Below are 115,343 nucleotides of genomic sequence, written 5' to 3' on the forward strand. Positions count from 1 at the left end.
CTCCGTCCCGGGTGGCCGTGTCCCGCCCACGTACGATGACGATGGGAACGCCGGTCGGCACCACCACAGCGCGGGGCCGCCGTCATGAGGGAGGTCCGAAGCAGTGACCAGCCAGGTCAGCAGCCCGGCCGAGCAGGCCGATTCAGCCGAACAGCCAGGGTTCTCCCCGCCGGGTGCCGGGGACGAACCGTCGCGCCTCGCAGGACAGCGCGGCGCCGCACCCCGCTCCGGCGGCAAGGAGGTCCGCCGGCTGGACCGCGTGATCATCCGCTTCGCGGGCGACTCCGGCGACGGCATGCAGCTCACCGGTGACCGCTTCACCTCCGAGACGGCCTCCTTCGGCAACGACCTGTCGACCCTGCCGAACTTCCCGGCCGAGATCCGCGCCCCCGCCGGCACCCTGCCCGGCGTCTCGTCGTTCCAGCTGCACTTCGCCGACCACGACATCCTCACGCCGGGCGACGCCCCGAACGTCCTGGTCGCGATGAACCCGGCGGCGCTCAAGGCCAACCTGGGCGATGTGCCGCGCGGCGCGGAGATCATCGTCAACACCGACGAGTTCACCAAGCGCCCGATGGCCAAGGTCGGTTACGACACCAGCCCGCTGGAGGACGGCTCGCTGGACGCGTACAACGTCCACCCGGTGCCGCTCACCACGCTGACGCTGGAGGCGCTCAAGGAGTTCGGGCTCCCGCGCAAGGAGGCCGAGCGCAGCAAGAACATGTTCGCCCTCGGGCTGCTGTCGTGGATGTACCACCGGCCGACCGAGAACACCGAGGCGTTCCTGCGGAAGAAGTTCGCCAAGAAGCCGCAGATCGCCGAGGCCAACGTGGCCGCCTTCCGGGCCGGCTGGAACTTCGGCGAGACCACCGAGGACTTCGCGGTCTCCTACGAGGTCGCCCCCGCCACCGCCGCGTTCCCGCCCGGGAGTTACCGCAACATCTCCGGCAACCTCGCCCTGGCGTACGGGCTGATCGCCGCCGCCCACCAGGCCGACCTGCCGCTCTACCTCGGCTCGTACCCGATCACCCCGGCCTCCGACATCCTCCACGAGCTGTCGAAGCACAAGAACTTCGGCGTACGCACCTTCCAGGCGGAGGACGAGATCGCCGGCATCGGCGCCGCGCTCGGCGCGGCCTTCGGCGGCGCGCTCGCGGTCACCACGACCTCCGGCCCCGGCGTGGCCCTGAAGTCCGAGACGATCGGCCTCGCGGTCTCCCTCGAACTGCCGCTGCTCGTCGTGGACATCCAGCGCGGCGGCCCGTCCACCGGCCTGCCCACCAAGACCGAGCAGGCGGACCTGCTGCAGGCGATGTACGGGCGCAACGGCGAGGCCCCGGTGCCGGTCGTGGCCCCGAAGACGCCCGCGGACTGCTTCGCCGCGACCCTCGACGCCGCGCGCATCGCGCTCACCTACCGGACGCCCGTCTTCCTGCTCTCCGACGGCTACCTGGCCAACGGCTCCGAGCCCTGGCGGATCCCCGAGCCCGACGAACTGCCCGACCTGCGCGTCCAGTTCGCCACCACGCCCAACCACGAGCTGGCCGACGGCACCGAGGTCTTCTGGCCCTACAAGCGCGACCCCGAGACGCTGGCCCGGCCGTGGGCCGTCCCCGGGACGCCCGGCCTGGAGCACCGCATCGGCGGCATCGAGAAGCAGGACGGCACGGGCAACATCTCCTACGACCCGGCCAACCACGACTTCATGGTCCGCACCCGGCAGGCCAAGATCGACGGCATCTCCGTCCCCGACGTGGAGGTCGACGACCCGAGCGGCGAGGCCCGCACCCTCGTCCTCGGCTGGGGCTCGACCTACGGGCCCGTCACCGCCGCCGTGCGGCGCGTCCGCGCCGAGGGGCACCGGGTCGCCCAGGCCCACCTGCGCCACCTCAACCCCTTCCCGCGCAACCTGGGCGAGGTGCTCCGGCGGTACGACAAGGTCGTCGTGCCCGAGATGAACCTCGGCCAGCTCGCCACACTGCTGCGCGCCGAGTACCTCGTGGACGTCCACTCCCACACCCAGGTCAGCGGCATGCCGTTCAAGGCCGAGCAGCTCGCCACCGTGCTCAAGGAGGCCATCGATGTCTGAGGCGCTCAAGCTGGTGCCCAAGGCCGAAGCCAAGCAGTCCATGAAGGACTTCAAGTCCGACCAGGAAGTGCGCTGGTGCCCCGGCTGCGGCGACTACGCGATCCTGGCCGCCGTCCAGGGCTTCATGCCCGAACTCGGCGTCGCCAAGGAGAACATCGTCTTCGTCTCCGGCATCGGCTGCTCCTCCCGCTTCCCGTACTACATGAACACCTACGGGATGCACTCCATCCACGGCCGCGCCCCGGCCATCGCGACGGGCCTCGCGACCTCGCGCCGCGACCTGTCGGTGTGGGTCGTCACGGGTGACGGCGACGCGCTCTCCATCGGCGGCAACCACCTCATCCACGCGCTGCGCCGCAACGTCAACCTGAAGATCCTGCTCTTCAACAACCGGATCTACGGCCTGACGAAGGGCCAGTACTCGCCGACCAGCGAGGTCGGCAAGATCACCAAGTCCACGCCGATGGGTTCGCTGGACGCCCCCTTCAACCCGGTCTCCCTCGCCCTGGGCGCCGAGGCGTCCTTCGTGGCCCGCACGGTCGACTCGGACCGCAAGCACCTCACCGAGGTCCTGCGCGCCGCCGCCGACCACCCCGGCACGGCCCTGGTCGAGATCTACCAGAACTGCAACATCTACAACGACGGCGCCTTCGACGCGATCAAGGACCGTGAGCAGGCGCAGGAGGCGGTGATCCGGCTGGAGCACGGGCAGCCGATCCGCTTCGGCGCGGAGGGATCGAAGGGCGTCGTCCGCAACCCGGACACCGGTGACCTGGAGGTCGTGGAGGTGACGCCGGAGAACGAGTCGCGCGTCCTCGTCCACGACGCGCACGCCTCCTCCCCCACGACGGCCTTCGCCCTCTCCCGCCTGGCCGACCCGCAGACCCTCCACCGCACGCCGATCGGCATCCTGCGGAGCGTGGAGCGGCCGGTGTACGACACGCTGATGGCGGACCAGCTGGAGGCGGCGGTGGAGCAGAAGGGGAAGGGCGAGCTGTCGGCGATGCTGGCGGGCAACGACACGTGGACGGTGGTGGGTTAGTTCTCTCCCCTCCCCGCTCTTTCGCCTCCCCCGGAGGGGGCGGCGAAAGAGCGGGACCGAGGCACTCGGACACCCGCGCCGGGCACCCACCGAACGGGTGCCCGCCCGCCGCGTCTGCCCGGGCGGCCACAGGGCACCCGCTCTCATATGGTCATGGCCGCCCCCGCCGAACCCTTCGTCCGCGAACGCCTCCTCTACCGCGTCAAACGCGGCCTCCTCGGACCGCCCCTCGTCACCCAGGCCCTCGCCCACGAGAAGCTGTCCAACCCGATGGCCCTCGGCGTGCTCGCCTCCGACTGCATCTCCTCCACCGCCTACGGCCCGGAGGAGATGCTGATCATCCTCGTGCCGGTGATCGGCGCCGCCGCCTTCGACCTGGTGCCCCTGGTCGCCTGCGCCATCCTCCTCGTCCTCCTCCTGGTGACGCTCTCCTACCGCGACGTCGTCTCCGTCTACACCCGGGCGGGCGGCTCCTATGTCGTGGCCCGCGAGAACTTCGGCCCCCGCGTCGCCCAGATCGCCTCCGTCGCCCTGCTGATCGACTACATCGTCACCGTCGCCGTCCAGTCCGCCGCCGGGACCGACGCGCTGATCTCCCTCGCGCACCTGGTCGGCCACGGGTACCACGGAATCGACCACCTCAAGCTGCCCATCACCGTCACCGTCGTGGTGGTCCTCATGTACGGGAACCTGCGCGGCATCCGGGAGGCGGGCCGGGCGTTCGCCGCCCCCGCCTACCTCTTCATGGCCGCCATCGCGCTGCTGCTGGTCATCGGGCTGGTGCGCGGGCTGACCGGCGGCCTGCCGCACGCCGACCTCCACGCGCAGGGCGCCTATCCGCTCGGTTCCCCCGGGCACGGCTGGCTCTACGGCGCCTCGCTCTTCATGGTGCTGCGCTCCTTCGCCAACGGCGGCTCCTCCCTCACCGGTCTGGAGGCGATCTCCAACGGCGTCTCCACCTTCCGCAGCCCGCAGGGGCGCAACGCCCGCCGCACCCTGACCGTGATGAGCGCCATCCTCGGCGTGATGGTGCTCGGTGTGTCGGTGCTGGCCCACTTCACCCACGCCATCCCGTACCTGGACGGCAATCCGACCGTCCTCTCCCAGGAGGCCCACCTCGTCTTCGGGGACGGCTGGCTGGGCACCACCGGGCTGGTCTACGTCCAGCTCGCCACCGCGCTCATCCTCTACACCGGCGCCAACACGCCGTTCACCGGCTTCCCGTTCCTCGCCAGCTTCGTGGCCGAGGACCGCTTCCTGCCCCGCCAGCTGACCCGGCGCGGCCACCGCCTCGCCTTCTCCAACGGCATCATCTGCCTCACCGTCATCTCGCTGGCCCTGCTCTTCGTGACCGGCAGCAATGTCGACAAGCTCGTCGCCCTCTACGCCATCGGGGTCTTCACCGGCTTCACCATGGCCGGGGCCGGCATGACCGCCCACCACTGGCGGCGGCGGGAGCCCGGCCGCGGCTGGAAGGTGGCCGTGAACGCGGCCGCCGCCGTGGTCTCCGCCCTGGTCGTCCTGGTCTTCGCGATCACCAAGTTCACCGAGGGCGCCTGGCTGGTCGTGGTGGTCTTCCCGCTCGGCGTGTGGGCGCTGATCCGCATCAACCGCCAGTACCGGGAGGAGGCCGAGGCCCTGGAGAACGTCCCGGCGTTCACCACCGACCGGCCGCACTGGCGCCGCCACCTCGTCCACGTCCTCGTCGACGCGCTCGACCTGGCCACCGTCAAGGCGCTGCGCTACGCGCACGAGCTGCGGCCGGACGAGGTGCGGGCCGTGCACTTCGTGATCGACGAGGAGCGGGCGCGCCGGCTCGCGGCCCGGTGGGACGCGACGCCCGGCACGGATATCCCGCTGGAGCTGGTGGACTGCCCGGACCGGCGGCTGCGGCACGCCGTCACCGAGCTCGCGGCCCGGACGACGGCCGACCCGGCGACGGCGCTGACCCTGCTGATCCCCCGGCGCACCCACTCGAACCCGCTCGGCCGGATGCTCCACCGCGACACCGGCGACCTGATCGCCCGGGCGCTGGAGCACCTGCCGAACGTGGCGGTGACGATCCTCCCGTTCGACGTCACCAAGGCCGTGGAACTGCTGCGCGCGACACGGCAGGAAGGGAGCGGTGCCCCGGATACCGGCACGTCATGACCGTCATCCGATACGGACATGACACGCACCCCGGGGCGGCGTTACCTTCGCCGGGTCGCCGTCGCACCACCGGGAGGGATCCGTGAAGCCGGACACTCAGCCGGGCACACAGCCGGGCACTCAGCGGGACGAGACACGTGCGGGGTTCCTGTACGGTGTCGCCGCCTATGCGATCTGGGGGCTCTTCCCCCTGTACTGGCCGCTGCTGGAACCCTCCGGGGCGTCCGAGATCCTCGCCCACCGGATGGTGTGGTCGCTGGTCACCGTCGTCGTCGTGCTCGCCGTGACCCGGCGCTGGGCCTGGATACCCCCGCTGCTGCGGCAGCCCAAACGGCTCGGCATGATCGCGCTGGGCGCGGCCACCATCTCGGTCAACTGGGGCATCTACATCTGGGCCGTCAACAGCGGCCACGTCGTCGAGACCTCGCTCGGCTACTTCATCAATCCGCTCGTCGTCATCGCCCTCGGCGTCGTCGTTCTGCGCGAGCGGCTGCGGAAGGCCCAGTGGGCGGCGGTCGGCATCGGCGCGGCGGCGGTGGTCGTGCTCGCGGCCGGCTACGGGAAGCTGCCGTGGATCGCCCTGGGCATCTCGGCCTCCTTCGGCACCTACAGCCTGATCAAGAAGAAGGTGGGGCTGGGCGGGCTGGAGTCGATGGCCGCGGAGACGGCCGTGCAGTTCCTGCCGGCGCTGGCCTATCTGCTGTTCCTCGGCGGTGGCGGCGGGAGCACCTTCGCGAGCGAGGGTGCGGGGCACGCCGCACTGCTGGTGGCCTCCGGCGCCATCACCGCGCTGCCGCTGGTCTCCTTCGGCGCGGCGGCCGTGAAGCTGCCGCTGTCCGTCCTGGGGATGCTCCAGTATCTGGCCCCGATCTTCCAGTTCGCGCTGGGCCTCGCCGTCTTCCACGAGTCGATGCCCACCGAGCGGTGGGCGGGCTTCGCGCTGGTGTGGCTGGCGCTGGCGGTGCTGACGTGGGACGCGTTGCGGGCGGCGCGGGCGGGGCGCGCGGAGCTGAACGCGGCGCGGGACAAGGCGACGGCAGCCGAGCGCCCGGTATCCGGAGAACGGAGTCCGGTGTCCGAAACCCGCTCTTGACGCGTCTTCAAGGGTCCACTGAACATCATGGGCACGTCAAAGGAGTTGGGAGCCCCCCATGTTCGTTCTCAACGGACCCACCCTGCCCGTCACCCCCCGAAGACGCCGAACGGCCGCCGGTGCGGCCCTGACGGCCGTCCTCCTGGGCCTCGCATCGGCCCCCGCGATCGCGGCTCCGGCGGCACCGGCCCGGGTACCCACCACCCGGCCGGCCGCCGACGCCCCCGAGATACCCGCGGCGAACGTCAAGGCCCACCTCAACCAGTTGCAGTCCATAGCCAACGCCAACGGCGGCAACCGCGCGCACGGCCGCAGCGGTTACAAGGCATCCCTCGACTATGTGAAGTCCAAGCTGGACGCGGCCGGTTACACCACCAGCGTCCAGCAGTTCAGCACCAGTGGCGCCACCGGCTACAACCTCGTCGCCGACTGGCCCGGCGGCGACCCGAACCATGTGGTGTTCGCCGGCTCGCACCTCGACTCCGTCTCCGCCGGCCCCGGCATCAACGACAACGGCTCCGGCTCCGCCGGCGTCCTCGAAGTCGCCCTCTCCGTCGCCAAGTCCGGCTACAAGCCGGACAAACACCTGCGGTTCGGCTGGTGGGGCGCGGAGGAGCTGGGCATGCGCGGTTCCTCGTACTACGTCAACCAGCTGCCCACCGGCGAGCGTTCGAAGATCGACGCGTACCTCAACTTCGACATGATCGGCTCGCCGAACCCGGGATACTTCGTCTACGGCTACGACGCCTCGCTCAAGTCCCTCTTCGAGGACTGGTTCACCGCGCGGAACATCGCGACCGAGGTGGACACCGAGGGCGACGGCCGCTCCGACCACGCCCCCTTCCAGCAGGCGGGCATACCCGTCGGCGGCCTCTTCAGCGGCGCGGACTACATCAAGACCGCCGAGCAGGCCAGGAACTGGGGCGGTACGGCGGGCCGGGCGTTCGACGCCTGCTACCACCGCTCCTGCGACACGTCGTCGAACATCGACGACAAGGCGCTGGGCACGAACAGCACGGCGATCGCGGGCGCGGTGTGGAAGCTGAGCGGCGGCTCGTCGACGACACCGCCGGGCGGCACGGTCTTCGAGAGCAAGGCGGCCGTGGCGATCCCGGACGCCGGGCCGGCGGTGGAGTCGCCGATCACGGTGAGCGGGCTGACGGGCAACGCGCCGTCCTCGCTGAAGGTCGGCGTCAACATCACGCACACCTACCGCGGCGACCTGGTGCTCGACCTGGTCGGCCCGAGCGGGCGCACATACCGCCTGAAGTCCTCGGACGGGAACGACTCGGCGGCGGACGTCGTGACGACGTACACGGTCGACGCGTCGACGGAGACGGCGAACGGCGTCTGGAAGCTGCGGGCGCAGGATGTGGCGCCGCAGGATTCCGGGACGGTGAATGGCTGGAAGCTGACGTTCTAAGCGTGGTGGTGCGCTGTCCTCAAGCGCCGGACGGGCTGATTATTCAGCCCGTCCGGCGTTTGAGGACTTCGCCCGAAGGGCGAATGGGGTCCGGGGTCTCCCCGGGGAAACGGTGAAATGGGGGTGCCCCCTCTGGGGGAGGGCCAGGGGCAAACCCCCCTACGCCGTCACATCCCGCGACGTGAACCTCGCCCACGCCGCCGACCCGAACACCGCCGCATACAACCCCTGAAGCGCCAGGTTCCGCCACAACTGGTCCCAGTACACCGGATCCCTCAGCAGATCGGCGAAGCTCAACCAGTAGTGCGGGAACAAATACGGCTGCACCGCATGCAGTTGCGGAAACTGGTCGAGGATCTGCACCGTGATCAGCAGCCCCACCGTCGTCGCCATCGCCGCGATCCCGCTCCCCGTGAGCGTCGAGACGAACAGCCCCACCGCCGCGATGCCCACCAGCGACGCCGCGACGACGCCCGCGATGGCGAGGGCCCGGACGAGTCCCTCCCCGAACGACACGGTCGTCCCGCTGATCAGCGTCACCTCGCCCAGGGGGAAGAGCAACGCCCCCACCAGCAGCGCCGAAACGGCCACGACCAGCGTCGCCACCACGCAGAACACCATCGTCGTGGTGAACTTCGCGAGGAGCAGCCGCGTCCGCCCGGCCGGGGCGACGAGCAGATAGCGCAGGGTGCCGGACGCCGCCTCGCCGGCGATCGAGTCACCGGCGATCACCCCGATCGCCATGGGGAGGAAGAACGGCAGCGTCGCGGCGAGCGACGCGAAGACGAGGAAGAGCCCGTTGTTGGTGACCTGGCTGACGAACGCCGGCCCGTCCCCGCCGTGTTCGCCGAAGGACCCGTCCCGCCCGCCACCGGTCTCGATCTTCACGGCGATGCCGACCAGGACCGGAACGGCGGCGAGCACCCCGAGCAGCACCAGCGTGCGCCAGCGCCGGAACACGGTGACGATCTCGCTCCGGAAGAGGGACAGCCGCCACGTCACCGGCGCCGGCCGGCGCACCGCCTCAGCCTGCGACATCGAAGCCCTCCCCGGTGAGCGCCACGAACGCGTCCTCCAGCGAGGCCCGTTCCGTCCCGAAGGCCCGGACGCGCACGCCCGCCCGGACGAGGGCGGCGTTGAGGTCCGCGAGGTCGGCCGGGCCCGGGGCGGGTTCGCCGGTGACGCGGTCGTCGGCGACCACCAGATCGTTCACACCGTGCTCCTTGAGGACGCGGACCGCGTCCGCCGTGTCGGGGGTGGTGACGGCCAGCCGGCCGCGGGTGGAGGCGGCCAGCTCGCCGACGGTGCCCTGGGTGAGCAGCCGGCCCCGGGACATCACCGCCGCATGGGTACAGACCTGCTCGATCTCGTCGAGGAGGTGGGAGGAGAGGAAGACCGTGGTCCCCTCGGAGGCCAGCGAGCGCACCAGGGTGCGGATCTCGCGCATGCCCTGCGGGTCCAGCCCGTTGGTCGGCTCGTCCAGGACGAGCAGCTCGCGGGGCTGGAGCAGGGCCGCGGCGAGGCCGAGGCGCTGCTTCATGCCCAGCGAGTACGCGCGGGCCTTCTTGCCGGCGGCGCCGGCCAGGCCCACCCGCTCCAGCGCCGCGGCCACCCGGGCGGCCCGGGTGCGCGGATCGGCGGCGGGGTCGGCGGCGTCGTAGCGCAGCAGATTGTCGCGGCCGGAGAGGAAGCCGTAGAGCGCGGGGCCCTCGATGAGGGCCCCCACCCGGGGCAGCACCCGGGCCCCGGCGGCCGGCATCGGCTCGCCGAGCACCCGGGCGAGCCCGGCGGTCGGCTCGATCAGCCCCATGAGCATCCGGATCGTGGTGGTCTTGCCCGATCCGTTGGGGCCGAGGAACCCGAAGACACTGCCGCGCGGCACGACGAGGTCGAGGCCCGCCACCGCGAGCTGGCCCCCGCGGTAGCGCTTGGTGAGCCCCCGCGTCTCGATGGCCGCCGCCGGCTCCGTCACGGATCCCCCCTTCACCGCTGCTCGGCCGGTTACTTGTGCGCGGCCGAGTCGGCGGCCTTCACCAGCGCGTCCTTGGTGACCGCGCCGACGTAGACCTTGCCGTCGTCGGTCAGCAGGGCGTTGACCAGCCGGGTGCTGACGACGCGGCCGGTGCCGAAGTCGCCCGAGACCTTGGTCCCGAAGCTGTCCAGCAGGGACGCGGCGTCGGCCGAGGTCTTGTCGCCCTTCGCACCGTCGCCCTTCCCGCCGGGCAGCTTGCCCTTGCCGCCACCGGAGAACTCGGCGATCGAGGACCAGCCGGTGCCGGTCACCTTGGCGGCGGAGCCGGTGCCGATGCCGGGCGGGGCGACGGGCAGCCTGCCCTTGCCCGCCTCGTGGCCCTTCTCGTGGCCCTTCTCCTCGGAGCCCTCCGTGACCTTGGCGCCCTTCGGCGGGGTGAAGGAGAAGGTGGAGGCGGACGGCTTGTCGAAGGAGACCTTGGTGAAGGCCACGTCGACCACGGCCTTGCCGCCGCCCTTCGGGGCGAGGGTGAACTTCAGCGGGACGCCGTTCTTCGCGTCCACCGCGATGCGCACGGCGCCGACCGTGGTGTCGTCCTGCTTGGGCTTCAGGGTGAGCTGGTAGGCGTCCCGGCCGGCCACCTTCGCCGTGCCGTCCACGGCGACGTCGGTGTCCGGACCCGCGGCGTCCAGCACCTTCTTGGCGAGCTCCTGCGGGGAGGCGCTCTCCAGGCCGGACTTCGAGGACTCCTTCTGGTGCTTCTGCTGCTTCTGCGGAGCCTTCGCGTGGTACGCGGTGTTGCTGCCGCTGTCGTACGCCCAGACCTGGTCGCCGTTGCGGACCATGCTGTACTCGGCGGCGCGCTCGACGATCGACACACGCTGGCGCTCGGGGCCGTCCGCCGCGACGCGCAGGGTGTGCGTGCCGGAGGCGAGCTCGGTGAGCCGGTCCTGCGGCGAGGCGCCGCCCTTCCCGCCCTTGGCGCCGTCCCCGGAACCGCCGAAGGACATGCCGGACGGCATGGACGGCAGACCGAGGTCCGTGGTGACGCGCACCGAGCCGGACAGCTGCTGGGTGTCCGACGCGGCCACCTTGGCTATCAGGTCCTGCGCGCTGATCTTCGGCAGATCGGGGTCGCCCGAACTGGCCAGGGCGGAGCCGATGCCGATCGTCGCCGCGGCGACGCCCGCCACCGCGACGGGCACCGCGTAGCGGACGGCCTTGCGGCGGCCCGGGCCCGAGGGGCCGTTGGCTCCGGACGTCACGGGGTCCGCGGGGTCCGGTGCCGGCTGAATGCGTGCCATGTGCTCTACCTCCGTCGTCTGCGGCGGTCTGTTCACGTCGTGCACTCGCCCACACCTGGGCTCAATTGTGGCCCGACCGCTCGGCGGGGGCACCGGAGTCGGGAGGATTGCCCCCGCACGCTCTCCGGCACGACCCTTCCCATTCCACCAAGCCGCGACGCCCGGGTCATCAGCCAGGGGGATCAACTCCCCGTACCTCTGCGGTATGACGCCCCCTAAGGGGCGGCCCTCCGGCCGGATGAAGGGACCCCTGACAAAAGACGAACGGAGCGTCAGCCGGCCCGGTGGCAGACCGCGTCGCAGAGCTCCTCCAGCGCGGCCTTGGCCGTGCAGTCGGGCAGCGGCGCCAGCGTCGCGCGGGCCTCCTGCGCGTAGCGGACGGTGTCCCGGCGGGCCTGCTCCAGGGCCGGGTGGACGCGCAGCCGGCGGAGCACCTCGGCGAGCCGGTCGTCGTCGGCGAGGTCGCCCTCCAGCAGCTCGCACAGCTCGACGTCCTCCGGCGCGCCGGTGGCCGCGGCGCTCGCGCGCAGGTGCAGCACCGGCAGGGTGGGAACGCCCTCGCGCAGGTCGGTGCCCGGGGTCTTGCCGGACTCGTGGGAGTCGCTGGCGATGTCCAGGACGTCATCCGCGAGCTGGAAGGCGGTGCCGAGCCGCTCACCGTAATGGGTGAGGATCTCGACGACGCGCTCGTCCGCGCCGGACATCATCGCGCCGTAGCGGCCGGCGACGGCGATCAGCGAGCCCGTCTTGCCGGCGATCACGTCCAGGTAGTGCTCGATGGGGTCGCGCCCGTCGCGCGGGCCCGCCGTCTCCAGGATCTGGCCGGTGACCAGGCGCTCGAACGCCTCGGCCTGGATGCGGACGGCCTCCGGGCCGAGGTCGGCGAGGATCTGCGAGGCCCGGGAGAAGAGGAAGTCGCCGGTGAGGACGGCCACGGAGTTGCCCCAGCGGGCGTTGGCGCTGGCGGCGCCCCGCCGGATGTCCGCCTCGTCCATGACGTCGTCGTGGTACAGGGTGGCCAGGTGGGTGAGCTCGACGACCACGGCCGAGGGCACCACCCCCGGGGCGTACGGGTCGCCGAACTGGGCGGCGAGCGTCACCAGCAGCGGACGGAACCGCTTGCCCCCGGCCCGGACGAGGTGCTGCGCGGCCTCGGTGATGAAGGGCACACCGCTCTTGGTGGCCTCCAGAAGGCCTTCCTCGACAGCGGCCAACCCTGCCTGGACGTCGGCTTCAAGAGCCTGGTCCCGCACGCTCAGCCCGAAGGGCCCGACGACGGTCACGAGGGGTACTCCTGTCTGCCTGCGATCACGGGGATTGTCGATGTGTCGCTGTCTTCACCAAAAGTCAGCGTATCCGGTCGGTTCTGGATCATCGTGACCGCCTGCTCGAACGACGACCCGTCACCGACCCTCCCCGGGACCTCCGAGTGCGCCCCGGGTCCTCCCCCGGCGGAGGAGGACCCGGGGCGCGCCCGGCAGCCGTGGCCCCCTAACGGAGCGCCGCCACGGCCCGCGCCAGCCGCGGCGAGGCGTACTCGGTGCCGCACACGAACCGCATCACCGGTCCGAAGCTGGCCGCCGCCGGCAGACCGGTGAAGAAGAGCCCGGGCACCGAGGAGTGGTACCCCGCCCCCAGCCGCGGGCCGCCGGCCCCGGTGGCGAGCCGGGCGCGGACGCTGTCGCCGAGGAAGTCGAGGGCGCCCAGGTCCACCCGGTAGCCGGTCGCCGCGATGACGTGGTCGGCGGCGAGCTCGGTCTCCTCCGCGGGGCCGGAGCCGGTGCCGGTGGCGGCCAGGGTGAGGACCGGACGGCCCTCGGCGAGCCGCGCCCGGACGATCCGCTTGCCCTCGGTGACGTCCACCCGGCCGATGAAGCGCTCGCGCAGCCACCACGCGCCGAGCGGCCCGAGCACCTTGCGCACCAGGTACTCCCGCAGCTGCGGGGGCAGTCGGCGGAAGCCGTCCGCGTGGTACGAGAAGGCGTACAGCGACCAGGCCCGGCCGAACGGCGTGTCCGGCTTGAACGGCGACTGCCCGTCGGGCGCGGCCCCGAAGCGCACCGCGCCCCGCCGCCGCGCGACCACCCGCACCGACGCGGCGCCCGCCTCGGCCAGCAGCACGGCGGTCTCCAGCGCCGACTGCCCGGCGCCGACGACGGCCACGTCGCGCCCGGCGAAGCCGGACAGGTCGCGGTGGTGCGAGCTGTGCGAGAACGGCCCGCCGTCCACCGGCCCGTCCGGCACGGCCGCGGTCAGCTCGGCGGGGACCCGGGCCAGCCCGCTCAGCCCGGTGGCCACGACCACCGCGCGGGCCGCGAACTGCTCGCCGGAGTCCAGCTTCAGCTCGAAGCCGGGCCCGCCCGGCCGCCGCTCGACGGACTTCACCCGGACCTGCTCCAGATGCGGGACCAGCCGCTGCTGGAACCACAGCCCGTAGCCCGCGAACGTCTCGACCGGGATGACGTCCCAGTCCGACTCGTACCGCCGCTCCCCCACGTCGAGGCAGTAGTCGAGCAGGGTGTGCCCCGGCTGGGGCGCGTCGATGTTCGAGGCCACCGGGGTGGACTTGAGCAGCATCCCCGCGGGCATCTGCTCGCGCCAGGCCACCATCGGCGCGCCGAAGACCCGTGTCGGGACCCCGCGCGCCTTCAGATGGGCCGCCGTCGACAGGCCGTACGGACCGGCCCCGATCACTGCTACCGGAAGTGTCACGTGTCCCCTCCCAGGGCGTTGCCCGGCCCGCTGGGCCGGTCTGCTGCGTCACGTGGACTGCGGGGGCCCGGACCGTCCGGACGGTCCTTCGGACGCCCCGCGGGCGGCCCGTCCGAAGGACCGCCGGAACTACTCGACGGGGGATCGCCGGACCAGCTCGGTGCCGGCGGCCGCCGTGGCGGAGCGGCGCCGGGAGCGCCACAACTGCCACAGGTGCCGCACGCCCGGCCGGACGAGCCGGGCGCACATGGTGAAGAACGGTTTTATGTCGTCCCGTGCGGCCCACGCCAGCTCCGTTCCGGTCGCCTTGGCGGGCGCGTGCGGGGTGGTGTAGCCGCTGCGCCGGTACGCGGCGAGGGCGGGCAGGTCGATGTTCTCCACGACGAACCGCCGCCCGGCCAGTTGTTCGCCCTCGGGCACCCGGCGGCCGGTGAGGTCCAGATGCTGCGCCCGGACGACGTCGACGCCCGCCTCGCTCTCGAACATCCGGAACTGGGCGCCCATCCGGGGGTTGAAGTCCAGCAGCTTGTACCGCCCGTCGCGCCGGTCGAACCGCCAGTCCAGGTCTATGATCCCGCAGAACCCGATCTGCTTGATGAACTGGGCGGCCAGGGCGGCCAGTTCGGGATTGTCGACGATGTAGGCGTTGGCCGTCATACCCGCGTGCGGCGGCCAGGAGCGCACCTTGACCCCGGTGAACAGGGCCTGCGGCGCGCTGTCCGCGTCGAAGTAGGCGTGGACGATCCAGTCCTCGGCCTCCTCCCGGGGCAGGTACTCCTGGAGGATCACCCCCGGGCACGGCCCCCACTCGCGCGCCAGCTCCAGCAGCCCGCGGGCGTCGGCGATGCGGGTGGTGCCGGACACCGCGGGGCGGCGGCGGCGCTCGAACGCCTCGCGGTTCTTGGCCACCAGCGGGAACACCGCCGTCGCCGCGTATTTCTCGATCTCCTCGTACGAGGCGGGGAACAGCGTGGCCGGCGCCGGCACCCCGTGCTCCACACAGAGCTCGTGCAGCCCCTGCTTGCTCGCGAGTCTCCTCGGCAACTCCCGCTCCACCGGCGGGAAGAGGAACCGTCCCGCCAGCACCTCGGCGTGCTCGGCGATGAGCACGGCCGCCTCCTCGTCCGTCGGCAGCAGCACGGCCGGCCGGCCGATCCGGTCGCCGATCCGCAGCAGCCCCGCCACCAGGTCCCCGGCCCGCTCCGTGCCCGTCGTCGGCCAGACGAAGCGGCCGGTCAGATACCGGGAGGAGGCGGCCGGCGTCCAGCGGTCCTCGGTGATGGCGTACATGGGCACCCCGAGTCTGCCGAGACTGCGGATGGCGCCGACGCCGCCGTGGTGCAGGGGATAGTTGCCGAACTTCACGATCAATCCGGGCACCGACCGGTCCGCCGCCACGGACACACTCCTGCTCGCCACCGGCTCCCCCCTCGGCCACCCAGCCTCAGCGGCCCCCCACTGTGTGTGACCCGACTTAGGACGCTACTTCGGAATCGACGGCTCCAGCAAGGAGTTACCGGACATTGCCCTACCTTTTCCCACGGCTGGAACGCCTGTTGGAACGCCGCTCGAACATCTCTTGCCCGTCGGCCGTCAACACGTAATGTGTGACCAGTTCCGAGTCTCCGAGTGGAGAAGGCGAGGCCGCGACACCCATGCCCCAGCACAGCCCCCACGCGATCCCCGAGGGCGACCCCTTCGGGCCGGACGCGCTCCCGTACGGCGTCTTCACCACCCCCGACGCCCCCGACCACCCCCGGATCGGCGTGCGCCACGGCGCGTTCGTGCTCGACGTGGCGACCGCCGCGGCCGAACACGGCTCCCCCTACGCCGATCTGCTCGACCAGCCGGTCCTCAACCCGCTGATGGCCGCGGGCCGCCCGGTCTGGGAGGCCGTCCGCGCGGAGATCCGCGGCCTGCTCGACGCGGGGGTGCTGCCGGGCGGGTACGCGCGTTCCCTGGACGAGGTGACGCTCCACCTGCCGTTCGAGGTCGCGGACTACGTCGACTTCTACGCGAGCGAGCACCACGCGTCCAACGTGGGACGGATCTTCCGCCCGGACAGCGAGCCGCTGACCCCCAACTGGAAGCACCTGCCCATCGGTTACCACGGGCGCGCGGGCACGGTCGTCGTCTCCGGCACGGACGTCGTGCGCCCGCGCGGGCAGCGCAAGGCGCCCTCCGACGCGGCACCGTCCTTCGGCCCCTCGCTCCGCCTCGACATCGAGGCGGAGGTCGGCTTCGTCGTCGGCACGCCGTCGCCCGGGCCGGTCCCCCTGGAGGCCTTCCGCGACCACGTGTTCGGCGTCTGCCTGGTCAACGACTGGTCCGCGCGCGACATCCAGGCGTGGGAGTACGTCCCGCTCGGCCCCTTCCTGGGCAAGTCCTTCGCGACGTCCGTCTCCGCCTGGGTGACGCCCCTGGAGGCCTTCGACGCGGCGCGCACGGCCCCGCCGTCGCGGACGTACCCGCTGCTGCCGTACCTCGACGACTCGGCCTCGCCCGAGCCGGGCGGCCTCGACCTCCGCCTGGAGGTCCGCATCAACGGCGAGGTCGTCTCGCGGCCGCCCTTCTCCGCGATGTACTGGACGGCGGCGCAGCAGCTGGCCCATATGACGGTCAACGGGGCGACGTTGAGGACGGGCGATCTGTTCGCCTCCGGGACCGTGAGCGGTCCCGAGCCGGATCAGCTGGGGTGTCTGCTGGAGCTTACGGGTGGGAAGGGGCCGTGGCTGGCGGATGGTGACGAGGTCGTCATCACGGGCTGGGCGCCGGGCCCGGACGGGGCCCGGGTGGGCCTGGGCGAGGTCGTGGGCCGCGTGCGCCCGGCGACTGCCTAGGGGGTTTTGCCCCTGTCCCGCCCTTTCACCGTTTCTTCCGGGGAGACCCCGGACCCCATTCGCCCTTCGGGCGAAGTCCTCAAACGCCGGACGGGCTGAATAGCCCGTCCGGCGTTTGAGGACGAACGCGGCGCAGCCGCGTTGCGGGGTCCGGGGCGGAGCCCCGGGAAACGGTGAAAGGGCGGGACAGGGGCAACCCTCCGCGCTGACCTCAGCGCACGAACACCCCCGCCTGCCCCGCCAGATCAAGGAAGTACTGGGGCGCGACGCCCAGAACGAGCGTCACCGCAACGCCGACACCAATGGCAACGGACGTCAGCGGCGACGGCACGGCAACCGAAGGCCCATCCCCCTTCGGCTCACTGAAGAACATCAGCACAATCACCCGCACATAGAAGAACGCCGCCACCGCCGACGACACCACACCCACGATCACCAGCGGCACCGCACCCCCGGCCGCCGCCGCCTTGAAGACGGCGAACTTCCCCGCGAACCCGCTCGTCAGCGGAATGCCCGCGAAGGCCAGCAGGAAGACCGCGAAGACCGCCGCGACGAGCGGCGAACGCCGCCCGAGCCCGGCCCACTTGGACAGGTGCGTCGCCTCGCCCCCGGCATCCCGCACCAGGGTCACGACCGCGAACGCCCCGAGCGTGACGAACGAGTACGCGGCGAGATAGAAGAGGACGGACGAGACCCCGTCCGGGCTCACCGCGATGACACCCGCGAGGATGAACCCCGCGTGGGCGATGGACGAGTAGGCCAGCAGCCGCTTCACATCGGTCTGGGTCACGGCCACGATCGCGCCGACGAGCATCGTCAGGATGGCGACGCCCCACATCACCGGCCGCCAGTCCCAGCGCAGCCCCGGCAGCACGACGTACAGCAGCCGCAACAGCGCCCCGAACGCGGCCACCTTGGTTGCTGCGGCCATGAAGCCGGTGACGGGCGTCGGCGCGCCCTGGTAGACGTCCGGCGTCCACATGTGGAACGGCGCCGCGCCGACCTTGAAGAGCAGGCCCATCAGCACCATCGCCCCGCCGATCAGCAGCAGCGCGTCGTTGCCCGTCGTGGCGGCGAGGGCCGGGTCCATGGTGCGGACCGCGCCGCTGACGACGTCGGCGATGCCCGAGTAGGAGACCGTGCCCGCGTAGCCGTAGAGCAGGGCCACGCCGAACAGCAGCACCGCGGACGAGAAGGCGCCCAGCAGGAAGTACTTGACGGCCGCTTCCTGGGAGAGCAGCCGCTTGCGACGGGCCAGGGCGCACAGGACGTAGAGCGGGAGCGAGAAGACCTCCAGCGCCACGAAGAGGGTCAACAGGTCGTCCGCCGCCGGGAAGACCAGCATGCCGGCGACCGCGAAGAGCAGCAGCGGGAAGACCTCGCTGGTCGTCCAGCCCGCCTTGACGGCCTCCTGCTCGGCGTCGCCGCCGGGCACGGCCGCGGCCTGGGCGGCGAAGGAGTCCACCGGGCGGCCGTGCGCGGCGGGGTCGAGGCGGCGCTCGGCGAAGCCGAGGACGGCGACCAGGGCGACGAGGAGGATGGTGCCCTGGAGGAACAGCGCGGGGCCGTCCACCGCCACCGCGCCCATCGCCGCGGCGTGCGCCTTGCCCGTGCCGTAGCCCTTGGCGGCCAGTGCGACGACCGCGGCGAAGGCGGCGGCCAGGCCCACGGCGGAGAGGGCCAGCTGGGCCAGGTGGCGCGAGCGGCGGGGCAGGAAGGCCTCGACGAGCACGCCCAGGACCGCGGCACCGAGAATGATCAGTGTCGGGGACAGCTGGGCGTACTCGATGTGCGGCGCCGGGATCTTCTTCGGGGCGTCGGCCGCCGCCGACACCGATTCTGTCCACAGGCTGTGGACAACGGCTGCGTTCCTCACTTCGCGCCCTCCGCATTGCTCACGCGAACATCGGGTTCGGGGTCGGTCCGGTCGACCTGCGACAGGGTGTGCTCGACCGCGGGATCGAGGATCCGCGTCACCGGCTTGGGGTAGACGCCGAGGAAGAGCAGCAGCGCGATCAGCGGTGCGACGACGGCCAGTTCGCGCACGCGCAGGTCGGGCATGGCCCGCACGGGCTCCTTGACCGGGCCGGTCATCGTGCGCTGGTAGAGCACGAGGACGTACAGCGCGGCGAGCACGATGCCGACGGTCGCGACGGCGCCCGCGACCGGGTAGCGGCTGAACGTGCCGACCAGGACCAGGAATTCGGAGACGAAGGGGGCGAGCCCGGGCAGCGACAGCGTGGCCAGCCCGCCGACCAGGAAGGTGCCGGCGAGGACCGGGGCGACCTTCTGCACCCCGCCGTAGTCGGCGATGAGCCGCGAGCCCCGGCGGGAGATCAGGAAGCCGGCGACCAGCATCAACGCCGCCGTGGAGATCCCGTGGTTGACCATGTAGAGCGTGGCGCCGCCCTGGCCCTGGGTGGTCATCGCGAAGACGCCCAGGATGATGAAGCCGAAGTGGGAGATCGAGGCGTAGGCGATCAGGCGCTTGATGTCCCGCTGGCCGACGGCGAGCAGCGCACCGTAGAGGATGCTGATCAGCGCCAGCACGATGATCACGGGGGTGGCCCACTTCGAGGCCCCCGGGAAGAGCTGGAGGCAGAAGCGCAGCATCGCGAAGGTGCCGACCTTGTCGACCACCGCGGTGATCAGCACCGCGACGGGCGCGGTGGCCTCGCCCATGGCATTCGGCAGCCAGGTGTGCACCGGCCACAGCGGGGCCTTGACCGCGAAGGCGAAGAAGAAGCCCAGGAACAGGGCCCGTTCGGTGACGGTGGCGAAGTGCAGCCGCCCCGAGGCCCGGGCCTGGACGATCTCGGTGAGCGAGAAGGTGCCGTGGCCGAGCTGGTCCGCGGTGACCGCGTAGAGGCCGACGACGGCGGCCAGCATGACCAGCCCGCCCGCGAGGTTGTAGAGCAGGAACTTGACGGCCGCGTACGAGCGTTGGCGCGCCGCCTCGTCCTCGGTGCGCTCCCCCGCCCGGTCGCCGAAGCCGCCGATGAGGAAGTACATCGGGATGAGCATGGCTTCGAAGAAGACGTAGAAGAGGAAGACGTCGGTGGCCTCGAAGGAGATGACCACCATGGCCTCGACCATGAGGATCAGGGCGAAGAAGCCCTGGGTGGGCCGCCAGCGGCGGTTGGGCGCCGCCGGCTCCAGCGGGTCGGCGTCGTGCCAGCCGGCCAGGACGACGAAGGGCACGAGCAGGGCGGTCAGGGCGACCAGCACCACCCCGATGCCGTCCACGCCCAGCTCGTAGCGGACCCCGAAGTCGCTGATCCAGGCGTGGGATTCGGTGAGCTGGAAGGGACCGCCCTTGCCCGAAGGGGCGTCCGGGTCGAAGCGGACCAGCTGGACGGCCGCGAGCACCAGCGTCGCCAGCGAGAAGGCCAGCGCGACCCACTTCGCGGCCTCGCGCCGCGCGGCCGGGACGGCGGCGGTGGCGACCGCGCCGACGGCGGGCACCGCGGCCGTCACGGTGAGCAGAGGAAATGACATGGTTCAGACCGCCCTCATCAGCAGGGTCGCGGCGATCAGCACCGCCGCGCCGCCGAACATCGAGACCGCGTACGACCGGACGTAGCCGTTCTGCAGCCTGCGCATCCGGCCGGAGAGGCCGCCGACGGAGGCGGCGGTGCCGTTGACGACGCCGTCCACCAGCTTGTGGTCGAGATAGACCAGGCTGCGGGTCAGATGCTCGCCGCCGCGGACGAGCACGATGTGGTTGATGTCGTCCTGGAGCAGGTCGCGCCGGGCGGCGCGGGTGAGCAGGGAGCCGGGGGGCGCGGTGACGGGCACGGGCCGGCGGCCGTACTGCGCCCAGGCCAGCGCGACGCCCAGGACGAGGACGACCATGGTGGCGGCGGTGACCGTGAGCGCGCTGACGGGCGAGTTGCCCTCCTCGTGCCCGGTGACCGGCTCCAGCCACTTCACGAACGACTCGTTGATGCTGAACAGGCCGCCCGCGAAGACCGATCCCACGGCGAGGACGATCATGGGGATCGTCATCGTGGACGGCGACTCGTGCGGGTGCGGCAGCTCGCCCTGTGCGTCCGGCTGCCAGCGCTTCTCGCCGAAGAAGGTCAGGATCATCACCCGCGTCATGTAGTACGCGGTGATGGCCGCGCCGAGCAGGGCCGCCCCGCCGAGGATCCAGCCCTCGGTGCCGCCCTTGGCGAACGCCGCCTCGATGATCTTGTCCTTGGAGAAGAAGCCCGACAGGCCCGGGAAGCCGATGATGGCGAGGTAACCGAGGCCGAAGGTGACGAAGGTGACCGGCATGTACTTCCTGAGGCCGCCGTAACGGCGCATGTCCACCTCGTCGTTCATGCCGTGCATGACCGATCCGGCGCCGAGGAAGAGCCCGGCCTTGAAGAAGCCGTGGGTCACCAGGTGCATGATCGCGAAGACATAGCCGACCGGCCCCAGCCCGGCCGCGAGGATCATGTAGCCGATCTGCGACATCGTCGAGCCGGCGAGGGCCTTCTTGATGTCGTCCTTCGCACAACCGACGATCGCACCGAAGAGGAGCGTGACCGCCCCCACCGTGACCACCGCGGTCTGCGCGTCCGGCGCCCCCTCGAAGATCGCTCCGGAGCGGGTGACGAGGTAGACCCCGGCGGTCACCATGGTGGCCGCGTGGATCAGGGCGGAGACCGGGGTCGGGCCCTCCATCGCGTCCCCGAGCCAGCTCTGCAGCGGCACTTGGGCGGACTTGCCGCAGGCGGCGAGCAGGAGCAGCAGCGCGATCGCCGTCAGCCTCCCCTCGCCCGCGCGGTCCGCCGCGGTGAGCACGGGCCCGAAGGCGAAGGTGCCGAAGGTCGTGAACATCAGCATGATCGCGATCGACAGGCCCACGTCACCGACGCGGTTGACGAGGAACGCCTTCTTCGCCGCCGTGGCGGCGCTCGGCTTGTGCTGCCAGAAGCCGATCAGCAGGTACGAGGCGAGGCCGACGCCCTCCCAGCCGACGTACAGCAGCAGGTAGTTGTCGGCGACGACCAGCAGCAGCATCGCCGCCAGGAAGAGATTGAGGTAGCCGAAGAAACGGCGGCGGCGCTCGTCGTGCGCCATGTAGCCGACCGAGTAGAGGTGGATCAGCGTGCCCACGCCCGTGATCAACAGGACGAAGGTCATGGACAGTTGGTCGAGGTGGAAGCCGACGTCGGCGCGGAAGGTGCCGACGGGCACCCACTGGAACACCGTCACGTCGAGGGTGCGCTCCTCGCCGCTCCGGCCCAGCATGTCGGCGAAGAGCACCGCGCCGAGGGCGAAGGAGGCCGCCGCGGCCAGCGTGCCCAGCCAGGGTGCGCTCCGGTCCAGTCTCCGCCCGCCGCACAGCAGCACGCCCGCTCCCAGGAGGGGCACGAGGACGAGCAGTCCGATGAGGTTCTCCACGTCAGCGTCCCCTTAGAGCTTCAGCAGACTGGCGTCGTCGACCGAGGCCGAGTGACGGGCGCGGTAGACCGACACGATGATCGCGAGGCCGATGACGACCTCGGCCGCGGCCACCACCATCGTGAAGAAGGCGAAGACCTGGCCGTCGAGGTTGCCGTGCATCCGGGAGAAGGTGACGAACGCCAGGTTGCAGGCGTTCAGCATCAGTTCGACGCACATGAAGACGACGATCGCGTTCCGCCGGATGAGCACCCCGACGCCACCGATGGTGAACAGCAGGGCCGCCAGGTAGAGATAGCTGACCGGATTCACTGGGCGACTCCCTTCGGCCCCTCGTCGCGGTCGCGCTCCAGCCACGCCGCCGACCGCTGCTCCAGCGCCGCGAGGTCCGCGAGCGCCTCCTGGGACACGTCCCGCATCTGGCCCCGGTCCCGCAGCACCCCGCTGACGCTGAGCTCGGCGGGCGTGCCGTCCGGCAGCAGCGCGGGGATGTCGTTGGCGTTGTGCCGGGCGTAGGTGCCGGGGGCGGGCAGGGGGGCGACGAAGGCGCCCTTGCGCGTCCGCTGCTCCGAGAGCTCCCGCTGGGTGGCCGCCTTGACGGTGCGCTCCCGGTGGGTGAGCACCATCGCGCCGACGGCCGCGGTGATCAGCAGGGCGCCGGTGATCTCGAAGGCGTACACATAGCGGGTGAACACCAGGGCGGCCAGGCCCTCGACGTTGCCCCCGGCGTTGGCCTGGCCGAGGCCGTCGAAGTGGCGCAGCGAGGCGTTGGCGATGCCGGCGAACAGGAGGACGCCGAAGCCCAGCCCGCACACGGCGGCGAGCCAGCGCTGGCCCCTGATGGTCTCCTTGAGGGAGTCGGCGGCCGTGACGCCGACGAGCATCACCACGAAGAGGAACAGCATCATGATCGCGCCGGTGTAGACCACGATCTGCACGATGCCCAGGAAGTACGCGCCGTTGGCCAGGTAGAACACGGCGAGCACGATCATGGTGCCGGCGAGCGAGAGGGCGCTGTGCACGGCCCGCTTCATCAGCACCGTGGCCAGCGCGCCCCCGACGGCGACGACCGCGAGGATCCAGAACTGCACGGCCTCGCCCGTCGAGGTGGCCGAGGCGGCCGCGAGGCTCATGCCTCCACCCCCTCGCCGGCCGGGCGTTCCCCCTTGGAGAGGGCCACCTGGCGCTCGGTGCCGGGCGCCGCCTCGGTCACCAGGCCCCGGTAGTAGTCCTGTTCGGTCATGCCGGGGAAGATCGCGTGGGGCGACTCGACCATGCCGTCCTCCAGGCCGGCGAGCAGCTCCTCCTTGGTGTAGATGAGCGACTCCCGGCTGCGGTCGGCCAGTTCGTACTCGTTGGTCATCGTCAGCGCCCGGGTGGGGCAGGCCTCGACGCACAGGCCGCACAGGATGCAGCGCAGGTAGTTGATCTGGTAGACGCGGCCGTAGCGCTCGCCCGGGGAGTAGCGCTCCTCCTCGGTGTTGTCCGCGCCCTCGACATAGATGGCGTCGGCCGGGCAGGCCCAGGCGCACAGCTCGCAGCCGATGCACTTCTCCAGCCCGTCCGGATGCCGGTTGAGCTGGTGGCGGCCGTGGAAGCGCGGCGCCGTGGGCTTCTTGTACTCGGGGTACTGCTCGGTGAGCCGCTTCTTGAAGACGTCCTTGAAGGTCACCCCGAAACCGGCTACGGGATTCTTGCGGGGGAGCTTGGAAGCGTCCCCGTGGGAAGACTCAGCAGGCACCGTCACCCTCCTTTCCGTCACGCACAGTGTCCACCCCGCCACTGACAATGAGCTCCCGGTCCCGCCGGGACGCCCGGCGCGGCACCGGCGGCAGGGTCTGGCCGGGCAGCGGCGGCACCGGGTACCCGCCCGCCATCGGGTCGAACTCCCCGCCGCCCCCGGCCGGTTCGGCCTCCTCCTTGCCGCGGCCCCGGAAGACGTCGGCGACGAAGGACAGCAGCAGGATCACCAGGACCGCGCCCGCGACGTAGAGGACGATCGAGCGGAAGTCGTAGTCCTCGTTGCGCAGCGCCCGCACCGTCGCGACGAGCATCAGCCACACCATCGAGACCGGGATGAGGACCTTCCAGCCCAGCTTCATGAACTGGTCGTAGCGCAGCCTCGGCAGCGTCGCGCGGATCCAGATGAAGAAGAACAGCAGCGCCGCGAGCTTGGCCACGTACCAAAGGAGGGGCCACCAGCCGTGGTTGGCCCCCGCCCAGAACGCCGAGACCGGCCACGGCGCCCGCCAGCCGCCCAGGAAGAGCGTCACGGCCACCGAGGAGACGGTGACCATGTTGACGTACTCGGCCAGCATGAACATCGCGAACTTGATGGACGAGTACTCGGTGTTGAAGCCGCCGACCAGGTCGCCCTCGGACTCGGGGAGGTCGAACGGGGCCCGGTTGGTCTCCCCGACCATCGCGATGATGTAGACGACGAAGGAGACCGGCAGCAGCAGCACGTACCACCGGTTGTGCTGCGCCTCCACGATCGCGGAGGTGGACATCGAGCCCGAGTAGAGGAAGACGGCCGCGAAGGAGAGGCCCATCGCGATCTCGTAGGAGATCATCTGGGCGCAGGAGCGCAGGCCGCCGAGGAGCGGATAGGTGGAGCCGGAGGACCAGCCGCCGAGGACGATGCCGTAGATGCCGACCGACGCCGTCGCCAGGATGTAGAGGATGGCGATGGGCAGGTCGGTGAGCTGCATCGCGGTCCGGTGGCCGAAGACCGAGATCTCGTTGCCCGCCGGGCCGAAGGGGATCACCGCGATCGCCATGAAGGCCGGGATCGCCGCGACGACCGGCGCGAGGATGTAGACCGCCTTGTCCGCGCGCCGGACGACGAGGTCCTCCTTGAGCATCAGCTTGATGCCGTCCGCCAGGGACTGCAACAGACCCCATGGGCCATGCCGGTTGGGTCCGATGCGCAGCTGCATCCAGCCGAGGATCTTGCGCTCGAAGACGATCGTCAGCAGCACGGTCACCAGGACGAAGACGAAGCAGAAGACGGCCTTGAGGACCACCAGCCACCATGGGTCGTGGCCGAACATCGACAGATCGCCCGCGGCCAGGCCGTGCAGGGAACCGGCGTTCACGACAGCACCTCCGGAACGTCGTCCGTGCCGGGGGCGACGCGCACGATCTCGCCGGGCCGGGACCCGGTGTCGGAGGCGACGCCGCCACCGGCGGAGTTCAGCGGGAGCCAGACCACCCGGTCCGGCATGGGGGTGATCCGCAGCGGCAGCCGGACGGTCCCGGCCGGGCCGCGCACCGCGAGCAACTCCCCGTCGGCGACGCCGGTTTCGGCGGCCGTGGCCGGGGAGAGCCGGGCGACGGCGGCGTGCCGGGTGGCGGCCAGGGCCTCGTCGCCGTCCTGGAGCCGCCCCCGGTCGAGCAGCAGCCGGTGTCCGGCGAGGACGGCCTCGCCCGCCCCGGGTTCCGGGACCCGGTGGGGCGGCTCGGCGGGGTCGGCGGCGTAGGGCCCGGCCCAGCGGCCCAGCCGGGCCATCTCGGCCCGTACCGCGCGGATGTCCGGCAGGTCCAGCGGGCGGCCGTCCATGGCGTCGGCCAGCAGGTGCAGCACCCGGGCGTCCGGCAGCACGTGCCGGCCCGCCAGCTGGTCGGGCTTGAGCGCGGCCTCGAACGGCCGCGCCCGGCCTTCCCAGTTGAGGAAGGTGCCCGGCTTCTCGGCGGCCGCCGAGACGGGGAGGACCACGTCGGCCCGGTCGGTCACCTCGCTCGGCCGCTGCTCCAGGCTGACCAGGAAGCCGGCCGCGTCCAGCGCCTCGCGGGCACGCGCCGGGTCGGGCAGGTCCGCGACCTCGACCCCGCCGACGAGCAGGGCGCCCAGCTCGCCGGTGGCCACGGCCCGGAGGATCTGTCCGGTGTCCCGGCCGGGGCTGCGCGGAAGTTCGGGGACGCCCCAGGCGGCGGCGGTCTCCTCGCGGGCGCGCGGATCGGTGGCCGGGCGGCCGCCGGGCAGCAGCCCCGGCAGGGCGCCCGCCTCGACGGCGCCCCGCTCGCCGGCCCGGCGGGGGATCCACACCAGCCCCGCGCCGGTCGCCGTGGCGGCGGCCACGGCGGCGGTCAGCGCCCCGGGCACCTCCGCCGTCCGCTCCCCTACGAGGATCAACGCGCCGTCCTGGCGCAGGGCTTGGGCCGCATCGCCCTCCGCGGTGCCCTCCGCGAGGGCCGTGAGCCACTGCGGCTCGGTGCCGGGCGCGGCGGGCAGCAGCGTGCCGCCGGTCTTCGTCAGGCCCGGCGTGGCGTGCGTGGCCAGCGAGAAGACCCGCAGCCCCCGCTTGCGCCACGTCTTGCGCAGCCGCAGGAAGACCCCGGGCGCCTCCTCCTCGGCCTCCAGGCCGACCAGCAGCACCGCGGGGGACCGCTCCAGATCGGCGTACGTCACCGCCGGCGCGCCGAGGTCGCGTCCCCGCCCGGCCACCCGGGCGGCCAGGAAGTCGGCCTCCTCGCCGCTGTGCGCCCGGGCCCGGAAGTCGACGTCGTGGGTGTCGAGCGCCACCCGCGCGAACTTGGCGTAGGCGTAGGCGTCCTCGACGGTGAGCCGGCCGCCGGTGAGGACCCCGGCCCGGCCGCGGGCCGCGCGCAGCCCCTCGGCGGCCACCTGGAGCGCCTCCGGCCAGCTGGCGGGCCGCAGTTGGCCCTCGTCGTCGCGGACCAGCGGGGTCTCCAGCCGCTCGGGCCGCTGCGCGTAGCGGAACGCGAAGCGGCCCTTGTCGCACAGCCACTCCTCGTTGACCTCGGGGTCGTCGGCGGCGAGCCGGCGCATCACCTTGCCGCGCCGGTGGTCGGTGCGCGTGGCGCAGCCGCCCGCGCAGTGCTCGCACACCGACGGCGAGGAGACCAGGTCGAAGGGGCGGGCGCGGAACCGGTAGGCGGCCGAAGTCAGCGCGCCCACCGGGCAGATCTGGATGGTGTTGCCGGAGAAGTACGACTCGAAGGGGTCGCCCTCGCCGATGCCGACCTGCTCCAGCGCCCCGCGCTCCAGCAGCTCGATCATCGGGTCGCCGGCGATCTGCTCGGAGAAGCGGGTGCAGCGGGCGCAGAGCACGCACCGCTCGCGGTCCAGCAGCACCTGGGCGGAGATCGGGACGGGCTTCTCGTAGGTGCGCTTCTTCCCCTCGAAGCGGGAGTCGGTGCGGCCGGCGGTCATCGCCTGGTTCTGCAGGGGGCATTCGCCGCCCTTGTCGCAGACCGGGCAGTCCAGCGGGTGGTTGATGAGCAGCAGCTCCATCACCCCGCTCTGCGCCTTCTCGGCGACGGGCGAGGTGAGCTGGGTACGGACGACCATCCCGTCGGTGCAGGCGATCGTGCAGGAGGCGGCCGGTTTGCGCTGGCCCTCGATCTCGACGATGCACTGCCGGCAGGCGCCGACGGGCTCCAGCAGGGGGTGGTCGCAGAACCGGGGGATCTCGATGCCGACGAGCTCGGCGGCCCGGATGACCAGGGTGCCCTTGGGAACGGAGAGTTGGACGCCGTCGATGGTGACGGAGATCAGGTCCTCGGCCGTCGGCGCTCCGGCGCTCTTCGCCGTGACGGTCATGCGTGCACCTCCGGGTGCGACTGGTCGGCCCACACCGTGGACTTCGCCGGGTCGAACGGGCAGCCCCGGCCCCTGATGTGCTCCTCGTACTCCGCGCGGAAGTGCTGGAAGGAGGAGAAGACCGGGGCGGCGGCGCCGTCGCCGAGGGCGCAGAAGGACTTGCCGTTGAGGGTGTCGGCGATGTCGTCGATCTTGTCGAGGTCGGACATCCTGCCCCGGCCCGCCTCGATGTCCCGGAGCAACTGGACGAGCCAGTACGTCCCTTCGCGGCAGGGCGTGCACTTGCCGCAGGACTCATGGGCGTAGAACTCGCTCCAGCGGGTGACCGCCCGGACGACGCAGGTGGTCTCGTCGAAGCACTGCAGGGCCTTGGTGCCGAGCATCGATCCGGCGGCGCCGACGCCCTCGTAGTCGAGCGGGACGTCCAGGTGCGCCTCGGTGAGGATCGGCGTCGAAGAGCCGCCCGGCGTCCAGAACTTGAGCCGGTGGCCGGGGCGCATGCCGCCGCTCATGGCGAGCAGCTGGCGCAGGGTGATGCCGAGCGGCGCCTCGTACTGCCCGGGGCCCGCGACATGGCCGCTGAGGGAGTACAGCGTGAAGCCCGGGGACTTCTCGCTGCCCATCGAACGGAACCATTTCTTGCCCTTGTTGAGGATCGCGGGAACCGAGGCGATGGACTCGACGTTGTTCACCACAGTGGGGCAGGCGTAGAGCCCCTCGACCGCGGGGAAGGGGGGCCGGAGCCGGGGCTGGCCGCGGCGGCCTTCGAGGGAGTCGAGCAGGGCCGTCTCCTCGCCGCAGATGTAGGCGCCCGCCCCCGCGTGCACGGTGACGTCCAGGTTCAGTCCGCTGCCGAGGATGTCGCGGCCGAGGTACCCGGCCGCGTACGCCTCGCGCACGGCCTCGTGCAGCCGCCGCAGCACGGGGACGGTCTCCCCGCGCAGATAGACGAACGCGCGCTCCGAGCGGATCGCCCAGCAGGCGATGATCATTCCCTCGACGAGGGAGTGCGGATTGGCGAACAGGAGGGGGATGTCCTTGCAGGTGCCCGGTTCCGACTCGTCCGCGTTGACCACGAGGTAGTGCGGCTTGTTGTCGCCCTGCGGGATGAACTGCCACTTCATCCCGGTCGGGAAGCCCGCGCCGCCGCGGCCGCGCAGTCCGGAGTCCTTCACATAGGCGATCACGTCGTCCGGGCTCATGGCGAGGGCCTTGCGCAGGCCCTCGTAGCCGTCGTGCCGGAGGTAGGTCTCCAGTGTCCAGGAGCGCGGTTCGTCCCAGAAGGCGCTCAGCACGGGGGCGAGCAGCTTCTGCGGACTCGTCCCTCCCCCGGGCTCCGCCTGGGAGGTGCCACCGATCTCGGGCGCCACGGTCATCCCTCCCCCTCCTCGGATGCGGGCTCCTGCGCATCGCGCCCGTGCGGGACGGTGCGCGGCGGTCCGACACGGGCGGCGCCGTCCTCGCCGCGCGCCAGCCGCAGCCCGGCCAGCGAGGCGGGGCCCGCCCCGCCGCTCGCCTCCACCGCGCCCGGCCGCTCGTCGGGGAAGCCGGCCAGCAGACGGGAGGTCTCGCGGTGGGTGCACAGCGGCGCGCCGCGGGTGGGTTCGACGGTGCGGCCGGCGCGCAGGTCGTCGACGAGCCGCTCGGCGCTCTCCACCGTCTGGTTGTCGAAGAACTCCCAGTTGACCATCACGACGGGCGCGTAGTCGCAGGCCGCGTTGCACTCGATGTGCTCCAGGGTGACCTTGCCGTCGTCCGTCGTCCCGCCGTTCTCCACGCCCAGACGGGACTTGAGGGCGTCGAAGATGGCGTCGCCGCCGAGCACGGCGCACAGGGTGTTGGTGCAGACGCCCACCTGGTAGTCGCCGCCCTTCTCGCGGCGGTACATGGTGTAGAAGGTCGCCACGGCCGTCACCTCGGCCGTGGTCAGCCCGAGTTGCTCGGCGCAGAAGCGGATGCCGGTGCGGGAGACGTGCCCCTCCTCGGCCTGCACCAGGTGCAGCAGCGGCAGCAGGGCGCTGCGGCTGTCGGGGTAGCGGGCGATCACCTCCTCCGCGTCCGCCGCCAGCCGCTCCCGCACGTCCTCCGGGTACTCGGGCGCGGGCAGTTGGGGCATCCCCAGCTGGATTCCTGTCACCTGTCGCAACCTCCCATGACCGGGTCGATGCTGGCCACGGCGACGATGACGTCGGCCACCTGGCCGCCCTCGCACATCGCCGCCATGCACTGGAGGTTGGTGAAGGAGGGGTCGCGGAAGTGCACCCGGTAGGGCCGGGTGCCGCCGTCGCTGACGACGTGCGCGCCGAGCTCCCCCTTGGGCGACTCCACCGCCGCGTACGCCTGTCCCGGCGGCACCCGGAAGCCCTCCGTCACCAGCTTGAAGTGGTGGATCAGGGCCTCCATCGAGGTGCCCATGATCTTCTTGATGTGGTCGAGGGAGTTGCCCAGTCCGTCCGGTCCCAGGGCCAGTTGGGCGGGCCAGGCGATTTTCCGGTCCGCGACCATGACCGGGCCGGGCTCCAGCCGGTCCAGGCACTGCTCCATGATCCGCAGCGACTGGTGGATCTCCTCCATCCGCACCAGCAGCCGTCCGAACGAGTCGCAGGTGTCGACCGTCGGCACCTCGAAGTCGTACGTCTCGTAGCCACAGTACGGGTCGGACTTGCGCAGGTCGTGCGGGAGGCCGGCGGCTCGCAGGATGGGACCGGTCGCACCGAGCGCCAGGCAGCCGGCGAGATCGAGGTGACCGACGTTCTGCATCCGGGCCTTGAAGAGCGGATTGCCGACGACGAGCTTCTCGTACTCCACCAGGTTCCGGCGGAGCTTCTTGATGAACTCGCGGACCTGGTCCACCGCGCCGGGCGGCAGGTCCTGGGCGAGGCCGCCGGGCCGTACGTACGCGTGGTTCATGCGCAGCCCGGTGATGAGCTCCAGGACGTCGAGGCACATCTCCCGGTCGCGGAAGCCGAAGACGGCGACGGTGGTGGCGCCGAGCTCCGTGCCGCCCATGGCGACGTAGACCAGGTGGGAGGAGATCCGGTTCAGCTCCATCAGGAGCACGCGCAGGACCGTCGCCCGCTCCGGCACCTGGTCCGTGATGCCGAGCAGCCGCTCCACGGCCAGGCAGTACACCGTCTCGTTGACGATCGGCATGAGGTAGTCCATGCGCGTCACGAAGGTGGTGCCCTGGGTCCAGGTGCGGTACTCGAGGTTCTTCTCGATGCCGGTGTGCAGATAGCCGATGCCGGCGCGGGCGTCGGTGACGGTCTCGCCGTCGATCTCCAGGATGAGCCGGAGCACCCCGTGCGTGGAGGGGTGCTGGGGGCCCATGTTGACGACGATGCGCTCGTCGTCGGTCCGGCGGGCCGCGGCGACGACCTCGTCCCAGTCGCCTCCGGTGACGGTGTAGACGGTCCCCTCGGTGGTCTCGCGCGTTCCGGCCGTTCCGTCGCCGGGAGTGGTGGTGGACATCAGCTGTACGACCTCCGCTGGTCCGGAGCCGGGATCTGGGCGCCCTTGTACTCGACGGGGATGCCGCCCAGGGGGTAGTCCTTGCGCTGCGGGAAGCCCTGCCAGTCGTCCGGCATCATGATCCGGGTCAGCGCCGGGTGCCCGTCGAAGACCAGCCCGAAGAAGTCGTAGGCCTCGCGCTCGTGCCAGTTGTTCGTCGGGTAGACCTCGCAGACGGACGGCAGGTGGGGGTCGGCGTCGGGGACGGAGACCTCCAGCCGGATCAGCCGGCCGTGGGTGAGGGAGCGCAGGTGGTAGACCGCGTGCAGCTCACGGCCCTTGTCGCCGGGGTAGTGCACGCCGCTGACGCCGGTGCACAGCTCGAAGCGGAGCGCCGGGTCGTCGCGGAGCGTCCGGCAGACGCGGAGGAGGTGCTCGCGGGCGACGTGGAAGGTGAGTTCGCCGCGGTCGACGACGGTCTTCTCGACGGCGTTGGACGGGAGGAGGCCCTGCTCCTCCAGGGCGCCCTCCAACTCGTCGGCGACCTCGTCGAAGTAACCGCCGTAGGGCCGGACGGCCTCGCCCGGCATGCGCACGGTGCGCACCAGGCGTCCGTAGCCGCTGGTGTCACCGCCGTTGTTGGCGCCGAACATGCCGGTGCGGACGCCGATGACGTCGCCGGACTCGTCGCGCTGCGCGGGCACCTGCTCGTTCTGCTCCGTCATCGCAGCAGCCCCTTCATCTCGATGAGGGGCAGGGACTTCATGGCCGCCTGCTCGGCCTCCTCCTCGGCGGCCACGCGGTGCGGGCCGAGCTTCTCGCCCTGGATCTTGCGGTGCAGCTTGAGGATGGCGTCGATGAGCATCTCGGGCCGCGGCGGGCAGCCGGGCAGGTAGATGTCGACGGGGACGATGTGGTCCACGCCCTGGACGATGGCGTAGTTGTTGAACATGCCGCCGCTGGACGCGCAGACGCCCATGGAAATGACCCACTTGGGGCTGGGCATCTGGTCGTAGACCTGGCGCAGCACCGGCGCCATCTTCTGGCTGACGCGTCCGGCGACGATCATCAGGTCGGCCTGGCGCGGGGAGCCGCGGAAGACCTCCATGCCGAAGCGGGCGAGGTCGTAGCGGCCGGCGGCGCTGGTCATCATCTCGATGGCGCAGCAGGCCAGGCCGAACGTGGCCGGGAAGACGGACGCCTTGCGCACCCAGCCGGCGGCCTGTTCGACGGTGGTCAGCAGGAAGCCGCTGGGCAGCTTCTCCTCGAGACCCATGTGCGGTTTCGCCCCCTAGTCCCATTCCAGGCCGCCGCGCCGCCAGACGTAGGCGTACGCGACGAAGACGGTGAGTACGAAGAGCAGCATCTCGACGAGCCCGAACAGCCCGAGGGAGTCGAAGGTGACGGCCCAGGGGTAGAGGAAGACGATCTCGATGTCGAAGACGATGAAGAGCATCGCCGTCAGGTAGTACTTGATCGGGAAACGCCCGCCGCCGGACGGCTGCGGGGTGGGCTCTATGCCGCACTCGTAGGCTTCGAGCTTGGCGCGGTTGTACCTCTTGGGCCCGATGCGCGATGCCATGACCACGGAGAAGATCGCGAAGCCGGCACCGAGGGCTCCCAGTACGAGGATGGGCGCGTAGGCGTTCATCCCTCCCCGCTCCTTCCAGTCGACGCTGACTGCTGGCTGTCGGGACCCCGGCGGCTGGACCGCTCACGGGCGAACACCGCGGAAGGATTCTGCGAAGATCGCGAATATGTGAGGCAGTTCACAAGCCCGGGTCGAGGGCATCTTATGCCCGGTGGTCTGTGATCTGCGACACGGCGTACGCGCCGGTGTTTGTGATCTCCACCACCTGACGAACGATCATCAAGTCGGATGAGCGGTGATCTTCTCCGGCGAAGCGCTCGAACGATCATCAGTAGCGGCTTTTCCGGACATACCCACTGGCCGGAACGGTGAGTCGTCATCAAGGCGGGAGCAGCGCGCGCGTTTTGACACGTACAACCGTCAACTGATAGTGGAGCGCCGCGCAGTGGGACGAGGCGTCGCCGCCGCACCCGGCCGTCGGCTCGTGCTTTCCTTCACCAACGCCCTTCGGGGGCGCGTCGCGTGAACTCCGCCACGCGCACGGACGCCGGGCACCCGTCCGCCGCCGCTCTCCTCGACGGCCGAGACCAGAACGTGATATACCGCTCGGCCACTCGTCCCCATGTGCCCAAATGCCATGCTTAGCCGCATGATCACGATTGCCGGGGCGGCCCGCGGAGAGTCGCGTTCCGGTGCGTACGACCCGAATTCCGAGTGTTCGACAGCCAATTGTGGCCCACGTCACTCATATTGAACTCAACCTGGGGTGCCTGGTAAGCCCTTGTCCCATGTCCCCCAACGCGCACATAACCAGCCACCGGAAGCCCCGTCGCCCGGCGACCCAGTCCTGGGCCGTCCGCACGGGTGTTGCCGGTGGCGTCCTCAGCACCCTGGCCGTCACGGGCGCCGCCCAGGCCACCGCCGCGGAGAAGCCGGCGGAGGCGACCATCGAGATGCCGGTGCTCAACGGCGCCCTCTCGCAGTCGCTCGCGCAGGTCGCGGACGCCACGCAGCAGACCGCGAACGACTACCAGGTCCGCGCGCAGGTGGACAACGCGGTGGACCACGCCCGCGCCGCCGCCAAGAAGGCCAAGCAGGAGGCCGACCGCAAGGCCGAGGCCGAGCGCAAGGCCGCCGAGGCGAAGGAGAAGCGGGAGGCCGAGCAGGCCCGCGCCTCGCGGGACGCGAAGCGGACCGCGCTCTCCACGAAGACGGCCGCCGCGTCCGAGGACGACTCCTCCGACTCGTCGTCCACCGGCTCGAAGTCGGACTCCGACACCTCGACGTCCACGTCCACCTCCTCGAAGAGCTCCACCGGTGCGACGGGCAACGCCGCCACGCTGGTGTCCTTCCTCCAGGCGCAGGTGGGCAAGGCGTACGTGATGGGCTCCACCGGCCCGTCCTCCTACGACTGCTCCGGCCTGGTCATGGCCGCCTACCAGCAGATCGGCATCAGCCTCCCGCGCGTCTCGCAGGACCAGTCGACGGCCGGCACGCAGGTGGGCCTGTCCAACCTGCAGCCCGGCGACATCCTCTACTGGGGCTCCGCGGGCAGCGCGTACCACGTCGGCGTCTACATCGGCGGCGGCAAGTTCATCGGCGCGCAGAACCCGAGCACGGGTGTCGTCGAGCGCGACCTGAGCTACTCGCCGCCCACGGGTGCCGTGCGCGTCATGTGAGCCTTCGGCACGCAGCAGTCGGAAGGGCCGCCGTTCCCCCTGGGGACGGCGGCCCTTCCGTATGTTCCCGGGACCGGGATCGGTCGGGTGCCCTCCCCCCAGTGCGGTGTTCGCGGGCACCCGGCCGGCCGATGTCCGGTTCCGGGGTGTTGGTGGTGGGGTGAGTCTGCGGGGCGGATGTGCTCCGGCACAAAGTGCTTCGGAGAGGGCCGAATACGGGCGTTTGTTCTGATCGGTTCGTCGATGACTCCCGATCGGGGATGACTGGATCGGGTCGGTTTTCGGTCGGGTGCGGGTGGGTGCGCTGCGCGGGGTTTTGCCCCTGGCCCGCCCTTTCACCGTTTCTCGCGCGCTCCGCGCGGGGCAACGCGGCTGCGCCGCGTTCGTCCTCAAGCGCCGGACGGGCTGAATAGCCCGTCCGGCGCTTGAGGACTCCGGCCGAAGGCCGGATGGGGTCCGGGGTCTCCCCGGGAAACGGTAAAAGGGCGGGACCGGGGCTCAATCCCCGCGCGTCAGCGCGGCATCCACCATCGCCCCCGCCGCCCCCACATACCGCTCCGGATCGCACAACTCCACGCACTCCTCCGCCGTCAGCACCCCGGCCACCCGGGGATCCGCGGACAGGACGTCCGCGAGCGGACGCCCCGTCCGCACCGACTCCTCCGACAGCTCCGTCAGCAACCGCTTCGCGCCCGCCTTCCCCAACCGCGGCGCCAGGACCGCCGAGACCCGCTCGGACACCATCTGTCCCCCCGTCAGGCCGAGATTGACACGCATCCGCGCCGGCCGCGCCTCCAGCCCCTCCGCCAGCTCCACCGCCGTCCGTGCCGCGCCGCCCACCAGCCGCAGGCACTCCCGCAGGGGCAGCCACTCCGCGTGCCAGGTGCCGGCCGAGCGCTCGTCCTCGGCCAGCAGCTGCTGGGTGAGGACCAGCGCGAAGGCCGGCACCTGGAGCGCCGCGGTGCGGATCATCGTCGCGAGGACCGGATTGCGCTTGTGCGGCATGGCGGAGGAGGAGCCCCGGCCCGCCACCGCCGGCTCGGCGACCTCGCCGACCTCCGTCCGGGTCAGGTTCTGCACGTCGAGCGCGAACTTGCCGAGCGCGCCCGCCGTCAGGGACAGCACCGCGGCCAGGTCGGCCATCGGCGAGCGCAGGGCGTGCCAGGGCACGGCGGCGGGCCGGGCCAGCCCGGTCTCCTCCGCGAAGAGCGCGGCGAGCCGCTCCGGGTACGAGCCGAGGTCCGGTTCCCCGGCCAGGCGCGCGTACTCCAGGTACCCGGCCAGCGTCCCCGCCGCGCCCCCGAGGGCGACGGGCAGGCCGCCGTCGTCCAGGAGCCGGCCGACGCGTTCCTCGGCGTCCAGGACGAGCTGGCGCCAGCCGGCGGCGCGCAGGCCGAAGGTGGTCGGGACGGCCTGGAGGGCGAGGGTCCGGGCGGCGGCGGGCGTGTCGCGGTGGGCGGCGGCGAGCCGCCCGAGCGCGTCGGCCACCAGCCGCAGGTCGTCCCGGACGAGCCGCAGCGTCCGCGCCGCGACGAGGAGCGCTCCGGTGTCGAAGACGTCCTGGCTGGTGGAGCCCCGGTGGACGTACTCCGCGGCCGTGGCGTCCCGTTCGGCCACCGCGGCCGTGAAGGCGGCGACCAGGCCGACGACGGGGTTGGCGGTCTCCCGCGAGGCCAGCGCGAGGGCCCGTACGTCCGGCGGACCGGCGGCGGCCGTCTCCGTGATGACCGCGGCCGCCTCCGCGGGCACGCTCCCGAGGCGGGCCTGCGCCCGGGCGAGGGCCGCCTCGGCGTCGAGCATGGCCTGCACCCAGGCGGTGTCCGAAGTGGCCTCCTCGGCGGGGGTCCCGGCCCGGACGGGCGAGAGCAGGCCGGTGTCGTGCGGGGTCATACGCGGATCTCCGTCGGTGCGTCCGGCGCCGCGGCGGCCGGAGGAAGGGCGAGCAGGGAACGGGCGATGGCGTCGGCGTCGGCCAGGGTCACCGAGTCCACGCCCGGGCGGATGCCGGCGGCCGTGACCCAGTGCACGGACTCGGTGGGGACACCGTAAGCACAGCGCCGCGGGTGTGCGACGCCGTCGGCCGCGAGCAGGTGGTAGGGGCGTCCGCCGACGGCCAGGCCGCCGGTCTCGTGGGCCGGGCCGACGGCGGACGGGACGCGGTACGGGGCGCACTGGCCCGTGTCGAGGAGGTGCCGCAGCAACGGGTCCTCCGTGCGCCGCAGGTCGGGCTCGGGCAGCCGGGCCTCGATCAGCGCGGCGGCGCGCACGGGCGGGCCCGGCACCTCGGGCGAGACGGCCACGAAGGCCGGGTCGCGGACGTCGAGGCGGACCTCGGTGCCGGGACCGGTCACCTCCAGCAGCCCCGCCTCGATCAGGGCGGCCATCTCCTCGATCCGGCGGGCCGGCGGGCCGATGGACAGGAAGGCGTTGAGCGGCGTGTACCAGCGCTCCAGTTCGTCGCGGTGGGAGTCGCCGTCGAGGCCGGCGTGGTCGACCGCGAGCCGGACCTCGTTGCGCAGATCGCGCAGCACGTCGAGGGCGGCCTTGAGCGGCCCGTCCACATTGCCCTCGCGCGCGGCGCGCACGTCCGCGCGCAGCCGGCCGAGCAGCCAGCGGCGGAACGCCTCGCGGCCGGTGAAGTCCCGGCCCTTGTGGGGGGCGGCGATCCGCTCCCAGTCCCATCTTCGGCCCGCCGGGACGCCGTACGTGTCGAGGAGTTCCTCGCGTTCCCCGCTCGCCCCGGCGGCCAGGTAGCGCGCGGTGAACTCCGCGCGCTCGGCGTCCCGTCCGAGCGCCGTCAGGAGCGTCCCGTAGTAGACGCCCTCCACCTCGGCCGCGATCAGCGGCCACAGGTCGGCGGTGAAACGAAGGGGTCCCCTCTCCCGCAGGGCGGCGATCCGGGCCGGGGTGAGGAGCCGGGGCAGGTAACGCCCGGACGGGCCCTTCTGGTTGTCGCCGCGCGCGTGGTACGGCACGCCGCGCCGCGAGAAGGCGCACAGGCGCGGCTCCCGCCCGGAGGGCCGGTAGACGAGCCCGCCGGACCCCGCCCGGTGGAACGTTCCGCCCCTGCCGGTGGTGAACAGGGCCATGTAGTCGAAGAAGTTGAGACCCAGGCCCCGTAACAGCACGGTGGAGCCCGGCTCCACGCCGGACAGGTCCGCCTCCGCGGGGTTGGCCGGCCCGAGGTAGGCCAGGCCGTGCAGCCGGGCCAGGCCCGCGGTGCGGGCCTCGGCGGGGGTGAGCCGGGCGGGCACGTGGCCGAGGGCGAGCACCACGGCGTCCAGCCCGTCCAGCCGTGTGCCGTCGGCCAGTTGGAGGGACTGCGGCCCGCCCGCCGTGCCGTGCGCGTCGGTGAGCGCGACGGCCCGCGAGCGGTGCACCTGCACGGTGACGTGGGCGGGGGCGCCGGCGACCACGCGCCGGAAGCAGTCGTGCAGGTAGCGCCCGTAGAAGGCGCGGGTCGGGTACGTGTCCGGGCCGAGCCGGCGCGCCTCGGCGAGCACCCACGCCTCCTCGCCGCTCCGCTCCCCCGCGGCCGCCACGTCCCGGGCCCACGCGTGGAGCGCGGGCCCCGGCTCGACGGGCCCGTCGATGCGCGAACTGGCGTCGGTGAACAGGGTGATCTGCGAGGCCACGGTGTTCATCAGCAGGTGCCGTGACTGGTCCGGGCGCCATACGGCCCCGGCGCCGGGTAACGCGGGATCGGCCAGGTGCACGGTCACCGCGCCGTGCGCGGGGGCGGCGCGCTCGTTGGCGCACAGCCGCTCCAGCACGGAGAGCCCGCGGGGACCGGCTCCCACCACGGCCATCACGAAGGTGTCGGTCTGCGCACGGGACGCCGGTGCAGCCACGGAACGCGCTCCATTCGAGGTGCGGGACATAGGTGCGGGACATATGGGTGCTGTACGGGAGGAGGGAAAAGGGCAGTTCGGCGTCGCGACGGCGAAGGAGGCACAGGCGGGCGCCGCCCGGCCGTTGTCGCGCACGTTCTCTGCGGAGGCGAACACCTGACGGTGCGTCAGATACGCCGAGCCGGACACCTCCCGGCTCAGAAGTAACTTAACCCGACGTCAGCGGCGTTCGAAAGGCTTCCGGAAGGCATTCGGGAGGCATTCGGGAGGCATTCGAACAACCGCCGCACGAAACTCCCCGGGGATGCGCGAAGGCCCCCGGGTGCCGTCGCCGACGGCGCCTCGGGGGCCTTCGCGGGACATCCGTCCCGGGTCACGCCTTGGGCGCGATCCGGCTCAGTCCGTTGATCACCCGGTCCATCGCGTCGCCGCCGGTCGGGTCGGTGAGGTTGGCCAGCATCTTCAGCGTGAACTTCATCAACAGGGGGTGCGTCAGGCCGCGTTCGGTGGCGATCTTCATGACCTTCGGGTTGCCGATCAGCTTCACGAAGGCCCGGCCCAGCGTGTAGTAGCCGCCGTAGGCGTCCTTGAGGACTTTCGGATAGCGCTGGAGGGCGATCTCGCGCCGGGCGGCGGCGCGGCCGTGGGCCTGGACGACGACCTCGGCGGCGATCCGGCCGGACTCCATGGCGTAGGCGATGCCCTCGCCGTTGAACGGGTTCACCATCCCGCCGGCGTCGCCGACCAGCAGCAGGCCGCGCGTGTAGTGCGGCTGCCGGTTGAAGGCCATCGGCAGGGCGGCGCCCCGGATCGGGCCCGTCATGTTCTCCGGGGTGTAGCCCCAGTCCTCGGGCATGGAGGCGCACCAGGCCTTCAGCACCTCGCGCCAGTCCAGCTCCTTGAAGGCGCCCGTGGTGTTCAGGACGCCGAGGCCGACGTTGCAGGTGCCGTCGCCCATGCCGAAGATCCAGCCGTAGCCGGGCAGCAGCCGGGGCTCCGAACCGCGCCGGTCCCACAGCTCCAGCCAGGACTCCAGGTAGTCGTCGTCGTGGCGGGGCGAGGTGAAGTAGGTGCGGACGGCCACGCCCATGGGCCGGTCCTCGCGGCGGTGCAGGCCCATGCCCAGCGACAGCCGGGTGGAGTTGCCGTCGGCGGCGACGACGAGCGGGGCGTGGAAGGTGACGGGCCGCTTCTCCTCACCGAGCCTGGCCTCCACACCGGTGATCCGGCCGGTGCGGCCGTCGATGACGGGGGCGCCGACGTTGCAGCGCTCGTACAGCCGGGCACCGGCCTTGACGGCCTGCCGGGCGAGCTGGTCGTCGAAGTCGTCCCGCTTGCGGACCAGTCCGTACTCGGGGAAGGTCGCGAGCTCCGGCCAGTCCATCTGCAGGCGGTTGCCGCCCGCGATGATGCGCAGGCCCTTGTTGCGCAGCCAGCCCGCCTCCTCGGAGATGTCGATGCCCATGGCGATGAGCTCCTTGACCGCGCGCGGGGTCAGGCCGTCGCCGCAGACCTTCTCGCGCGGGAACGCGGTCTTCTCCAGGAGGAGGACGTCGAGTCCGGTCCTGGCGAGGTGGTACGCGGTGGTGGAGCCGGCGGGACCGGCGCCGACCACGATCACATCGGCGGTGTGTTCGGCAGGGACGTCGCTCATGTCGGCTCTCCCGTTCGGTTATTGGAGACGGTGCTGCTCCCGACGAGTCTATGAGCCACCCCCGGGCGAACGGGCACGGGTCGTTGACTCCGGGCTACCGGCCGGTCACCCGGATGATCACGGCTTCCCGGTCCACCAGTACGCCAGCGCGGTGTCGAACGTCCGGTGCCAGGTGGCGGCGGGGCCCATCCCGTCGCGCCCCTGGAAGAGGATCGCGTACTCGGTCCCGGACGCGTCCACGTACGCCTGGTTGACCGCGCGCATCGGCCGCCCGTGGTCCTCCCAGGTCCACTCCCACAGGGCGCCCGGGCGCCCCTTGAAGGTGTTGCGGGTCAACTGGAGCCGCCGGTAGCCCTCCTGCTTGCCGACCGTCTTCTCCAGCTCCAGGAAGTGCTCGTACGACGGCTGCTCCGCCTTCTCCACGACGCCGACGCGCAGGTGCTCGGGGCCGGTGGGCCCGTGCCAGTCGGTCTGCCCGCCGCCCTTGTCCTCGCGCCGCCAGCCCTCGGGCACGGCCAGGGAGAAGCCCTCGGGGGCGGCGGCCCGCTCGAAGCCCCCGGGCATCCTGCCGGGCGGCAGGGTGGCGGCCTCGTGGGCGTCGGGGGCGGCGACGGTGCCGTCGGCGGGACCGCCCGGGGTGGCGGGCGTGGCGGGCGCGGGCGGTGCGGCCGACGCATCCGGCGCGGGCGCGGCGGTCGGCCGGGTGCTCGCCCCGGACCGCTCCTGCGGCGCCTTGCCGCCGCCGTGCCCGGCCGCCAGCAGCACCCCGGCGGCGGCCGCGCCGCCGACGAGGAAGGCGGCCAGGCCGACGGCGGCCCACCGCAGCGCCGTCCGGCCGCGACGGCCGGGGTCGGACGCGGCGCCGGGGGCCGCGTACGAGGTGGGGTCCACGGCGGTCGGCGGCTCGGGCGCGGCGGGCTCCGCCGCCGGAGGCGGTCCGACGACGGGCGACGGGGCGTCGGCCGGGACCGGCGGCGGGGTGACGGGGGCCTGAGCGGGGACGGGCGGGACCGTCGGTGCGGGCGGAGCGCCCGGTGCGGGCGGAGTGGACGGGACGGGAGGAGTGGACGGGACGGGCGGGGCGGACGGCCTCGGGGGCGCGTACGGGCCCGCCGCGTACACCTCCCCGGCCGCCTGCGGGAAGCCGGGCCGCCGCGCACTCTGCACCAGCGCGGCCAGCAGCACCGCCCCGGCCGTCCACAGCAGCCCGAAGAGCAGCAACTCGCCGCCGTTGACACCGGCTTCCGTGTCGGCGGCGATGCGCGTGCCGAACAGCCGGGTCCCGGACGTGACTTCCGCGGAGAACCCGGCGGCGAGCGAGGCCGACCAGACGGCCGCCAGGAAGAACACCCCGGACAGCACCTGCTCCGCACGGCCGCCGGCCGCCCGCCGCACCACCATCAGGGTCAGCGCCAGCGCACAGAGCACTCCCATGACCACCACGCCCACCTGGGCCCAGACGCCCCACTGGGCACCGATCTCGGACAGCCCGGCGCCGACGGCGCGACCGGAACCGTCGTACCCGGAACCGTCGCCGAACCAGTCGCCGTCGCCGGACAGCGCGCCCGAGGACGACACCGTGACGTCGGCTCCCCAGGACACCCCGAGCGCCAGCAGAGCGGCGTTCACCAGCAGGGCCAGCAGACCGAGCAGGCCCCAACCCCCCTCCAGGTCATCCGCGTTGACGGCGACGACCACGAAGAGGACGACCGACCAGAGCGCCAGCGCCAGGGCGAGGGCGCGCAGGGCCGTACCGGCGGCGCGCAGCACCATTCGCGCGCCGGGCCCGAGTCGTACGGCGACCGCGTCCCGGCACAGCACGGCGGCGCTCACCGCGGTGGTCAGCCCGAGGGCGAACAGGGCGGCGAGCACCGGGGTGGTGGAGAGGGACACCTCATCGGTGTCCGGCTGTCCGTACAGCCCCAGGGCCAGCACCGCCGCGCCCGACAGGAGCCCGATGCGCAGGGCCGCCTCCAGCCCGCCGGTGCCCGGACCCGAGGGGCGGTCGCGGCGCAGCCGCGCGGCGCCGGCGATCGTCGCGACGGTCCACAGGACGGTCATGGTGAGCAGCCAGAACGAGACCGAGCCGCGGCCGCGCTCGCCCTCCGCCTCCAGACCGGCGCCGAGCCCCTGGAGCAGGAGCGCGATCGCGGTGCGGAAGCGCTGGGACCACGGGAGGGCGTCCTCGTCGGCCCCGTAACTGGGCAACGAGAGGGCGACGGAGAGGACGGCGAGCAGGGCGACCGGCCACAGCGCGGCCCGGGCCGAGCGGCCCCAGTCGCCGGTGGCCGTCCGGCGCACGAACAGGGCGACGGCGCCGGGTGCGGCGGCCGCGGGCGCGTAGGGCGGCGGGGGCGGGGCGCCCCCGGCCGTCGGCGCCCCCGGCCGTTCCCTGCCGCAGGTCATGCAGAACCGGGCGTCCGGGGCGAAGGCGTTGCCGCAGGACGGACAGAACGAGGGCATGGACGCTCCGAGAACTCGGCAAGGTCAGGACAGCCGGAGCACCTTACCGAACGTCAGTTCCCGGAAGCCGCCGTTCACTCGGCGGGCTTGAAGCCCCGGTGCAGCGCGACGATCCCGCCCGTCAGGTTCCGCCAGGCGACCTTCGACCAGCCGGCCTTCTGCAGCCGCGCGGCGAGCGCCGACTGGTCGGGCCAGGTGGAGATGGACTCGGCGAGGTAGACGTACGCGTCCGGGTTGCTGCACACCGTGCGCGCGATCGGCGGCAGCGCGCGCATCAGGTACTCCGAGTAGACCGTGCGGAACGGCGCCCACGTGGGGTGGCTGAACTCGCAGATCACCACGCGCCCGCCCGGCCTGGTCACCCGCAGCAGCTCGCTCAGCGCGGCGTCCGTGTCGTGCACGTTGCGCAGCCCGAAGGAGATCGTCACCGCGTCGAAGACACCGTCCGCGAACGGCAGCCGCGTGGCGTCACCGGCGGTCAGCGGCATCCAGGGGTGGCGCTTCTTGCCCTCGCGCAGCATGCCGAGCGAGAAGTCGCAGGGGACGACGTAGGCGCCGTCGGCGCTGAAGGGGATCGACGAGGTGCCGGTGCCCGCGGCGAGATCCAGCACCTTCTGCCCGGGACGGGCCTCGACGGCCTTCGCGACCGCCTTGCGCCACAGCCGGGCCTGGCCCAGCGAGATCACATCGTTGGTGAGGTCGTACTTGGCCGCCACGTCGTCGAACATCGCGGCGACTTCGTGCGGCTGCTTGTCCAGGGAGGCTCGGGTCACTCCCCCATTGTTCACCCTCGGTCGAACCCTCCCGTCACAGGGGGCTCTGGACGGGTACGGCCGCCCCGGATCGACGACCGCTCCGCGGTGCGGACTGCGCTCTTCCTGTGGGCCCCCGCCCCCCAGGACCACCGGCCTTCCCCCGTCTCCCCGCCGCCCGTCGGCGGCGCGGACCGCGCCGGTGGTGCGCGTCCTTACGGCCGGCCGGTCCAGCGGTGGCCGGGCCCTCGAAGTCGCACCGCGGAGCGGCCGGAGCGGCCGTCCCCGCGGTGATCATCCTGCCGGGCGGGAGCGGTGGGAGGGGTTCCTCTTGACGGGGCTCTGATGTGGGGGTTCGGGGCTCTTACGGATCGTTGACGGCGAACCCGGCAGAGTCCTCGCCCTGTTCAAAACCTGAGCAACGCCGTCAGATCGATCTCCATGGGGAACGGCAGCTCCGTGACCAGCTTCTCCCGATGCACGGGGTGCAGGGGCGCCGGGATGTACGACCGCTCCTCAACAGGAAGCCAGAACTCGTGCACGGCCAGCCGCCGGTCTTCCTCCAGCTCGATGCGCCAGTAACTGGGCACGCCGGACTCGGCGTACAGAGCGGGCTTACGAATCCGGTCGTCGCTCCTGGAGCCCGTCGAAACCACTTCCACCGCCAGCTTCAATTTGCTGACCGGAGTGCACTCCGTGGAGAAAAGGTCGACTCCCTCGATGTCGTAGACGCTCACGTCGGGCTTTCGGACATGGTCATCGGCCAACTTCACGCACCGCTCGACATTGACCCCGTACGCGGCGGGCGCCGCGTCCTCCAGCTGACGGCACAGCCTGTCCCGCACGTGGTCGTGCCAGAGCATGGTTTGTCCCCGGACCACGATCACTCCGTCCACGAGTTCCCAGTCGAAGGGCAGCTCCAGTTCCTTCACCTGGTCGAAGGTCCAGCCATCGCCAGGCGGGAACATCCAGTTCTCCGGCGTGGCGAGTACCCCAGGCCGATCGATTGTCATCACTGCTCCCATGGACGCGAGTGTGGACGCGGACGCGAATCGCGATCCCACATACGACGGTAGCCTCACCCGAAGTAATGAAACGGGCTTCCGCGCCGGTCTCACCGCCCCCGGAACACCAGCCGCCCCGCCAGCACCGTGGCCACACACGTCCCCGCCCCACGCGCGATCAGCGCCGCCTCGTCGGGAACGTCGAAGGCGGCCAGGTCGGCCCGGCCGCCGACGGTCAGCGGGCCCGCGACGGCACCGGCCAGACCCCCGGCACCCGCGAACGGATCGAGATCCGGCTCCGTACCCGGCGCCCCGGCGCCCGGAAGGGCGCGCAGCCCGGAGCGCGCCACCGCCGTCCGCACCACCGGATCCGTGAAGTCCCCGGCCACCGCCGTCGTCCCGTGCCGCAGCATGTGCTGCAGACCGCGCCGGACGCTGCCCGCCCAGCGGGTCTCGCTCATCTCCAGGGCCGCGAGGCGCTCACCGGTCAGCGGGCGGTCGCCCACCGCCTCGTACTCGCGCGGGTCGGGGTGGTAGGTGCGCTCCAGCAGCGCCCCGCCGTGCCACTGCCGCAGCCCCGGCGTGATCACCCCCGGCCACCGGCGCACCCGTGCCCCGGGATGCGCGGCGGCCACCTCGTCCAGCGGTCCGAGCGCCGCGACGGCCGCGCCGTCGACGGCGACCGCGCCGTCCGGAAGGACGTCCGCGCCGGTCAGCAGCAGCCCCGCCGCGTGGATCGTCAGCACGCTCAGCGCGCGTCGAGCAGCTTGAGCTCGGGGTGGGCCGTGCCGCCCTCGATCGCCGTGGACGACAGGTGGGAGACCACGCGGTCGTCGACCGGGTCGTTCGCCGGGTCCTCGTGGACGACGAGGTGCTCGTACGTCGTCGCCCGCTGCGCCGGGACGCGGCCCGCCTTGCGGATCAGGTCGATGATCTCCATGCGGTTGGATCGGTGCTTGGCGCCGGCCGAGGAGACGACGTTCTCCTCCAGCATGATCGACCCCAGGTCGTCCGCGCCGTAGTGCAGCGACAGCTGGCCGATCTCCTTGCCCGTGGTCAGCCAGGAGCCCTGGATGTGCGCGACGTTGTCCAGGAACAGCCGCGCGATGGAGATCATCCGCAGGTACTCGAAGATCGTCGCCTGGGTGCGGCCCTTGAGGTGGTTGTTCTCGGGCTGGTACGTGTACGGGATGAAGGCGCGGAAGCCGCCCGTGCGGTCCTGCACGTCGCGGATCATCCGCAGGTGCTCGATCCGCTCGGCGTTGGTCTCGCCGGTGCCCATCAGCATCGTGGAGGTCGACTCGACGCCCAGGTTGTGGGCCAGCTCCATGATCTCCAGCCAGCGCTCGCCCGACTCCTTCAGCGGGGCGATGGCCTTGCGCGGCCGCGCGGGCAGCAGCTCGGCGCCGGCGCCGGCGAAGGAGTCCAGGCCGGCGGCGTGGATGCGGCGGATGGCCTCCTCGGCGGAGACGCCCGAGATGCGCGACATGTGCTCGACCTCGGACGCGCCGAGGGAGTGGATGACGAGCTGCGGGAACGCCTTCTTGATCGCCGAGAAGTGCTCCTCGTAGTACTCCACGCCGTAGTCCGGGTGGTGCCCGCCCTGGAACATGATCTGTGTGCCGCCCAGTTCCACGGTCTCCGCGCAGCGGCGCAGGATGTCGTCGAGGGGCCGGGTCCAGACCTTGGGGCTCTTCGGTGCGGCGTAGAAGGCGCAGAACTTGCACGCGGTGACGCACGAGTTCGTGTAGTTGATGTTGCGCTCGATGATGTACGTCGCGATGTGCTCGGTACCCGCGTACCGCTTGCGGCGCGCGGCGTCGGCCGCCGCGCCCAGCGCGTGCAGGGGAGCGCTCCGGTAGAGGACGAGCGCCTCCTCCGGGGTGATCCGGCCGCCGGCGGCGGCGCGGTCGAGGACGGCCGCGATGTCAGAGGGCGTGAGGTCGGCGTTCTCCGTCACCGTGCGTCCCTTCGGAGGGGGTTTCGTCAGTCCGAGCCAGCCTACGCGGCCGTCGGGCGCGGGTGCGGGCGAGGGGGGCGTCACCGGTGGCGGAGGGGTGCCGTCCGCGCCGGGCGGGAGGGCGGGCGCCCCGGGACCTCCGCCCCGTCCGGGCCCGGGCCATCGGGCCCGATTTTCAGCCTATGACTCAATTCATGGGCCCTCCCAGGAACCCGCGTCCCGCATTTGCCCATCCACTAGGACGGAACAAACCGTCATGTCCTTCGGGGCAGCAGAACCGTCCGGAGCGACGCGATGACGCACTCAGCCAACGGGGCCTACCGGTCCCAGGGCCACCGCCGGGCCTCCCGCGCCAAGCGCTGGACCATAGTGGTGGCCTCCATAGCCGTGCTCGGGCTGATCACCGGCGGGGTGCTCAAGTACTTCGAGATCGGCCCGTTCTCGCACAAGGGCGACCCGGTCAGCTTCGGACAGGACGTCCCGGCGAACGGCACCGGCGGCGGCCAGGCCGGCGGCAACGACGGGGCGAAGCCGGCCGCCGACTCCAAGGTCGCGATGCCGACCGGCCCGAAGGCCGAGTTCAAGAACGCCAACACGCTGAGTGACGGCACCGAGATCGGCGTCGTGACCTACGCCGGCAAGAAGTCCGGCTTCACCGGCAAGGTGTGGGTCTGGGCCCCCAAGCAGTACCAGGACCCGCAGTACAAGAACAGCGGCTTCCCCGTGCTGATCGCGCTCCCCGGCGGTCCGGGCTTCCCCGTCAACTACTGGATGGGCACCGACCTGGGCCTGGAGTCGAGCGTCGCGAAGTGGTCGAAGGACGGCACGAGCAAGCCCTTCATCATCGCGATGCCGGTTCTCAACCCGAAGAACGCCGACCCCCTGTACTGGGACGGCAGTGACATCCCGGGCCAGCCCAAGATGGGCACCTGGCTCACCGAGGACGTCCCGCAGCTGATCAAGGAGAACTTCCGGACGATCAAGTCGCGCGACGGCTGGGCCTTCATGGGCTCCTCCACCGGCGGCTTCGCGGGCCTGAAGGCCGTGCTGAAGCACCCGGACAAGTTCAAGGCCGTGATCGCCTCCGGCCCGGACATCGTCCCCGACTCCCGCCTGTGGAACGGCCACCCGAAGGAGATGGCGGAGAACAACCCCGAGGTCCTCTCCAAGAAGCTGATCGCCAAGGGCGGACCGGACGTCTACCTCGCCTTCCAGTACGGCACCCTTGAGGGTTCCGTGAAGCCCAAGGTCGACAAGTACATCGCCACATACGGCAACAAGGGCCCCATCCACACCCACCTCCAGGTCATCCAGGGCGGCAAGCACGACGCCAAGACCTATGTGAAGGGCATGGACGAGGGCAGCATGAAGTGGATCAGCGGCCAGATCGTGGGGCCGATCCCCGCGTCCTGACCGAGCCGGTCGGACCGTGCCCGGCCGGGCACGGTCCGACCGCACAGCAGCCGCCGGGCCCCGGGAGCCCCGCCGGGCTCCCTCCGTCCGGACCGACCGTCATGTCCTTCGGGACAGGAGATACGTCCAGAGGGACAGGATGAGCCAGTTGACCAACGGTGCCTACCAATCCCGGGGCCGTCGCCGGGCCTCCCGCGCCAAGCGCTGGACGCTCGTCGCGGTGTGCATAGCCCTGCTCGGCGCGATCGCCTACCCGGTCCTCGACTACTTCGAGGTCTTCTCGGACAAGGGCGACCCGATCAGTTTCGGCCAGAACGACGGCAAGGGCGGGGAGCAGAAGGCCGGTTCGAAGGCGCTGATGCCGCTCGGCCCGGACGCCGGCTTCAAGGTCTCCGGCACGGTCCCCGAGGACGGCAGCAAGATCGCCGTCACGACGTACCAGGGCAAGAAGTCCGGTTTCAAGGGCAAGGTGTGGGTCTGGGCCCCCAAGCAGTACGACGACCCGGCGTACAAGGACAAGGGCTTCCCCGTGCTGATCGCGCTGCCGGGCGGCGCGGGCTTCCCCAACAACTACTGGATGGGGACCAACCTCAAGCTGCAGTCCTCCATCCAGAAGTGGGCGGACGAGGGCAAGAGCCTGCCGTTCATCATCGCCATGCCGGTGCTCAACCCCGAGAACCACGACACCGACAAGAACGACCCGACGCCGGGCCGCTACTGGGACGGCAGTGACATCCCGGGCCAGCCCAAGATGGGCACCTGGCTCACCGAGGACGTCCCGCAGCTGATCAAGGAGAACTTCCGGACGATCAAGTCGCGCGACGGCTGGGCCTTCTTCGGCTCCTCCACCGGCGCCTCGGCCGGGCTGAAGTCCGTGCTGCAGAAGCCGGACAAGTTCAAGGCCGTGATCGCCTCCGGCCCGGACATCGTCCCCGACTCCCTGCTGTGGAAGGGCCACGAGAAGGAGCGGGCGGACAACAACTCCAAGGTGCTCGCCCAGCGGCTGATCGCCAAGGGCGGCCCCGAGGTCTACCTGGGCCTCCAGGTCGGCTCCAGCGAGCCGGTGAAGCCGCCGATCGACGCGTTCTTCGCCAAGTACGGCAACAAGGGCCCGGTCAAGGCGAAGTACCACGTCATCCAGGGCGGTCAGCACAACGCGGCGACCTATGTGCCCGCCATGGAGAACGGCGGCCTGATCCAGTGGATCAGCGAGCATATGCAGAAGCCGGTCGCCTGACGCCCGCGGAAGTCCGCGCCACGGAGCCCCGGCCCCCGAACAGGGGCCGGGGCTCCGGCCGTTCCTCAGGACCCCAGCAGGTCCACCCGGACGTCCGCCGGGTAGCCCGTCGTCGGCCCCGTGCGCCGGGCGAACTCCGCCACGCCCTCCAACTGCGGGGCGCCGAAGCGGAAGTCGAGCGTCGTGAAGTACCGCTCCAGCAGTTCGGCGTCGAACGCCTCCCAGCGCGCGGCCTGTTCGGCCACCTTGCCGACCTCCTCCAGGGACAGATCCCGGGAGGCCAGGAACGCCTCGTGGACCTCGCGGACCATCTCCGGCTCCCGGGCGAGGTAGTCGCGGCGCACGGCCCACACGGCGAAGACGAACGGCAGCCCCGTCCACTCCTTCCACATCAGCCCCAGGTCGTGGACCTGCAGGCCCAGCTTGGGCGCATAGTGCAGCGAGGCCCTCAGCGCGGCGTCGCCGATGAGCACGGCGGCCTCCGCCTCCTGCATCATCTGGCCCAGGTCCGGCGGGCAGGTGAAGAACTCGGGCTGCACCCCGATGCGCTCGGTGAGCAGCAGCTGCGCCAGGCGCACGGAAGTGCGCGAGGTGGACCCGAGGGCGACGCGCGCCCCGTCCAGCTTCTCCAGCGGCCCCTGCGAGACGATCACGCAGGACATCACGGGTCCGTCGCAGCCCACGGCGATGTCGGGGAGCGCGACGAGTTCGTCGGAGTGGCGCAGGTACTCGACCAGCGTCACCGGGGCGATGTCGAGGTCCCCCCGAACGAGGGCCTCGCTGAGCTTCTCGGGGGTGTCCTTGGACAGTTCCAGGTCGAGCAGCGTCCCGGTCCGGGCGAGCCCCCAGTACAAGGGCAGGCAGTTGAGGAACTGGATGTGGCCGACGCGCGGACGGCTGCGGTGCCCCCGTCGCGGCGCTCGGGCTGGGGTCGGTGCGTCAGGTACGGAATTGTCCACATCCGGAGGCTAGCCCCGTCGCTCGCGATCACCCCGGGCGGGGTCCGGCCCGTTCCCGCCCGACCGGCGAGCTTTTCCGGCTTTGCTCGGCCGAAAACCCACCTTGAGCGTGATCTTCAACTCTTTCGCGGTGAGAAGGCTCCGTGCTACGCTCGCCGCAAGTTGCAGTTTGGTTTCCCTTGCAGTACAGAGCCTGCGGAGCATGTAACCCGCAGGCTTTTGTAGTTTTCAGACTTCTCGCAGGTTCTGGAGCAGGGCAACCCTTTGGCCCATAGGAGGGCTTTATGGCTACCGGAACCGTGAAGTGGTTCAACGCTGAAAAGGGCTTTGGCTTCATCGCCCAGGACGGCGGGGGCCCCGACGTCTTCGTCCACTACTCCGCGATCAACGCCTCCGGCTTCCGCTCCCTCGAGGAGAACCAGGCGGTGACCTTCGACGTCACCCAGGGCCCGAAGGGCCCGCAGGCGGAGAACGTCACCCCCGCCTAAGCTGGAACCGGACGCACATCGCGACCGACGCAGTACCCAAGGAGCCCCGTCCGACGGACGGGGCTCCTGCTGTTTGATCAGCACGCCCATCGATCATGAGTGCGGTGATCGGGCAGCCGTATTCGCTTTTCTTCCCCTCCGGCCGGCGCATTCATCCACCGGCAATGTTTAACAGCGCCTTAACGGTTTCCGCACATCATGTCGATTTTGCCGACACGGTGTTCGAGATCAAGGGTGTTTTGGAAGGGCTCCTGCTCCGCCCCGCCCCGCCCCGGAGGTCCGAATTCCAGCCCGCCCGGGGGTGCGGCCGACCTCCACGTCAGCCGCCGGACGGCACCTCGCGCACGGCCGGCCAGCGCCGGCCGCTCACCAGGTTCTCCAGGCCCACCCACGCCACGTTCATCAGCGTCTCCGCCGCCTCCCGCGCCGACGGGACCGCCCCACCGCCGAGCCCGTCCGGTCCGTGCGCCCCGATCGCCCGGTCCGCGAGCGACTCGGCCGCGCCCACCAGCGCGTACGCCAGGCCCGACGCCTCGCGCCCGTCCAGCGGCGGGGCGTCCGGGGCCACCGCGGCGGCCTCCTCGATCAGCCCGACGATGACGTCGACCACGCCCTCGCGCAGCTCCGCCACGACGCCGGCGAACGGCTCCCCGTGGGAGCGGGCCTGGCGGCTGAGCACGGCCCAGCCCTCGGGGTGTTCGGCGGTGTGCGCGAAGAAGGCGCGCAGGCCGTTCCAGAGGCGGCGCTCGGCGGGGTCCTCCGGCCGGGCCGCGGCCCGCACGGCCGCGAGGAGCACCTCGGCCTCGCGCCGGATGCAGGTGCCGAAGAGGTCCTCCTTCGAGTTCAGATAGAGGTAGACCAGCGGCTTGGACGCCCCGGCCAGCTCCGCGATCTCGTCCATGGACGCCGCGCTGTAGCCGCGCCGGGCGAAGACCCGCACGGCCGCGTCGCACATCTGGCGCTCGCGCACCTCCCGGGGCATCCGCCTGGCCTTGGGCTTCGTCTGTGCGGTGGTCACATGTGCAGTGGTCACAACAAACATCCCTCCGCCCCCGCTACATTACCGGCAGGTAATATCACGGAGGGGAGGGACGTCAAGGGTGGCCATCAGGCCGTAACGATCACTTGGCGAAGGTTTACGCCGTGGTCACCGCGGCCGGCTGCGGTGCGACCTCGTCCCGGTCCAGACCGGACGCGGAGACGTTGTCGTACGCGGTGCGGTCGAGGATCTTCTCCCGCGAGGCCACGATGATCGGGACGACGGACTGGCCGGCGACGTTCGTGGCCGTGCGGACCATGTCCACGATCGGGTCGATGGCCAGCAGCAGGCCCACGCCCGCCATCGGCAGGCCCAGCGTGGACAGCGTCAGGGTGAGCATCACGGTCGCGCCGGTCAGGCCCGCCGTGGCGGCGGAGCCGATCACCGAGACGAAGGCGATGAGCAGGTAGTCCCGCAGTTCCAGCGGCACGTCGAAGACCTGCGCCACGAAGATCGAGGCGATGGCCGGGTAGATGGAGGCGCAGCCGTCCATCTTGGTCGTCGAGCCGAAGGGCACGGCGAAGGCGGTGTACTCCTTCGGCACGCCGAGGCGCTCGGTGACCTTCTGGGTCACCGGCATCGTGCCCACCGAGGAGCGGGAGACGAAGCCCAGCTGGATGGCGGGCCAGGCGCCCTTGAAGAACTGCAGCGGGTTGACCTTGGCGACGGTGGCCAGCAGCAGCGGGTAGACGACGAAGAGGACGATGGCACAGCCGACGTAGATGTCGGCGGTGAAGGTGGCGTACTTGCCGATCAGGTCCCAGCCGTACTTGTGGATGGCGTGGCCGACCAGGCCGAGGCTGCCCAGCGGGGCGAGCCGGATGACCCACCACAGCACCTTCTGCAGCAGCTCCAGCACGGACTCGCTGAGGTCCAGCAGCGGCTTGGCCTTCGCGCCGACCTGGAGGACGGCGACGCCGGCGACGGCGGCCATGAAGACGATCTGGAGCACGTTCAGCTGGGTGAACGGCGTGATGACGTCGGTGGGCACGATCCCGGTGATGAAGTCGAGCCAGGAGCCCTTCTTCTTGGGGTCGCCGCCGTCGGCCGCGGTGAGGCCGGTGCCCGAGCCGGGGTCGGTGAGCAGGCCGATCGCCAGGCCGATACTGACCGCGATCAGCGACGTGATCATGAACCAGAGCAGGGTGCGGGTCGCCAGCCGGGCGGCGTTGGAGACGTTCCGCAGATTGGTGATGGACACCAGGATCGCGAAGAAGACGAGCGGGGCGATCACGACCATCAGCAGCTGGACGAAGATGTCACCGATCTTGTCCAGGGTGGTCTGCAGCCAGCCGATGTCGCCACTGCGGGCGGCCCAGCCGAGCAGGGCGCCGAGCACGAGACCGAGCAGGATCTGGGCCCAGAAGGGCACCTTGGGTATCCGGCCGAGGGCGGAACGCGGCCCGGGGGACGGGGCCTTGGCGGGGGGCGTCGATGACAACGGAAACTCCGGGGACAGACGGGACGAGAAGAGGGCGCGGGGCGCCGAAGGTCCGTACGTGCGGGATCTCCGGCCGCGTGGTGCAGATCGGCGGCGTTGCGCGAATCAGCTGCGACAACAGGCCGCGGACAGACAGCGGCAAAGATCGACGTGCAGGCGCGCCACGAGCGCGGGACTCATGGGGGTTCGGTGCGCTGCTGCTGTCTTCATGTCGATACGTTAACACTGCAACTTTGAGGAACCCAAAGGGTCTCTTTGGGTTCCGGCACGTTCCTGACACCAAAAAACGCGCCGGTGGCCGGGCGGGGAACAGTTGCTCCCCGCCCGGCCACCGAACGCGATGTGATGAATAACGCCCTTGTGTCCGCTTCGCCCTCCCCTTCCGGGACCTTCCGGGACCTTCCGGGAAGAGCGGGCGCTCAGTCCTCCTGGCCGGCGTTCGCCGTGATCCGCGCCTTGGTGCGGTCGACGCGCTCGGCGACCTGCTCGGCCATCGCGTCCCGCTGCTTGCGCAGCAGCACCCAGCTCAGCGGCGCCGAGATGACGAGCGCGAGCAGCACCATCCAGAAGATGTTCGAGCTGCCGATGCCCAGCGGGACCACCCGCGCCCAGCAGAGCACCCAGACGACGGCGAAGCTGGCGATGAGCAGGCCGAATCGCAGTGCGGTGTAGCGGAGCGAGGCGTACTTCTGGCTACTCACGGACGGACCTTCTTCGTAGGCGGCGACCAAACGGCTCCTACCAGTCAAGCACGGCGAGGAGTGGATCAGGCCAGGGGGAGCCACATCTGGATGTTGTCGCGGTAGTCGTCGCCGAACCGCAGCGCGCCGGGCAGCCGCCCGGCCTCCTTGAAGCCGGCCCCCTCGTAGAAGCGCTCGGTGCCCGTGCCGCCGCGCACCTCCAGGTGCAGTGCCTCCAGCCCGGCGTCCCGGGCCATGGCGACGACCTCCTCGATCAGCCGCCGGCCCCGGCCGCCGCCCTGGAGCGCGGGGTCCACCATCACCAGGATGACGGTGGACCAGTGCGCCGACTTGTAGTCGTCGTTGGGCCTGAGGAACGCGGTGGCGGCCAGCCGTCCGTCCTCGTACCCGGCGAGCATCCGCACCGCCCCGGCGGCCACCGAGTCGGCCCGCTCCCGGGCCGCCGGGCGGATCTGCCCCTCGGTCACCGGCGGCATGAAGCCGACGGCGCCACCGGCCTGCGAGACGTCGAACCAGAGCCGGAAGAACTCCTCACGAAGCTCCGGGGTCATCTGCGGGTCACGGACGAAGGTAAGAGACATGGGGGCGATGCAACCATTACCGCCCCGAGGGGCGCAAGAGAAAACCCCGGTGCGGGCACCGGGGTTGTCACATCGGACGACGGATCAGAACCGCATCGGCTGCGGCGCCTCGCGACGGTCGGCGTCCGGGCCCTCGTACTCCCGGATGACCTCGTAGCGGGTGTTGCGCTCGGCCGGCCGGAAGCCCGCGTCGCGGATGAGCTCCAGCAGGTCGTCGCGGGTCAGCTTGTTCGGCGTGCCGTAGTTGTCCGCGTCGTGGGTGATCTTGTACTCGACGACCGAGCCGTCCATGTCGTCGGCGCCGTGCTGGAGCGCGAGCTGCGCGGTCTGCAGACCGTGCATCACCCAGAAGACCTTGACGTGCGGAACGTTGTCGAACAGCAGCCGCGAGACCGCGAAGGTCTTCAGGGCCTCCGCGCCGGTGGCCATGGAGGTCCGCGCCTGGAGCCGGTTGCGGATCTTGCCGTCCTTCATGTCCACGAAGTCGTGCTGGTAGCGCAGCGGGATGAAGACCTGGAAGCCGCCGGTCTCGTCCTGCAGCTCGCGCAGCCGCAGCACGTGGTCCACCCGGTGGCGCGGCTCCTCGATGTGCCCGTAGAGCATCGTGCACGGACCCTTGAGGCCCTTCTCGTGCGCGAGGCGGTGGATGCGCGACCAGTCCTCCCAGTGGGTCTCGTGGTCGACGATGTGCTGCCGGACCTCCCAGTCGAAGATCTCGGCGCCGCCGCCGGTCAGCGACTCCAGACCGGCGTCGATCAGCTCGTCGAGGATCTCGGAGGCGGGCATCCCGGAGATCTTCTCGAAGTGGTGGATCTCGGTGGCGGTGAACGCCTTCAGGGAGACCTGCGGCAGCGCCTCCTTGAGCGCCTTCAGCGAGCGCGGGTAGTAGCGCCAGGGCAGCGTGGGGTGCAGGCCGTTGACGATGTGCAGCTCGGTGAGGTGGTCGTTCTCCATGGCCTTGGCCAGGCGGACGGCCTCCTCGATGCGCATCGTGTACGCGTCCTTCTCGCCCGGCTTGCGCTGGAACGAGCAGTAGGCGCACGAGGCCGTGCACACATTGGTCATATTGAGGTGCCGGTTGACGTTGAACAGCACGGTGTCGCCGTTCTTGCGCGTGCGCACCTCATGGGCCAGACCGCCGAGCCAGGCGAGGTCGTCGGACTCGTAGAGCGCGATGCCGTCCTCGCGGGTCAGCCGCTCACCGGCGCGAACCTTCTCCTCCAGCTCACGCTTGAGCCCCGCGTCCATCCGCCTCGCCTCTCCTCGTCCGTACAGCCCCGTCGAGCCTACTCCCCCGCCCTCAGATGCCCTCGGGCAGCTCTCCCACCCGGTTCTCCCACTTGGTGGAGAGCACGATCGTGGTCCGGGTCCGGCTGACGCCCTTGGTCCCGGACAGCCGGCGGATGGTGCGCTCCAGCCCGTCCACGTCGCCGACGCGCACCTTGAGCATGTACGAGTCGTCGCCCGCGATGAACCAGCAGTCCTCGATCTCCTCCAGGTCGCGCAGCCGGCGCGCCACGTCCTCGTGGTCGGCGGCGTCGGAGAGCTGGATGCCGATCAGGGCGGTGACCCCCAGCCCCAGCGAGGCGGCGTCGACGGTCGCGCGGTAGCCCGTGATGACCCCCGCGGACTCCAGCCGGTTGATCCGGTCCGTGACGCTCGGGCCGGACAGGCCGACGAGCCTGCCGAGCTCCGCGTACGAGGCCCGGCCGTTCTCCCGGAGGGCCTGGATGAGCTGCCTGTCCACCGCGTCCATGGCTGGAACCTTTCAATAATCAGCGAACTTGCCGTCTTGCATGTAGAATCTAAGGCATCGGGGGTTCGATACCCCGAAAATCTTTCACCGAACGTTCATGGCACCAACGATCCTTCAGGAGATGAACCCCGTGTACTCGATCGAGATGGCCTACGCCCGCATGCGTGAGCTGCAGGACCTGGCCAACCGCTCGCGTGCCCACCTGCCCGCCGCCGTCCGCCGCGCCGAGGCCGCCGAGGCCCGCGCGCGCCGCACGAAGAAGCGCTAACCCCCCTCCGGGGAGCGACCGCCACCCAGCTCCCCCTTCCACCGGCGGTAGAAGCGGTGCGGCACCCCCGCCGCGTCCAGTACCCGCCCGGCGACGAAGTCCACGAGATCCTGGATGTGCGTCGCCCCCGCGTAGAACGCCGGAGAGGCGGGCAGCACGATCGCGCCCGCCTCGTCGAGCGCCACCAGCTGCTTGAGCGTCTGACCGCTCAGCGGGGTCTCCCGCACCGCAACCACCAACGGCCGCCGCTCCTTGAGCGTCACGCTCGCGGCCCGCTGCAGCAGATCCTTCGACAGCCCCAGCGCCACACCCGCCACACAGGCCGTGCTCGCCGGGACGATCAGCATCCCCTTCACCGGGTACGAACCCGACGACGGCCCGGCCGCCAGGTCCCCGGCCGCCCAGTGCCGCACCCGTGAGACGTCGGGCTCGAACGTCTGCGGCTTCCCGTCCGCGCCCATGGCCAGCCAGGTGCGCAGGTCCTCGCGCCAGTGCGCGTCCCGGAAGGCGATGCCGGTCTCGTCCAGCAGCGTCAGCCGCGAGGCCCGGCTGACGACCAGGTCCACGTCCTCACCCGCCGCCAGCAGCCCCCGCAGCACGGCGGCGGCGTACGGCGTCCCGGACGCGCCGGAAACGCCGACCACCCAGGGCCGGCGCTCCGGTTGTTGCGTTGCGTGTTCGTACGGCTCCACGGGGCCGAGCCTAACCGGACGGGCCCGCACGCCGTGTCCGGCGGTCCGGGCCTACAGGCCCAGGCCCCGCACCAGCAGGTCCAGCAGCGCACACACGAACAGGGCAATGCCGATAAAACCATTGACGGTGAAGAACGCCCTGTTCAACCGCGACAGGTCGTGCGGCCGCACCACCGTGTGCTCGTAGACGAACGCCACCGCCACCACGGTCATGCCCACCCAGAAGAACGCCCCGGCGTGCGTCGCCAGCCCGTACCAGACCAGCAGCGCCGTGGTGATCACGTGACAGACCCGGGCGCCGTACAGCGCGGCCGGGATCCCGAAGCGGGCGGGGGTCGATTTCACGCCATGTGCGCGGTCGGCGGCCACGTCCTGGCAGCCGAAGATCAGGTCGAAGCCGCCGATCCAGACACCCACCGCGAGGCCCAGGATCACCGCGTCGCCCGACCACGACCCCGTCACCGCGAGCCAGGCGCCCACCGGGCCCATCGCCTGGGCCAGGCCCAGGATCGCGTGCGGGAAGTCGGTGAAGCGCTTGCCGTACGGATAGACCACCATCGGGATCACCGCGATCGGCGCCAGCGCCAGGCACAGCGGGTTCAGCAGCCCCGCCGCGCCCAGGAAGAGGACCACCGCCACCAGGGCGCCGGTCCAGGCCGAGCGCACCGAGACCGCCCCGGTGACCAGTTCGCGACCCGCCGTGCGCGGGTTACGGGCGTCGATCTCGCGGTCGATGATGCGGTTGCAGGCCATGGCGAAGGTGCGCAGGCCCACCATCGCGACGGTGACCAGGAAGAGCTTCCACCAGTCGACGCGCCCGTCCTTCTGGAACATCGCCGTCAGGGAGGCGATGTAGGCGAAGGGCAGCGCGAAGACGGAGTGCTCGATCATCACGAGCCGGAGGAAGGCGCGGGTGCGCCCCGGGCTCGGCGCGGCCGCGGCGGAGGCGCTCACAGGCCGTACTCCTTCCAGCGCCGGTCGACCTTCGCGGCCGTCTCCGGGTCGGAGACGACCATCTCCGGCCAGCCCCCGTCCCGTGTGTAGCCCTCCTCGGGCCATTTCGCCGTCGCGTCGATGCCGGCCTTGCCGCCCCAGAACTGCTGGTACGAGGCGTGGTCGAGGTGGTCGACCGGGCCCTCGACGACGGTGAGGTCGCGGGCGTAGTCGACGTTGCCGAGCGCGCGCCAGGAGACCTCGTGCAGATTGCGGACGTCGCAGTCCGCGTCCACGATCACGATCAGCTTGGTCAGCGACATCATGTGCGCGCCCCAGATCGCGTGCATCACCTTCTGGGCGTGCTTGGGGTACTTCTTGTCGATCGAAATGACCGCGCAGTTGTGGAACCCGCCGGACTCCGGCAGGTGGTAGTCCACGATGTCCGGCACGACGATCTTGAGCAGCGGCAGGAAGAAACGCTCCGTCGCACGGCCGAGCGGGCCGTCCTCCGTCGGCGGCCGGCCGACCACGATCGACTGGAGCAGCGGGCGCTTCCGCATGGTGACGCAGTCGATGGTGAGCGCCGGGAAGTCCTCCTGCGGCGTGTAGAAGCCGGTGTGGTCGCCGAACGGCCCCTCCGGCAGCATGCGGCCGGGCTCCAGCCAGCCCTCCAGGACCACCTCGGCGTTGGCCGGGACCTGGAGCGGGACGGTCTTGCAGTCCACCATGTCGACCCGCTTGCCCTGGATGAAGCCGGCGAGCAGGTACTCGTCGATGTCCCCGGGCAGCGGCGCGGTGGAGGCGTAGGTGACGGCCGGCGGGCAGCCGAAGGCGATGGCGACCGGCAGCCGCTCCCCGCGCTTGGCCGCGACCTGGTAGTGGTTGCGGCTGTCCTTGTGGATCTGCCAGTGCATCCCGATGGTGCGCTTGTCGTGGCGCTGGAGCCGGTAGAGGCCCAGGTTGCGGACGCCGGTCTCGGGGTGCTTGGTGTGGGTGAGACCGAGGTTGAAGAAGGAGCCGCCGTCCTCGGGCCAGGTGAAGAGCGCCGGCAGCGCGTCGAGGTCCACCTGGTCGCCGGTGAGGACGACCTCCTGGACGGGCGCGTCCTTCACCTTGCGCGGCGGGACGTGCGCCATCGCGCCCAGCTTGCCGAAGGCCTCCCGGAAGCCGACGAAGCCCTGCGGCAGCTCCGGCCTGAGGAGCCCGCCGATCTTCTCGCCGATCTCCTCGTAGGACTTCAGCCCCAGCGCCTTGAGCAGCCGCCGGTCGGTCCCGAAGACATTCATGGCCAGCGGCATCGCCGACCCCTTGACGTTCTCGAAGAGCAGCGCGGGACCGCCGGCCTTGTTCACCCGGTCGGTGATCTCCCCCACTTCGAGGTGGGGGTCGACTTCGGCCTTGACGCGCTTGAGGTCACCGTCGCGCTCGAGTGCTCTGAGGAACGAGCGGAGATCGTCGTAAGCCATGCGTTCCAGTATCGAGCACGCACTACGCTGGCCTTGTCACGGGGCCGCGGCGCGGCCCGCAGCCGCACTCCGGGGGTCCGTCGGCCAATGCTCAGGTATCTGCCGTTCCTGCTGGTCCTGGCCCTGTGGATCTACTCCTTCATCGACTGCCTGAACACCCCCGAGGAAGAGGTCCGCAAGCTGCCCAAGGCGGCATGGGTGATCATCATCCTCCTCTTCGGCGAGGTGCTGCTGGGCCCGGTCGCCTGGTTCGCGGTCGGCCGCCCGCGCGCGGCGGCGGACGCGTACGGACGGCGGGGCTCCGCCGGCGCGGCCGGTGGCGGCTGGGTGGCGCCCGACGACAACCCCGAGTTCCTCCGCTCCCTGGGCAAGGACCGCAAGCCGGGCGCCGACGGCGACGACCGCGGCTGAGCGCGACGGGCCCGTTCGGGGGTTCCGGCTCCTCCCGACGGCCCAGCGGGTCATCCCTCGATCGGGTAATACGATCAACCCATCGACGCTCTCCTGTTCGCCAACTCCCCTCCTTTCACGGCCATTTGACAAGCCGTTCATCCGCACCCCCCTGCCCCCGGCACTGCCGGGCCGGAAGAGTCGTAGCGGCCACACTGTGGCCTGACACGACCTCAGGGAGGGTGCATGCCCGAGTTCATGAGCAGGCGAAGACTCCTCGGATCCGCCGCCGGTGCCGCCGGTGGTGCCGCGCTGACACTGCTGCCGCCCAGTGTGCAGCGGGCCGTGGCGGCCGGCCCGGCCGGGCGGGGGTCCCTGAGGGACGTCAAGCACGTGGTCATGCTGATGCAGGAGAACCGGTCGTTCGACCACTACTTCGGCACCCTCAAGGGCGTGCGCGGCTTCGCCGACCCCGACGCCCTGCGGCTCTCCACCGGCCGGAGCGTCTTCCACCAGCCGGACCCCGAGAACCCCAGGGGCTATCTGCTCCCCTTCCGCCTCGACACCCGCCGCACCAGCGCCCAGGCCATCCCCTCCACCAGCCACGCCTGGGGCGTGCAGCACGAGGCGTGGAACGGCGGGAAGATGGACCGCTGGCTGCCCGCGCACCGCAAGGCGGACGGGAAGAACGGGCCGTACGTGATGGGGTACCACACCCGCGAGGACATCCCGTTCCAGTTCGCCCTCGCCGAGACGTTCACCCTCTGCGACGCCTACCACTGCTCGGTCTTCGGGCCCACCTGGCCCAACCGGCTCTACTGGATGACCGGCACCATCGACCCCGGCGGCGGCCACGGCGGCCCGGTCATCAGCAACACCATGCCGTCGCCGTACCGCTGGACCACCTATGCCGAGCGGCTGCAACGGGCCGGTATCAGCTGGCGGGTGTACCAGCAGGAGGACAACTACGGCTGCAACATGCTGGAGTGGTTCCAGCGCTTCCGGGACGCGCGGCCCGGCGACCCGCTGTACGAGCGCGGGATGCGGCGGCTGCCGGAGGGCACGTTCGAGGACGACGCCCGCAACGACCGGCTGCCCGCGGTCTCCTGGATCATCCCGACCGGCCCGGCGTCCGAACACCCGGACTCCCTGCCGGCCGCCGGGGCGGACTTCGTGGCGAGGAAGATCGAGGCGATCGCGGACAACCCCAGGGTGTGGGCCAAGACCGTCTTCATCCTCAACTACGACGAGAACGACGGCCTCTTCGACCACGTCCCGCCGCCGGTGCCGCCGACGGGCACGAAGGACGAGTTCGTCGGCGGACTGCCGATCGGGGGCGGCTTCCGGGTGCCGTGCCTGATCGTCTCCCCCTGGACGGTGGGCGGCTGGGTGGCGGGCGAGCCCTTCGACCACACGTCGGCGCTGCGGTTCCTGGAACGGTGGACGGGGGTGCGCGAGCCCAACATCAGCGCGTGGCGGCGGAAGACGTTCGGCGACCTGACGTCGGCGTTCGGCTTCGGGGCGCCGACGCGGCGGGTGCCGCGGCTTCCGCTGGACACGGAGCGGGAGCTGGAGGAGGCGCGGTGGGAGGTGTCGCACCTGCCCAGGCCTTCGCTGCCGGGCGCGACCCAGCGCTTCCCCGAGCAGGAGCGGGGGCGGCGGCCGCGCCGGTGAGGGTGTTTGCCCCCGCCCCGCCCTTTCACCGTTTCTTGCGCGCTGCCGCGCGGGTGTCCTCAAGCTCCCCGGAGGGGGCAACCCCCAGACAGGCTGGTTCAGCCCGTCCGGCGCGGACTAGGGGAGCTCCCGCTTCCCCTCCCCGTACTCCCTCCGCAGCTCCCGCCACCGCTCCACCGACCACGTCGGCCAGTCCGCCGGATGCCCGGCCAGCGCCTGGAGCAGGTACTCGAAGTGGTGGTGCCAGCCCGCCAGGCAGTCGAGCCGCTCGTCGTCCGTGCCCGGCATCTCGTTCGTGAAGTGCAGCAGCGTCCCGCCGACGCTCGCCGGTGCCCGTTCCAGCTCGAAGCGGATCCGGCCGTGGACCTCGACGGTGTACTCGGCCACCGAGGGCGGCTCCCAGGCCGTCACGCGGCCGGGCGCGACCGTCCCGGTGCCCTCCGGCCCGGCGGCGTTGAGCCAGCGCAGCGTGATCGCCCCGCCCTCCCGCCGCTCGAAGGGCTCCGCCGCGGCCAGCCACGCCGGCAGGCCCTCGGGCGTCGCGACGGCGTCCCACACCCGCTCCTGCGGGTACGGCAGGGACAGCTCGTAACGGAGCGTGTGGACGTCGCCGTGGGTCTCCGAGGCCCCGTACGGGGACGGTATCTCCATGGGTCCAGCACAACACGACGGCCCGTCGTCCGCCTCTCGGACAACGGGCCGTCGTGTGCGGCAAGGGCTCAGACGCCGGAGTAGGAGTGCTTTCCGCCGAAGAGGAAGTTGACCCCGTAGTAGTTGAAGATGTAGCAGGCGAACGCGGCCAGGGCGAGGTAGGCCGCCTTGCGCCCCTTCCAGCCGGCCGTGGCCCGCGCGTGCAGATACGACGCGTAGGCGACCCAGGTGATGAAGGACCAGACCTCCTTGGGGTCCCAGCCCCAGTAGCGGCCCCACGCCGCCTCGGCCCAGATCGCGCCCGCGATGATCGTGAACGTCCACAGCGGGAAAACGGTCGCGTTGATCCGGTAGCCGAACTTGTCCAGCGTGGCGGAGGCCGGCAGCCGGGTCAGGGCGTTGTCGTACGCCATGTGGATGCGGACACCCATGCGCATGCTGAGCGGGGCGTCGGCGGACAGGCCGCGGAACTTCTTCTCCAGCACGCCGGGGCCGGTCTTGCCGGCCGCCAGCCGCACCTCGTAGCCGTCACGGAGGCGGTAGAAGAACGTGGAGACGGCACCCACGTAGAGCGCGGCGCCGGAGAGGATCGCGCAGGAGACGTGGATCCACAGCCAGTAGGAGTGCAGCGCGGGGACGAGCTGGGCGCTCTCGGTGTAGAGGACGGAGACGGCCAGGCCCAGGTCGAGCAGGATGGTGAGCACCACCGGCAGGCCGAGCCAGCGGACGTTCTTCTTCGCCGCCAGCAGGCCGAGGTAGACGCCCACGGCGCACATGCCGAAGGTGGTCGAGAACTCGTACATGTTGCCCCACGGCGCCCGCTCCACCGACAGGGCGCGGGTGAGCACCCCGCCCGCGTGCAGGGCGAAGGACAGCACGGTCAGCGAGATCGCGATGCGGCCGTAGAGGTCGCCCTTCTCGCTGGTGCCGGCGGCGCCGGGGCCGTCCGGGACGTCGGCCCGGGAGCCGGGGGCGGACCGGGTGACGACCTTGGGGCGCTCCAGCACCGCCGTGCCGCCGCCGGCCTTCTTCACCTGGACGGTGACGGCGGACGCGGCCCGCCCCGCCTCCGAGGTGATCGCCGCGGCAGTGCGGCCGACGGCACTGCGGCTGCCGAAGACCCACTCCGTGATGTGTGCGAGGAAGGCGAGGGTGTAGACGGCCATCGCCGAATAGATCAGCACATTGCTGGTATGGGCCAGGTTCTCGTTGGCCGCCGCCGCGAGGTTCACGCGCGCGCTCCTTCGGAGGATTCGGAGGGTTCGGCAGGTCGTTCCGGCTCGTCGGCGGGCTCCTTCGAGTCCTCGTCGGCGACGGGAGGTGCGTCGGGCTGCAGGGCGACGGCGATGTCCGCGAGCTCCTCGGGCACCTTCGCCGACTCGCTGCGGCCGAGGCCGCCCAGCTCCACGACGGTACGCCCGTCGGCGCCGCGGACGGCGCGCACCCACACCCGGCGGCGCTGGATGAACAGCGACAGGGCCACGCCCACGATCGCGGCGACGGCACCGGCCAGCGCCGGGCCGTCACCGGGCTTGTGGGAGATCTGGAAGGTGGCCCAGCTGCTGATGCCGTCGAAGGTCAGGGTGCCCGCGCCGTTGGGGAGGGTCAGCTTCTCGCCCGGCCTGAGCGCCCGCTTGTACGGCCGGCCCCCCTCCTTGAACTGCTCCATCTTGGAGGTGTCGAGCTTGTAGACGCTCTGCGGCACGCCCGAGTCGATGCCGAGGAAGCCGCGGTAGGCGGTGAGCACCAGCACCGGATTGTCCAGGGCCGGGAACTGGGAGAACATCGACCCGGACCGCGGGTCGAAGGTCGGGACGAACATGCCGGTGAAGCCCAGCTGGTCCGTCTTCCCGTCCTTGTCCAGGTAGTCCGGCACCTTGAGCACGGTCGTCTCGGTGACGTTGTTGTCCAGCGGCAGTGAGGCCACCGCGCCCGAGTAGGCGATGTTGCCCTTGCCGTCGCGGACGGTGACCTTGGGCGCGTAGCCGTGGCCCTGGAGGTAGACCTTGGAACCGCCGATCTCCAGCGGCTCGTTCACCTTGATGGTGGTGTCGTGCTTCTCGCCGTCGGAGCCGTTCCAGTACGTCACGTGCGCCCGGTAGTCGCGCGGGCTGCCCTTCTGCGGGCCGGTGCGCTCGTAGCTCCCGCTGAAGCCGTTGAGCGTGAAGCCGAAGGGCGGGAGGTCGTCCGACGCGAAGAAGGAGCCGGACTTGAAGTCGTCGTACTGGGTGAGGGTGTTGGAGAAGCCGTCGCCCTCGACGACGAGCTTGCCGCCCTCGTACTTCCACAGCTGCGCGGAGGCGAAGGCCACCAGCATCACGATCAGCGAGACGTGGAAGAGCAGGTTGCCCGCCTCGCGCAGATAGCCCTTCTCGGCCGCGACGGCGTTGCCGTCCACGGTCGTCCGGAACCACTTGCGCTTGAGCACCTTCTGCGCCGCCGCCAGCACCTGCTCGGGGTCGGCGTCCGTCTTCCAGCCGGTGTGCGCCGGGAGCCGGTTGAAGCGGTGCGGCGCCTTCGGCGGGCGGGCGCGCAGCTGGCCGACGAACTGCCAGGTGCGCGGGACGATGCAGCCGATCAGCGAGACGAACAGCAGGATGTAGATCGCGGAGAACCACACCGAGCTGTAGACGTGGAAGAGCTGGAGCTTCTCGTAGACCGGCGTCAGCGTCTTGTGCGCCTCTTTCCAGGCGTCGGCCTTCATCGAGTCGACACTGGTCTGCGGGATCAGCGAGCCGGGGATGGTCGCGAGCGAGAGCAGCAGCAGGAGGATCAGCGCGACCCGCATCGAGGTCAGCTGCCGCCAGAACCAGCGCAGCCAGCCGGTGATCTCCCGGCCGGTCCAGGCCAGCCACCCCAGGGCACCGGGTTTGCGGACGCCGCCGAACGAGCCGGGGACGGACTGCCCCGTCTCCTCGACGGGCGCCGTGGACATCCGGGCTCCCGCCGCCTCCTCCTCGGAGGCCTCGGATGGCCCGGGGGCCCCGGGGGCCTCGGGTGCGGGGGTGCTTTCAGTCTTGGACATCGATCAGATCCCGGGGTTGTATTCGCTCGTCCACGTCTGCAGATCCTGGACGAGGTAGTCCCACGCACCGGTGACCAGGAGCAGGCCGACGGCGACGAGCATGCCACCGCCGATCCGCATGACCCATGCGTAGTGCTTCTTGACCCAGCCGAAGGCGCCGAGCGCCCGGCGGAAGGCGAGGGCCGCCACGATGAAGGGCAGGCCGAGGCCGAGGCAGTAGGCGAGCGTCAGCAGCGCTCCGCGCGTCGCGCTCGCGTCGTAGGCGTTGAGGGCGTTGACGGACGCCAGGGTGGGGCCGATGCACGGCGTCCAGCCGACGCCGAACCCGATGCCCAGCAGGGGCGCGCCCAGGAGACCCATCGAGGTCTTCACCCGGAAGCGCACGTCCCGCTGACCGAATCGGTTCAGCAGGCCCATGAAGACCAGGCCCAGCACGATCATCACGATCCCCAGGACCACGGAGATCGTTTCCTTGTACTCCTGCAGTGTCTGCCCGAAGTAGCCGAAGAGCGCCCCGCCGGAGACCAGCACGGCGCTGAACCCCAGCACGAACAGCGAGGAGCCCAGCAGCATCCGTCCGCGCTTGACCTTCGCCAGGTCCGCGCCGCCCGCCCCCGTGACGTACGACAGATAGCCCGGCACGAGCGGCAGGACGCACGGGGAGAAGAAGGAGACCAGCCCGCCGAGCAGCGCGACGGGCAGGGCCATGATCAGCGCTCCGGAGAGCACGGTGTGGTTCATGCCGTCGGCGGCTGCGAGAGTGATCGACGCGGGGGTCACGGCGTCACTTCTCCGCGACCAGCGGGTCGAGGGTCTTGCGCAGCTCGTCCTCGGTCACCGGCCTGATGGCCCGCGCGGCGATCTTCCCCTCGCGGTCGATGAAGATCGTGGACGGGATGGCCTGCGGGTTGAGGCTGCCCTTGGGGAAGCGGAGCATCAGCTTCCCCGCCGAGTCGAAGAGGCTCGGGTACGGGACGTCGAACTGCTTCTCGAACGCCTTGGCCGGGGCCGGGTTGGGGTCCCGGGTGTTCAGGCCGACGAACTCGACGCCCTTGTCCTTGTACTCCCGGGCGACCTTGCCCAGCCCCTTCGCCTCGGCACGGCAGGGCGCGCACCACGAGCCCCAGACGTTGAAGACGATGACCTTGCCCTTGAACTTCTCGGTGGCGTTGAGCTCCTCGTCCTGGAGCGTCTTGCCCGACAGCTCCGGAGCGTCCTGCCGGCTGCCCTTGTCCTTGACGACGTCGACCCCGCCCTTGCCCTGCACGAACTGGGTCTCACCGCCGCCGCCCGAACTGCCCCCCGAGCCACAGGCGCTCAGGGCCAGGGCGGAGAGGGCGGCGCCGATGGCCGCAACAGTGGTATGACGTCGGTTTCGATTGCGTCGGTTGGCGCGGCAGGCACTCATGTGAAAAGTTTCGCATGGCGATTTCCGGGATCTTGCGCGCCCCCCTCGCCCCGGACAACACCGATGACAACGCCGATGTTCAGCCGATAGGCGCCCACTTCTGCCCGGCCTTCAGCCGCCGCAGCCCCTCCAGGACCGCCGGGTCCTGCGCGTCGAGCCAGTCGCACAGCTGCCGGAAGGAGACGAGCCGCACGTCGCCGCGCTTCTCGTCGGCGATGCGTTTGATCGCCTCCTCGACGGCGTCCATATAGATCCCGCCGTTCCACTGCTCGAAGTGGTTGCCGACGAAGAACGGCGCCCGGTTGGTCTCGTACGCGCGCCGGAACCCGGCCAGGTACGCCTCCGTGGCCTGCCGCCGCCAGCCGGGGTAGTGGACCGGCGGGGCCTTGGTGGAGTTGCGGGACTGGTTGGCGAGCAGGTTGTAGTCCATCGACAGCAGCTCGAAGGAGCGCCCCGGCAGGGGTATCAGCTGCAGCGGGAAGTCCCAGACCCCCATCCGCTTCCGCGGCCAGACCTGGCGCGCGCCCGGGGAGCTCGCGTCGTACCGCCAGCCGAGCCGGGCCGCCGCGGGCAGCAGGTTCTCCTGGCCGAGCAGACAGGGGGCGCGGGCGCCGACGAGCTCCTTGCGGTAGTCGAAGGGCAGCGGTTCGAGGTCGGTGAACCCGGTGTTCGTCCGCCACGAGGTGACGAAGGAGACGGCCTGCGCGATCTCCTCCTCCCACTGCGCGGGCGTCCACCGGGCCACCGAACCGGGGCCCGAGCAGAAGTGCCCGTTGAAGTGGGTGCCTATCTCGTGTCCCTCCAGCCACGCCTCGCGCACGTTCCGCAGCGTCTCGCGGATGTGGTCGTCGGCGAGGTAGCCGATGGCGGAGGCGCCGGGCCGGTTGTTGGGCGGCCGGTAGAGGGTTTTACGGGACTCGGGCAGGCAGTAGAGGCCGGTGAGGAAGAAGGTCATCCGCGCGCCGTGGTCGCGGGCGAGCTTCCGGAAGCGGGGGAAGAGGCCGTTGCCTATCTCGCCCGCCCCGTCCCAGGAGAAGACGACGAACTGCGGCGGCTTCTGCCCCGGTTCCAGCCGTTCGGGCGGCGGGGGCTGCAGGGGCTGCGGGCCCGCGTCCGCCGTCGAGCCGTCCCCGATCGGCCGGGCCTTGGCCATCGTCTTCGCCCGGACCACCACCGGATCGGCCTCGGAGGTGAGTCCGCAGCCCGCGGCGCCCAGGGCCAGCGCCGCGCCCAGGAGGCCCCGCCGGCCTATGCCCGTGTCCCGCATGCGCGGCCTCCGCTCGTCGTCGCAGCGCCCCCGCCCCCTGTCGTCCATATAAGACGACGTCGGGGGCGGGGGCGCGTTGGCTTACGGCGGAAGCGGGACCCCCAAGGCCCTTTGAGGCGTCAGGCGCCGAACGCCTTGGAGCCGCCCTTGACCGGCTTGGCGCCCGCCAGCAGATGGGCCGGGACCAGGTCCCGCGCCGGCTCGCTGTACCCGACCGAAACGATTTTGTCGCCGCGGTAGGTGAAGGTCGTCAGGCTGGCCAGGGTGCACTGCCGCTTGCGCGGGTCGTGCCACAGCCGGCGCCGCTCGACGAAGCTGCGCACGATCCAGATCGGCAGCTGGTGGCTCACGCACACCGCCTCGTGGCCGCGGGCCGCGTCCCGCGCCGCATTCAGCGCGCCCATCATCCGCACGACCTGCTCGATGTACGGCTCGCCCCACGACGGGCGGAACGGGTTCGTCAGGTACTTCCAGTTGGCCGGCTTGCGCAGCGCGCCGTCGCCCACGCCGAAGGTCTTGCCCTCGAAGACGTTCTCCGCCTCGATCAGCCGCTCGTCCGTCGCCAGGTCCAGCCCGTGCGCCTTGGCGATCGGCGTCGCGGTCTCCTGCGCGCGCTCCAGCGGGGAGGCCACCACATGGGTGATGTCCCGCCCGGCCAGATGCTCGGCCACCCGGTCGGCCATCTCCCGCCCCAGATCGGAGAGGTGGTAGCCGGGCCGGCGCCCGTAGAGCACGCCCTCCGGGTTGTGCACCTCGCCGTGGCGCATCAGATGGACGACGGTGATGTCCTTCTCGCTGCTGCTCACTTCGCCTCCTCGGCCTCGGCCGCCGCCCGCGCCGCCGCCGGCAGCGCCGCCGCGATCCGCTCGATCGCCGCGTCGTCGTGGGTCGCCGAGACGAACCACGACTCGAACGCCGACGGCGGCAGGTAGACGCCCTGCGCCAGCATCGAGTGGAAGAAGGCGGTGTAGCGGAACGCCTGCTGCCCCTTGGCCAGTTCGTAGTCCGTCACCTCACGGTCGGTGAAGAAGACGGAGAACATGTTCCCGGCGGTCTGGAGGCGGTGGGCCACCCCCTCCTTCGCCAGCGCCTCGGTCACCAGCGAGCGGACCCGCAGCGAGACCGCGTCCACCTTCTCGTACGCCGCGTCGTCCAGCAGCCGCAGCTGGGCCAGACCGGCCGCGGTGGCGACCGGGTTACCGGAGAGCGTGCCGGCCTGGTAGACCGGGCCCGCCGGGGCCAGGTGCGCCATCACGTCGGCGCGGCCGCCGAAGGCCGCGGCCGGGAAGCCGCCGCCCATGACCTTGCCGAAGGTCATCAGGTCCGGGGTGACGCCGTCGATGCCGTACCAGCCGGACTTCGAGACGCGGAAGCCGGTCATGACCTCGTCGGAGATGAACAGCGCGCCGTTCTTGGCGCACGCCTGCTTCAGCCCCTCGTTGAAGCCGGGGGCCGGCGGGACGACGCCCATGTTGCCCGGCGACGCCTCGGTGATCACACAGGCGATCTCGCCCGGGTAGCGGTGGAACGCCTCGTGCACCGACTCCAGGTCGTTGTACGGCAGGACGATCGTGTCGCCGGCCTGCGCGCCGGTGACGCCCGGGGTGTCCGGCAGGCCGAAGGTGGCCACGCCGGAGCCGGCCGCGGCCAGCAGCGCGTCCACGTGGCCGTGGTAGCAGCCGGCGAACTTGATCACCTTGGCGCGGCCGGTGAAGCCGCGGGCGAGCCGGATCGCGGACATCGTCGCCTCGGTGCCGGACGACACCAGGCGCACCTGCTCGACCGGGGCGACCCGGGCGACGATCTCCTCCGCGAGGGCGACCTCGCCCTCGCCGGGGGTGCCGAAGGAGGTGCCGCGGGAGACGGCCTCCTGGACGGCCGCGATCACCTCGGGATGAGCATGGCCGAGAATCATCGGTCCCCAGGAGCACACCAGGTCCACGTACTCCCGGCCGTCCGCGTCCGTGAGGTACGGGCCGGTGCCGGAGACCATGAACCGGGGCGTTCCGCCCACGGCGCGGAACGCGCGTACCGGAGAGTTCACGCCACCGGGGGTCACGACCGCCGCGCGCTCGAAGAGCGTCTGGGACACTGGGGCTTCATATGGATAAGGCACTCTGTTCCTGCCTGCGGATGACGTAGGGAGGGACGTCGTCGGCGACGGTGGCCGCGCGCCCCGGCTTGTGGGACCGGCTCGGCTGTCGGCCGGGTGTCAGCCCCCGCGCGTCTGGGACACTGGGGGCCGGGAGGGGTAGCTCACGCCACCCATGCTCTCAGAGCCCCGTGGGCACTCGTGTCCGGGCGTTTCGCGCGCTCTCGACGGGGGAGGTGTCTGAGACGATGATCGGGTTGCGCGGCGGGGGCTGTGCTGCGTAAAAAAGCGATCGGGTGGAGATATGCATCGCGGTGGCGGACTGGGCGAGGGCACCGACGACCTCGGCCCCGAGCGAGCCCGGCCGCCCCGCGGGGGCCGGCACCGGCGGAAGGAACAGCCCCGCAACGACGGTCCCGGGCGGACCGGCGGCGAGGGCGGGAGCGGCAGCACGAGCAGGAGTGGCCGGATGGGGGTGACCTACAAGTACTTCGGGGCGCCCAACGGGGCCACCGCCGCGCGCGTGCCCATCTCCATGCGCCCCGAGGAACTCGGCGGGGACGAGCTCGGCATGGGCGGGATGTTCACCCGCATCAAGCCCGAGACGGTCGCCGCGATGGTCCTCACCGGCATCGAGGGCATACCCCTGCACAAGGTCCCCCCGCTCGAACTGGTCGTCCTCCACCCCGACTACGCCGTCGTCAAGCTCCCCATGACCGTGGTCGACCCGCTGCGCGGCATCGGCGAGGAGTCCGTGGGCGCCGCCGCCTTCATCTGGTCCACCGTCCCCGACCGGGGCGGCCCGCGCGACGCCTTCACCGTCTACCGGCTGCTCCACGAGTGGCAGGACTTCTCGCACCGCCTCCACGAGGCGGGCCACCAGCCGTACTGCCTGGTGTGGCCGTGACCGTCATCCGCTCCATCGCCCTCTTCCTGCTCGCCGCCGTCCTGGAGATCGGCGGCGCCTGGCTCGTCTGGCAGGGCGTGCGCGGCAGCGATTCTTCAGGCGGGAGGGGCTGGGCCTGGATCGGCGCCGGGATCGTCGCCCTCGGCGCGTACGGCTTCGTCGCCACCCTCCAGGCCGACGCGCACTTCGGCCGGGTCCTCGCGGCGTACGGCGGCGTCTTCGTCGCCGGCTCGCTGGCCTGGGGCATGGTCGCCGACGGATACCGGCCCGACCGCTACGACGTGCTGGGCGCGGCGGTCTGTCTCGCCGGGGTAGCTTTGATCATGTACGCGCCACGCGGGCGTTAGGAGACCCCATGCACGGCACCACCCCCACCGCAGTGATCACCGGTGCGAGCAGCGGCATCGGCGCCGCCACCGCCCGCGGCCTGGCCGCCGCCGGCTACCGCGTCGTCCTCACCGCCCGCCGGAAGGACCGCATCGACGCCCTGGCCGCCGAGCTCACCGGGGCCGGGCACCAGGCGGTCGCCTACGAGCTCGACGTCACCGACCGCGCCGCCGTCGACGTCTTCGCCCTCTTCCTCGACGACCTCGGCCCCGTCGAGGTGCTCGTCAACAACGCGGGCGGAGCACTGGGCACCGACCCCGTCGCCACCGCCGACCCCGCCGACTGGCGGGCCATGTACGAGGTCAACGTCCTCGGCGCGCTCCATGTGACCCAGGCGCTGCTCCCCCTGTGGAAGACCTCCCCCGGCACGGTCGTGATCGTCTCCTCCACCGCCGGCCTCGCCACCTACGAGGGCGGCGGCGGCTACGTCGCCGCCAAGCACGGCGCCCATGTCATGGCCGAGACCCTGCGCCTGGAGCTCAACGGCCTGCCGGTCCGCGTCATCGAGATCGCCCCCGGCATGGTCAGGACCGACGAGTTCGCGCTCAACCGCTTCCGCGGCGACGAGGACCGGGCCGCGGCCGTCTACGCGGGCGTCGCCGAACCACTGACGGCCGAGGACGTCGCGGAGACGATCACCTGGGCGGTCACCCGGCCGCCGCACGTCAACGTCGACCTCCTGGTCCTCCGCCCCCGCGCCCAGGCGAGCAACTACAAGGTCCACCGCGAGACTTCCGGGGACTGACCCCGCGCTGTGCGTCACCGGCTTCGACGCCGATACCCGCAGGACGCGGCCTGGGAGCACGGCGTTTCAAGGGCCGGGGCGGAGCCCCCGGCCCTTTCCGTCGGCAGGTGCCGCATCCACGCCGCGCAACGCATAACAGACGTTTGAACGCCGCCAGTTCGGGTGACGCCTTCTCGTTCCCGCACGAGGGCCGCCGCGGTCGGCCGACCATCGCTCCATGACGTTCATGGATCTCGAAGTTCCGCGCTGGGCCTACATGTTCGGCTTTTTGCAGGCCGACGGGCATCTGTCAGCCGGCGCCGGCCGGAGAGGAAAGCTCCAGGTCGAGATCAGCCATCGTGACATCGACATACTCCGGGCATTTCAAGAGCTGTGCCCCTACAAGAGCACCCTCAGTGAACGCACGAGGGCGACCAACTTTTCCGAGAAGCACCGGAGTGCCATCTGGACCTTGTGCTCCCTGGAAGCGCGCAACCGCCTCATCGAGCTCGGAATTCCGTGCGGAAAAAAGTCAACGCGGATCGCTCCCCCGCGCGTTCCGTTCTCCCGGCGCGACTACCTGCGCGGCATCATCGACGCGGACGGAGCCGTGGGGTTCACTGCCGACGGGCTGCCCTTCGTCAGCCTGGCCACGACGAGCACCGCCATCGCAACGTACCTGTGCCGCTACACCAAGCTCACGCTCGGCATTCACAAACTGACCAGCCGGAACGCCCGGGACGGCGCCTACAACCTCATATACCTGCGCGAGACCGGCGTTTCACTGGCCGACCACCTCTACTACCGAGGATGCCTGGCCCTGGAACGCAAGCGCTCGGCTGCGGAACAGGTGGCCGCCTGGGTACGCCCCTCCCACATGAGCCCACCCCGGCAGCGACGGAGCTGGACACAGTGGGAAGACCAAATCCTGCTCGCGGCGACTTCCCTCCCCGGAGTTGCCGAACAACTCGGTCGATCCGTACAGGCGTGCCAGCTCCGCCGCATGCGGCTGCGCCGGAAGTAGCCGTCGTCACCCCTTGACGCAGACGACCTGCTTCAGCTTCGCCACCACCTCGACGAGATCCCGCTGCTGCTCCATGACCTGCTCGATCGGCTTGTACGCGGCCGGGATCTCGTCCACGACCCCGCGGTCCTTGCGGCACTCGACGCCCCGCGTCTGATCCGCCAGGTCCCGCTCGGAGAACCGCTTCTTCGCCTGGTTCCGGCTCATCCGCCGACCGGCGCCGTGGGACGCCGAGTTGAAGGACGCCTCGTTGCCCAGGCCCCGCACGATGTACGAACCCGTGCCCATCGAGCCGGGAATGATCCCGTACTCGCCACCGCCCGCGCGGATCGCGCCCTTCCGTGTGACCAGCAGGTCGACACCCTCGTAGGTCTCCTCCGCCACATAGTTGTGGTGGCAGGAGATCACCGGCTCGAACATCGGCCGGGCCTTTTTGAACTCCTTGCGGATCACGTCCTTGAGCAGGGCCATCATGATCTCGCGGTTGTGCCGCGCGTACTCCTGGGCCCAGAAGAGGTCGTGCCGGTAGGCGTCCATCTGCGGAGTGCCCGCGAGGAAGACCGCCAGGTCGCGGTCGACGATGTTCTGGTTGTGCGAGAGCTTGCGGGCCTCGCCGATGTGGTACTCGGCCAGTTCCTTGCCGATGTTCCGGGAACCGGAGTGGAGCATCAACCAGACAGAACCTGCCTCATCAAGGCAAATTTCGACGAAATGATTTCCGCTTCCAAGCGTTCCCATCTGCTTCAGTGCTCGACCCTGACGGAATTTGACTGCTTCCGCGACCCCGTCGAACCGCCCCCAGAAGTCGTCCCACCCCGCCGTCGGCAGCCCGTGCAGCCGGCGCGGGTCCACCGCGTCGTCGTGCATGGCGAAGCCGACGGGGATGGCGCGCTCGACCTCCGAGCGCAGCCGGGACAGGTCGCCCGGCAGGTCGTTCGCCGTCAGCGACGTCTTCACCGCGGACATCCCGCAGCCGATGTCGACGCCCACCGCCGCCGGGCACACCGCTCCGCGCATGGCGATCACCGAGCCGACGGTGGCCCCCTTGCCGAAGTGGACGTCGGGCATCACCGCGAGGCCCTCGATCCAGGGCAGCGTCGCGACGTTGCGCAGTTGCTGCATGGCGACGTCCTCGACGGTGGCCGGATCCGCCCACATGCGGATCGGCACCCGGGCACCGGGCAGCTCGGTGAACGACATGTCTTCCCCATTCCCCCAAAAGGTGAGTCAAAAAGTGCGATAGCGCAAAAAACGCAAAAGCCGGATCAATGCGCTGATTCACGACAGCGGACCAGCGGTGCGGCGGCGCGTGCGGTACACATTGTGTCCAGCGGCCACCCAGCCGCAGCAACCAGTTTTCGCCCGGGAGCGGGCGGAAGGGAGCCTCGGAACAGTGCAGCGGAGGGCGTACGCACCGGCAGCCGCACTGGCCGCCGCCGTGCTCGCGGCCGGCCTCACGGGGTGCGGCGGGGGCTCGGGGACCGGCGGCGGGGACGACGACCCCAAACCGGGCCCCGGCGGGGCCACGGCGCCCGCCGCCGAGCCCGGCAAGTACCACAGCCTCCCCGAGCCCTGCGGCTATGTGGGCCACGAGACCCTGCGCCGCCTGCTCCCCGGCATCGACGAGGGCGACGACGACGCCGGCCAGGACGCCGACCGGGCGTTCAAGGGCCAGGCCACGCTCACCTACGACGCGGACCGCCGCGTCGGCTGCCGCTGGAAGACCCCGGACGACACCCGCCACCTCTCGGTCGACTTCGAGCGCGTGGTCTCCTACCAGGCGGGCGTCAGCGACGAGGACCGGGCGCAGGCGCTCTACGCGGAGCGGGCCGCGGCCGCCCGCATCCCGGCGGCCTCGTCCGCCCCCTCCACCGCACCGCCCTCCTCGTCCCCGCCGGACGCGAAGGACAAGGACGCCAAAGACAAGAAGGACGCGAAGGACAAGGACAAGAAGGGCAGGAACGACCCGAAGACGACGGGCGCGTCCTCCCGCCCCGCCGGCACCGCCTCCCCCTCCGCCCCCGCCCCGCCCTCGAACGGGCCCGAGCTGGGCTCGCGGGTCCTGGACGACGTGGGCGACGACGCGTACGTCGACGACAAGCTGGTCTCCGGCGGGACGGATGTGCACCGGGACGTCACGATCGTCTTCCGCTCGGCGAACGTGCTGGTCACCATCGCGTACTCGCAGGGCAGCGCGGACCGGCAGCATGTGCCCGGCAGCCAGGACCTCCAGGGCAAGGCGCACGGCCTGGCCCGGGAGATCGACGCCGGTCACTTCGGCAACTAGCCCGGCGAGTACCCCCTCCATTCCGGCCGGGCCGCGTACCGTGCGAGGAGATCCTGTCCGGCCCCGCATCGATTGAGCGAAGGACCCATGCACCGACGAACAGCCCCGCGACTCGCCCGAATCCTCGCCTGCGCCGCAGTACCGATGGTGCTCGTCGCGGGCTGCTCCGATTCGGGGGGCGGGAAGAAGAGCGAGAGCACGCCGTCCGCCGCCGCCTCGGCGAAGCCCTCGGCCACGCCGTCGCTGGCCGCGGCGAAGTATCCGAAGCTGCCCGACACCTGCAAGGCGCTCCCGGCCAAGACGGTCGAGGATCTGGTCCCGAAGGTGAAGGACAAGGCGGGCAAGGCGCTCACCGGCAGCTGCTTCTGGTGGGGCCTCAACGACGAGAAGGCCGACGACATCCAGTACCGGGCCCTCAACCTCCAGTACAACGGCCTGAGTTCGGAGCCGGCCCTGGGCTCGGCCGACAAGCGGGCCCAGGAGTTCGCCGAGCAGCAGGTCAAGAAGGCCATGGCGGAGGACTCCCCGAAGGACGTCAAGAGCCAGCCGGCGAGCGGCATCGGCGACTGGGCGTCCACGGTGACGACGACGACCAAGGACCAGAAGGGCGTCGAGTACCACAACGCGACGGTCATCACCCGGACGGCCAATGTGGTGGTGACGCTGAAGTACAGCGGCGCGGGCCTGGAGGGTGCGAAGGCGCCCGACGTCTCCGACGTGTCGAAGGACGCGCAGGGCGCGGCCAAGGAGGCGGTGGCCGCGGTCGCCGCCGCCAACAAGAAGTAGCTGGACGCGCCGAAGGGCCCGCCTCCCCGAGGGGAGGCGGGCCCTTCGGTCACTCCGTCGGTCAGCCGGCCAGGAGCTTGCGCACCCGGTCCGCCCCCACCGCGAGCAGCAGCGTGGGCAGGCGCGGGCCGGTGTCGCGGCCGACGAGGAGCTGGTAGAGCAGCGCGAAGAACGAGCGCTGGGCGACCTTGAGCTCGGGGGTCGGCTTGGCCTCCGGGTCCAGACCGGCCTGGATCTTGGGCACACCGTAGACCAGGGTGGTCAGGCCGTCGAGCGACCAGTGCGTCTCCAGCCCGTCGAGCAGCAGCCGCAGGGACTCGCGGGCCTGCTCGTCGAGCGCGGCGAGCGCCTCGGTGTCGGGCTCCTCGCGGACGATGGTGCGCTGCTCGGCCGGGACCTGGGTGTTGATCCAGTGCTCGGCGCGGTCCAGGCGCGGGCGGGTCTCCTCCAGCGAGGTAACCGGGTTCGCCGGGTCCAGGTCGGCGAGGATCCGCAGGGTCTGCTCGTCGTGGCCGGCGGTGATGTCGACGACCGAGGCGAGCGTGCGGTAGGGCAGCGGGCGGGGCGTGCGGGGCAGCTCGCCGGCGGCGGTGCGGGCGGCGCGGGCGTGCGCGGCGGCGTCGGCCGGCAGCGCGGTGCCCTCGGCGACCTTGGCCTCCAGCTTGTCCCACTCGTCGTAGAGCCGCTGGATCTCCTGGTCGAAGGCGATCTTGAAGGACTGGTTGGGCTTGCGGCGGGCGTAGAGCCAGCGCAGCAGCGGCGCCTCCATGATCTTCAGCGCGTCGCCCGGGGTCGGGACCCCGCCCTTCGACGACGACATCTTGGCCATGCCGCTGATGCCGACGAAGGCGTACATCGGGCCGATCGGCTGCTCGCCGGCGAAGACCTTGCGGACGATCTGGCCGCCGACGACGAAGGAGGAGCCGGGCGAGGAGTGGTCCACGCCGGAGGGCTCGAAGATCACGCCCTCGTAGGCCCAGCGCATCGGCCAGTCGACCTTCCAGACCAGCTTGCCGCGGTTGAACTCGCTGAGCAGGACGGTCTCGGTGTGGCCGCAGACGCAGGTGTAGGCGAGCTCGGTGGACTCGTCGTCGTACGCGGTGACGGTGGTGAGGTCGCGCTCGCAGGCGCCGCAGTACGGCTTGTACGGGAAGTACGAGCCGCCCGCGCTGCCGTCGTCCTCGGCGGCCGCGCCGGAGCCCTCGGCGGCCTCCAGCTCGGCCTCGTCGACCGGCTTCTGCTGCTTCTGCTTCGGCTTGCCGGTCGCCTTGTCCTTCGTCCGGTACTGGTCGAGGATCGCGTCGATCTCGCCGCGGTGCTTCATCGCGTGCAGGATCTGCTCGCGGTAGACGCCCGAGGTGTACTGCTCGGTCTGGCTGATCGGGTCGTACTCGACGCCCAGCTCGGCGAGCGCCTCGACCATGGCGGCCTTGAAGTGCTCGGCCCAGTTCGGGTACGCGGAGCCGGCCGGGGCCGGGACGGAGGTCAGCGGCTTGCCGATGTGCTCGGCCCACGACTCGTCGATGCCGGGGACGCCGGCCGGGACCTTGCGGTAGCGGTCGTAGTCGTCCCAGGAGATCAGGTGCCTGACCTCGTGGCCACGGCGGCGGATCTCGTCGGCGACCAGGTGCGGGGTCATGACCTCGCGCAGGTTGCCCAGGTGGATCGGGCCGGAGGGCGACAGGCCGGAGGCGACGACGATCGGTTTGCCGGGAGCCCGGCGCTCGCCCTCGGCGATGACCTCGTCGGCGAAACGGGAGACCCAGTCGGCCTCGGTGCTCTGAGCCTGAGCCACGGCACTTCCTTCCTTACGGTCTGGCATGACCATTGTCCCAGACGGCACAGGGGGCCACCTGGTTGCCCGGCGGGGACGAAAGCGCGGGACGAAAACGCGCATGAGGCCCGTGATAGGCGCGTGGGATACTCGATGGGCACCGAAAACTGCCGCCTACCGGAATGGCACGCACCCCATGGCTCTGGTCCCCTCCCTCGCTTCCACGCTCAACCGGCGCATCGCGGACGCGCTCTCGGCCGCCCTGCCGGAGGCCGGCGCCGCCGACCCGCTGCTGCGACGGAGCGACCGGGCGGACTTCCAGGCCAACGGGATGCTGGCGCTGGCGAAGAAGCTCAAGGGGAACCCCCGCGAGCTGGCCGGCAAGGTCGTGGACGGGCTGCCCGCCGGCGACCTGATCGCCGACGTCGAGGTCTCCGGCCCCGGCTTCCTCAACATCACCGTGACCGACGCGGCGATCACGAACACGCTGGCCGCGCGCGCCGCGGACGACCGCCTGGGCGTCCCCGTCAAGGAGCACCCCGGCACCACCGTCATCGACTGGGCCCAGCCGAACGTGGCCAAGGAGATGCACGTCGGCCACCTGCGGAACTCGGTGATCGGCAACTCGGTCGTCAGGATCCTGGAGTTCACCGGCGAGAAGGTCGTCAGCCGCCACCACATCGGCGACTGGGGCACCCAGTTCGGCATGCTCATCCAGTACCTGATCGAGCACCCGCACGAGCTGGACCACAAGGCCGAGGGCGAGGTCTCCGGCGAGGAGGCCATGTCCAACCTCAACCGGCTCTACAAGGCCTCCCGTTCGCTCTTCGACGCCGACGACGCGTTCAAGGCGCGGGCCCGGCGCCGGGTCGTGGACCTCCAGGCGGGCGACGAGGAGACCCTCGCCCTCTGGCAGCGGTTCGTGGACGAGTCGAAGATCTACTTCTACTCGGTCTTCGACAAGCTCGACGTGGAGATCCGCGACGAGGACATCGTCGGCGAGTCCGGCTACAACGACATGCTCGCCGAGACCTGCCGCATGCTGGAGGAGTCCGGCGTCGCGGTCCGCTCGGAGGGCGCGCTCTGCGTCTTCTTCGACGACGTCAAGGGCCCGGAGGGCAACCCGGTCCCGCTGATCGTGCAGAAGTCCGACGGCGGCTTCGGCTACGCGGCGACCGACCTGTCCGCGATCCGCGACCGCGTCTTCAACCTCAAGGCCGACACCCTGCTGTACGTGGTGGACGTCCGGCAGTCCCTGCACTTCAAGATGGTCTTCGAGACCGCCCGCCGGGCCGGCTGGCTGACCGACGACGTCAAGGCCGTGCAGCTGGGCTTCGGCACCGTCCTGGGCAAGGACGGCAAGCCGTTCAAGACCCGCGAGGGCGAGACCGTCCGCCTGGTGGACCTGCTCGACGAGGCGATCGACCGGGCCTCGGCGATCGTCCGCGACAAGGCCCGCGACCTCGGCGAGGAGGAGATCGCCGAGCGCGGCGCCCAGGTCGGCATCGGCGCGGTGAAGTACGCGGACCTGTCCACCTCGGCGGCCCGCGACTACAAGTTCGACCTGGACCAGATGGTCTCGCTCAACGGCGACACGTCCGTCTATCTCCAGTACGCCTACGCCCGGATCCAGTCGATCCTGCGCAAGGCCCGCGAGGCCGGTGAGTCCGGGCCCGTGGCGCACCCGGAGCTCGCCCTGGCCCCGGCCGAGCGGGCGCTGGGCCTGCACCTCGACCAGTTCGCCGCGACGGTCGCGGAGGCCGCCGAGGAGTACGCGCCGCACAAGCTGGCCGGCTACCTGTACCAGCTGGCCTCGCTGTACACGGCGTTCTACGACCAGTGCCCCGTCCTCAAGGCCGAGTCCACCGAACTGGTGGAGAACCGCCTCTTCCTCTGCGACCTCACCGCCCGCACGCTGCGCCAGGGCATGTCCCTGCTGGGCATCCGCACCCCCGAGCGCCTCTAGTCACCGGACCGCGGCCGCTCCGAGCTCGAACCAGATCAACTTCCCCACCAGTCCCTGGGGTTGGTCGCGCAGCGCGAACCCGCCCCAGCTGTCCGCGCACCGCTGGACGAGGCCGAGCCCCCTGCCCCGCTCGGCCTCGTCGTCCGGCCCGTGCGCCGACGGCACCCGGTCGAGCACGGGCAGCCGCGGATTGGTGTCCCACACGGCGACCCGCACCCGGTCCCCCTCCCGCCGCACCCGCACCGAGGCGGGCCCGTCGGAGTACCGGTAGGCGTTGGTGACCAGCTCCGAGGTCAACAGCTCGGCTGTATCGGCCAGTTCGAGGAACCCGTGCTCCTCGAGGATGGTGCGCAGGGTGCGCCGGGCGATGCACGGCGCCATCGGGTCGGAGGGAACCTGGAGCGTGTACTCCCAGTCGTCGGCAAGATCGGGCTCGGGGCTCTCATGACTCATGCACGCCTCCGTAGAGTGAGCGGTCTGCCACGCACGGTAGTCATGTTCGGTTTGCCCGTGCCGGGACTGCCCGGATTCGACGAGAGACGACCTATGTGGGTGACACGGGAGGTTTAAACGGGCGCGGTGGGTGCGCCCGGGGAGGGGTTTTGCCCCGGTCCCGCCCTTTCACCGTTTCTCGCCGCGCTGCCGCGCGGGGGCAACGCGGCTGCGCCGCGTTCGTCCTCAAACGCCGGACGGGCTGAATTTCAGCCCGTCCGGCGTTTGAGGACTTCGCCCGAAGGGCGAATGGGGGCCCGGGGGTCTCCCCCGGAAGAAACGGTGAAAGGGCGGGACCGGGGCACCCCTAGCGCGTCAGCGCAAGCGCCGCGCGAACTCCGTCGCCCAGTACGTGAGGATCATGTTCGCACCCGCCCGCTTGATGCTGGTCAGCGTCTCCTCGATCGCACGCTCGCGATCGATCCAGCCATTCGCCGCCGCCGCCTCGACCATCGCGTACTCACCCGAGATCTGATACGCCGCCACCGGCACATCCACCGACTCCGCCACCCGATGGAGCACATCGAGGTACGGCAGCGCCGGCTTCACCATCACCATGTCCGCGCCCTCCGCGAGGTCGAGCGCCAACTCCCGCAGGGATTCCCGGGCGTTGGCCGGGTCCTGCTGGTAGGTCTTGCGGTCGCCGCTCAGCGACGAGGCCACCGCCTCGCGGAACGGCCCGTAGAAGGCGGACGAGTACTTCGCCGTGTAGGCGAGGATGGAAACGTCCTGGTGCCCGGCCGCGTCCAGCGCGGCGCGGACGACGCCGACCTGGCCGTCCATCATCCCGCTGGGGCCCACGACATGGACGCCGGCGTCGGCCTGGACGCGCGCCATCTCCGCGTACCGCTCCAGCGTCGCGTCGTTGTCGACCCGGCCCTCGGAATCCAGGACGCCGCAGTGCCCGTGGTCCGTGAACTCGTCCAGGCACAGGTCGGACATGACGATGAGCTCGTCCCCGACCTCGGCCTTCACGTCGCGGATCGCGACCTGGAGGATGCCGTCGGGGTCCGTCCCCCCGCTGCCCGTCGCGTCCTTGTGCTCGGGGACGCCGAAGAGCATGATCCCGCCGAGGCCGGCCTCGACCGCCTCCACGGCGGCCTTGCGCAGCGTGTCCCGCGTGTGCTGGACGACGCCCGGCATCGAGGAGACCGGCACCGGCTCGGCGATGCCCTCCCGCACGAAGGCGGGAAGGATCAACTCCGCCGGGTGCAGGCGGTGTTCGGCGACCATGCGGCGCATGGCCGGGATGGTCCGCAGCCGCCGCGGACGGCTGGCCGGAAATGATCCGTACGTGCTCAACTACGTGCCCTTCTACGCGATCCGGGCCGTCGCTCGCTCGGGCGCGTGACCGGATCACCGGCCTCGACCGCGGCGTCGCGCCGCGCGGCCCCGAACTCCGCGAGCGCCTCGGCGAGCTTGTGCACCGAGGGCTCGGGCGACAGCACGTCCACCCGCAGGCCGTGTTCCTCCGCGGTCTTCGCGGTGGCGGGGCCGATGCAGGCGATGACGGTGACGTTGTGCGGCTTGCCGGCGATGCCGACCAGGTTCCGCACGGTGGACGAGGAGGTGAAGAGCACGGCGTCGAAGCCGCCGCCCTTGATCGCCTCGCGGGTCTCGGCCGGCGGCGGCGAGGCGCGCACGGTCCGGTAGGCCGTGACGTCGTCCACCTCCCAGCCCAGCTCGATCAGGCCGGCCACCAGGGTCTCGGTGGCGATGTCGGCGCGCGGCAGGAAGACGCGGTCGATCGGGTCGAAGACCGGGTCGTAGGGCGGCCAGTCCTCCAGCAGCCCGGCGGCCGACTGCTCGCCGCTCGGCACCAGGTCCGGCTTGACGCCGAACTCGATCAGCGACCTGGCGGTCTGCTCGCCGACGGCCGCGACCTTGATGCCGGCGAAGGCCCGGGCGTCGAGCCCGTACTCCTCGAACTTCTCCCGCACCGCCTTGACCGCGTTCACGGAGGTGAAGGCGATCCACTCGTAGCGGCCGGTGACCAGGCCCTTGACCGCGCGCTCCATCTGCTGCGGGGTGCGCGGCGGTTCGACGGCGATGGTGGGCACCTCGTGCGGCACGGCGCCGTAGGAGCGGAGCTGGTCGGAGAGCGAGGCGGCCTGCTCCTTGGTGCGCGGCACGAGGACGTTCCAGCCGAAGAGCGGCTTGGACTCGAACCACGACAGCGGCTCCCGCCGCTCGGCCGCGCTGCGCTCGCCGACCACGGCTATCACCGGCTGGCCGCCGTCGGGCGACGGCAGCACCTTGGCGGCCTTGAGGACCTGGGCGATGCTGCCGAGGGTGGCGGTCCAGGTGCGCTGGCGGGTGGTGGTGCCGGCGACGGTGACGCTCAGCGGGGTGTCCGGCTTGCGGCCGGCGGAGACCAGCTCGCCGGCGGCCGCGGCCACCGCGTCGAGGGTGGTCGTCACCACGACCGTGGCCTCGCTGGCGCCGGCCTCGGACCAGCAGGTGTCCGTGGCGCTGCGGGCGTCGACGAAGCGCACGTCCGTGCCCTTGCCGTCGCGCAGCGGGACACCGGCGTAGGCGGGCACGCCGACGGCGGTGGCGATGCCGGGGACCACCTCGAAGGTGATGCCCTCGGCGGCGCAGGCGAGCATCTCCTCGGCGGCGTTGCCGTCGAGGCCGGGGTCGCCGAGGACCGCACGCACGACCCGCTTGCCGCCGCGCGCGGCCGACATGACAAGATTGGCGGTGTCCCGGAGCACCGGGATGTCGGCGGCCCGTGACGACTCGTCAGCAACCGTCTGCGCAGGCATGTCCACCTGCGGGCGGGCATGCGCACGCACCACATCCAGCACTTGCGGATCGGCCACCAGGACGTCGGCGGCCGCCAGCGCCTCCACGGCGCGCAGCGTCAGCAGTCCCGGGTCTCCGGGGCCCGCACCGAGGAAGGTGACGTGCCCGGGTGCGGGGTGGTTCGGGGCGGTGGGGTTCAAAGTGCTCGCTCCCCCATCAGACCGGCCGCACCCTTGTCCAGCATCTCCGCCGCGAGTTCGCGGCCGAGGGCCAGTGCGTCGTCTGCCGACGCGGGTACGGGACCGGTGGTGGACAGCTGCACCAGCGTGGTGCCGTCGGTGCTGCCGACGACGCCGCGCAGGCGCATCTCGGTGACAGCCTGCTCGTCTTCCAACAAGTCGGCCAGCGCACCCACGGGTGCGGAGCAGCCGGCCTCCAGGGCGGCGAGCAGGGAACGCTCGGCGGTCACGGCGGCCCGGGTGTGCGGGTCGTCGAGCTGTGCGAGCGCGGCGACGAGCGACGCGTTCTCCGCGGTGCACTCGATCGCCAGGGCCCCCTGGCCGGGGGCGGGCAAAACGGTGTCGGGCTCCAGGAACTGGGTGACCCGGTCGGCGCGGCCGATCCGGTTCAGGCCCGCGGCGGCCAGGACGACGGCGTCCAGCTCGCCCTTCGTCACAAAGCCGAGCCGGGTGTCGATGTTGCCCCGGATCGGGACGGTCTCGATCCGCTTCCCGAGCGCGCGGGCCCAGGCGTTGAGCTGGGCCATGCGGCGCGGCGAGCCGGTGCCGACCCGGGCCCCGTCGGGAAGTTCCTCGAAGGTCAGCCCGTCGCGGGCGACCAGCGCGTCGCGCGGGTCCTCGCGGGGCGGGATCGCGGCCAGGGCGAGGTCGTCCGGCTGGGCGGTCGGCAGGTCCTTGAGCGAGTGCACGGCGAAGTCGATCCCGCCCGCGAGCAGCGCGTCGCGCAGCGCGGAGACGAAGACGCCGGTGCCGCCGATCTGCGCGAGGTGCTCGCGCGAGACATCGCCGTAGGTGGTGATCTCCACCAGCTCGACCGGCCGGCCGGTCACCCGGCGCACCGCCTCGGCGACCTGGCCGGACTGGGCCATGGCCAGCTGACTGCGCCGGGTGCCCAGGCGCAGCGGGGTGGAGGGATTGCCGTTCATGCCGACTCCCGTGCGTTGTTCTCGGTGGCGAGCCGTGTGCTGTCGGCCCGGCTGACGGCCGCGACGGCCTGCGGGTCGAGGTCGAAGAGCTCCCGCAGCGCGTCGGCGTAACCGGCGCCGCCGGGGGTGGAGGCCAGCTCCTTGACGCGCACGGTGGGCGCGTGCAGGAGCTTGTCGACGACACGGCGTACGGTCTGGGTGATCTCGGCCCGCTGCTTGTCGTCCAGCCCGGGCAGCCGGCCGTCGAGCCGGGCGATCTCGCCGGCGACCACGTCCGCGGCCATGGTGCGCAGGGCGACCACGGTGGGGGTGATGTGGGCGGCGCGCTGGGCGGCGCCGAAGGCGGCGACCTCGTCGGAGACGATGGTGCGGACCTGGTCGACGTCCGCCGCCATCGGCGCGTCCGCGGACGCCTCGGCCAGGGCCTCGATGTCCACCAGGTGCGCGCCGTCGATGCCGTGGACGGCGGCGTCGATGTCGCGCGGCATGGCGAGGTCGAGCAGGGCGAGGCGGACGCCGGAGGCCTCCGCGCAGTCGGCGTCGACCGGGCAGACGGTGCCCGCGAGCGCGGCGGTGACCGCCTCGGCGGTCAGGACCAGGCCCGTGGCGCCCGTACAGGAGACGACGATGTCGGCGAGCGCCAGCTCCTCGTGGAGCAGGCTCATCTCGACGGCACCGGCGGTGACCTTCGTCCCCGCGCCCGGCTCCGTAAGGATCTGCGCCAGCCGCTCGGCCCGCTCCAACGTCCGGTTGGCGACGGCCACATGGGCCACTCCGGCGCGGGCGAGCGTGGCCGCGGCGAGCGAGGACATCGAGCCGGCGCCGATGACCAGGGCGCGCTTGCCCGCCGCCCAGCCGGTGACCTCGGCGCCCCGGGCCAGCTGCTCCAGGCCGAAGGTGACGAGGGACTGGCCGGCCTTGTCGATCCCGGTCTCGCTGTGCGCCCGCTTGCCGACCCGCAGCGCCTGCTGGAAGAGGTCGTTCAGCAGCCGGCCGGCGGTGTGCAGCTCCTGGCCGAGGGCGAGCGCGTCCTTGATCTGGCCGAGGATCTGGCCCTCGCCGACGACCATCGAGTCCAGGCCGCAGGCCACCGAGAAGAGGTGGTGGACGGCGCGGTCCTCGTAGTGCACGTAGAGGTGCGGGGTGAGCTCGTCCAGGCCGACGCCCGTGTGCCGGGCGAGCAGGGTGGACAGCTCGGCGACGCCGGCGTGGAACTTGTCCACGTCGGCGTAGAGCTCGATGCGGTTGCAGGTGGCGAGCACGGCCGCCTCGGTGGCCGGTTCGGCCGCGAGGACGTCGTGCACCAGCGCGGCCCTCGCCTGCGGGGTGAGGGCGGCCCGCTCCAGCACGCTCACCGGCGCGCTGCGGTGGCTCAGTCCGACGACCAGAAGGCTCATGCCGGCATCACGGCGGGGACGTCCCCGTCGGGTCCCTTCCGGCCCTCGCGGGCCGCCGCGGCGGGCCGGCCGGCCGTACCGGTGCGGCGCACGGCGGCGGTCTCCTCGCCGGCCTTGCGCTGCTCGTGGAAGGCGAGGATCTGGAGCTCGATCGACAGGTCGACCTTGCGCACGTCCACGCCGTCGGGCACGGAGAGCACGGTGGGCGCGAAGTTGAGGATCGAGGTGATCCCGGCGGCCACCAGGCGGTCGCAGACCTGCTGGGCGGCGCCGGCCGGGGTCGCGATGACGCCGATGGAGACGCCGTTCTCGCTGATGATCTCCTCGAGTTCATCGGTGTGGCGCACCGGCAGCCCGGCCACCGGCTTGCCCGCCATCGCGGGGTCGGCGTCGATCAGGGCCGCGACGCGGAAGCCGCGGGAGGCGAAGCCGCCGTAATTGGCGAGGGCCGCGCCGAGGTTGCCGATGCCGACGATGACGACCGGCCAGTCCTGGGTCAGGCCGAGCTCGCGGGAGATCTGGTAGACGAGGTACTCGACGTCGTAGCCGACCCCGCGGGTGCCGTACGAGCCGAGGTAGCTGAAGTCCTTGCGGAGCTTGGCGGAGTTGACGCCCGCCGCGGCCGCGAGCTCCTCGGAGGAGACCGTGGGGACCGAGCGCTCGGAGAGCGCGGTCAGCGCACGCAGATACAGCGGTAGCCGGGCGACGGTGGCCTCGGGAATCCCTCGGCTTCGGGTCGCCGGTCGGTGAGTTCGGCCAGTTGCCACGGTGCTCCTGCGGGTAGAGCGGGGCTGCAGGCGGCGCCTCGTCCCAGGACCGCCCCGTCGTATGCAGGCTATGTCTTTGTGAACGCGTGCACAAAGATGGTGTCCGCTTTGTCCGGGCAAAGTGATGGGTGTCACGCGGCCTTTCGGCCCGATCGGGGAACCAATGAACCCCATGCGGCGACGGTCACACGCGCCGCACCCGCACCAGGGGTCGACGGACGGGGACATGGCCGTTCACTCCTCATCCCCGGCCGGAAAAACTCCCGGACGCCAACAAATCGCCCACGATGGTAGTCGACTCAGGCACCCAAATCGGCCCGCCGGAACCCCGGCGGAGCCCCGGCCGGCCCCGGGCACAATGGGCGGCATGAGTCTGCTGCGCCGCCGCAAGAATCCCGCCGACCGCCTCGTCACCCTCGTCGGCAAGCCCGGCTGCCACCTCTGCGACGACGCCGAGTCCGTCATCTCCGCCGTCTGCGGCGAACTCGGCGCCCGCTGGGAGAAGAAGGACATCACCCAGGACGAGGAGCTGCACCGCAAGTACTGGGAGCAGATCCCCGTCGTCCTCGTGGACGGCGAACAGCACGACTTCTGGCGCGTGGACCCGGCCCGGCTGCGCAAGGCGCTCGGCGGCTGACCGCCCGGGCGCGGCGGGCCATGTGACGTTACCGACACGTAGAGTTCGCGCCAAGGCTTTGCTCCCGCACCGAGCGCTCCGAACAAAATGGCTATGCTCGCGGCATGGCCGCACTTGGATGGCTCACCCGGCTCGCACCCCGCCGCCCCGCCACCGCACGCAGCGTGCGGGCGGGCGAAGCGGCGGCGGAGGCAGCCCGCAAGTCCGCCCAGGAGCACGCGGAGCGGGAGCGGCACGAGGAGACCGCACAGGCCCCCGAGCCGGAGTTCCCCGTCGCCGGCGACGTGAAGGCCGCCGCGTTCTTCGACCTCGACAACACCGTGATGCAGGGCGCCGCCCTCTTCCACTTCGGCCGCGGCCTCTACAAGCGGCACTTCTTCCGCAAGCGCGAACTCGCCCGCTTCGCCTGGCAGCAGACCTGGTTCCGGCTCGCCGGCATCGAGGACCCCGCGCACATCCAGGACGCGCGCGACAGCGCCCTGTCCATCGTCAAGGGCCACCGCGTCTCCGAACTCATGGCCGTCGGCGAGGAGATCTACGACGAGTACATGGCCGAGCGCATCTGGCCCGGCACCCGCGCCCTCGCCCAGGCCCACCTCGACGCGGGCCAGAAGGTCTGGCTGGTCACCGCCGCCCCGGTGGAGACCGCGACGATCATCGCCCGCCGGCTCGGCCTGACCGGCGCGCTCGGCACCGTCGCCGAGTCCGTCGGCGGCGTCTACACCGGGCGGCTCGTCGGCGAGATGCTGCACGGCCCCGCCAAGGCCGAGGCCGTCCGCGCGCTCGCCGCGGCCGAGGGCCTGGACCTGTCCCGCTGCGCCGCCTACAGCGACTCCGCCAACGACATCCCGATGCTCTCGCTGGTCGGCCACCCCTGCGCGGTCAACCCCGACGCCGGGCTGCGCGAGCACGCCCGCGAGCGCGGCTGGCGGCTGCGCGACTACCGCACCGGCCGCAAGGCGGCCCGGATCGGCATCCCCGCCGCGGTGGGCCTCGGCGCCCTGGCGGGCGGCGCCGCCGCGGCCGCCGCACTGCACCGCCGCCGCCGCTGACCGGCCCGCCGACTCCCGCCGCGCCCGGCCCCGTCCGCCCCTGATCCGGCCCCGGACGACGCCCGAACAACGCCGGCCCGGCGGATCACCGGATCGGGCGATCACACAGGCGAGCCGCAGGCGCGCCTTTGACGACACAGCGTCACCACCGGTCCCCCACAGGCAATCCGGTTGTCATACCCCCACACAACCCCCGGCAGTCCTGCCGTGTCCGGATTACCACAACACGCTGCCCAATCGGCCACACCCAAAGCAAATACGGTCAACTTCTGTTAGCGGTTCGATATTTGAACGGGCGGCAATAGGCGAGAGAGCGAACGGAAACGATGAATTGAGCAACTCGGCGTAGCGCTGCCTGTACGAAGGGTTATTCTCCTCAGACGCAATCCGGTCCCCCGCTTGTCCCTACGACGAGTGAACGGACCGGAACTGCACGTGATGGAAGCTCTGCCTCTGGGAGTCCCGTGTACCCACACGTCGGGGTTGACGCCTCGGGCCTGGCTACGCTGCGCGCAGCGGTCGTCGACCGCCTGCGCGGCTTCGTCCCCACCGCGTACGCCGTCCCCGCCCTCGCCACGCCCGCCCCCGCGGTAGCCGTAGGCTCTGCCGGGCAACGGAGCCCCTGCTACGCCCTCGCCGAAGCCGGCGCCGCGGTGGGCAGACGCGCCCGGCGCGGCACCGGCGCCGCCGCCACGACCACCCGCCGCCCCAGCGCCGACAGCGACAGCGCCCGGATGCTGGACCTGGTCGAGCGTGCCCAGGCCGGCGAGTCCGAGGCCTTCGGCCGGCTCTACGACCAGTACGCCGACACCGTCTACCGCTACATCTACTACCGCGTCGGGGGCCGGGCCACGGCCGAGGACCTCACCAGTGAGACGTTCCTGCGCGCCCTGCGCCGCATCGGCACCTTCACCTGGCAGGGCCGCGACTTCGGCGCCTGGCTGGTGACCATCGCCCGCAACCTCGTCGCCGACCACTTCAAGTCCTCCCGCTTCCGTCTGGAGGTCACCACCGGCGAGATGCTCGACGCCAACGAGGTCGAGCGCAGCCCCGAGGACTCCGTCCTCGAATCCCTGTCCAACGCCGCCCTGTTGGAGGCGGTGCGCAAGCTCAACCCCCAGCAGCAGGAGTGCGTGACCCTCCGCTTCCTCCAGGGCCTGTCGGTCGCCGAGACCGCCCGGGTCATGGGGAAGAACGAGGGCGCGATCAAGACCCTCCAGTACCGCGCGGTCCGCACCCTCGCCCGGCTCCTCCCCGACGACGCCCGCTGACGACCGGCGCGTAACCCGACTGCCACGCCGCTCGTTGTCCGGGATGCAGACTTCCCGCGTCGCGCCATGCCCGCAATCACTCACTCGATCGAGTGGATGCCCTCAAGGCGTGCAACCTCCAGGTATTCGGGGGAGTCGATCGTCATGACGAGAGGAGGTGCCGCCAGTGATCGCGAACGTTTCGGCGCACCGGCGGGCGAACGCCTTCGCCCAAGCCCTGGAGGAGCAGGAACTCCAGGGCGAGGCGGCCGCACGGACCGGCCCACCGGCGGACGACGCCGAGCAGGGGAAGCTGCTGACGCTGGCGGGCGGGCTGAACCGACTGCCCGCCCCGGAGCTTGATCCCGAGGTCAGGACCGTGCAGCGGGCGCAGCTGATCGCCGCCATGGAGGCCCATTTCGCCGGCGCCGCCACCGCGGTCCCCGAGCCGCGCAGGGCCCCGGGCGAACGGGCCGCCGGCCGGGGGTCCCACCGGGCCAATCCGCTGAGCCGCCTCAAGCCGCGCTCCCGCTGGTCCAAGGGGCTGGCGGCCGGCGGGCTCACCGTGGGCGTGGCCGCCGGAGCGCTCGGCGGCGTCGCCGCCGCCAGCTCCAACGCCCTCCCCGGCGACACCCTCTACGGCCTCAAGCGCGGCATGGAGGACCTGAAGCTCGGCATGGCCGACAACGACTCCGAGCGCGGCGGCATCCTCCTCGACCAGGCGTCCACCCGGCTCCAGGAGGCCCGCCGCCTCATGGAGCGCGGCCGCTCCGGCCATCTGGACCACGAGTCGCTGGGCGAGATCCGCCGGACCCTCTCGGGCATGCGCCAGGACGTCTCCGAGGGCCACCGCCTGCTCCGCGCCGCCTACGAGCGCGACGGCTCCCTCGGCCCGCTCAAGCTGCTCTCCTCGTTCAACTCCTCGCACCGCGAGGGCTGGGGCCAGCTGCGCGACCGGCTGCCCCTCCCCCTCAACGACGTCCGGGACCAGGTCAGTTCGGCGTTCACCGCCATAGACGACGAGATCGCCCCGCTGCAGTCCCTGCTGCAGGGCCACGACCAGCGCCAGACCCATGGCAAGGGCGGCGCACCCGCCCGCCCCGGCGCCCCGGGCAGCCCGTCCCACGGCGCCCCGTCGCCCCGCACCTCGTCGGGCGGCGGCAAGCACGCGGCCGACCGGTCCGTCCCGCCGAGCGCGGGCAGCCAGGACGAGCAGGAGGGGCTCCTCGGCGGCACCGGGCTGCTGCACCCGGCGTCCCCGTCCGAGAGCCAGAGCCAGGGTCAGAGCCCGTCCGGTACGCCGCACGGCAAGGACGGCAAGCCCTCCAAGCAGCCGGAGTTGACCATCCCGCCCCTGCTCCCGGACATCCTTCCGAGGCTGGGCATCCCGCCCGGCGAGGATCAGAGGTGATCACTCAGGACCGGAAGTGATCGCGGCCGTCAGCCGCGATCTCCTCAACGTCGGTCCCCACGGCGGTCGGTGTCGGGCAGCCCTGCTGTCAGAAGAACACCGACCGCCGTTGCACGAGCAGCTTGTAGAGCGTGTGCTGAATCGTCTCCCGCACCTGGTCGGTGAGGTTGAACATCAGCATCGGATCGTCCGCCGCCTCCGGCGGATAGCCGTCCGTGGGCACCGGCTCGCCGAACTGGATCGTCCACTTCGTCGGCAGCGGCACCGCCCCGAGCGGCCCCAGCCAGGGGAACGTCGGCGTCAGCGGGAAGTACGGCAGTCCCAACAGCCTCGCCAGCGTCTTGGAGTTGCCGACCATCGGATAGATCTCCTCCGCCCCGACGATCGAGCACGGCACGATCGGCGCCCCGGCCCGCAGCGCCGTCGAGACGAAGCCGCCCCGGCCGAAGCGCTGCAGCCGGTACCGCTCGGAGAACGGCTTGCCGATCCCCTTGAAGCCCTCCGGCATCACCCCGACCAACTCGCCGCGCTCCAGCAGCCGCTGCGCGTCCTCGGCACAGGCCAGGGTGTGCCCGAGCTTGCGGGAGACCTCGTTGATCCCCGGCAGCATGAAGACCAGGTCGGCGGCGAGCATCCGGAGGTGCCGCTCCGCCGGATGACGGTCGTGCACGGCGACCTGGAGCATCAGGCCGTCGACCGGCAGCGTCCCGGAGTGGTTGGCGACGACCAGGGCCGCGCCCTTCTCCGGGATGTTCTCGATGCCCCGCACCTCGACCCGGAAGTACTTCTCGTACAGCGGGCGCAGCGCCGACATCAGGACCTGGTCGGTGAGCTCCGCGTCGAAGCCGAACTCGTCCACCTCGTAGTCGCCGGTGATCCGGCGGCGCAGGAACTCCAGCCCGTGGGCGAGCCTGCGCTCCCATCCCGGGCCGTCCGTCCGCACCTGCCCGCCGGGGGCCGCAGCGGGCTCCTGCGGGGCCGCGGGCCCCTCCTCGTCGCGCGGCTGCGGGACGGGCGCGAGCGGCGCCGCCGCCCGGTTCGTACGGGCCGTGCCGCCGCGCCTGGGACGCCGCTTGGAACGCGGCTCCTCGCCGAACGGGATGACCTTCGCGTCCGCCATGGTGCGTGCGCTCCTCAGTTCAGGCCGCGGCCGGCAGGCACCGCGGCGGCGATCCGGTCGACGGTACGGGCGAGGGCGTGCGGCGGCAGCAGTCCCGTGCCGCGGCTGCGCGTGAAGTCGGCGAAGGCCCCGGCCGAGGTGTACCGGGGGTGGAAGCCGAGAGTCTCCCGCATCTGGGTGGTGTCCACGACCCGGCCGTGGGTGAGCAGCCGGATCTGTTCCCGGGAGAAGTCCAGCATCCCCAGCGCGCGCAGCGCGGAGCCGGCCCAGGCGACGCCGGTGGCGAGGAACGGAAGGGTGGGGCGCCCGAGGCGCCTGGCGGCCTGGGAGAGCAGGATCACGCCGTCCCCGGCGATGTTGAACGTCCCGCTGTTGAGCGTGCCCCTGGCGGGCTCCCCCGCGGCGATCCGCAGCGCCTCGACGGCGTCGTCCTCGTGCAGGAACTGCAGCCGGGGGTCGAAGCCCAGGACCGTGGGGAGCACGGGCAGCGAGAAGTACTCGGCGAGCGGCGAATCGGCGCCGGGCCCGATGAGGTGGGCGAAGCGCAGCACGCACACCGCCACGTCCGGCCGCCGGCGGGCGAAGCCGCGCACATAGCCCTCGACCTCGACGGCGTCCTTGGCGAAGCCGCCGCCGGGCAGCGACTTGGGCGGCGTGGTCTCGGTGAACACCGCGGGGTCGCGCGGCGCGGACCCGTAGACGCCGGTGCTGGACCTGACCACCAGCCGCTTCACGGCGGGGGCCTTCTGGCAGGCGCCCAGCAGCTGCATGGTGCCGATGACGTTGGTCTCCTTGACCGCCGTCCGGCTGCCCCGCTTGCCGAGCGGGGTGCCGTTCACGTCCAGGTGGACGACCGTGTCCACCGCGTGCTCGGTCAGGACCCGGGCGATCGCCGGGTGGCGGATGTCCGCCCGTACGAAATCGGCCCCGCCGAGATGGTGCCCGGGTGGCACCGCGTCCACCCCGATGACCCGTTCGACACCCGGCTCGCGCGTCAGGCGGCGGACGAAACGGCCGCCCAGCCGACGGGCGACTCCGGTGACGAGCACGACCCTGCCCAAGATCAGTGCCTTCCCTTCGGTCGGGCCCTCCCTCACACCCGGGAACGGCTGCCCTGTTGGCGGCCACCGTAGCGGGTCGCCGGGGCGCTGTGACGAGAGCCCGTCACCGGGGCGACATTTCAAGCCGTAGCGAGAGGCTCACGCACCGCGATGCGCCGCAGGCCGCGCGGGCCCCGGACGCACCGCAGCCCTCCCACCGCCGGAGCGGTGGGAGGGCTGCGGGACGAACACAGCGACGCTGCCTACTTCTTGCGGCAGCGCTTACTTCTTGTTGCGGCGCTGAACGCGAGTGCGCTTGAGCAGCTTGCGGTGCTTCTTCTTGGCCATCCGCTTGCGCCGCTTCTTGATAACAGAGCCCACGACTACCCTCGCTTACATCGATTCACTCGGTGCGGGGCGTCCGAGCCCACACGACCTACATCGGGCCAGCCTACCCGGCACCGGGCGAACAGCGTAATCCGAGGTCCTCGTCAGGCGGTTTCCACCCCCACGAAGGACTCACGGAGGTACTCGTGCACCGCCTGCTCTGGGACCCGGAAGGACCTACCCACCCGGATCGCCGGCAGATGACCGCTGTGCACCAAGCGGTACACGGTCATCTTGGACACGCGCATCACCGCGGCGACTTCCGCCACGGTCAGGAACACGACCTCGTTGAGAGGCCTCTCGCCAGCAGCCATGACACACCTGAACCTTCCGCACATGACGCGCACCGGCTTCCCCTCCGGTGACTCCTCGTCGCTGCGCGCTCACTCCCCAGATTAGGGGCGGGTGATGCGAGTGGGGAAGAGGAGCAGCCATCGGCCGCCTACCGTGACAGACACGCTCGATTGAGTACATAGCGAGTAAGCGGTCGGTAGTAATCAGACCGCACAGTGTCATCAAGCGGAACGACGGCGGACACCCGCCCCTCGGCCTCGGCGACGAACGGCGCCGGGTCGTCGGAATCCGCCAGTCCGATGGCCTCAAAGCCCAGTTGACCTGCCCCGCAGACCCATCCGTGGTCCCCGATGACCAGGGCCGGAAGAGGGCCGTCGCCATCTCCCGCAGCAGCGAGTGCAGTACGAAGCGGGAGGGGTGAATGCGTATGTGCGCCGGGCTCATTCGCGGTGGCGCACGCGCCGGGTTCGCGCACCATCGCGACTCCTCGGACGTAGTCAAGGTTGTATGTGCGTACGCCAAACCGGGTCGTTATGTCGATACTTCGACCCTGCGCAGGGGTGAGGACAGCACATCCCACCGCTGAGAGGCCTGCGGCCAACCCGGCGTAGAAACCCAGGAGCCGGTGGGGGTGGCCGGTGCCGATCAGCACCGGAGCGCCCGTCGCGGCGGCCGTGGCGACCCGCTCGGCGAAGACACCGAGTGCCGCCAGCGTGCGGTCGGGGTCGATCACATCATGCCCGGAAGTATGTGCGGGATCGGCCGAAACTCCACACCGACGACCCATCAGGCGCAACAACTCCTCGAAGCGCCAGTCACTTTCCGGCTCCAGCCCCATCAGCACCCGGGGGTCCCGGGCGACGAACCGCCGATAACGGGCCAGGCTCCGCTCCCGGGTCGTGGCCACGGGGCCGGCGAGACCGGCCGCGAGCAGGTGTGCGCGCAAGCGTTCCACGCAGCGACTAACGCCGCGGGGGGAGCACGGGCTACGGGACCCGGCCCGCACCCGGCCCATCGGTCGGCCCATCGGTCGGGTCAGGGCAGGAGTCCGTGGGCCGGGAAGACCGCGCGGCGGGTGGCCAGGATCGCCTGGTCCAGCCGGTCGGCCGGGTCGTAGCCGGACGTCCCGAAGTCCCGCCACGCGGGCCGCAGCCCGTCGGTCATCCGCAGCGGCCCCAACTGCCGTGTGCGCCGGAAGACTTCGTCCCGCCACTCCTCCGGCACCGCGGACTCGGGGTCCACCGGCCGTCCGGCGGCGACGGCACACAGATGGGTCCACGCCCGCGGCACCACGTCGACCACCGCGTAGCCGCCCCCGCCGAGGGACACCCAGCGGCCCTCCGCGTGCTCGTGCGCCAGGGTGTGACAGGCCTCGACGACCAGCCGCTGGGCGTCCAGGGACACCGTCAGATGGGCGAGCGGGTCCTCGAAGTGGGTGTCGGCGCCGTGCTGGGTCACCAACACCTGCGGCCGGAAGGCCGCCAGGAGTTCCGGCACGACGGCGTGGAAGGCCCGCAGCCACCCCGCGTCCCCCGTCCCGGCCGGCAGCGCGATGTTGACCGCCGTGCCCTCGGCGCCGGGCGCACCGGTCTCTTCGGGCCAGCCCGTCTGCGGGAAGAGGGTGTGGGGGTGCTCGTGCAGAGAGACCGTCAGCACCCGGGGGTCCTCCCAGAACGCGGCCTGCACCCCGTCGCCGTGGTGCACGTCCACGTCGACGTACGCGACGCGTTCCGCGCCGAGTTCGAGCAGCCGGGCGACGGCGAGGGCGGCGTCGTTGTAGACGCAGAAGCCGGACGCCGCTCCGGGCATCGCGTGGTGCAGCCCGCCGGCGAAGTTCACCGCGTGCAGGGCCTCGCCCCGCCAGATGGCCTCGGCGGCGCCGACGGATTGGCCGGCGATCAGCGCGGCGGCATCGTGCATCCCCTCGAAGGCGGGATCGTCGGGCGTCCCCAGGCCGTACGAGGCATCGGCCTCCCGGGGATCGGCGGACGCCGCGCGTACGGCGTCGATGTAGTCCTGACGGTGCACCAGCCGCAGCGTCGACTCCCCGGCGGGCCTGGCGGCCACCACCCGCATCGCCTTGTCCAGGCCGTACGCCTCGACCAGGCGCATGGTGAGGGAGAGCCGTACCGGATCCATGGGATGTCCGGGGCCGAAGTCATAGCCGGTGACCGCTTCGTCCCACATCAGCTGCGCGCGACCGCTCATGGCGGTCACCGTATCGGTAAACGCAGAAAAGCCGTAGGTCCCGGATCGTTTCCACGATCCGGGACCTACGGCTTTATCAAATTTAGTTCGGCGGCGTCCTACTCTCCCACACGGTCCCCCATGCAGTACCATCGGCGCTGAAAGGCTTAGCTTCCGGGTTCGGAATGTAACCGGGCGTTTCCCTAACGCTATGACCACCGAAACACTACGAAACATATCAACAACCGGCAATGGTTGTTCGTGGTTTCAGAACCAACACAGTGGACGCGAGCAACTGAGGACAAGCCCTCGGCCTATTAGTACCAGTCAACTCCACCGGTTACCCGGCTTCCATATCTGGCCTATCAACCCAGTCGTCTACTGGGAGCCTTACCCCATCAAGTGGGTGGGAGTCCTCATCTCGAAGCAGGCTTCCCGCTTAGATGCTTTCAGCGGTTATCCCTCCCGAACGTAGCCAACCAGCCATGCCCTTGGCAGAACAACTGGCACACCAGAGGTTCGTCCGTCCCGGTCCTCTCGTACTAGGGACAGCCCTTCTCAAGACTCCTACGCGCACAGCGGATAGGGACCGAACTGTCTCACGACGTTCTAAACCCAGCTCGCGTACCGCTTTAATGGGCGAACAGCCCAACCCTTGGGACCGACTCCAGCCCCAGGATGCGACGAGCCGACATCGAGGTGCCAAACCATCCCGTCGATATGGACTCTTGGGGAAGATCAGCCTGTTATCCCCGGGGTACCTTTTATCCGTTGAGCGACGGCGCTTCCACAAGCCACCGCCGGATCACTAGTCCCGACTTTCGTCCCTGCTCGACCCGTCGGTCTCACAGTCAAGCTCCCTTGTGCACTTACACTCAACACCTGATTGCCAACCAGGCTGAGGGAACCTTTGGGCGCCTCCGTTACCCTTTAGGAGGCAACCGCCCCAGTTAAACTACCCACCAGACACTGTCCCTGATCCGGATCACGGACCCAGGTTAGACATCCAGCACGACCAGAGTGGTATTTCAACGACGACTCCACACACACTGGCGTGCATGCTTCACAGTCTCCCACCTATCCTACACAAGCCGAACCGAACACCAATATCAAGCTATAGTAAAGGTCCCGGGGTCTTTCCGTCCTGCTGCGCGAAACGAGCATCTTTACTCGTAGTGCAATTTCACCGGGCCTATGGTTGAGACAGTCGAGAAGTCGTTACGCCATTCGTGCAGGTCGGAACTTACCCGACAAGGAATTTCGCTACCTTAGGATGGTTATAGTTACCACCGCCGTTTACTGGCGCTTAAGTTCTCAGCTTCGCCCCACCGAAATGGAGCTAACCGGTCCCCTTAACGTTCCAGCACCGGGCAGGCGTCAGTCCGTATACATCGCCTTACGGCTTCGCACGGACCTGTGTTTTTAGTAAACAGTCGCTTCTCGCTGGTCTCTGCGGCCACACCCAGCTCAGAGTGCAAGACTCATCACCGGACATGGCCCCCCTTCTCCCGAAGTTACGGGGGCATTTTGCCGAGTTCCTTAACCATAGTTCACCCGAACGCCTCGGTATTCTCTACCTGACCACCTGAGTCGGTTTAGGGTACGGGCCGCCATGAAACTCGCTAGAGGCTTTTCTCGACAGCATAGGATCATCCACTTCACCACAATCGGCTCGGCATCAGGTCTCAGCCTTAACGTGTGACGGATTTGCCTACCACACGGCCTACACCCTTACCCCGGGACAACCACCGCCCGGGCTGGACTACCTTCCTGCGTCACCCCATCGCTTACCTACTACAAGTCTGGTCCGTCGGCTCCACCACTTCCCTTCACCCGAAGGATCCAGGACGGCTTCACGGACTTAGCATCGCCTGATTCGATATTGGGCGTTTCAAAGCGGGTACCGGAATATCAACCGGTTGTCCATCGACTACGCCTGTCGGCCTCGCCTTAGGTCCCGACTTACCCTGGGCAGATCAGCTTGACCCAGGAACCCTTAGTCAATCGGCGCACACGTTTCCCACGTGTGTATCGCTACTCATGCCTGCATTCTCACTCGTGAACCGTCCACAACTCGCTTCCGCGGCTGCTTCACCCGGCACACGACGCTCCCCTACCCATCCACACACCCGTTAGGGCTGTTGTATGAATGACACGACTTCGGCGGTACGCTTGAGCCCCGCTACATTGTCGGCGCGGAATCACTTGACCAGTGAGCTATTACGCACTCTTTCAAGGGTGGCTGCTTCTAAGCCAACCTCCTGGTTGTCTCTGCGACTCCACATCCTTTCCCACTTAGCGTACGCTTAGGGGCCTTAGTCGATGCTCTGGGCTGTTTCCCTCTCGACCATGGAGCTTATCCCCCACAGTCTCACTGCCGCGCTCTCACTTACCGGCATTCGGAGTTTGGCTAAGGTCAGTAACCCGGTAGGGCCCATCGCCTATCCAGTGCTCTACCTCCGGCAAGAAACACACGACGCTGCACCTAAATGCATTTCGGGGAGAACCAGCTATCACGGAGTTTGATTGGCCTTTCACCCCTAACCACAGGTCATCCCCCAGGTTTTCAACCCTGGTGGGTTCGGTCCTCCACGAAGTCTTACCTCCGCTTCAACCTGCCCATGGCTAGATCACTCCGCTTCGGGTCTTGGGCGCGCTACTGGGTCGCCCTATTCGGACTCGCTTTCGCTACGGCTTCCCCACACGGGTTAACCTCGCAACACACCGCAAACTCGCAGGCTCATTCTTCAAAAGGCACGCAGTCACGACACCGAGTGCAAGCACTCGATGCGACGCTCCCACGGCTTGTAGGCACACGGTTTCAGGTAATATTTCACTCCGCTCCCGCGGTACTTTTCACCATTCCCTCACGGTACTATCCGCTATCGGTCACCAGGGAATATTTAGGCTTAACGGGTGGTCCCGCCAGATTCACACGGGATTTCTCGGGCCCCGTGCTACTTGGGTGTCTCTCAAACGAGCCGCTAATGTTTCAGCTACGGGGGTCTTACCCTCTACGCCGGACCTTTCGCATGTCCTTCGCCTACATCAACGGTTTCTGACTCGTCCAACAGCCGGCAGACTGTTGAAGAGAGATCCCACAACCCCCACGACGCAACCCCTGCCGGGTATCACACGTCGTAGGTTTGGCCTCATCCAGTTTCGCTCGCCACTACTCCCGGAATCACGGTTGTTTTCTCTTCCTGCGGGTACTGAGATGTTTCACTTCCCCGCGTTCCCTCCACACTGCCTATGTGTTCAGCAGCGGGTGACAGCCCATGACGACTGCCGGGTTTCCCCATTCGGACACCCCCGGATCACAGCTCGGTTGACAGCTCCCCGGGGCCTATCGCGGCCTCCCACGTCCTTCATCGGTTCCTGGTGCCAAGGCATCCACCGTGCGCCCTTAAAAACTTGGCCACAGATGCTCGCGTCCACTGTGCAGTTCTCAAACAACGACCAGCCACCCACCACCCCGACACCGAAGCATCGAGTTCACTGGGGCCGGCAGAAGGCAACAAGCTCACGCTCGTACCCTCAGACACCCAACAGCGTGCCCGACACCCTCCACCCAGGACTCACGTTCCACGCCGAAGCAGTACTAATGATCCCTTCCGGAAAGTGCCGAATAGTCAACGTTCCACCCATGAGCAACCGTGCAGAACGTTTGTCTGCAGTCGGCTATGTGCTCCTTAGAAAGGAGGTGATCCAGCCGCACCTTCCGGTACGGCTACCTTGTTACGACTTCGTCCCAATCGCCAGTCCCACCTTCGACGGCTCCCTCCACAAGGGTTGGGCCACCGGCTTCGGGTGTTACCGACTTTCGTGACGTGACGGGCGGTGTGTACAAGGCCCGGGAACGTATTCACCGCAGCAATGCTGATCTGCGATTACTAGCAACTCCAACTTCATGGGGTCGAGTTGCAGACCCCAATCCGAACTGAGACCGGCTTTTTGAGATTCGCTCCACCTCACGGCATCGCAGCTCATTGTACCGGCCATTGTAGCACGTGTGCAGCCCAAGACATAAGGGGCATGATGACTTGACGTCGTCCCCACCTTCCTCCGAGTTGACCCCGGCAGTCTCCTGTGAGTCCCCATCACCCCGAAAGGCATGCTGGCAACACAGAACAAGGGTTGCGCTCGTTGCGGGACTTAACCCAACATCTCACGACACGAGCTGACGACAGCCATGCACCACCTGTACACCGACCACAAGGGGGCGACCATCTCTGGCCGTTTCCGGTGTATGTCAAGCCTTGGTAAGGTTCTTCGCGTTGCGTCGAATTAAGCCACATGCTCCGCTGCTTGTGCGGGCCCCCGTCAATTCATTTGATTTTTAGCCTTGCGACCGTACTCCCCAGTCGGGGCACTTAATGCGTTAGCTGCGGCACGGACGACGTGGAATGTCGCCCACACCTAGTGCCCAACGTTTACGGCGTGGACTACCAGGGTATCTAATCCTGTTCGCTCCCCACGCTTTCGCTCCTCAGCGTCAGTATCGGCCCAGAGATCCGCCTTCGCCACCGGTGTTCCTCCTGATATCTGCGCATTTCACCGCTACACCAGGAATTCCGATCTCCCCTACCGAACTCTAGCCTGCCCGTATCGAATGCAGACCCGGGGTTAAGCCCCGGGCTTTCACATCCGACGCGACAAGCCGCCTACGAGCTCTTTACGCCCAATAATTCCGGACAACGCTTGCGCCCTACGTATTACCGCGGCTGCTGGCACGTAGTTAGCCGGCGCTTCTTCTGCAGGTACCGTCACTTTCGCTTCTTCCCTGCTGAAAGAGGTTTACAACCCGAAGGCCGTCATCCCTCACGCGGCGTCGCTGCATCAGGCTTTCGCCCATTGTGCAATATTCCCCACTGCTGCCTCCCGTAGGAGTCTGGGCCGTGTCTCAGTCCCAGTGTGGCCGGTCGCCCTCTCAGGCCGGCTACCCGTCGTCGCCTTGGTAGGCCATCACCCCACCAACAAGCTGATAGGCCGCGGGCTCATCCTGCACCGCCGGAGCTTTCCACCTTCAAAGATGCCTTCGAAGGTCGTATCCGGTATTAGACCCCGTTTCCAGGGCTTGTCCCAGAGTGCAGGGCAGATTGCCCACGTGTTACTCACCCGTTCGCCACTAATCCACCACCGAAGCGGCTTCATCGTTCGACTTGCATGTGTTAAGCACGCCGCCAGCGTTCGTCCTGAGCCAGGATCAAACTCTCCGTGAATGTGTACCGGTAATCCGGTTCAACACTCGCGTTGAGCGGAACAGCCAGGCGGAATAAGCCCGGCCGTTCACAGCGTCCTCGCTGTGTTTTTCAAAGGAACCTCATCCCAACCGGCAAAACCAGCCGGGACGGGGTTGTTTTATAGTCTGGCGTTGACTTTTGGCACGCTGTTGAGTTCTCAAGGAACGGACGCTTCCTTCGTACTCACCGAGACTCTGTCTCGGCTTTCCTCCGGGCGCTTCCCTTCGGTGTTTCCAACCTTACCAGATCCGTTTTCCGTTCCGTTTCCGGCTCGGAATCCATTTCCGGTCCCCGTTGGAGGGGGTTTGTTTCCCGCCTTCCGCTTTCGCGTCCCGGCGTGATCACTACTTTAGCGGATTTCCCCGGCGACTCCTAATCGGAGTCCGGAACCGAATTCCGGCATGCCGAAATTCATCCCGTTCAGGGGCCGTGCAGTAGTGGATCCCGCCGAGCTGGCGTGAAACGCCGCCCCGGCTTCCTCGCGGACGCCGTGGCAACTCGAAGAACCCTACACGAGCCCGTAACCCTGATCAAACCCGTGGCGCAAGCGGATTCGGGAGCGTACGGTCGGGGGCATGACCCAGCACGTGTGCAAGCGCCAGTGGTGGCCCGCCTGACGGCGGCCACCCCTTCGCGCAGCTCGCGCACGCACCCCACGGCCGCCGCCTCGGCGGCCGTTTTTGCTGTCCGTGGCGGTGGTCCCTCGACCGAGACAAGACCGAGGAGACGAACCTCCCCATGACGCGCATCTTCAGCGGCATCAAACCGACCGGCCACCTCACTCTGGGCAACTACCTCGGCGCCCTCCGGCAGTGGGTCGAGTCGGACCAGCACCGTGCCGAGGCGATCTTCTGCGTGGTGGACCTGCACGCGCTGACCGTGGACCACGACCCCGCCCGGGTCCGCCGGCTCAGCCGCCAGGCGGCCACCCTCATGCTCGCCGCCGGGCTGGACCCCACCCTGTGCACCCTGTTCGTCCAGAGCCACGTCGACGAGCACACGCGCCTCTCCTATCTCCTGGAGTGCACGGCGTCCGACGGAGAGATGCGCCGGATGATCCAGTACAAGGAGAAGTCGGTGCGCGAGCGGGAGACCGGCGGCAGCGTGCGGCTCTCGCTCCTCACCTATCCCGTGCTCATGGCGGCGGACATCCTCGCCTACGGCGCGGACGAGGTCCCGGTCGGCGACGACCAGGCACAGCACGTCGAGCTGACCCGAGATCTGGCGGTCCGCTTCAACCAGCGGTACGGGCAGACGTTCACCGTGCCCAGGGCCGTGCTCCCGCCGGTCGCCGCGCGGGTGATGGACCTCCAGGACCCGACGTCGAAGATGGGCAAGTCGCACGCCGAGACCTCGGGGATCGTGTACCTGCTCGACGAGCCGGACGTGGTGCGCCGGAAGGTGATGCGCGCGGTGACCGACAGCGGCGCCGAGGTCGCGTACGACCGGGCGGCGAAGCCCGGGGTGACGAACCTGCTGGAGCTGCTGGCGGCCTGCACCGGCAAGGAGCCCGGGGAACTGGCCGCGGGCTACTCCTCGTACGGGGCGTTGAAGAAGGACACCGCCGACGCGGTGGTGGAGCTGCTGCGTCCGGTGCGCGAGCGGCACGCGGAGCTGTGCGCCGACCCGGCGTACGTGGACGGCGTCCTGCGGGACGGCGCCCGCCGGGCGCGGGAGCTGGCACGGCCCACGGTCGACGCGGCGTACCGGGCGATCGGCCTGCTCCCCGCCCGTTGAAGGATCAGCCGGTCCCGGAGGCCAGCTCGCGGCTGCGGTCACGGGCGGCCTCCAGGGCCGCGATCAGGGCATGCCGCACCCCGTGCTTCTCCAGCTCGCGGATGGCGTTGATCGTCGTCCCGGCCGGGGAGGTGACCGCCTCGCGGAGCTTGACGGGGTGTTCGCCGCTGTCGCGGAGCATGACGGCGGCGCCGATGGCGGCCTGGACGATGAGGTCGTGGGCCTTGTCCCGGGGCAGGCCGAGGAGGATGCCGGCGTCGGTCATGGCCTCGACGAGGAAGTAGAAGTACGCGGGGCCGGAGCCGGAGAGGGCGGTCGCCGCGTCCTGCTGGGACTCGGGGACGCGCAGTGTCTTGCCGACCGGCTTGAAGATCGCCTCGGTGCGCAGCAGGTGGTCCTCGGTGGCGTGGGTGCCGCCGGAGATGACCGACATGCCCTCGTCGACGAGGACGGGGGTGTTGGGCATGACGCGGACGACGGGGATACCGGCCGGGAGCCGCTCCTCGAAGAAGGCGGTCGGGACGCCGGCCGCCGCGCTGATGACGAGCCGGCCGGCGGGCAGGTGCGGGGCGAGCTCGTCGAGGAGGGCCGCCATGTCCTGCGGCTTGACGGCCAGGATCAGGGTGTCGGCGCGCTTGGCGGCGTCCGCGTTGCCGACGGCCTCGACGCCGTAGCGCTCGCGCAGGGCCTCGGCGCGCTCGGCGCGGCGCGCCGTGCAGAGCAGGTCGGCGGGCTTCCAGCCGGCCCGGATCATGCCGCTGAGCAGCGCTTCCCCGATCTTTCCGGTCCCGAGGACGGCGACTGTCTGGGCCACGGTGCTCACCTTTTCGCTGCGCTGGGCTTCGGGGCGGGCGGCCGGCGGTCCCGGTGGGCCGGCCGTCCGGTCATCTTCGCACCTCGCCCGCCGGCGTGCGGCCGCCGTCCGCCTCCGGCCGGGGGCGCCCGCGCACGGCAGCGGGGCACCGCGAGAAGGAGGGGCGTGTGATTCCCGGTATCCGCCGGAGTGAACGGAGGTAGCTCTTCCGACGGCACGATCCGGCGTTTACATCGTGGTAACACTCCGTCCCGTCCATGGCCCTGGGCCTTTGGACAGACTGTGACCGGGTGTTCGCGGCAGGATGCAGGAGGAGGCAGGGACGCACCCCGTCCCCGGGCGCGTACGAACGTCGTCCCCGGGCGTCATGCGAACGTCCGACCCCGACCGTCCGGTCCGACGTCCGGCCCCGACCATCCGGTCCGACGTCCGCCCCGGCCCGCTGCCCCTCCCCGCCCGCACTCGGCCTTCCGCATCGCGCCCGCCCCCGAGCGTCCGTGTCCACGACAGCCCGCACCGGCCGAGGCCCGGGCCGACCCCCAGGCCGACGACCCGTACAGGCTGCCCGATCCGCCCGCCCGTACTCGTCCCTTGACGGAACTTTGTCCCCGGTGCGCGGCGTGCGCGTCCGGGGCGCTGGAGGCGTCTCCCATGAAGCCCATGAAGCCCATGAAGCGCAAAGTCCTCGGCCCCGTCCTGACCTCCGCCTCGCGCCTCGGCCTCCCGGCCGGCCTGCGCGCCGATTTCTCCGCGTCGCTCGTCGTCTTCCTCATAGCCGTCCCGCTCTCCACGGGCATCGCCGTCGCGTCCGGCGTCCCGGTGGAGCTGGGGCTGATCACCGGGATCGTCGGCGGTCTGCTCACCGGACTGCTGCCGGGCAGCAGTCTGCAGGTCAGCGGGCCCGCCGCCGGGCTCACCGCGCTCGTGTACGAGGCCGTCCGCGAGTACGGCGTGGGGGCGCTCGGCATCCTGGTGCTCGCCACCGGCGTCGTCCAGGTCGCGATGGGCCTGCTGCGGATGGGCCGCTGGTTCCGGGCGGTGTCCGCGGCGGTGGTGCAGGGCATGCTCGCGGGCATAGGGGTCGTCCTGATCTCCGGCCAGCTCTACCGGCTCGCCGACGCCAACGCGCCCTCGGGCGGCCTGGAGAAGCTCGGCGGCCTCGCCCTGCTGCTGACCGAGACGCTCGAATCGCCGTCGGCTCTGGTCGCCCTCGCCGTCGGCAGCGGCACGGTGGCCGTCCTCGCGCTGTGGCCACGCTGGCGGCGCGGGGCCCGCGCGCTCCCCGCGCCGCTGGCCGCGGTCGCGCTGGCGACGGCCGCGGTGACCGCGCTGGACCTGCCCGTGGACCGGGTCCGGGTGAACGGGCTGCTCGCGGCGGTCGAACCGCCGGACGGGAGCGATTTCTTCCGGCTCGGCGAGATGGGTGTCCTGGGCACGGTCCTGGCGTTCGCCCTGATCGCCTCCGCCGAGGCGCTGTTCGGCGCGGCCGCCGTCGACCGGATGCACCCCGGCCGCCGCACCGACTACGACAGGGAGCTCATCGCCCAGGGCGCCGGCAACACGGTGTGCGGCATGCTCGGCGCCCTGCCCATGACCACCGTCGTCGTGCGCAGCTCGGCCAACGTCCGGGCGGGCGCGCGGACGAAGGCGTCGCGCGTGCTGCACGGCCTGTGGCTGCTGGTCTTCGCGACGCTGCTGCCCTGGGCACTGGAGGCGATCCCGGTCGCCGCGCTGGCGGGAGTGCTGGTGCACTCGGGGTGGAAGCTGCTCCCGGGACGGGAGTTGGGCCGGCTGTGGCAGGACCACCGCGGTGAGGCCGCCGTCCTGCTCGCCACCACCACGGCGATCGTGGTGACCAACCTCTTCGAGGGGGTCGTCATCGGCCTGGCGCTGGCGACCTTCAAGGTCGCGTGGGAGATGTCCCAGGTGCGGGTGGAGACGGTACGGGCCGGCGACGGCTTCGTCCGGGCGCGCGTCATCGGCAACGCCACCTTCCTCCGGCTGCCGAAGCTGCTGGACGAGCTGGAGTCGCTGACCCGGTCGGGACGGGACGTCGTCGAGCTCGACCTCCGCGGGCTGCGCTACATGGACCGGGCCTGCCGGCAGGCGCTGGACGACTGGGCGGGACGGCACACCGTCCTCTTCGAGGGCGGCGGCATGATGGCCGTCTGACCGCCCGCCCTTCCCCGCCGCTCACCCGACGAGCAGCACCACCTTGCCCCGCCCGTGCCCGCTTTCCACGTCGCGCTGCGCGTCCGCGGCGCGGTCGAGCGGGTAGACGGCCCGTACGTGCCAGGCGAGTTCACCGCGCGCGTACCGTTCGGCGAGCCCGGCCAGCCGGGCCGCCGAGCGGGCGGGCGGAGTGGTCCGCACCCCGGCCGCCGCCGCCCGCTGGTGCTCGACGAGGGTCAGCATCCGGCTCCGGTCGGCCACCAGGTCCAGCGACAGGTCGAACGCCTCCCCGCCCGCGCCGTCGAGGACGCAGTCGACCCCCTGCGGCGCCAGCTCCCGGATCCGTTCGACGAGCCCCTCGCCATAGGCGACGGGGAGCGCGCCGAGGGAACGCAGGTATGCATGGTTGGCCTCGCGCGCCGTACCGATGACCATCGCGCCCCCGGCACGCGCCAGTTGGACCGCCGCACCGCCCACCGACCCGGCCGCGCCGTGTACCAGCAGGACCTCGCCCTCGCGCGGGGCGATCGTCTCCAGGGCGATGTGCGCGGTCTGCGTCCCGGCGGTGAATCCGCCCGCGACCTCCCAGGGCATCGTGGCGGGCTTGCGGGTCACCTGGTCGGCCGGCGAAACGATCAGCTCCGCGTACGCCCCGAGCTGCCCGAAGCCCAGCACCTCGTCCCCGGGCGCCCAGGCGGTGACGCCCGGGCCGACCTGGTCGATCACCCCGGCGAACTCGTTGCCGGGGATGCGCGGCAACGGCCCGGAGACGCCCGGCGGCGTCCAGCCGGCGCGCACCGCGCAGTCGTACGGCTGGACACCCGCCGCCCGCACCCGGACCCGCACCTGCCCCGGGCCGGCCTGCGGCTCCTCGACCTCCTCCACCCGCAGCACCTCGGGGCCCCCGGGCTCGTGGAACAGCGCTGCTCGGCTCATCGTCCGTCTCCTCCGCATCGCCACGGCCCTGTCGCCGTGTGCACTGATCACGACGGTAGGGAGCGGGGAGCCGGAGCGAATCCGTAGCGCTACGGTAGGGGCGCCGGCCCCTCGAATCCGCCGTCCAGGGCGGCGAGTTCGCGCCGGGAGCCGACGCCGAGCTTCGGATACGCCTTGTACAGGTGGTACTCCACGGTCCGCGGGCTGAGGAAGAGCCGGGCGGCGATGTCGCGATTGCTGGTCCCGGCCGCGGCGAGGCGGACCACCTGGCGCTCCTGTGGCGTCAGGGCGGCCAGCGGATCGGGACGCGCCGCGGGCGCGGCCGACGCCGTCCCGCCCACCGCCCGCAGCTCCCCGCGGGCGCGTTCGGCCCAGGGCACGGCGCCCAGGCGCTCGAACGCCTCCAGCGCGTTCCGCAGCCGCGGCCGGGCTTCGGCCCGCCGCCGGGCCCGCCGCAGCCACTCGCCGTACAGCAGCTCCGTACGGGCCTCCTCGAACGGCCGGCCCGCGCCCCGGTGCCGGTCGAGCGCCGCCGAGTAACGTTCCTCCGCCGCCTCTTCGGGCCCGGTCAGCGCCGCGCAGCGCAGGGCGACGGCGGCGGCCCACGGCTGCCCGCCCGCCTCGGCCCAGGCGCTGAAGACGGCCAGCTGCCCGGCCGCCCGCTCCGGGAGACCGGCCCGTACGGCGGCCTCCACCAGGTCACCGGTGGCCGGCAACAGGACGACGGCCGCGACCGGGCCACCGCGAAGAGCGTCCTCGAACCGGCCCAGGGCGCGCTCGGGCCGGCCCAGTCCGAGGTCGAGGAGACCGAGGACGGCCGCGGAGGCCTCACCGGCCGAACGCCCGAGCGCCGCGCGGCACTTCTCCTCGTCGCCGGCGAGCGCCGCGACACGGGCGGCGACCCGGTCCGCGACGGCCAGCAGCCGACGGGCCGGCAGGGGGCCGGCCGGCCCGGCCGCGTCCGCCGTCGAACCGGCCGCGTCCTCGGCCTCCGCCGCCGTCGCGGCCGCCTCCCGCACACGCCCGGTCGCCAGCTGCACATCGGCGAGCGGCCGCAGCACCTCCGGCAGCGACAGAACGGTGCTGCGCGCCAGACAGCGGGCCGCCTCGGCGGTGGCCAGCCCGAGCACCGCATCGTCGTCGCCGAGCAGGACGGCGCAGTCGACGGCCAGGAGGCGCAGAAGATGCGAACCGGGATTGTGTCCACGGATCTCGTCGACGAAGCAACGCAGCGCCGTCACCGGGCCGTTGAAGTCCGCCTCTCCCGTCCCGACACCGGACACCAGCCCCGCAAGTGCCGACAACGCCGCCATCGCCGACTGCTCCGACCGCACCCGGGCCGCCGCCTCGGCGACCCGGCCGACCAGCGTCCCGTCCCCCGCCGCCCACGCGCTGCGCGCGGCGAGCACCAGCATCGGTACGAGGGGGCCGGGATCACCGCCGACGTCCTCGCCGCCGCCGAGCAGCTGCTCGGCGTGGTCGAGCAGAAGGTACGCCGCGGTGCGCGGATGCCCGCCCACGTCCTCGACGGCGCCCCGCACCATCCCCAGCCCGGCACGCAGCGTCCGGTCCTCCGTCAGCTCCGTCGCCCGCCGGGCCAGCCCGTCGGCCTCCGCGATCCGTCCTGTCACGACGGACACCTGGGCGGCCGACAGCAGGCGCCGCGCACGGTCGAACGGCAGTGGGCTGAGCTCCGAGGCCCGGCGGTGGGCGGCGGCCGAGGCGGCGAACGCGCCCCGCTCCCAGGCCGATTCACCGGCGCGGTCGAGCCGGGCCGCCACCTCCTCGTCCGGTCCGGCGGCGGCCGCGGCCAGGTGCCAGGCCGTACGGTCGGGGTCCCGGACGGCCCCGTCGGCCCCGGCGAGCGCGCGGTGCGCGGCCATCCGCTCGACGGGGTCGGCGCCCTGGTAGGCGGCGGCACGGATGAGGGGGTGCCGGAAGGCGACCGCGGCGTCGGTGAGCGTGACGAGCCCGGCGCGTTCGGCCGCGCGCAGGTCCTCGGGCCCGGCGCCGAGCGCGCGGGCGGCCGCGAGGACGGTACGCAGCTCGCCTCCGCTCTCGGCGGCGGCGACGAGCAGCGCGGTACGAGCCGTCCCCAGCCCCTCGATGCGGGCCCGGTAGGCCTCCATCAGGCGGGCGGGGACGGGCAGTTCGCCGGGGATCGGGGTGGCGCCCGCCCGCTGGCCGGGGGTGAGCGACCGTACCGTCTCCACGAGCGAGAGGGGATGTCCGGCCGACTTCTCGACGACCGTGGTCAGCACCCCGTCCGCGAGGTCCGGTGCCCGGTCGGCGAGGAGTTCGGCCGCGGCCTCGGGGGCGAGCGGGCCGAGCCGCAGCTCGGGCACGCCCGGCGCGGGCGACGGCCGTGCGTCGTCGGGCAGGTCGTCCCGGGCCGCGAGGAGGACGGCCACGGGCTCGTCGCCGAGCCGGCGCGCGGTGAAGAGCAGGGCCTCGGCCGAGGAGGGATCCAGCCACTGGAAGTCGTCGACCAGGCAGAGCAGCGGCTGCTCGGCGGCCAGGTCGGAGAGCAGGGTGAGTACTGCCAGCCCGATGCGGAAACGGTCCTCCGGCGAGGCCTCGGCCAGACCGAACGCCCCGCGCAGGGCGCCGGCCTGGGGACCGGGCAGGGCCGCGAGCCGGTCCTCCGTCAGCACGGGACGCAGCAGCAGGTGCAGTCCGGCGAAGGGCAGGACGGACTCGGCCTCGGTGCCCGTGGCCCACAGGACCCGCACCTCGCTCCCCGCCGTCCTGGCCCTTCGAGCCGCCTCGGCCAGCAGTTCCGACTTGCCGATGCCCGCCACACCGCGCACCAGCAGGGCACCGCCCCGCCCCTCCCACGCGCGCGCCAACAGCGCGGCGACAGCGGCGTGTTCGGCCTCCCGTCCGTACAGCACCATGCGACGGCCCCTGCCTCGATCGACGTTCCCCGTACCCCGCAGATCAGCCGGGCCATCCCCGCAGCCCTACCCCCGTAGTCCTACGGATTCGCCGTCTGACCTGGGAAGACTACGTTCTGGACCATGACACGGACGACCCCCATCACCATCGGCGTCTTCGCCCCGGCGCTCACCCTCGACCCGGCCGCCGCCCCCGGTGAGACCGCGGAGGCGGCCCGCCTCGCCGAGAAGCTCGGCTTCGAATCCCTGTGGACCAGCGACCTGTTGACCGGCCGCTGCCCGATGCTCGACCCGCTGCTGGTGCTGGGCGGCGCGGCCGCCGCCACGACGCGGCTGCGGATCGGCACCGCGGCCCTGGTGCCCGCGCTCCATCCACTGCCCGGACTGGCCCAGCGGCTGGCCACGCTCCAGTACATGGCCGACGGCCGGCTCCTCGTCGGCGTCGACGCCGGGGACAGCCCGTGGGCCCGCTGGCGCGGAGGCCTGAAGGACCCGGCGGCCTGGCGGGCGACGGGCATCCCCTTCGAGGAACGCGATGCCCGCCTGGACGAGGCGCTCTCCCGGCTGCCCGGCGCTCTGAGCGGCGAACTGGGCCAACTCGACCCCGCACAGCCGGACTTGAGGCTGACCGTGCCGGCCGAAGCACCGCCCCTGCTCATCGGCGGCGAGAACGAGGCGGCCCTTGAGCGAGCCGTCCGGTACGGCGACCACTGGTTCCCGGCGCTCGCCTCTCCGGCCTGGCTGACGGAGAGAATCACCCGGCTGCGCGAGCGGGCGGAGGACGTCGGTCGTCCGATGCCGGGCGTCACCGTGGCCCAGCCGTTCGGCCTCGGTGGCGTCGAGCGGCCGGGCGGTCCCGATCTGACCCGGACCGCGGCCAACGCCTTCGGCATTTCGAAGGAGAGGGCCGAGGCCATGGTCTTCGACGGGAGCCCGGAGCAGGCTGCGGAGCGGATCGTGGAATTCGCCGAGGCCGGCGCGGACCGGATCGTTTTCAGCACATACGACCCGGGCTGGCGGAAGCAGTACGAACTGCTGGCCGAGGCCGTGGAGTTGTTGCCGTAACGGCGATGAACGCAGAAAAGCCTCGGGTCCGAATCAGATTTCTCCGACTCGGACCCGAGGCTTTATCAAATTTAGTTCGGCGGCGTCCTACTCTCCCACACGGTCCCCCATGCAGTACCATCGGCGCTGAAAGGCTTAGCTTCCGGGTTCGGAATGTAACCGGGCGTTTCCCTAACGCTATGACCACCGAAACACTACGAAACACACAACCGGCAATGGTTGTTCGTGGTTTCAGAACCAACACAGTGGACGCGAGCAACTGAGGACAAGCCCTCGGCCTATTAGTACCAGTCAACTCCACCGGTTACCCGGCTTCCATATCTGGCCTATCAACCCAGTCGTCTACTGGGAGCCTTACCCCATCAAGTGGGTGGGAGTCCTCATCTCGAAGCAGGCTTCCCGCTTAGATGCTTTCAGCGGTTATCCCTCCCGAACGTAGCCAACCAGCCATGCCCTTGGCAGAACAACTGGCACACCAGAGGTTCGTCCGTCCCGGTCCTCTCGTACTAGGGACAGCCCTTCTCAAGACTCCTACGCGCACAGCGGATAGGGACCGAACTGTCTCACGACGTTCTAAACCCAGCTCGCGTACCGCTTTAATGGGCGAACAGCCCAACCCTTGGGACCGACTCCAGCCCCAGGATGCGACGAGCCGACATCGAGGTGCCAAACCATCCCGTCGATATGGACTCTTGGGGAAGATCAGCCTGTTATCCCCGGGGTACCTTTTATCCGTTGAGCGACGGCGCTTCCACAAGCCACCGCCGGATCACTAGTCCCGACTTTCGTCCCTGCTCGACCCGTCGGTCTCACAGTCAAGCTCCCTTGTGCACTTACACTCAACACCTGATTGCCAACCAGGCTGAGGGAACCTTTGGGCGCCTCCGTTACCCTTTAGGAGGCAACCGCCCCAGTTAAACTACCCACCAGACACTGTCCCTGATCCGGATCACGGACCCAGGTTAGACATCCAGCACGACCAGAGTGGTATTTCAACGACGACTCCACACACACTGGCGTGCATGCTTCACAGTCTCCCACCTATCCTACACAAGCCGAACCGAACACCAATATCAAGCTATAGTAAAGGTCCCGGGGTCTTTCCGTCCTGCTGCGCGAAACGAGCATCTTTACTCGTAGTGCAATTTCACCGGGCCTATGGTTGAGACAGTCGAGAAGTCGTTACGCCATTCGTGCAGGTCGGAACTTACCCGACAAGGAATTTCGCTACCTTAGGATGGTTATAGTTACCACCGCCGTTTACTGGCGCTTAAGTTCTCAGCTTCGCCCCACCGAAATGGAGCTAACCGGTCCCCTTAACGTTCCAGCACCGGGCAGGCGTCAGTCCGTATACATCGCCTTACGGCTTCGCACGGACCTGTGTTTTTAGTAAACAGTCGCTTCTCGCTGGTCTCTGCGGCCACACCCAGCTCAGAGTGCAAGACTCATCACCGGACATGGCCCCCCTTCTCCCGAAGTTACGGGGGCATTTTGCCGAGTTCCTTAACCATAGTTCACCCGAACGCCTCGGTATTCTCTACCTGACCACCTGAGTCGGTTTAGGGTACGGGCCGCCATGAAACTCGCTAGAGGCTTTTCTCGACAGCATAGGATCATCCACTTCACCACAATCGGCTCGGCATCAGGTCTCAGCCTTAACGTGTGACGGATTTGCCTACCACACGGCCTACACCCTTACCCCGGGACAACCACCGCCCGGGCTGGACTACCTTCCTGCGTCACCCCATCGCTTACCTACTACAAGTCTGGTCCGTCGGCTCCACCACTTCCCTTCACCCGAAGGATCCAGGACGGCTTCACGGACTTAGCATCGCCTGATTCGATATTGGGCGTTTCAAAGCGGGTACCGGAATATCAACCGGTTGTCCATCGACTACGCCTGTCGGCCTCGCCTTAGGTCCCGACTTACCCTGGGCAGATCAGCTTGACCCAGGAACCCTTAGTCAATCGGCGCACACGTTTCCCACGTGTGTATCGCTACTCATGCCTGCATTCTCACTCGTGAACCGTCCACAACTCGCTTCCGCGGCTGCTTCACCCGGCACACGACGCTCCCCTACCCATCCACACACCCGTTAGGGCTGTTGTATGAATGACACGACTTCGGCGGTACGCTTGAGCCCCGCTACATTGTCGGCGCGGAATCACTTGACCAGTGAGCTATTACGCACTCTTTCAAGGGTGGCTGCTTCTAAGCCAACCTCCTGGTTGTCTCTGCGACTCCACATCCTTTCCCACTTAGCGTACGCTTAGGGGCCTTAGTCGATGCTCTGGGCTGTTTCCCTCTCGACCATGGAGCTTATCCCCCACAGTCTCACTGCCGCGCTCTCACTTACCGGCATTCGGAGTTTGGCTAAGGTCAGTAACCCGGTAGGGCCCATCGCCTATCCAGTGCTCTACCTCCGGCAAGAAACACACGACGCTGCACCTAAATGCATTTCGGGGAGAACCAGCTATCACGGAGTTTGATTGGCCTTTCACCCCTAACCACAGGTCATCCCCCAGGTTTTCAACCCTGGTGGGTTCGGTCCTCCACGAAGTCTTACCTCCGCTTCAACCTGCCCATGGCTAGATCACTCCGCTTCGGGTCTTGGGCGCGCTACTGGGTCGCCCTATTCGGACTCGCTTTCGCTACGGCTTCCCCACACGGGTTAACCTCGCAACACACCGCAAACTCGCAGGCTCATTCTTCAAAAGGCACGCAGTCACGACACCGAGTGCAAGCACTCGATGCGACGCTCCCACGGCTTGTAGGCACACGGTTTCAGGTACTATTTCACTCCGCTCCCGCGGTACTTTTCACCATTCCCTCACGGTACTATCCGCTATCGGTCACCAGGGAATATTTAGGCTTAACGGGTGGTCCCGCCAGATTCACACGGGATTTCTCGGGCCCCGTGCTACTTGGGTGTCTCTCAAACGAGCCGCTAATGTTTCAGCTACGGGGGTCTTACCCTCTACGCCGGACCTTTCGCATGTCCTTCGCCTACATCAACGGTTTCTGACTCGTCCAACAGCCGGCAGACTGTTGAAGAGAGATCCCACAACCCCCACGACGCAACCCCTGCCGGGTATCACACGCCGTAGGTTTGGCCTCATCCAGTTTCGCTCGCCACTACTCCCGGAATCACGGTTGTTTTCTCTTCCTGCGGGTACTGAGATGTTTCACTTCCCCGCGTTCCCTCCACACTGCCTATGTGTTCAGCAGCGGGTGACAGCCCATGACGACTGCCGGGTTTCCCCATTCGGACACCCCCGGATCACAGCTCGGTTGACAGCTCCCCGGGGCCTATCGCGGCCTCCCACGTCCTTCATCGGTTCCTGGTGCCAAGGCATCCACCGTGCGCCCTTAAAAACTTGGCCACAGATGCTCGCGTCCACTGTGCAGTTCTCAAACAACGACCAGCCACCCGTCACAACCTGCCGAAGCAGACCTACACCGGGGCCGGCAGAAGGAACAGCCTCTCGGCCGTACCCTCAGACACCCAACAGCGTGCCCGACACCCTCCACCCAGGACTCACGTTCCACGCCGAAGCAGTACTAATGATCCCTTCCGGAAAGTGCCGAATAGTCAACGTTCCACCCATGAGCAACCGTGCAGAACGTTTGTCTGCAGTCGGCTATGTGCTCCTTAGAAAGGAGGTGATCCAGCCGCACCTTCCGGTACGGCTACCTTGTTACGACTTCGTCCCAATCGCCAGTCCCACCTTCGACGGCTCCCTCCACAAGGGTTGGGCCACCGGCTTCGGGTGTTACCGACTTTCGTGACGTGACGGGCGGTGTGTACAAGGCCCGGGAACGTATTCACCGCAGCAATGCTGATCTGCGATTACTAGCAACTCCAACTTCATGGGGTCGAGTTGCAGACCCCAATCCGAACTGAGACCGGCTTTTTGAGATTCGCTCCACCTCACGGCATCGCAGCTCATTGTACCGGCCATTGTAGCACGTGTGCAGCCCAAGACATAAGGGGCATGATGACTTGACGTCGTCCCCACCTTCCTCCGAGTTGACCCCGGCAGTCTCCTGTGAGTCCCCATCACCCCGAAAGGCATGCTGGCAACACAGAACAAGGGTTGCGCTCGTTGCGGGACTTAACCCAACATCTCACGACACGAGCTGACGACAGCCATGCACCACCTGTACACCGACCACAAGGGGGCGACCATCTCTGGCCGTTTCCGGTGTATGTCAAGCCTTGGTAAGGTTCTTCGCGTTGCGTCGAATTAAGCCACATGCTCCGCTGCTTGTGCGGGCCCCCGTCAATTCCTTTGAGTTTTAGCCTTGCGGCCGTACTCCCCAGGCGGGGCACTTAATGCGTTAGCTGCGGCACGGACGACGTGGAATGTCGCCCACACCTAGTGCCCAACGTTTACGGCGTGGACTACCAGGGTATCTAATCCTGTTCGCTCCCCACGCTTTCGCTCCTCAGCGTCAGTATCGGCCCAGAGATCCGCCTTCGCCACCGGTGTTCCTCCTGATATCTGCGCATTTCACCGCTACACCAGGAATTCCGATCTCCCCTACCGAACTCTAGCCTGCCCGTATCGAATGCAGACCCGGGGTTAAGCCCCGGGCTTTCACATCCGACGCGACAAGCCGCCTACGAGCTCTTTACGCCCAATAATTCCGGACAACGCTTGCGCCCTACGTATTACCGCGGCTGCTGGCACGTAGTTAGCCGGCGCTTCTTCTGCAGGTACCGTCACTTTCGCTTCTTCCCTGCTGAAAGAGGTTTACAACCCGAAGGCCGTCATCCCTCACGCGGCGTCGCTGCATCAGGCTTTCGCCCATTGTGCAATATTCCCCACTGCTGCCTCCCGTAGGAGTCTGGGCCGTGTCTCAGTCCCAGTGTGGCCGGTCGCCCTCTCAGGCCGGCTACCCGTCGTCGCCTTGGTAGGCCATCACCCCACCAACAAGCTGATAGGCCGCGGGCTCATCCTGCACCGCCGGAGCTTTCCACCACCAACCATGCGGTCAGCGGTCGTATCCGGTATTAGACCCCGTTTCCAGGGCTTGTCCCAGAGTGCAGGGCAGATTGCCCACGTGTTACTCACCCGTTCGCCACTAATCCACCACCGAAGCGGCTTCATCGTTCGACTTGCATGTGTTAAGCACGCCGCCAGCGTTCGTCCTGAGCCAGGATCAAACTCTCCGTGAATGTTTACCGGTAATCCG

At 70.4% G+C, this 115,343-nt stretch carries 90 protein-coding genes and 6 rRNA genes; 27 read left to right on the forward strand and 69 right to left on the reverse strand.

Translation table 11 applies throughout. From position 1 onward, the window contains the following. Positions 1-103 precede the first annotated feature (103 nt). The 5 genes from AB8735_RS17910 (at position 104) to AB8735_RS17930 (ending at position 7,798) form a co-directional block, all read left to right on the forward strand. A complete protein-coding gene (locus tag AB8735_RS17910) occupies positions 104-2,089 on the forward strand; it encodes a 2-oxoacid:acceptor oxidoreductase subunit alpha (RefSeq protein WP_344018462.1) in 1,986 nt (661 codons plus the stop codon). Continuing rightward, the gene (locus tag AB8735_RS17915) at positions 2,082-3,131 is read left to right on the forward strand and encodes a 2-oxoacid:ferredoxin oxidoreductase subunit beta (RefSeq protein WP_344018460.1); all 1,050 of its coding nucleotides are present in this window, start codon (positions 2,082-2,084) and stop codon (positions 3,129-3,131) included. Before AB8735_RS17910 ends, AB8735_RS17915 begins: the two co-directional genes overlap by 8 nt. Before the next feature lie 153 nt (positions 3,132-3,284). Next, a complete protein-coding gene (locus tag AB8735_RS17920; protein ID WP_372408407.1) occupies positions 3,285-5,282 on the forward strand; it encodes an APC family permease in 1,998 nt (665 codons plus the stop codon). 82 nt (positions 5,283-5,364) lie between these two features. Continuing rightward, on the forward strand, positions 5,365-6,375 hold the full coding sequence (gene rarD, locus AB8735_RS17925; protein ID WP_372408408.1) for an EamA family transporter RarD: 1,011 nt from the start codon (positions 5,365-5,367) through the stop codon (positions 6,373-6,375). 58 nt (positions 6,376-6,433) lie between these two features. Continuing rightward, positions 6,434-7,798, forward strand: coding sequence for a M28 family metallopeptidase (locus AB8735_RS17930; protein WP_372408409.1), 1,365 nt, complete (start codon positions 6,434-6,436; stop codon positions 7,796-7,798). Between the two features lie 159 nt (positions 7,799-7,957). On the opposite strand, the gene AB8735_RS17935 is transcribed toward AB8735_RS17930, so the two are convergent. The 6 genes from AB8735_RS17935 to AB8735_RS17960 all read right to left on the reverse strand — a co-directional run bounded on the left by AB8735_RS17935 (position 7,958) and on the right by AB8735_RS17960 (position 15,190). Beyond that, the gene (locus AB8735_RS17935) at positions 7,958-8,836 is read right to left on the reverse strand and encodes an ABC transporter permease (protein ID WP_372408410.1); all 879 of its coding nucleotides are present in this window, start codon (positions 8,834-8,836) and stop codon (positions 7,958-7,960) included. Continuing rightward, entirely contained in the window at positions 8,823-9,770 is a 948-nt protein-coding gene (locus AB8735_RS17940; RefSeq protein ID WP_344018448.1) for an ABC transporter ATP-binding protein, read from the reverse strand. The genes AB8735_RS17935 and AB8735_RS17940 overlap by 14 nt, the downstream gene beginning before the upstream one ends. Before the next feature lie 29 nt (positions 9,771-9,799). Further along, the gene (locus AB8735_RS17945; protein ID WP_372408411.1) at positions 9,800-11,074 is read right to left on the reverse strand and encodes an outer membrane lipoprotein carrier protein LolA; all 1,275 of its coding nucleotides are present in this window, start codon (positions 11,072-11,074) and stop codon (positions 9,800-9,802) included. A gap of 272 nt (positions 11,075-11,346) precedes the next feature. Then, complete coding sequence (locus tag AB8735_RS17950) at positions 11,347-12,357, reverse strand: polyprenyl synthetase family protein (RefSeq protein WP_344018443.1); 1,011 nt, start codon at positions 12,355-12,357, stop codon at positions 11,347-11,349. A gap of 208 nt (positions 12,358-12,565) precedes the next feature. Next, a complete protein-coding gene (locus AB8735_RS17955) occupies positions 12,566-13,786 on the reverse strand; it encodes an NAD(P)-binding domain-containing protein (RefSeq protein WP_344018441.1) in 1,221 nt (406 codons plus the stop codon). Positions 13,787-13,915: 129 nt separating this feature from the next. After that, positions 13,916-15,190, reverse strand: coding sequence for an ATP-grasp domain-containing protein (locus tag AB8735_RS17960; protein ID WP_372411867.1), 1,275 nt, complete (start codon positions 15,188-15,190; stop codon positions 13,916-13,918). A 251-nt stretch (positions 15,191-15,441) separates the two neighbouring features. On the opposite strand from AB8735_RS17960, the gene fahA reads away from it, so the two are divergent. Beyond that, positions 15,442-16,626: a fumarylacetoacetase gene (fahA, locus tag AB8735_RS17965; protein WP_372408412.1), complete on the forward strand. Its 1,185-nt coding sequence runs from the start codon at positions 15,442-15,444 to the stop codon at positions 16,624-16,626. Between the two features lie 211 nt (positions 16,627-16,837). On the opposite strand, the gene nuoN is transcribed toward fahA, so the two are convergent. From nuoN to AB8735_RS18035, 14 genes are read right to left on the reverse strand one after another with little or no spacing between them, the layout of a single operon-like run. Continuing rightward, positions 16,838-18,502 (reverse strand): NADH-quinone oxidoreductase subunit NuoN, encoded by a 1,665-nt coding sequence (nuoN, locus tag AB8735_RS17970; protein WP_372408413.1) that lies wholly within the window; start codon positions 18,500-18,502, stop codon positions 16,838-16,840. Beyond that, a complete protein-coding gene (locus AB8735_RS17975) occupies positions 18,499-20,124 on the reverse strand; it encodes an NADH-quinone oxidoreductase subunit M (protein ID WP_372408414.1) in 1,626 nt (541 codons plus the stop codon). The genes nuoN and AB8735_RS17975 overlap by 4 nt, the downstream gene beginning before the upstream one ends. Positions 20,125-20,127: 3 nt before the next feature. Next, positions 20,128-22,023, reverse strand: coding sequence for an NADH-quinone oxidoreductase subunit L (gene nuoL / locus AB8735_RS17980; protein ID WP_372408415.1), 1,896 nt, complete (start codon positions 22,021-22,023; stop codon positions 20,128-20,130). A 12-nt stretch (positions 22,024-22,035) separates the two neighbouring features. Beyond that, positions 22,036-22,335, reverse strand: coding sequence for an NADH-quinone oxidoreductase subunit NuoK (nuoK, locus tag AB8735_RS17985; RefSeq protein ID WP_344018427.1), 300 nt, complete (start codon positions 22,333-22,335; stop codon positions 22,036-22,038). Further along, complete coding sequence (locus AB8735_RS17990; protein ID WP_344018425.1) at positions 22,332-23,156, reverse strand: NADH-quinone oxidoreductase subunit J; 825 nt, start codon at positions 23,154-23,156, stop codon at positions 22,332-22,334. The genes nuoK and AB8735_RS17990 overlap by 4 nt, the downstream gene beginning before the upstream one ends. Next, positions 23,153-23,764: an NADH-quinone oxidoreductase subunit NuoI gene (gene nuoI / locus AB8735_RS17995; protein WP_372408417.1), complete on the reverse strand. Its 612-nt coding sequence runs from the start codon at positions 23,762-23,764 to the stop codon at positions 23,153-23,155. Before nuoI ends, AB8735_RS17990 begins: the two co-directional genes overlap by 4 nt. Further along, positions 23,754-25,076 (reverse strand): NADH-quinone oxidoreductase subunit NuoH, encoded by a 1,323-nt coding sequence (gene nuoH, locus AB8735_RS18000; protein ID WP_372411868.1) that lies wholly within the window; start codon positions 25,074-25,076, stop codon positions 23,754-23,756. Before nuoH ends, nuoI begins: the two co-directional genes overlap by 11 nt. A 41-nt stretch (positions 25,077-25,117) precedes the next feature. Then, positions 25,118-27,589: an NADH-quinone oxidoreductase subunit G gene (locus tag AB8735_RS18005; RefSeq protein WP_372408418.1), complete on the reverse strand. Its 2,472-nt coding sequence runs from the start codon at positions 27,587-27,589 to the stop codon at positions 25,118-25,120. After that, positions 27,586-28,965, reverse strand: coding sequence for an NADH-quinone oxidoreductase subunit NuoF (nuoF, locus tag AB8735_RS18010; RefSeq protein WP_372408419.1), 1,380 nt, complete (start codon positions 28,963-28,965; stop codon positions 27,586-27,588). The genes AB8735_RS18005 and nuoF overlap by 4 nt, the downstream gene beginning before the upstream one ends. After that, the gene (nuoE, locus tag AB8735_RS18015) at positions 28,962-29,705 is read right to left on the reverse strand and encodes an NADH-quinone oxidoreductase subunit NuoE (RefSeq protein WP_344018477.1); all 744 of its coding nucleotides are present in this window, start codon (positions 29,703-29,705) and stop codon (positions 28,962-28,964) included. The genes nuoF and nuoE overlap by 4 nt, the downstream gene beginning before the upstream one ends. A gap of 17 nt (positions 29,706-29,722) precedes the next feature. Continuing rightward, a complete protein-coding gene (locus AB8735_RS18020) occupies positions 29,723-31,060 on the reverse strand; it encodes an NADH-quinone oxidoreductase subunit D (protein WP_344018417.1) in 1,338 nt (445 codons plus the stop codon). Further along, entirely contained in the window at positions 31,060-31,764 is a 705-nt protein-coding gene (locus tag AB8735_RS18025) for an NADH-quinone oxidoreductase subunit C (protein ID WP_344018415.1), read from the reverse strand. The genes AB8735_RS18020 and AB8735_RS18025 overlap by 1 nt, the downstream gene beginning before the upstream one ends. Further along, positions 31,761-32,315, reverse strand: a complete 555-nt coding sequence (locus tag AB8735_RS18030; RefSeq protein WP_344018413.1) for an NADH-quinone oxidoreductase subunit B family protein — start codon at positions 32,313-32,315, stop codon at positions 31,761-31,763. Before AB8735_RS18030 ends, AB8735_RS18025 begins: the two co-directional genes overlap by 4 nt. 15 nt (positions 32,316-32,330) lie before the next feature. Beyond that, positions 32,331-32,690, reverse strand: a complete 360-nt coding sequence (locus tag AB8735_RS18035) for an NADH-quinone oxidoreductase subunit A (protein WP_344018411.1) — start codon at positions 32,688-32,690, stop codon at positions 32,331-32,333. Between the two features lie 728 nt (positions 32,691-33,418). On the opposite strand from AB8735_RS18035, the gene AB8735_RS18040 reads away from it, so the two are divergent. Further along, positions 33,419-34,309, forward strand: coding sequence for a C40 family peptidase (locus AB8735_RS18040; protein WP_344018408.1), 891 nt, complete (start codon positions 33,419-33,421; stop codon positions 34,307-34,309). Positions 34,310-34,807: 498 nt separating this feature from the next. Here AB8735_RS18040 and AB8735_RS18045 read toward each other — a convergent pair whose 3' ends face one another. From AB8735_RS18045 to mqnC, 8 genes are all read right to left on the reverse strand, one after another. Further along, positions 34,808-36,199 carry an adenylosuccinate lyase family protein gene (locus AB8735_RS18045; RefSeq protein WP_372408421.1) on the reverse strand — a complete coding sequence of 464 codons (1,392 nt, stop codon included), beginning with the start codon at positions 36,197-36,199 and terminating at the stop codon, positions 34,808-34,810. Continuing rightward, a complete protein-coding gene (locus AB8735_RS18050) occupies positions 36,196-38,118 on the reverse strand; it encodes an FAD/NAD(P)-binding protein (protein WP_372411869.1) in 1,923 nt (640 codons plus the stop codon). Before AB8735_RS18050 ends, AB8735_RS18045 begins: the two co-directional genes overlap by 4 nt. Before the next feature lie 415 nt (positions 38,119-38,533). After that, the gene (locus AB8735_RS18055) at positions 38,534-39,814 is read right to left on the reverse strand and encodes a geranylgeranyl reductase family protein (RefSeq protein ID WP_372408423.1); all 1,281 of its coding nucleotides are present in this window, start codon (positions 39,812-39,814) and stop codon (positions 38,534-38,536) included. A 117-nt stretch (positions 39,815-39,931) separates the two neighbouring features. Next, positions 39,932-42,277, reverse strand: coding sequence for a hypothetical protein (locus AB8735_RS18060; protein WP_372408424.1), 2,346 nt, complete (start codon positions 42,275-42,277; stop codon positions 39,932-39,934). Between the two features lie 74 nt (positions 42,278-42,351). After that, positions 42,352-43,050, reverse strand: coding sequence for a demethylmenaquinone methyltransferase (locus AB8735_RS18065; RefSeq protein WP_372408426.1), 699 nt, complete (start codon positions 43,048-43,050; stop codon positions 42,352-42,354). 386 nt (positions 43,051-43,436) lie between these two features. Continuing rightward, entirely contained in the window at positions 43,437-44,054 is a 618-nt protein-coding gene (locus tag AB8735_RS18070) for a Uma2 family endonuclease (protein WP_344021577.1), read from the reverse strand. Between the two features lie 89 nt (positions 44,055-44,143). Continuing rightward, complete coding sequence (locus tag AB8735_RS18075; protein ID WP_372408427.1) at positions 44,144-44,779, reverse strand: hypothetical protein; 636 nt, start codon at positions 44,777-44,779, stop codon at positions 44,144-44,146. Positions 44,780-44,781: 2 nt separating this feature from the next. Continuing rightward, positions 44,782-45,993 (reverse strand): cyclic dehypoxanthinyl futalosine synthase, encoded by a 1,212-nt coding sequence (gene mqnC, locus AB8735_RS18080; RefSeq protein WP_344021581.1) that lies wholly within the window; start codon positions 45,991-45,993, stop codon positions 44,782-44,784. A 294-nt stretch (positions 45,994-46,287) separates the two neighbouring features. Here mqnC and AB8735_RS18085 point away from each other — a divergent pair, with 294 nt between their 5' ends. Further along, complete coding sequence (locus tag AB8735_RS18085; RefSeq protein WP_372408429.1) at positions 46,288-47,406, forward strand: alpha/beta hydrolase; 1,119 nt, start codon at positions 46,288-46,290, stop codon at positions 47,404-47,406. Between the two features lie 139 nt (positions 47,407-47,545). Beyond that, positions 47,546-48,643: an alpha/beta hydrolase-fold protein gene (locus AB8735_RS18090; RefSeq protein WP_344021585.1), complete on the forward strand. Its 1,098-nt coding sequence runs from the start codon at positions 47,546-47,548 to the stop codon at positions 48,641-48,643. A 65-nt stretch (positions 48,644-48,708) separates the two neighbouring features. Here the strand turns inward: AB8735_RS18090 and AB8735_RS18095 are convergent, their stop codons facing one another. Then, a complete protein-coding gene (locus tag AB8735_RS18095; RefSeq protein WP_372408431.1) occupies positions 48,709-49,602 on the reverse strand; it encodes a menaquinone biosynthetic enzyme MqnA/MqnD family protein in 894 nt (297 codons plus the stop codon). A 284-nt stretch (positions 49,603-49,886) separates the two neighbouring features. Here AB8735_RS18095 and AB8735_RS18100 point away from each other — a divergent pair, with 284 nt between their 5' ends. Further along, on the forward strand, positions 49,887-50,090 hold the full coding sequence (locus AB8735_RS18100) for a cold-shock protein (protein ID WP_004943697.1): 204 nt from the start codon (positions 49,887-49,889) through the stop codon (positions 50,088-50,090). A 319-nt stretch (positions 50,091-50,409) separates the two neighbouring features. Here AB8735_RS18100 and AB8735_RS18105 read toward each other — a convergent pair whose 3' ends face one another. From AB8735_RS18105 to AB8735_RS18130, 6 genes are all read right to left on the reverse strand, one after another. After that, a complete protein-coding gene (locus tag AB8735_RS18105) occupies positions 50,410-51,072 on the reverse strand; it encodes a TetR/AcrR family transcriptional regulator (protein ID WP_344021592.1) in 663 nt (220 codons plus the stop codon). A 154-nt stretch (positions 51,073-51,226) separates the two neighbouring features. Continuing rightward, a complete protein-coding gene (locus tag AB8735_RS18110) occupies positions 51,227-52,570 on the reverse strand; it encodes a dicarboxylate/amino acid:cation symporter (RefSeq protein ID WP_372408434.1) in 1,344 nt (447 codons plus the stop codon). Positions 52,571-52,989: 419 nt separating this feature from the next. Beyond that, entirely contained in the window at positions 52,990-53,271 is a 282-nt protein-coding gene (locus tag AB8735_RS18115; protein WP_344031858.1) for a DUF4229 domain-containing protein, read from the reverse strand. A gap of 65 nt (positions 53,272-53,336) precedes the next feature. Further along, a complete protein-coding gene (locus AB8735_RS18120; RefSeq protein ID WP_344031860.1) occupies positions 53,337-53,852 on the reverse strand; it encodes a GNAT family N-acetyltransferase in 516 nt (171 codons plus the stop codon). An 84-nt stretch (positions 53,853-53,936) separates the two neighbouring features. After that, positions 53,937-55,100, reverse strand: a complete 1,164-nt coding sequence (mqnE, locus tag AB8735_RS18125) for an aminofutalosine synthase MqnE (protein ID WP_344031862.1) — start codon at positions 55,098-55,100, stop codon at positions 53,937-53,939. Between the two features lie 52 nt (positions 55,101-55,152). Further along, complete coding sequence (locus AB8735_RS18130; RefSeq protein WP_344031864.1) at positions 55,153-55,608, reverse strand: Lrp/AsnC family transcriptional regulator; 456 nt, start codon at positions 55,606-55,608, stop codon at positions 55,153-55,155. 121 nt (positions 55,609-55,729) lie between these two features. Between AB8735_RS18130 and AB8735_RS18135 the strand changes: the two genes are divergently transcribed. Then, a complete protein-coding gene (locus AB8735_RS18135) occupies positions 55,730-55,876 on the forward strand; it encodes a hypothetical protein (protein ID WP_344031868.1) in 147 nt (48 codons plus the stop codon). On the opposite strand, the gene AB8735_RS18140 is transcribed toward AB8735_RS18135, so the two are convergent. Genes AB8735_RS18140 through AB8735_RS18150 form a run of 3 tightly spaced genes read right to left on the reverse strand, consistent with a single transcriptional unit; the run spans position 55,873 to position 58,970 of the window. Continuing rightward, complete coding sequence (locus AB8735_RS18140; protein WP_344031870.1) at positions 55,873-56,568, reverse strand: UbiX family flavin prenyltransferase; 696 nt, start codon at positions 56,566-56,568, stop codon at positions 55,873-55,875. The two genes, AB8735_RS18135 and AB8735_RS18140, sit on opposite strands and share 4 nt — an antisense overlap. A gap of 51 nt (positions 56,569-56,619) precedes the next feature. After that, a complete protein-coding gene (mqnP, locus tag AB8735_RS18145; RefSeq protein WP_344031873.1) occupies positions 56,620-57,522 on the reverse strand; it encodes a menaquinone biosynthesis prenyltransferase MqnP in 903 nt (300 codons plus the stop codon). Beyond that, positions 57,519-58,970, reverse strand: coding sequence for a menaquinone biosynthesis decarboxylase (locus tag AB8735_RS18150; protein WP_344031875.1), 1,452 nt, complete (start codon positions 58,968-58,970; stop codon positions 57,519-57,521). Before AB8735_RS18150 ends, mqnP begins: the two co-directional genes overlap by 4 nt. A gap of 87 nt (positions 58,971-59,057) precedes the next feature. On the opposite strand from AB8735_RS18150, the gene AB8735_RS18155 reads away from it, so the two are divergent. Then, positions 59,058-59,381 carry a PLD nuclease N-terminal domain-containing protein gene (locus AB8735_RS18155; RefSeq protein ID WP_344031877.1) on the forward strand — a complete coding sequence of 108 codons (324 nt, stop codon included), beginning with the start codon at positions 59,058-59,060 and terminating at the stop codon, positions 59,379-59,381. 225 nt (positions 59,382-59,606) lie between these two features. Further along, entirely contained in the window at positions 59,607-61,034 is a 1,428-nt protein-coding gene (locus AB8735_RS18160) for an alkaline phosphatase family protein (protein WP_372408437.1), read from the forward strand. Positions 61,035-61,151: 117 nt separating this feature from the next. On the opposite strand, the gene AB8735_RS18165 is transcribed toward AB8735_RS18160, so the two are convergent. The 8 genes from AB8735_RS18165 to hemL all read right to left on the reverse strand — a co-directional run bounded on the left by AB8735_RS18165 (position 61,152) and on the right by hemL (position 69,501). Beyond that, on the reverse strand, positions 61,152-61,685 hold the full coding sequence (locus AB8735_RS18165) for an SRPBCC domain-containing protein (RefSeq protein ID WP_372408438.1): 534 nt from the start codon (positions 61,683-61,685) through the stop codon (positions 61,152-61,154). A gap of 68 nt (positions 61,686-61,753) precedes the next feature. Continuing rightward, positions 61,754-62,917, reverse strand: coding sequence for a c-type cytochrome biogenesis protein CcsB (gene ccsB, locus AB8735_RS18170; RefSeq protein WP_344031883.1), 1,164 nt, complete (start codon positions 62,915-62,917; stop codon positions 61,754-61,756). After that, positions 62,914-64,710, reverse strand: a complete 1,797-nt coding sequence (locus AB8735_RS18175) for a cytochrome c biogenesis protein ResB (protein ID WP_372408440.1) — start codon at positions 64,708-64,710, stop codon at positions 62,914-62,916. The genes ccsB and AB8735_RS18175 overlap by 4 nt, the downstream gene beginning before the upstream one ends. Positions 64,711-64,713: 3 nt before the next feature. Then, on the reverse strand, positions 64,714-65,451 hold the full coding sequence (locus tag AB8735_RS18180) for a cytochrome c biogenesis CcdA family protein (protein WP_344031938.1): 738 nt from the start codon (positions 65,449-65,451) through the stop codon (positions 64,714-64,716). A gap of 43 nt (positions 65,452-65,494) precedes the next feature. Beyond that, positions 65,495-66,118 carry a TlpA disulfide reductase family protein gene (locus AB8735_RS18185; protein ID WP_344031886.1) on the reverse strand — a complete coding sequence of 208 codons (624 nt, stop codon included), beginning with the start codon at positions 66,116-66,118 and terminating at the stop codon, positions 65,495-65,497. Between the two features lie 79 nt (positions 66,119-66,197). Continuing rightward, positions 66,198-67,385: a hypothetical protein gene (locus AB8735_RS18190; RefSeq protein WP_372411870.1), complete on the reverse strand. Its 1,188-nt coding sequence runs from the start codon at positions 67,383-67,385 to the stop codon at positions 66,198-66,200. Positions 67,386-67,504: 119 nt separating this feature from the next. Beyond that, the gene (locus tag AB8735_RS18195) at positions 67,505-68,152 is read right to left on the reverse strand and encodes a histidine phosphatase family protein (protein ID WP_344031940.1); all 648 of its coding nucleotides are present in this window, start codon (positions 68,150-68,152) and stop codon (positions 67,505-67,507) included. Between the two features lie 35 nt (positions 68,153-68,187). Continuing rightward, positions 68,188-69,501, reverse strand: coding sequence for a glutamate-1-semialdehyde 2,1-aminomutase (gene hemL, locus AB8735_RS18200; RefSeq protein WP_372408441.1), 1,314 nt, complete (start codon positions 69,499-69,501; stop codon positions 68,188-68,190). A 280-nt stretch (positions 69,502-69,781) separates the two neighbouring features. Between hemL and AB8735_RS18205 the strand changes: the two genes are divergently transcribed. The 4 genes from AB8735_RS18205 to AB8735_RS18220 all read left to right on the forward strand — a co-directional run bounded on the left by AB8735_RS18205 (position 69,782) and on the right by AB8735_RS18220 (position 72,519). Then, a complete protein-coding gene (locus AB8735_RS18205; RefSeq protein WP_344031893.1) occupies positions 69,782-70,384 on the forward strand; it encodes a hypothetical protein in 603 nt (200 codons plus the stop codon). Then, complete coding sequence (locus AB8735_RS18210) at positions 70,381-70,731, forward strand: YnfA family protein (RefSeq protein WP_344031895.1); 351 nt, start codon at positions 70,381-70,383, stop codon at positions 70,729-70,731. Before AB8735_RS18205 ends, AB8735_RS18210 begins: the two co-directional genes overlap by 4 nt. A gap of 8 nt (positions 70,732-70,739) precedes the next feature. Further along, on the forward strand, positions 70,740-71,516 hold the full coding sequence (locus AB8735_RS18215; RefSeq protein WP_372408442.1) for an SDR family oxidoreductase: 777 nt from the start codon (positions 70,740-70,742) through the stop codon (positions 71,514-71,516). Positions 71,517-71,733: 217 nt separating this feature from the next. Next, positions 71,734-72,519, forward strand: a complete 786-nt coding sequence (locus AB8735_RS18220; RefSeq protein WP_372408443.1) for an LAGLIDADG family homing endonuclease — start codon at positions 71,734-71,736, stop codon at positions 72,517-72,519. Positions 72,520-72,525: 6 nt separating this feature from the next. On the opposite strand, the gene AB8735_RS18225 is transcribed toward AB8735_RS18220, so the two are convergent. Continuing rightward, a complete protein-coding gene (locus tag AB8735_RS18225; RefSeq protein WP_372408444.1) occupies positions 72,526-73,719 on the reverse strand; it encodes an RtcB family protein in 1,194 nt (397 codons plus the stop codon). 193 nt (positions 73,720-73,912) lie between these two features. Here AB8735_RS18225 and AB8735_RS18230 point away from each other — a divergent pair, with 193 nt between their 5' ends. Continuing rightward, the gene (locus AB8735_RS18230; RefSeq protein ID WP_372408445.1) at positions 73,913-74,806 is read left to right on the forward strand and encodes a hypothetical protein; all 894 of its coding nucleotides are present in this window, start codon (positions 73,913-73,915) and stop codon (positions 74,804-74,806) included. A gap of 87 nt (positions 74,807-74,893) precedes the next feature. Next, complete coding sequence (locus AB8735_RS18235) at positions 74,894-75,592, forward strand: hypothetical protein (RefSeq protein WP_344031903.1); 699 nt, start codon at positions 74,894-74,896, stop codon at positions 75,590-75,592. 61 nt (positions 75,593-75,653) lie between these two features. On the opposite strand, the gene lysS is transcribed toward AB8735_RS18235, so the two are convergent. Continuing rightward, positions 75,654-77,387: a lysine--tRNA ligase gene (gene lysS / locus AB8735_RS18240; protein ID WP_372408446.1), complete on the reverse strand. Its 1,734-nt coding sequence runs from the start codon at positions 77,385-77,387 to the stop codon at positions 75,654-75,656. Positions 77,388-77,562: 175 nt separating this feature from the next. Between lysS and argS the strand changes: the two genes are divergently transcribed. Then, positions 77,563-79,332, forward strand: coding sequence for an arginine--tRNA ligase (argS, locus tag AB8735_RS18245; protein WP_344031907.1), 1,770 nt, complete (start codon positions 77,563-77,565; stop codon positions 79,330-79,332). Here the strand turns inward: argS and AB8735_RS18250 are convergent, their stop codons facing one another. The 6 genes from AB8735_RS18250 to AB8735_RS18275 form a co-directional block, all read right to left on the reverse strand. Continuing rightward, positions 79,333-79,785: an ATP-binding protein gene (locus AB8735_RS18250; RefSeq protein ID WP_344031909.1), complete on the reverse strand. Its 453-nt coding sequence runs from the start codon at positions 79,783-79,785 to the stop codon at positions 79,333-79,335. A 354-nt stretch (positions 79,786-80,139) separates the two neighbouring features. Next, complete coding sequence (hemB, locus tag AB8735_RS18255) at positions 80,140-81,126, reverse strand: porphobilinogen synthase (protein WP_372408448.1); 987 nt, start codon at positions 81,124-81,126, stop codon at positions 80,140-80,142. Beyond that, the gene (locus AB8735_RS18260) at positions 81,123-82,772 is read right to left on the reverse strand and encodes a uroporphyrinogen-III synthase (protein ID WP_344031913.1); all 1,650 of its coding nucleotides are present in this window, start codon (positions 82,770-82,772) and stop codon (positions 81,123-81,125) included. Before AB8735_RS18260 ends, hemB begins: the two co-directional genes overlap by 4 nt. Further along, the gene (gene hemC, locus AB8735_RS18265) at positions 82,769-83,737 is read right to left on the reverse strand and encodes a hydroxymethylbilane synthase (RefSeq protein WP_372408450.1); all 969 of its coding nucleotides are present in this window, start codon (positions 83,735-83,737) and stop codon (positions 82,769-82,771) included. The genes AB8735_RS18260 and hemC overlap by 4 nt, the downstream gene beginning before the upstream one ends. Then, entirely contained in the window at positions 83,734-85,134 is a 1,401-nt protein-coding gene (locus AB8735_RS18270) for a glutamyl-tRNA reductase (RefSeq protein ID WP_372408452.1), read from the reverse strand. Before AB8735_RS18270 ends, hemC begins: the two co-directional genes overlap by 4 nt. Further along, on the reverse strand, positions 85,131-85,901 hold the full coding sequence (locus AB8735_RS18275; protein ID WP_344031920.1) for a redox-sensing transcriptional repressor Rex: 771 nt from the start codon (positions 85,899-85,901) through the stop codon (positions 85,131-85,133). The genes AB8735_RS18270 and AB8735_RS18275 overlap by 4 nt, the downstream gene beginning before the upstream one ends. Before the next feature lie 358 nt (positions 85,902-86,259). Here AB8735_RS18275 and AB8735_RS18280 point away from each other — a divergent pair, with 358 nt between their 5' ends. The 4 genes from AB8735_RS18280 (at position 86,260) to AB8735_RS18295 (ending at position 90,251) form a co-directional block, all read left to right on the forward strand. Continuing rightward, a complete protein-coding gene (locus AB8735_RS18280; protein ID WP_372408453.1) occupies positions 86,260-86,538 on the forward strand; it encodes a glutaredoxin family protein in 279 nt (92 codons plus the stop codon). A 104-nt stretch (positions 86,539-86,642) separates the two neighbouring features. Further along, entirely contained in the window at positions 86,643-87,590 is a 948-nt protein-coding gene (locus AB8735_RS18285) for an HAD family hydrolase (protein ID WP_372408454.1), read from the forward strand. Between the two features lie 464 nt (positions 87,591-88,054). Further along, positions 88,055-88,861 (forward strand): ECF subfamily RNA polymerase sigma factor, BldN family, encoded by an 807-nt coding sequence (locus AB8735_RS18290; RefSeq protein WP_344031926.1) that lies wholly within the window; start codon positions 88,055-88,057, stop codon positions 88,859-88,861. 166 nt (positions 88,862-89,027) lie between these two features. Further along, positions 89,028-90,251 carry a DUF5667 domain-containing protein gene (locus AB8735_RS18295; RefSeq protein WP_372408455.1) on the forward strand — a complete coding sequence of 408 codons (1,224 nt, stop codon included), beginning with the start codon at positions 89,028-89,030 and terminating at the stop codon, positions 90,249-90,251. Between the two features lie 88 nt (positions 90,252-90,339). Here the strand turns inward: AB8735_RS18295 and AB8735_RS18300 are convergent, their stop codons facing one another. From AB8735_RS18300 to AB8735_RS18340, 9 genes are all read right to left on the reverse strand, one after another. Beyond that, positions 90,340-91,371 (reverse strand): lysophospholipid acyltransferase family protein, encoded by a 1,032-nt coding sequence (locus AB8735_RS18300; RefSeq protein ID WP_372408456.1) that lies wholly within the window; start codon positions 91,369-91,371, stop codon positions 90,340-90,342. A gap of 14 nt (positions 91,372-91,385) precedes the next feature. Next, positions 91,386-92,432, reverse strand: a complete 1,047-nt coding sequence (locus AB8735_RS18305) for an NAD-dependent epimerase/dehydratase family protein (RefSeq protein WP_344031932.1) — start codon at positions 92,430-92,432, stop codon at positions 91,386-91,388. A gap of 261 nt (positions 92,433-92,693) precedes the next feature. Further along, a complete protein-coding gene (locus AB8735_RS18310; RefSeq protein ID WP_003948845.1) occupies positions 92,694-92,792 on the reverse strand; it encodes a 30S ribosomal protein bS22 in 99 nt (32 codons plus the stop codon). Between the two features lie 110 nt (positions 92,793-92,902). Next, positions 92,903-93,112 (reverse strand): helix-turn-helix domain-containing protein, encoded by a 210-nt coding sequence (locus AB8735_RS18315; protein WP_154080489.1) that lies wholly within the window; start codon positions 93,110-93,112, stop codon positions 92,903-92,905. A gap of 128 nt (positions 93,113-93,240) precedes the next feature. Continuing rightward, entirely contained in the window at positions 93,241-94,038 is a 798-nt protein-coding gene (locus AB8735_RS18320; protein ID WP_344031942.1) for a phosphatase, read from the reverse strand. Between the two features lie 89 nt (positions 94,039-94,127). After that, entirely contained in the window at positions 94,128-95,300 is a 1,173-nt protein-coding gene (locus tag AB8735_RS18325; RefSeq protein ID WP_372408467.1) for an acetoin utilization protein AcuC, read from the reverse strand. 85 nt (positions 95,301-95,385) lie between these two features. Beyond that, positions 95,386-95,502, reverse strand: a 5S ribosomal RNA gene (gene rrf / locus AB8735_RS18330). Between the two features lie 74 nt (positions 95,503-95,576). Next, a 23S ribosomal RNA gene (locus AB8735_RS18335) occupies positions 95,577-98,699 on the reverse strand. A gap of 276 nt (positions 98,700-98,975) precedes the next feature. After that, positions 98,976-100,501 (reverse strand): 16S ribosomal RNA (locus AB8735_RS18340). The 16S, 23S and 5S rRNA genes sit together here, the layout of an rRNA operon. A 759-nt stretch (positions 100,502-101,260) precedes the next feature. Here AB8735_RS18340 and trpS point away from each other — a divergent pair. Further along, complete coding sequence (gene trpS, locus AB8735_RS18345; RefSeq protein ID WP_372408468.1) at positions 101,261-102,259, forward strand: tryptophan--tRNA ligase; 999 nt, start codon at positions 101,261-101,263, stop codon at positions 102,257-102,259. Positions 102,260-102,263: 4 nt separating this feature from the next. Here the strand turns inward: trpS and proC are convergent, their stop codons facing one another. Next, the gene (proC, locus tag AB8735_RS18350) at positions 102,264-103,073 is read right to left on the reverse strand and encodes a pyrroline-5-carboxylate reductase (RefSeq protein WP_344025032.1); all 810 of its coding nucleotides are present in this window, start codon (positions 103,071-103,073) and stop codon (positions 102,264-102,266) included. A gap of 669 nt (positions 103,074-103,742) precedes the next feature. Here proC and AB8735_RS18355 point away from each other — a divergent pair. Further along, a complete protein-coding gene (locus tag AB8735_RS18355) occupies positions 103,743-105,245 on the forward strand; it encodes a SulP family inorganic anion transporter (protein WP_344025040.1) in 1,503 nt (500 codons plus the stop codon). A 21-nt stretch (positions 105,246-105,266) separates the two neighbouring features. On the opposite strand, the gene AB8735_RS18360 is transcribed toward AB8735_RS18355, so the two are convergent. Next, a complete protein-coding gene (locus AB8735_RS18360) occupies positions 105,267-106,181 on the reverse strand; it encodes an NADP-dependent oxidoreductase (protein WP_372408471.1) in 915 nt (304 codons plus the stop codon). Between the two features lie 89 nt (positions 106,182-106,270). Then, positions 106,271-109,078: an AAA family ATPase gene (locus AB8735_RS18365; RefSeq protein ID WP_372408473.1), complete on the reverse strand. Its 2,808-nt coding sequence runs from the start codon at positions 109,076-109,078 to the stop codon at positions 106,271-106,273. A gap of 123 nt (positions 109,079-109,201) precedes the next feature. On the opposite strand from AB8735_RS18365, the gene AB8735_RS18370 reads away from it, so the two are divergent. Further along, positions 109,202-110,143, forward strand: coding sequence for an LLM class flavin-dependent oxidoreductase (locus AB8735_RS18370; protein WP_372408474.1), 942 nt, complete (start codon positions 109,202-109,204; stop codon positions 110,141-110,143). 74 nt (positions 110,144-110,217) lie between these two features. On the opposite strand, the gene rrf (AB8735_RS18375) is transcribed toward AB8735_RS18370, so the two are convergent. From rrf (AB8735_RS18375) to AB8735_RS18385, 3 genes are all read right to left on the reverse strand, one after another. Next, positions 110,218-110,334: ribosomal RNA gene (gene rrf / locus AB8735_RS18375) — 5S ribosomal RNA — on the reverse strand. Positions 110,335-110,404: 70 nt separating this feature from the next. Beyond that, positions 110,405-113,527, reverse strand: a 23S ribosomal RNA gene (locus AB8735_RS18380). Between the two features lie 273 nt (positions 113,528-113,800). Then, positions 113,801-115,326: ribosomal RNA gene (locus tag AB8735_RS18385) — 16S ribosomal RNA — on the reverse strand. Between the last annotated feature and the right edge of the window lie 17 nt (positions 115,327-115,343).

It is taken from the genome of Streptomyces luteireticuli (genome assembly GCF_041519305.1).
GTDB classification, from domain to species: domain Bacteria; phylum Actinomycetota; class Actinomycetes; order Streptomycetales; family Streptomycetaceae; genus Streptomyces; species Streptomyces luteireticuli.

Excerpts from the sequence above, each read along its gene's own strand:
- AB8735_RS18315 (WP_154080489.1), bottom strand. The coding sequence starts at position 93,112 with ATGGCTGCTGGCGAGAGGCCTCTCAACGAGGTCGTGTTCCTGACCGTG.
- AB8735_RS18235 (WP_344031903.1), top strand. The coding sequence starts at position 74,894 with ATGCACCGACGAACAGCCCCGCGACTCGCCCGAATCCTCGCCTGCGCC.
- AB8735_RS18055 (WP_372408423.1), bottom strand. The coding sequence starts at position 39,814 with ATGAGCGACGTCCCTGCCGAACACACCGCCGATGTGATCGTGGTCGGC.
- AB8735_RS17945 (WP_372408411.1), bottom strand. The coding sequence starts at position 11,074 with ATGGCACGCATTCAGCCGGCACCGGACCCCGCGGACCCCGTGACGTCC.
- AB8735_RS18030 (WP_344018413.1), bottom strand. The coding sequence starts at position 32,315 with ATGGGTCTCGAGGAGAAGCTGCCCAGCGGCTTCCTGCTGACCACCGTC.
- AB8735_RS18180 (WP_344031938.1), bottom strand. The coding sequence starts at position 65,451 with ATGAACCACACCGTGCTCTCCGGAGCGCTGATCATGGCCCTGCCCGTC.
- AB8735_RS17920 (WP_372408407.1), top strand. The coding sequence starts at position 3,285 with ATGGCCGCCCCCGCCGAACCCTTCGTCCGCGAACGCCTCCTCTACCGC.
- AB8735_RS18100 (WP_004943697.1), top strand. The coding sequence starts at position 49,887 with ATGGCTACCGGAACCGTGAAGTGGTTCAACGCTGAAAAGGGCTTTGGC.
- AB8735_RS18215 (WP_372408442.1), top strand. The coding sequence starts at position 70,740 with ATGCACGGCACCACCCCCACCGCAGTGATCACCGGTGCGAGCAGCGGC.
- AB8735_RS18050 (WP_372411869.1), bottom strand. The coding sequence starts at position 38,118 with ATGGCCGTGGTGGGAGCCGGTCCCCGCGGGCTCTCCGTGCTGGAGCGG.
- AB8735_RS18160 (WP_372408437.1), top strand. The coding sequence starts at position 59,607 with ATGCCCGAGTTCATGAGCAGGCGAAGACTCCTCGGATCCGCCGCCGGT.
- AB8735_RS17975 (WP_372408414.1), bottom strand. The coding sequence starts at position 20,124 with ATGTCATTTCCTCTGCTCACCGTGACGGCCGCGGTGCCCGCCGTCGGC.
- AB8735_RS18365 (WP_372408473.1), bottom strand. The coding sequence starts at position 109,078 with ATGGTGCTGTACGGACGGGAGGCCGAACACGCCGCTGTCGCCGCGCTG.
- AB8735_RS17935 (WP_372408410.1), bottom strand. The coding sequence starts at position 8,836 with ATGTCGCAGGCTGAGGCGGTGCGCCGGCCGGCGCCGGTGACGTGGCGG.
- AB8735_RS18090 (WP_344021585.1), top strand. The coding sequence starts at position 47,546 with ATGAGCCAGTTGACCAACGGTGCCTACCAATCCCGGGGCCGTCGCCGG.
- AB8735_RS18220 (WP_372408443.1), top strand. The coding sequence starts at position 71,734 with ATGACGTTCATGGATCTCGAAGTTCCGCGCTGGGCCTACATGTTCGGC.
- hemC (WP_372408450.1), bottom strand. The coding sequence starts at position 83,737 with ATGAACGGCAATCCCTCCACCCCGCTGCGCCTGGGCACCCGGCGCAGT.
- AB8735_RS18120 (WP_344031860.1), bottom strand. The coding sequence starts at position 53,852 with ATGTCTCTTACCTTCGTCCGTGACCCGCAGATGACCCCGGAGCTTCGT.
- AB8735_RS18025 (WP_344018415.1), bottom strand. The coding sequence starts at position 31,764 with ATGACGGAGCAGAACGAGCAGGTGCCCGCGCAGCGCGACGAGTCCGGC.
- AB8735_RS18300 (WP_372408456.1), bottom strand. The coding sequence starts at position 91,371 with ATGGCGGACGCGAAGGTCATCCCGTTCGGCGAGGAGCCGCGTTCCAAG.
- AB8735_RS18355 (WP_344025040.1), top strand. The coding sequence starts at position 103,743 with ATGAAGCGCAAAGTCCTCGGCCCCGTCCTGACCTCCGCCTCGCGCCTC.
- AB8735_RS18005 (WP_372408418.1), bottom strand. The coding sequence starts at position 27,589 with ATGACCGTCACGGCGAAGAGCGCCGGAGCGCCGACGGCCGAGGACCTG.
- AB8735_RS18105 (WP_344021592.1), bottom strand. The coding sequence starts at position 51,072 with ATGCCCCGGGAGGTGCGCGAGCGCCAGATGTGCGACGCGGCCGTGCGG.
- AB8735_RS18270 (WP_372408452.1), bottom strand. The coding sequence starts at position 85,134 with ATGAGCCTTCTGGTCGTCGGACTGAGCCACCGCAGCGCGCCGGTGAGC.
- AB8735_RS18085 (WP_372408429.1), top strand. The coding sequence starts at position 46,288 with ATGACGCACTCAGCCAACGGGGCCTACCGGTCCCAGGGCCACCGCCGG.
- AB8735_RS17990 (WP_344018425.1), bottom strand. The coding sequence starts at position 23,156 with ATGAGCCTCGCGGCCGCCTCGGCCACCTCGACGGGCGAGGCCGTGCAG.
- AB8735_RS18190 (WP_372411870.1), bottom strand. The coding sequence starts at position 67,385 with ATGCGGGACACGGGCATAGGCCGGCGGGGCCTCCTGGGCGCGGCGCTG.
- AB8735_RS18360 (WP_372408471.1), bottom strand. The coding sequence starts at position 106,181 with ATGAGCCGAGCAGCGCTGTTCCACGAGCCCGGGGGCCCCGAGGTGCTG.
- AB8735_RS18130 (WP_344031864.1), bottom strand. The coding sequence starts at position 55,608 with ATGGACGCGGTGGACAGGCAGCTCATCCAGGCCCTCCGGGAGAACGGC.
- AB8735_RS18195 (WP_344031940.1), bottom strand. The coding sequence starts at position 68,152 with ATGCGCCACGGCGAGGTGCACAACCCGGAGGGCGTGCTCTACGGGCGC.
- nuoF (WP_372408419.1), bottom strand. The coding sequence starts at position 28,965 with ATGACCGTGGCGCCCGAGATCGGTGGCACCTCCCAGGCGGAGCCCGGG.
- AB8735_RS18070 (WP_344021577.1), bottom strand. The coding sequence starts at position 44,054 with ATGGGAGCAGTGATGACAATCGATCGGCCTGGGGTACTCGCCACGCCG.
- AB8735_RS17930 (WP_372408409.1), top strand. The coding sequence starts at position 6,434 with ATGTTCGTTCTCAACGGACCCACCCTGCCCGTCACCCCCCGAAGACGC.
- AB8735_RS18035 (WP_344018411.1), bottom strand. The coding sequence starts at position 32,690 with ATGAACGCCTACGCGCCCATCCTCGTACTGGGAGCCCTCGGTGCCGGC.
- AB8735_RS18280 (WP_372408453.1), top strand. The coding sequence starts at position 86,260 with ATGGGCGGCATGAGTCTGCTGCGCCGCCGCAAGAATCCCGCCGACCGC.
- AB8735_RS18045 (WP_372408421.1), bottom strand. The coding sequence starts at position 36,199 with ATGACCCCGCACGACACCGGCCTGCTCTCGCCCGTCCGGGCCGGGACC.
- fahA (WP_372408412.1), top strand. The coding sequence starts at position 15,442 with ATGCCCCAGCACAGCCCCCACGCGATCCCCGAGGGCGACCCCTTCGGG.
- AB8735_RS18155 (WP_344031877.1), top strand. The coding sequence starts at position 59,058 with ATGCTCAGGTATCTGCCGTTCCTGCTGGTCCTGGCCCTGTGGATCTAC.
- trpS (WP_372408468.1), top strand. The coding sequence starts at position 101,261 with ATGACGCGCATCTTCAGCGGCATCAAACCGACCGGCCACCTCACTCTG.
- AB8735_RS18370 (WP_372408474.1), top strand. The coding sequence starts at position 109,202 with ATGACACGGACGACCCCCATCACCATCGGCGTCTTCGCCCCGGCGCTC.
- AB8735_RS18325 (WP_372408467.1), bottom strand. The coding sequence starts at position 95,300 with ATGAGCGGTCGCGCGCAGCTGATGTGGGACGAAGCGGTCACCGGCTAT.
- nuoE (WP_344018477.1), bottom strand. The coding sequence starts at position 29,705 with ATGCCCCAACTGCCCGCGCCCGAGTACCCGGAGGACGTGCGGGAGCGG.
- AB8735_RS18135 (WP_344031868.1), top strand. The coding sequence starts at position 55,730 with ATGAACCCCGTGTACTCGATCGAGATGGCCTACGCCCGCATGCGTGAG.
- AB8735_RS18040 (WP_344018408.1), top strand. The coding sequence starts at position 33,419 with ATGTCCCCCAACGCGCACATAACCAGCCACCGGAAGCCCCGTCGCCCG.
- AB8735_RS18250 (WP_344031909.1), bottom strand. The coding sequence starts at position 79,785 with ATGAGTCATGAGAGCCCCGAGCCCGATCTTGCCGACGACTGGGAGTAC.
- argS (WP_344031907.1), top strand. The coding sequence starts at position 77,563 with ATGGCTCTGGTCCCCTCCCTCGCTTCCACGCTCAACCGGCGCATCGCG.
- AB8735_RS18285 (WP_372408454.1), top strand. The coding sequence starts at position 86,643 with ATGGCCGCACTTGGATGGCTCACCCGGCTCGCACCCCGCCGCCCCGCC.
- AB8735_RS17915 (WP_344018460.1), top strand. The coding sequence starts at position 2,082 with ATGTCTGAGGCGCTCAAGCTGGTGCCCAAGGCCGAAGCCAAGCAGTCC.
- AB8735_RS18165 (WP_372408438.1), bottom strand. The coding sequence starts at position 61,685 with ATGGAGATACCGTCCCCGTACGGGGCCTCGGAGACCCACGGCGACGTC.
- AB8735_RS18020 (WP_344018417.1), bottom strand. The coding sequence starts at position 31,060 with ATGTCCACCACCACTCCCGGCGACGGAACGGCCGGAACGCGCGAGACC.
- nuoH (WP_372411868.1), bottom strand. The coding sequence starts at position 25,076 with ATGTTCGGCCACGACCCATGGTGGCTGGTGGTCCTCAAGGCCGTCTTC.
- AB8735_RS18205 (WP_344031893.1), top strand. The coding sequence starts at position 69,782 with ATGCATCGCGGTGGCGGACTGGGCGAGGGCACCGACGACCTCGGCCCC.
- mqnE (WP_344031862.1), bottom strand. The coding sequence starts at position 55,100 with ATGGACGCGGGGCTCAAGCGTGAGCTGGAGGAGAAGGTTCGCGCCGGT.
- AB8735_RS18060 (WP_372408424.1), bottom strand. The coding sequence starts at position 42,277 with ATGCCCTCGTTCTGTCCGTCCTGCGGCAACGCCTTCGCCCCGGACGCC.
- AB8735_RS18150 (WP_344031875.1), bottom strand. The coding sequence starts at position 58,970 with ATGGCTTACGACGATCTCCGCTCGTTCCTCAGAGCACTCGAGCGCGAC.
- AB8735_RS18175 (WP_372408440.1), bottom strand. The coding sequence starts at position 64,710 with ATGTCCAAGACTGAAAGCACCCCCGCACCCGAGGCCCCCGGGGCCCCC.
- AB8735_RS18185 (WP_344031886.1), bottom strand. The coding sequence starts at position 66,118 with ATGAGTGCCTGCCGCGCCAACCGACGCAATCGAAACCGACGTCATACC.
- AB8735_RS18225 (WP_372408444.1), bottom strand. The coding sequence starts at position 73,719 with ATGTCGTTCACCGAGCTGCCCGGTGCCCGGGTGCCGATCCGCATGTGG.